We start from the raw sequence: 112625 nt of genomic DNA on the forward strand, positions 1-112625 counted from the left end.
CGTCCGCTTTGCCGCGCTGCCGCAGGTTCTGCCGAATTTCATGTCCTATGCGCTGCTTCGCCTGGAGGTCAATGTCCGTGCCTCCACCATCATCGGCGCCGTCGGCGGCGGCGGTATCGGCGAGGAGCTGAAGCTTTCCATCTCGCGCGGTTTCGGTGCCAAGACCGTGGCACTGGTTCTGTTGCTCTTCATCACCATTGTCGCGGTTGACCAGTTCTCCGCATGGCTGCGCCGCCGCCTCGTCGGCGAGCATGCCTTCCTTCTGCAGCATTGAGGTCCGCCATGACGGTGATCGACGCCAACCGGATGCATGAAATCGAACTCCGCTATCCGGACTACTTCAAACGTTCCTTCCGTCAGCGGTTCGGCGGCCTGATGATCGTCATCGCGACGCTGCTTTATGGCGTCTACGCCACCTGGTTCTTCGACTTGCCGAAGCTGCTGGCCGAAGCGCATTGGGAACGTGTCGGCCTCTATCTCAGCCAGTGGGTAAGCTACGACGTCCAGCCGGAATTCCGCATCGGCGATACCGGCATCACCGTCAAGTATCCGCGCTTCTCGCCGCTGGGCGACAACCCGCATCCCGATTGGGTGGTCAACAACCCGGATGGCAGCGTCTCGGTTTCGGTGAGTGGCGAGAGCCGCACGGTCACGGTTTCGAAGACCGAAGCCGTCGTCACGGCCCACGGCATCGCTGTCCCGGTCGAACTGTCGAGCGGTGCGCCGAAGGTCGTGGGCCCCGTCCCGAGCTGGATGACAGTCTATGACGACAACGTTCTTGCCGATCTCGGCTTTGCCGGCGACGTCAGCATCTCCGCCGACCGCGTAAAGATCCGCAAGCGCTTCCTCGGCTGGGCGAATTTCGTCTTCGACACTCAATCGCCGTTCTTCGACAAGCCGGCCGGCGAGGTCCTGAGCCTGATCGTTTCGGGTCCGGAACTGAAGCCCGGTCAATCCAATCTGTCGCTTGCTTTCGACAATATCTGGCACAACAGCGCCTGGCAGCATGGCGATGTCTGGACAAAGCTTTTCCAGACCATTGTCATGGCCTTCCTCGGCACCCTGTTTGGTGCGCTGGCAGCCTTCCCGCTCGCGTTCCTGGCGGCGCGCAACATCACGCCGAACAGGCTGTTGAATCAGGTCCTGAAGCGCTCCTTCGACTTCCTGCGTTCGGTCGACATGCTGATATGGGCGCTGTTTCTGACCCGCGCCTTCGGCCCCGGTCCACTCGCCGGCTCCGGCGCGATCTTCCTCACGGAAACCGGCACGCTCGGCAAACTCTATTCCGAAGGCCTCGAGAATATCGACAACAAGCCGCGCGAAGGCATCAAGTCGACAGGTGCGTCCACGATGCTCACGCACCGCTACGGCATCATCCCGCAGATCGTTCCTGTCTTTGTCAGCCAGACGCTTTACCAGTGGGAATCGAACGTCCGCGGTGCGACGATCATCGGCGCCGTTGGCGCGGGCGGTATCGGCCTCAAGCTCTGGGAATCGATGCGCACCAACGCAAACTGGGAAAACGTCGCCTACATGGTTCTTCTGATCCTGACGGTGGTGTTCCTGTTCGACATGGCTTCGAACGCCCTGCGTCACCGGCTGATGGGAACGAAGACACATTAAATGTGAGTATCGGCCTCGGCCATCATCATTCTGTCACGGAAATCTTTTAGCCGGAAACCGGCCTTGCAGTTGCCGTGCAAATCGCGGCAGACTGCGGCCCGCTTTCGGAACGATTTCCCAGGATACGCGTCTTGCGCTACGCACTCTATTTCACGCCGCCGAAGGATCATCCTTTGAACGGCACGGCTTCGCTCTGGCTTGGCCGCGATGCCTTCACCGGCGAAACTTATCCGGCTCCCGAATATCCGGAGATGCCGGCCGGCGAACAGTTCGAGCTGACCGCCGATCCGCGGCGTTACGGCTTCCACGCGACCATCAAGGCGCCGTTCAGCCTGGCGGCCTCCGTGACCGAGAAGGACCTGATCCCGGTCGTCGAGGATTTTGCCGCTCGCACGCCTGCTTTCGAGATTCCGGAACTGGTGCTCGGCCAGCTCGGCCGCTTTTTCGCGCTGATCCCCGGTTTCCTGCATCCGCCGCTTCAGGATTTCGCTGCGAAGGTGGTAAAGTCCTTCGAACCGTTCCGCGCCGCGCTCTCGGAGGCCGATGTCGCGCGCCGCAAGCCGGAGGAGCTGACGGAAAGCCAGAGGGCCAATCTGCTGCGCTGGGGCTATCCCTACGTCATGGATGACTTCGGTTTCCACATGACCCTGACCGGCAAGGTGCCACCCGAGCGATCGGGCGTGATGAAGGAAATCCTGGCCGAGCGATTTTCGGCCTTCACGGGCCGGCCGCTGGCAATCTCCGGCCTGGCCGTATTCGTCGAGGAGGCGCGGGGCGCCCCGTTCAAAGTTCATTCCTCGTGGCCGCTTGCCGGCGCTGAAAGCTGAAAGACCTGATCCATGAGCAAAGAAACCGTCTTTTCCAATGCGCGTATCGTCCTCGAAGACGAGATCGTCAACGGATCGGTCCTCGTCCGCGATGGCAAGATCGCCGATATCTCGACGGGCAGCTCTCATATCGGCGAAGACTTCGAGGGCGACTACCTGATCCCCGGTCTCGTCGAACTGCATACGGACCATCTCGAGGGTCACTATTCGCCGCGCCCCGGCCTGCGCTGGCACAAGACGGCGGCAATCCAGGCGCACGACGCCCAGATCGTCACCTCGGGCATCACAACGGTTTTCGATTGCCTGCGCATGGGTGCTGATGAAGACGGCGGCTTCGAGCATGGTGAAATGCGCGAGATGGCCGATGCGATCCAGAAGGCCGAGGAGGAAGGTCGCCTGCGTGCCGAGCACCTGATCCACCTGCGCTGCGAAGTCTCCGCCGACAACGTGCTGCAGCACTTCGCCGATTTCGAAAACGATCCCTATGTCCGTCTGGTCTCGTTGATGGATCACGCTCCCGGCCAGCGCCAGTTCCAGACGATGGACCAGTACATCTTTTACTATCAGAAGAAGCGCGGCCTCTCCGACGCCGAGTTCGCAAAGTTCGTTGATCGCCGCGTGTCCGAATCCGAGCGCAATTCCACGCCGCACCGCACGGCCATTTCCAAGGTCTGCGCCGAGCGCGGTATCACCGTTGCCAGCCACGACGACGCCACGCTCGCCCATGTCGACGAGGCGATCGAGAACGGCGTGCGCCTCGCTGAGTTCCCGACCAGCTTCGATGCGGCCAAGGCATCGCATGGCCATGGCATGAGCGTCCTGATGGGCGCCCCCAACGTGGTGCGTGGCAAGTCCCACTCCGGCAACATCGCGGCCCGCGACCTTGCGGAGCGGGGCGTGCTGGACGTGTTGTCGTCGGATTACGTGCCACTCAGCCTGCTCTACGCGCCGTTCATCCTGGCCGACGACGTCGAGAGCATTTCGCTGCCGCAGGCAATCGCCATGGTTACGTCGACGCCGGCGCGCACCGTCAACCTCAACGACCGTGGCCGGATCGCGCCTAGCCTGCGCGCTGACCTCGTGCGGGTCTACCGGGACCACGGCGTTCCGGTCACTCGCTCCGTGTGGCGCGAAGGACGCCGAGTCGCATGATGCCCTCGCACGAACCTCACATTGTTCCGGGAACGGAGCGCGGCATCATGGTGGTCGTCGTCGGCCCGAGCGGTGCCGGCAAGGACACGCTGATGGCGCTCGCCGCCAAGCACTTCCAGGGCCGCCCGGATGTGCATTTTGTCCGCCGTGTCATCACCCGCCACACCCATGCCAGCGGCGAGCAGCATCTCGCCGTGTCGGCCCAGGGTTTCGCGTCGATGGAGCAGGCCGGAAACTTCGCGGTCTGGTGGGAAGCGCACGGCTTGAAATATGGCATTCCGGCTGAGGTGTCGGTCGCGCTCGCACAAGGGAATCTGGTTATTGCCAACGGTTCGCGTTCGGCGCTCCACCACTTCAAGGCCGTATTCCCGCGGCTCAAGGTCATCAATGTGACAGCGACCGCCGAGGTGTTGGCAAGCCGCCTGGAGGCTCGCGGCCGCGAGACGCATGAAGACATCATGGCCAGGCTCGCACGCGGCCCCCTGACGGTGCGCGGCGATTACGACGTGGTCGACCTGGACAACAGCGGTTCGCTGGAAGAAGGCGGAAGCAGGATCATCGATGCGCTGAACGCGTTTCTGGCCGAGATCGGCTGACGCGGAGGTGGGGGGCATGCGGCCGATCACGGTTCTCGATTATGACCCGGCATGGCCCGCTCTCTTCGACGCCGCAAGACGCGAACTGCTGACGCTGGCGGCGGATAGTATCCTCACGATCGAGCATATCGGCAGCACAGCGGTCCCTGGACTGGCGGCGAAGCCGAAGATCGATCTCGATGCCGTGCTGGTGGACGAAACAGCACGTAATTCGGTCGCCTCTTTGCTTCCATCTGCCGGTTTCCGGGCTCACGGCGATCCCCACGGCGACGGCCGCTGGCCCTTCACCCGCGATCATGAGGGCTATGGCCTACGCCTCTATCTCTGCACACCTAGTAATCCGGCTCACCGTAACCGTATCCTGTTTCGCGACCACCTCCGCCGCCACCCGCAAAAGGCGGCCGAGTATCAGGCGCTGAAACGTCACCTTGCCGCAAAGGCCAATGGCGACTGGGATATCTACACCGGCGGCAAGAGCGATTTCGTCGCAGAGACGTTGCGGTTTGCGATGATCGAGGCCGAACGGTCGTTGCGCGGATAATTTTCTTGCGTAGCAGGAAACTTCGAAGCGATCTCAGGCGCTTGCCCGCCGTATTGTCCCCGCCCATCCCCGCATCCATGATCTGACGCACACTGGTGGCGTCATTGGACAGGGAGCCGGGTCGCGAACCGGATCTGACAAAACTGGTCGAAAGTCCGGCGTTCGATGATGGTTGCAGAAGAGGGATCGCAAGTCGTCGGGGCTGGCGATCCGCCGCATCGGAAAGGCCGAGAGACGCTCCTGTCGGCCCGGAAGGGCGGAGATCTCGATGCGATCGGGCAGGCTGCACCGCCTGACAATCCCTATCTACTATAACCGCCGCCTGCCTATTCCCAGCCAGTCCACGCCGTACCGGAGCTCTTTCCGGTGCGGGGCTTTGTGTTGCCCGGCAACGGGTGCGGTTGGAAACAGGATGGACAGCTTCGGTCGACAGGCTTGCGATTTACCCGATAGCGAAATGGATCGGGTGCGGACATTCTCCGGTCCAAGCAGGCGAAGCACGGGTGTCCCGCCTGCCAGAGAGACCGAACGCACGATGCGCCCGGCTCTTGCGTTGGCCTAGATCACCTGCCCGACATCGATACGGTTGCCATCTGGATCCTCGAACACGAAGGCGCGCAGGCCATAGTCTTTGTCCTGCAGCCTCTTGATGATCCGCGCGCCATGCGCCTGGCACAGCGTATAGAGAGCATCCGCATCGTCGACCATGAGATGAGCGACGTTGAAGTTGGGGATTTCGTGGTTCGGTTGCAGCGTCAGATGCAGTTCGGCGGCATCACGCTTCAGGATAACGAAGCCGACCGGGTTGCCGTTCTCAAACACCTTGGTGAAGCCCATCACGCCGCTATAAAAGTCCACTGCCCGACCGATATCTTTTACGGGAAGCATCGCGGCGATGCGTCCGAAGCGGACACCGTGATCAGCGATCTCTGTCATCGCTCAATCTCCTTCCGAGACGTCACGAATGGCTCCGGCGGTGCGGAAGACCATGCGCGCGCTCCAATGTTTCAGCATGAAGGGCGGTGCCTACCGGGGCATCTATAGCTGCGGACGCGTCGTGTCGCAATTGCCGACTTTCTCGGCCGTCGCGCCCGTGACTGACTTCGCAAGAAGCCGAATCCCAGCATTGTCGAGGACTGGGAACGCGCTGTGGCCTCGTCCCCAGGCTGGCGGTCACTTGCGCGCCGCCAGCGGTTCTCCCCTCCGGGAGATCATTCCCCTTCGCCGCGTCCAGCCACGATCTCGCGCTTGCCGACGTGGTTGGCCGGGCCGACGAGGCCTTCCTTCTCCATGCGCTCGACGAGCGAGGCGGCACGGTTGTAGCCGATGCCGAGGCGGCGCTGGATATAGGAGGTCGAGCACTTCTTGTCGCGCAGGACGACCTTGACGGCCTGCTGGTAGAGCTCGTCGCCGTCTTCAGAGCCCATGGCGCTCTTGTCGAAGACCGCGCTGTCCTCTTCCTCGCCGGCCTCGTCTTCCTCGTCAGCCGTAACCGTATCGAGATATTCAGGGCGACCTTGCGTCTTCAGATGCGCGACGACCTTCTCGACTTCGGCATCCGAAACGAACGGTCCGTGCACGCGAGAAATCCGCCCGCCGCCCTGCATATGCAGCATGTCGCCCTGGCCGAGCAGCTGCTCGGCGCCCTGTTCGCCAAGGATGGTGCGGCTGTCGATCTTAGACGTCACCTGGAAGGAGATGCGCGTCGGGAAGTTCGCCTTGATCGTACCGGTGATGACGTCGACCGAGGGGCGCTGCGTCGCCATGATCAGGTGGATGCCGGCCGCTCGCGCCATCTGCGCCAGCCGCTGGATCGCGCCTTCGATTTCCTTGCCGGCGACCATCATCAGGTCGGCCATCTCGTCGACGATGACGACGATGTAAGGCATCGGCGTCAGGTCCATCTCCTGCTGCTCCTCGATGGGAGCACCAGTGCTTCTGTCGAAGCCGGTCTGGACCATGACGTGGATCGTCTCGCCCTTGTCGCGCGCCTGCGCCACGCGGCTGTTGTAGCCGTCGATATTGCGCACGCCGAGGCGCGACATCTTGCGATAGCGATCCTCCATCTCGCGCACCGCCCACTTGAGCGCCATGACGGCCTTCTTAGGGTCGGTGACGACAGGTGTCAGCAGGTGCGGGATGCCGTCATAGACGGAGAGTTCCAGCATCTTCGGATCGACCATGATCAGGCGGCACTGCTCCGGCGACATCCGGTAGAGCAGCGACAGGATCATCGTGTTGATGGCAACCGACTTGCCCGAACCGGTGGTGCCGGCGACGAGCAGGTGCGGCATCTTCGCGAGCTCGGCGATGACAGGCTCGCCGCCAATCGTCTTGCCGAGGCCGAGTGCGAGCTTGAAGCTGCTCTTCTCGAAGTCGGCGCTTTCGATCATCTCGCGGAAATAGACGGTTTCGCGGAGCGCATTCGGCAGTTCGATGCCGATGACGTTGCGGCCGGGAACCACGGCGACGCGTGCCGACAGCGCCGACATCGAGCGGGCGATATCGTCGGCAAGGCCAATCACGCGCGACGATTTCACGCCCGGTGCCGGCTCGAACTCGTAAAGCGTGACGACGGGGCCGGGGCGGACATGGATGATCTCGCCCTTGATGCCGAAATCCTCGAGCACGCTTTCGAGAAGCCCGGCATTCTGCTCGAGCGTCTCCTGCGACATGATCTCGCCGACACGTTCCGGTGGCTCCTGCAGCAACGAGTGCGACGGGAATTCGTAGCCCGAGGCATCGACCCTCGAGGGGACGACCTTCGGCGCAGCAAAGCGAGGGGCCGGTGCGAGCGGCTGCGGCGCCAAGGCGCGAACCGGCAGTGGAGCGATCGGCTGCGTCTTTGGCTCGACTGGTACCGCTTCTTCCAAGCGGGTCTGCTCGGTCGCGACGGGGCTTTGCGCTGCGCGGCCCCGCGTCAAACCGGGAGCGGGCGCGACGGGCAGCGGCGCTACTGGTTCAGGCGCCGGCGCAACGGCGATGGCCTGATGTTGTCGACCTGGCCGCCACTCCATGACGCGGAACCGGCTGATGATCGATTCGGGGCTGACCTCTGGCTTCGGCAGCGAAACTACCGGCGGCAGCAGGATCGGTTCCGCCGCCGCTTCCTCGAATGCCATGACTTCCCAGAACGCGAAGTCCGAGATGGCAGCCAGTTCCGTGGAGGCGCGGACAATTGTCTGGGTTTCGGGCTCGGCCGACATCATCGGTGATACAGCCACAGCCGGCTGCACTTCGATCGCAGGCGGAATCACGGCTTCATAGATCTCGAGCGGAAGGTTAGCGACTACGGGCGCCAGCGATTCCACGCTTGCGCCGATTTCCGCCGCAACGCGCTCCTGCAGCGCAAGCGGCGGCGTGCGAACGGCTGGCGTCGGCACGCGCTTCGGATTGATCAGATTCTCGGGCGTGCGGGTAAACCGCACATTCGGAGCCAGTGAAAAATTGTTCTGCCAGATAGGTGCCGTAGGCTTCTCGCCTGCGTGTTCCTGCAGCTGTTCACCTTCGACTTCCGCGGAAATCTCCTCGGCCCCTGTCAGATTGGTTCTAGGAAAGCGCATACGACCGCTACTCACTCATGATTAGCAACTAATACCCGCTCTCGAATTAGGAAATGAAGGTTAATAAGTTCCTTCCGTCCGCGCCTTCATTCGCCGCGGAATTCATGCAAAACCATTTTTTATCAATGGCTTGAACGGTAGTGAAAATTTTAATGGATTTTCGACGAAGCGCTCAGTGCGCTTCGTCCCAGTTGGTGGCGGAGCGCGCGTCGACCCTGAGCGGCACACGCATTTCAAGTGCCGGCATAGTGGCGTTTTCCATCACCGAAACGATGATCGGCGTCGCCTTCTCGACGTCTGCGTCCTCGACTTCGAAGATCAGTTCGTCATGCACTTGCAGGAGCATGCGGACGCGATCGCCAAGCCCTGCTTCCGCGAGCGCCGGTTCCATCTTGATCATTGCCCGGCGAATGATATCGGCCGCCGATCCCTGGATCGGAGCATTGATTGCCGCTCGCTCGTTGAAGGCGCGAACCGACGGGTTGGAAGAGCGAATCTCCGGATAGTTGATTCGCCGCCCGAAGATCGTCTCGACGTAGCCCTTGTCACGCGCCATCTGCTTGCGGCTGTCCATGTAGTCGCGGATGCCGGGGAAGCGTTCGAAATACTTCTTGATGTAGTCGCCCGCTTCCGAGCGCTCGATCGAGAGCTGATTGGCGAGGCCGAACGCGGAAATGCCGTAGATGATGCCGAAGTTGATGGCCTTGGCGCGACGTCGCACTTCGGACGGCATGCCCTCGACGGGTACGCTGAACATCTCCGACGCGGTCATCGCATGAATGTCGACGCCATCGGCAAACGCCTGCGTCAGCTGCGGAATCTCGGCGACATGGGCGAGCACGCGCAGCTCGATCTGGCTGTAGTCGGCCGAAATCAGCTTGTGGCCCGGCGACGAAATGAATGCCGTGCGGATCTTGCGGCCTTCCGCAGTGCGTACAGGAATGTTCTGCAGGTTCGGTTCCGAGGAGGATAGGCGACCTGTTGTCGTCGACGCCAGCGAATACGACGTGTGAACCCGCTTCGTCTGGGGATGGACGTATCCCGGCAGCGCGTCCGTATAGGTCGACTTGAGCTTGGTCAGCTGGCGCCAGTCGACGATCTTGCGTGGCAGTTCGAAGCCCGCAGCGGCGAGGTCTTCGAGCACGCTTGCCGAGGTGGACCACTGGCCGGTCTTCGTCTTCGTACCGCCGGCCAGTCCCATCTTGCCGAACAGGATATCGCCCAGCTGCTTCGGCGAGCCGATGGTGAAGCGCCCGCCGGCGAGCTTGAAAATTTCCTCCTCGAGCGCGGCAGCGCCCTGCGCGAGATCGCCGGACAGGCGCGACAGGATTTGCCTGTCGACGGTAATCCCGCGCTCTTCCATATGGGCGAGAACCGGAAGCAGGGGCCGTTCGAGGCGTTCGTAAACCGTCGTCAGCCTCTCGGCGGCAAGACGCGGTTTCAGCACCAGCCAGAGCCTGAGCGTGATCTCCGCATCCTCTGCGGCATAGTGCGTCGCGCGATCGATATCGACGAGGTCGAATGTAACGTTCGACTTACCGCTACCGGCCACGTCCTTGTAGGCAATCGGCGTATGGCCAAGGAACTTCTCCGACAGCGGGTCCATTCCGTGTGCGCCGGTTCCGGCGTCGAGCACATAAGAGATCAGCATCGTATCGTCGAAGTTTTTCGTTTCGACGCCGTATCGCTTCATCAAGAGGTAGTCGTATTTCAGGTTCTGGGCGACCTTCAGGATCGCCTCGTCTTCCAAAAGCGCCTTCAGCCGGGGCAGGGCGTCGCGCATCGGGATCTGGTTCTCGGCCAATCCGCCGCCGAGCAGATCGCCGAAGCCCGTCTTGTGGCCGATCGGGATGTAGGCGGCGCGGATGCTGGTGCCGGTGGCATTCTTATCGTTGTCGGCGATCGCCATCGAGAATCCGACGAGTTCTGCCTGCATCGCATCGAGCGACGTCGTCTCGGTGTCGAAGCCAACCACTCCGGTATCGCGCGCATCGGCAATCCATTTGTCGAGCGTCGCTACATCGCGAATGGTGACATAGCGCGAGTGATCGAAGGGTAGCGAGGCAAAAGCCTCGGCGCGTGCCTTGGCAAGGTCGCCGGGCAGGAAGGTACCTTCTCGACCGTTCACGCCATTCGTCTTCGCGGGGACGGGCACCGCGTCGCCGGCAACGTCGGGAATGCCCCCGGCCACCGGCTCGGGCTCTGCGCTGTCCAGATCGGGACCCCGCGCCGATGCACCCCATTCGACCGGAACGTCAACGGCGTCGATGGCGCTGGCGTCGCAATCGCAAGCCTCGGCAACGCGCCGCGTCAGCGATGTGAACTGCATTGCCTTCAGGAAGCCGATCAGCTTTGGCCCGTTTTGCGGCTCGAGGATCAGGTCTTCCACCTTAAGTTCGAGCGGAACGTCGGTACGCAGTCGCACCAGTTCGCGTGACAGGCGGGCCTTGTCGGCATTCTCGATGATCGTCTGGCGGCGCTTCTCCTGCTTGATCTCGGTCGCGCGTTCGAGAAGCGCATCGAGATTGCCGTACTCGGCAAGCAGCTGCGCCGCCGTCTTCGGACCGATGCCTGGGATGCCGGGCACGTTGTCGACCGAGTCGCCTGTCATCGCCTGAAGATCGATCATCTTCTCGGGCGGCACGCCCCATTTCTCGATGACGTCAGGAATGCCGATCTGCTTGTCCTTCATGCTGTCATACATGTGGACCGCAGTCGTAACCAGCTGCATCAGATCCTTGTCCGAAGAGACGATCGTCACGTCAGCGCCGAGGGCCTCGGCCTGGCGGGCGTAAGTTGCGATGATGTCGTCGGCCTCGAAACCCTCCGTCTCGATGCACGGCAGATTAAAGGCCCGCGTTGCCTGCCGGATCAGCCCGAATTGCGGGATAAGCTCGTCGGGCGGAGTGGAGCGGTTTGCCTTGTAGGCATCGTAGAGATCCTTGCGGAACGTCTTTGCCGAGTAGTCGAAAATAACGGCAAGATGCGTTGGGGTCACGCCGACCGATGTGTCGCGCGCATCCGTCAGCAGCTTCCACAACATGTTGCAGAATCCTGACACAGCGCCGACCGGCAAACCATCGGATTTGCGGGTCAAAGGGGGGAGTGCGTGAAAGGCTCTAAAAATGAAACCGGAGCCGTCGACTAGGAAAAGATGATCGCCTTTTTTCATGGCGTCATGGATAGCGCGGCGACCTTGGAAGGTCCATATAAACTTGGAGACCGAAAAGATTCCGCCTCACCAAACTGTTACCAATTTGTAATAGTCAATGCTCGGCTTTCCCTTGAAAAGCCACATTCCCGATCACAAATGATTACTACCGACGTTTGATCGTGTTTGGTCGCGTCGAGGGTCTGATAGCTGGCTTGTCCCCCGCCGCATCGGACTTGGACAAAGGCCTTATCCCCTCTCCGGGCCTTTGTCCCCATTTTAGAGCCGCCATAGCCAGACCTCCAGGCTATGGCGGCTTTGTTTTTCTGCTCTATCTTCCGAAGGACAACCTGCGATGAAGCACTTGTGATGCGTCGTATGCGATTTGTTGCACTGTTTCGTCGAGTTTTTTGCGACTAACTGAGAAGATGGGAAGTAATCGTATGGACTCGGGGGCCTACCTTGCCAGCCAGCTGGCCAAGGGCTTTGCTCGTTCGCTGCAGCGGCGCGCGGCGCGGCTCGGCTTTTCGCCAGGGCAGTTCCCGGTTCTTCTCGAACTCTGGGCCGAGGACGGGCTGACGCAGAAGCAGCTACTGGCCCGCGTCGACATCGAGCAGGCGACCATGGCGAACACGCTTGCACGCATGGCGCGCGACGGGTTGATCGACCGTCGTCCGCATCCATCCGACAAGCGGGCCCAGCTGATCTTTCTCACCGACAAGGCAAAGGGCATGGAAGATGATGCGATCGAGGCGGCGCGAGAAGCCGACCTTGCGCTATTTCAGGGCTTCAAGAGTTTCGAACGGGAGCTGACCCTCGAATATATCCGCCGGCTTCTCGACAACGCCAAGAAGCTTTGAGCAGGCGCATTTCGCTGCCGTTATCGGTGTCGCGTTGTAAAGGCGGTCAAACTCGTCTCCGTGTACGGAAAGAAAATTTTCGTATGCAGCCAGCCTTACGCTCGGTTCGATATCAGGCTTACCGAAAGGCTGATCCCTTGCCCCAGTCCTCGCTGTAGCGTTCCGTTGCTCTGCTTTTTTCGCCTCGAAAGCAGTCGACCTTTGGTCTATCGTCCCGCGAAATTTCGAAAGGAGTCGAAAATGACCGATGCAATACCGGTGCTTTCGCGCGCGGACCAGAACCTGCCATCAAGCCTCGACAAGCTGTTTGAGCTATTGAGGATCAAGTCCATCTCGACCGATCCCGCCTTCAAGGCGGAGTGCCGCAAGGCGGCGGAATGGCTCGTGTCCTATCTGAAGACGCTGGGTTTCGAGGCTTCCGTACGCGACACGCCCGGTCACCCCATGGTTGTCGCTCATCACGCAGCGGCAAGCGCCGACGCGCCGCATGTGCTGTTCTACGGCCACTATGACGTCCAGCCCGTCGATCCCATCGAACTTTGGGAGAACGATCCCTTCGAGCCGGCGATCAAGGACATCGGCAACGGCCGAAAGGTCCTCACCGGTCGCGGCACCTCCGACGACAAGGGCCAGTTGATGACCTTCGTCGAGGCCTGCCGCGCGTATAAGGAAGTCAACGGTGCGTTGCCCTGCCGCATTACCATCCTCTTCGAAGGCGAAGAAGAATCGGGTTCACCGTCGCTGAAACCGTTCCTCGAGGCCAACGCCGCCGAACTGAAGGCGGACTACGCCCTGGTTTGCGACACCGGCATGTGGGACCGTGATACCCCGGCGATTGCCGCAGCGCTTCGCGGGCTTGTCGGCGAGGAGGTTGTCGTAACTGCGGCTGATCGCGACCTGCATTCCGGCTTGTTCGGCGGTGCGGCTGCCAACCCGATCCATATTCTGACGGCCATTCTCGCTGGACTGCACGATGAAACCGGCCGTATCACCCTCGAAGGTTTCTATAACGGTGTCGAGGAAACCCCGGCCAACATCAAGGCATCCTGGGAAACCCTCGGCAAGACGGCGGAGACCTTCCTCGGGGAGGTTGGCCTGTCGATTCCTTCGGGTGAAAAGGGCAGGTCCGTCCTTGAACTGACCTGGGCGCGGCCGACCGCCGAGGTCAACGGCATCTGGGGTGGCTATACGGGCGAGGGCTTCAAGACGGTGATCGCAGCCAAGGCCTCGGCCAAGGTTTCGTTCCGTCTCGTAGGGAGCCAGGATCCAAGCGCCATTCGCGAAAGCTTCCGCGCCTATGTCCGGTCGAAGATCCCGGCGGATTGCTCTGTCGAATTCCACCCGCACGGCGGTTCGCCGGCCATCCATCTTTCCTATGATTCGCCGGTTCTGACAAAGGCGAAGAACGCGCTTTCCGACGAGTGGCCGAAGCCTGCCGTCGTCATCGGCATGGGCGGATCGATCCCGATCGTCGGTGACTTCCAGAAGATGCTCGGCATGGAGTCGTTGCTCGTCGGCTTCGGCCTCAGCGACGATCGCATTCACTCGCCCAACGAGAAGTACGAACTGGTGTCCTATCACAAGGGCATCCGCTCCTGGATCCGCATCCTGGAAGCGCTGGCCAAGTGACGGTCGGAAGGTGCGCCTGCTTCGCGGGCGCCTGAAAAACAAAAAGGCCGGAACAAACCGGCCTTTCGTCATTCGCTTCACTTCGATGCCAGTACATCCGTGGTCAAGGAGGAAGCGAATGTTGCAGCCAGACTGATCGGGAAAGGTTAACGAATGGTTAACCAGCGAGCCACGATCACAATGGCGGAAGCGGCAACGTTGCTGGCGCGCCCAGCTTTCCACCGGCTGCAATCTGTTGAGCCTTATGTCGGTATGCCCGTCCCGCGTTTCAAGCGAGCCTCGCATATTTTTGCGTTTCGAGGCTTTCGGCTGTTCAACTCAGGTTCATCTGAGCGAACTACAAACCATTGAAAGAAAAAGGTGATTGGCTGAATCGACGCGGGGCGACGAATGGCGAACGCGTGTCCGATGCACCAGGCGACCTCTTCGAAACGCGCAGGCGGCGTGATCCGCGTGCGTCGGCAAAGGAGTTTAAAACGTGAAGTCCATACTGACGACGGCCGCTGCCGTGGCGGCCCTTTTACTTGCGCCTGCGGTCGCGGAAGCCGCAGGAGGATTTGTCACAGCCAACGTCAACATGCGCGCCGGGCCGAGCACGCAATACCCTGCCGTCACCGTCATTCCGGCGGGCGAATCGGTGGAGATTCATGGTTGCCTTGCGGATGTTCCATGGTGCGATGTGGAGTTTTACGGCGGTCGCGGGTGGGTAGCTGGTCGCTACGTGCAGGCGCTGTATCAAAGCCGGCGCGTCTATGTGGGGCCGGAATACTACCGTCCACTCGGAATTCCGACCGTGGTCTTCAGCGTCGGAAATTACTGGGACCGCTACTATCGCAATCGCGACTTTTATCGGGACCGGGATCGTTGGCGCCGGAATTCGGTCTATGATCGTCCGCCCGCTGCCGTCCGGCCGGCGCGACCGCCGGAATTTGACGGACGCCCGCGCCCCGACCGCCCGCGGCCCGATTTCGATCGTGGTCCCAATCGCCGGCCCGATGGAAACCGCGGCCCGGATCGCCGCCGGGATTTCGGCGGCCGCCCGGACGCTCAGGATTTCCAGGGGCGACCCAGTGACAACCGTCACGATTTCCAGCGACCGCCGCAGCGGACCGACGACGCGAATCAGCGTCGCGGTGGTGATGGTCGTCGTGGACCCCCACGCTGCCAGCCGGGTGATCCGAGTTGCGGATCTCAGCAGTAAACGGATAAGGCGGCCGCAGGCCGCCTTTTTGCATACGAGATGAAATGTCTGGAGCAGACAGAGGACGGCCCGGCGCTCTGGGAGAGACACCGGGCCGGATCGCGATCGGCTCGTTTGAGGGGAGACGGCCGACCTTTAGCGAAACGTGTAGGGCGTGTTTCGCTTCGGGCATAATCCACGGGGTCGCTAATGGTTCCCGCTTACCAGAGAGAAACTGAACTTTGCCGTGAGGCGAGCAGTTCGCGCATCTCGGCAAACGGACCGTGCAGCATCTTCAGACGGCTCTCTTCCATTTTGGTCAGCCGGTGGTGGCGTGCAAACTCGTGCACGCTCCAGACTTCGCGCAGCCTGAATTCTTCGGTGTTGTTAAAGTCGATGCTCATGAAATGCCTACATATTGCGCGGTCTGCGCTAATCTTAGGCGCAATTCAACGTGCTATATGTCAGATTTGTGACAGTCGCAACGAATGGCAGCTATGCCGAAAAAGCGTGGCTTGGTAAGCCAAAGAAAACAAAGCCCGGTCGAAGCCGGGCCCTGCGATTTTCCTGAATTCGACTATCGCCAATCGCGTCCGCGCACCCACGGCGGCGGGCGATCCCATCCGTAGGATCGCTCGTAGCGCCAACCATAGCGCGGCGGGCCGCCCCAGCCATAAGGGCGGCGGTCATTGCGCCAGCCGTATCGCGGCGGCGGCCGGTTCCAGTTCGGCCGGCAATTGCCCCATCGGGTCAGGTGATAGCCGCGCCCGCAGGCATAGTCGACGAGCACTGTATTCTTGGCCGCAATGCCGTTCACTGGCGCAATCGGCATCGCTTCAGCCATGGAAACGCCAAATCCAAACATGGCGATCGCGGCTGCAATCATTCTCATACGCATCTCTGCACCTCTGTTATGCAAGTCCCTTGCCTGCCGATTAGAGAGCCGGTTCGGTGAACGGGGGCTGAACCAAATTTGACATTATTGGGGCAGGCATGGGCCGTTCTAACCACTTCTTAACCACCCCTTAAATCGCCGCATTTAAAGTTCAACCGGGTGGAGAACCGTTTGGCAAAGCACGGTTTCTGCGGCATCGCCGCGCGAGAAGCGAAGATGGGGTGTACCGGGTACTAGATGGCGGGCAGAGGCAAATCACGCGACAGGATCGAACCTTCTTTCAGCGGTCGCGACGACCGTGATGATGATGACGATTTCTCGCTCGATGCCGATGACCGTGTGGTGCGCGGACGCTCGACGCGGAAAGCGCCGCCGAAGTCGTCCCGTTCGCGGCAGCCGGAGCGACGCAAACGAGACCGCCGTGATCGCGATGGCGGTGGGCTCTTCGCTTTCATCCGTCGCCTTGTCTACTGGTGCATCGTTTTCGGGATTTGGGCCGGGATCGGCGTCGCCGGCCTCGTCGTTTACTACGGCTCGCGTATGCCGAGCGCGAGCACCTGGGCCATTCCGGAGCGTCCGCCGAACGTCAAGATCACCGCTGTCGACGGCAGCGTCCTTGCCAATCGCGGCACGACCGGCGGCGAAGCGCTGGCACTCGAAGATATGTCGCCGTACATCCCCGAAGCGATCGTCGCCATCGAAGACCGCCGTTTCTATTCGCATTTCGGCGTCGATCCGCTTGGCCTTGCACGCGCCTTGGTCACCAACCTGACGACCGGGCATATGGTTCAGGGCGGCTCGACGCTGACGCAGCAGCTTGCAAAGAACCTCTTCCTGTCGCCGGACCGGACGCTCGAGCGCAAGGTCCAGGAAGTTCTGCTCGCGCTATGGCTGGAGCAGAAATATACCAAGGAGCAGATCCTTGCGATGTATCTCAACCGGGTGTTTTTCGGTTCGAACGCCTATGGCGTCGAGGCTGCGTCGCGGCGCTACTTCAACAAGTCCGCGCGTGATGTGAACCTTGGTGAAGCCGCCCTTCTTGCCGGCCTCGTCAAGGCGCCGTCGCGCCTGTCGCCGGCACGCGATCCCGAGGCCGCCAATGCCCGCGCGCAGGTCGTGCTGCAGACGATGCGCGAGCAGGGCTATATCACCGATGACGAAGTGAAGACCGCCATGTCGCAGACGCCGGCCAAGGCAAAGCGCTATTGGTCGGGCGCCGGTCACTACGTCGCCGATATGGTCATCGACCAACTCCCCGGTCTGATCGGTGACGTCAAGGAAGACATCGTCGTCGATACGACGATCGACAAGACGCTGGAAAAGCGCGCGGAGCAGTCGCTGAATGACGTTCTCGGCAAGGACGGCGCCAAGCTCGATGCCTCACAGGCGGCCCTGGTTTCGCTCGACGGCACCGGCGCAATCCGCGCGCTGGTGGGCGGCAGGGACTATGCCGACAGCCAGTTCAACCGCGCCGTCACTGCCAAACGCCAGCCGGGATCGTCCTTCAAGCCGTTCGTCTACGCCGCGGCGCTGGAAAAGGGCCTGACGCCGTTTTCCGTATTCAACGACGCGCCGATCCGCATCGGCGACTGGACGCCCGAGAATTACGAGAAGAAGTATAATGGCGAGGTGACGCTCGCGACGGCGCTTGCAAAGTCGCTGAACACCGTTGCCGCCCAGCTTGTCATGTATGACGGGCCGGACCAGGTCATCAAGCTGGCACACCGTCTCGGCATCGAATCGGAACTGCAGCCGAATGCCTCGATCGCGCTTGGCACATCCGAAGTGTCGCTGACTGAGCTCACCGGCGCTTATGCCGCCTTCATGAATGGTGGTTACAAGGCGACGCCGCACGTGATCCGCAGGGTGACGACGGCCGACGGCAGCAAGGTGCTCTATGAGAACACCTACGACAATCCGCCCCGCGTCCTGTCGGAAGCGATAGCCGCAAACATGAATACGATGATGATGGGCGTCATCAACCAGGGAACGGGCAAGAGCGCCAAGCTTTCCGGCTGGCAGGCCGCCGGCAAGACCGGCACCACCCAGAACTCGCGCGACGCGCTCTTTGTTGGCTTCACCAGCAACCTCACGACGGGCGTCTGGTTCGGCAACGACGACGGCAAGCCAATGAAGAAGGTCACGGGCGGCGGCTTGCCCGCCAAGGCCTGGCAGGAGTTCATGGTCGCCGCGCACAAGGGACTGTCGCCGGCGCCGCTGTTCGGCAACGGTCAGTTCATGGCGGATCCGGCAGCCAATCCCGGCTTTGGCGATCAGCCGATGGCATCCGCCGAGCCTGGCATGGCGCCGCCGCTTGAAGAACCGACGACGATCGGCAGCATTCTTTCCGGCGTGTTTGGTGAGAGCGCCGAGCGTTATCCGCAGGCGCCGGGTCGGCCACGACGCCAGCCGATGACGGCTGATAACGGCGGCCCCGTGCCTCCCGCGGACATCGCCCAGGACGGAGATTATGGCTACGGCGACGCGCTGCCGCCGGGTGACATTGGCGAGCCTGAACCGGCGCCGGCACACCGGCCGAGACGGACGACTTTGCTCGACTTGATCATGGGGCAATAACCAAAGCATTCGGTCAGGAAAATGCCATTTTCCTGTGTGTGTCGAAATTAATCGCCGGGCGCTTGTTTTGCTGGTTTTCTGGCCATTTCTCGCCTTGCAGTCCCGAAAACCGCTCCTTATATACGCGGCATCACCGCAATCACGATTGCGTTAATCTTAAAGACCCATCCCGTAAGGGGCTGTCAGGGAAATGCCTTCTCGGGGTTCCGACAGCTTGCTTCAAGGAGAGAATGACATGGCAAAAGTAATTGGTATCGACCTCGGAACGACAAATTCCTGCGTCGCTGTCATGGACGGCAAGGACGCGAAGGTCATTGAGAACGCCGAAGGTGCGCGCACGACCCCTTCGATCGTAGCATTTTCCGAAGATGGCGAACGCCTGGTCGGTCAGCCGGCCAAGCGCCAGGCAGTTACCAACCCCACGGATACGCTTTTCGCAGTGAAGCGCCTCATCGGCCGCCGCTACGACGATCCGACGGTTGAAAAGGACAAGGCTCTCGTTCCTTTCGAGATCACCAAGGGTGACAACGGCGACGCTTGGGTCAAGGCCCGCGGCACCGGCTATTCGCCTGCCCAGATCTCCGCGATGATCCTTCAGAAGATGAAGGAAACCGCTGAATCCTATCTCGGTGAAAAGGTCGAAAAGGCCGTCATCACCGTTCCCGCATACTTCAACGACGCCCAGCGCCAGGCAACCAAGGATGCCGGCAAGATCGCTGGCCTCGAAGTTCTGCGCATCATCAACGAGCCGACGGCGGCAGCCCTTGCCTATGGTCTCGACAAGAAGGACGGCAAGACCATCGCCGTCTACGACTTGGGTGGCGGTACCTTCGATATCTCGATCCTCGAAATCGGCGACGGCGTCTTCGAAGTGAAGTCCACCAACGGCGATACCTTCCTCGGCGGTGAAGACTTCGACATGCGTCTCGTCGAATACCTCGTTGCCGAGTTCAAGAAGGACAACGGCATCGACCTCAAGGGCGACAAGCTGGCTCTGCAGCGCCTCAAGGAAGCTGCCGAAAAGGCGAAGATCGAACTGTCGTCCTCGCAGCAGACCGAAATCAACCTGCCGTTCATCACCGCTGATGCAACCGGCCCGAAGCACCTGACGCTGAAGCTGACCCGCGCCAAGCTCGAAAGCCTGGTTGAGGATCTGATCCAGCGCACGATCGCACCGTGCAAGGCTGCTCTTAAGGATGCAGGCGTAACGCCAGCCGAGATCGACGAAGTCGTTCTGGTCGGTGGCATGAGCCGCATGCCGAAGGTGCAGGAAGTCGTCAAGCAGCTGTTCGGCAAAGAGCCGCACAAGGGCGTCAACCCGGATGAAGTCGTCGCTCTCGGCGCGGCCATCCAGGCCGGCGTTCTCCAGGGCGACGTCAAGGACGTTCTGCTTCTCGACGTAACCCCGCTGTCTCTCGGCATCGAGACCCTCGGTGGCGTCTTCACCCGTCTGATCGAGCGTAATACCACGATCCCGACCAAGAAGAGCCAGACCTTCTCGACCGCCGACGACAACCAGCAGGCCGTCACCATCCGCGTTTCGCAGGGCGAGCGCGAAATGGCTGCCGACAACAAGCTGCTCGGCCAGTTCGACCTCGTTGGCCTGCCGCCGGCACCGCGTGGCGTTCCGCAGATCGAAGTCACCTTTGATATCGATGCCAATGGCATCGTGCAGGTTTCGGCGAAGGACAAGGGCACCGGCAAGGAACAGCAGATCCGCATCCAGGCATCTGGTGGTCTCTCCGACGCCGACATCGAGAAGATGGTCAAGGACGCTGAAGCCAATGCCGAAGCCGACAAGAAGCGTCGCGAAGGCGTAGAAGCCAAGAACCAGGCCGAAAGCCTGATCCACTCCAGCGAGAAGTCGCTGAAGGATTACGGTGACAAGGTGACCGAGGCCGATCGCACCGCGATCTCCGATGCGATTGCTGCTCTGAAGTCTGCCGTCGAGGCAAGCGAGCCGGATGCTGAAGAGATCAAGGCAAAGACCCAGACCCTCATGGAAGTCTCCATGAAGCTCGGTCAGGCGATCTATGAAGCGCAGCAGGCTGAAGGTGGTGCGGCAGACGCATCGGCAGAAGCTGGCGATGATAATGTCGTCGATGCCGACTACGAAGAAGTCAAGGACGACGACCGTAAGAAGTCCGCGTAAGCTGGACCAGAACGGTCACGTTTGAAACTGACATTCCGGCTGCTCTCCAGGGCAGCCGGAAATCCATTTCCGGGGTCTGATCCTTAATGGCAAAAGCCGATTTTTACGAAACGCTGGGTGTCGCCAAGACGGCGGACGAAAAAGAGCTGAAAAGCGCCTTCCGCAAACTCGCCATGAAATTCCATCCGGACAAGAATCCGGGCGATCATGAGGCAGAGCGTAAATTCAAGGAAATCAACGAAGCCTACGAAATGCTCAAGGATCCGCAGAAGCGGGCGGCCTATGACCGTTACGGTCACGCAGCCTTCGAGCATGGCGGCATGGGCGGTGGCGGCTTCGGCGGCGGTGGCTTTGGCGGCGGTGGTGGGTTCTCCGATATTTTCGAGGATATCTTCGGCGAGATGATGGGCGGCGGCCGGCAGCGGCAGCGCTCTTCGGGTGGCCGCGAGCGTGGCGCCGATCTTCGCTACAACATGGAAATTTCGCTGGAGGAATCCTTCTCCGGCAAGACGGCGCAGATCCGCGTTCCGACATCGATCACTTGCGATGTCTGTTCCGGCTCGGGCGCAAAGCCCGGCACCCAGCCGAAAACCTGCGGCACCTGCCAGGGTTCGGGCCGTGTCCGTGCAGCCCAGGGCTTCTTTTCGATCGAGCGGACCTGCCCGACCTGTCATGGTCGTGGCACGATCATTCCCGATCCGTGCACGAAGTGCCATGGCCAGGGTCGCGTCACCGAAGAGCGTTCGCTCTCGGTGAACATTCCGGCCGGCATCGAAGACGGCACCCGCATTCGCCTGCAGGGCGAGGGCGAGGCCGGCATGCGTGGCGGTCCGGCGGGCGATCTCTACATCTTCCTCTCGGTCAAGCCGCACGAATTCTACCAGCGCGATGGCGCCGACCTCTATTGCACCATCCCGATCTCGATGACGACGGCGGCACTTGGCGGCACGTTTGACGTGGCGACGCTCGATGGCACCAAGTCGCGCGTTACCGTGCCGGAAGGCACGCAGGCCGGAAAGCAGTTTCGCCTCAAGGGCAAGGGCATGCCGGTGTTGCGGTCGCCGCAGACGGGTGACCTCTACATCCAGATCCAGATCGAGACTCCGCAGAAGCTGACGAAGCGGCAGCGCGAACTCCTTCAGGAGTTCGAACAGCTGTCCTCGAAGGAAAACAATCCGGAATCGACCGGGTTCTTTGCCCGAATGAAGGAATTCTTCGAGGGCTGATCAAGTCATCGACAAAATGTTGAAAGGCTCGGTTGTTCCTGCAACCGGGCCTTTATTGTTTTTTGCTCCGGATTGCCTATGCAGGGTTGTTGCGCGGGCGCGACTTTCGCAGTGAAAATGGCTTTACTATTTTGGATCAGCCAAATGATTGGTGGGACATTAAGATAATAAAAGGGTAAATTAGCAGGCCGAACAACATAGCAGCGCCGAGGGACACTTGGAACGCCGTCTCGCAGCCATCCTCGCAGCAGATATCGTCGGTTACAGCCGATTGATGGGATCAGATGAATCCGGGACGCTGAGTGCGGTAAAGTCCTGCCGCACGGAGCTCCTCAACCCGAAAATTGCGCAGCATCGCGGCCGCATCGTCAAGATGACCGGTGACGGCATGTTGGTGGAATTCTCCAGCATTGTGAACGCGGTTGCCTGTGCCGACGAGGTGCAGCGGGAGACGGCGCAGCGAAACCTGTCCGTACTTGAAGAAAAGCGCATCGAGTTCCGGATCGGTATCCATCTCGGCGATGTTATCGTCGAGGAGGGCGATATTTTCGGCGATGGTGTCAATGTTGCTGCCCGGCTGGAAACGTTGGCCGAACCCGGCGGCATTGCTGTCTCCGCCTCGGTCAAGGACCACGTCGGCTCGCGGCTCGACCTGTCGTTCGAGGATCGCGGCGAGCACAGGCTCAAGAACATCAAGGAACCGATCAGGGTCTATGCGATCTCTCCGCGGCGGGCGCTGCCGCTGAAAGTGAACAAGGCCGCTCTGGCCGCTGCCAAGGAAAAGCACAAGCAGCTCGTTGCCGTCCTGCCTTTCACCAACATGAGCGGTGACGCCGAGCAGGAGTATTTTTCGGACGGCATCACCGAAGACATCATTACCGACCTCTCCAAGGTATCGAACCTCTACGTCGTCGCACGCAACACCGCCTTCACCTACAAGGGCAAATCCGTGCAGGTGAAGCAGGTCGCGGCCGAGCTCGGCGTCGACTTCGTTCTCGAGGGCAGCGTCCGCAAGGTCGGGCAGCGGGTGCGCATTACCGGGCAGCTGATTGATGCGAAGAACGGCGGGCACCTTTGGGCGGACCGCTTTGACCGTGACCTGACCGATATTTTTGCGATCCAGGACGAGATCACCCACGCGATCGTCGATCAACTCAAGATCAAGCTGCTGCCGGAGGAGCGGCGAGCGATCGAAGCCGAGCAGACATGCAATGTCGAAGCCTACACCTATTACCTGCGCGGTCGGCAGCTTTCTCACACCTGGACGCGGCCTTATCTGCTTCTGGCGCGGCGTATGTTTGCGACTGCGGTCGCTCTCGATCCGGAATATGCGCGTGCCTATGCCGGGATGGCCGATTGCGAGTCAGCGCTGCGCGACTGGCACGCGGGAGAGTATACGCTACAGGGGATTCTCAATCTGAGTGCCAAGGCGCTTGCACTCGATCCAAATCTCGCTGAGGCGCACGCCTCGCGCGGGCTGGCGCTGCACCAGGATGGGCGAGACGAAGAGGCGCTGAGCGAGTTCGAAAAGGCGCTGGCGCTGGAACCCGATCTCTATGAAGCGAATTTTCACTATGGCCGCTTCCTTTTCATGGAGGGCAAGTTCGAAGGAGCCATCACGTTCTTCACCAGGGCGGCCGAGATCAGGCCGGACGACTATTTGTCGCCGATACACCTGATGAGTGCATGTCGGTCGCTCGGGCTGGAGGAAGAGCGAGCGCACTGGGCAAGCATCTGCATCGAGCGCGCCGAGGAGGCCCTGGAGCGGCATCCGGAAAATTCAGGCCCTGCTCATCGCGGCGCGCTCGCCCTGGCGCACATGGGCGAGGCGGAAAAAGCAAAGGAGTGGGTGAAGCGCGCCCAGATGATCGACCCGGATGACATTGTTGCGCAGTATAACATCGCCTGTGTTTACGCGTTGCTGAACGAATGCGACGCTGCGCTGGACCTGTTGGAGGAGCTACTGCCGCTGTCGTCCTGTTATCACATCCTGTGGTTCAAGCATGATTCGGATCTGGATTCGGTGCGCGATCACCCCCGATTCGAAAAGATGCTGGATGCGATCGCGGCCTGCTCAGCCTCGCTGGACTTCAAGGTGGCGTCGGAATAGCGCTGGCGCCCGGCACTTGTTCCATTCTGGAGCAGGCCGAAATGCGCATCTGTCTTGCGTTAACGCAGGCAATGAATGGCGCTTTGCAAAGGCACACGAAGCGGCCAGTGTCCTTGCGGGGATCAACCAAAAAATCGAGGGCAACTTCCATGATGGCAGCCGCCGCTTCCGTGTCTTTCCAGTCTGACGATGTCGATGTGCTCGCCGGCGCGCTCTACGCGTGGTGCGCCGAGCACAATATCAAGCTGCGCAGCCAGCAGGGACTTGCGATCGCCAGCATCGCGATAGATCTCTATCATGCCGGCCATCAGACGCAGGACGATTTGCTCGTCGCCCTTCACGAGCGCGAGCTGCACTGACCGGCAGAGCAGAGCTCAGCCCAACGCCTCGACGTAGCTGTCGCCGGTCATGATCGACAAGATGGTCTTTACGGCCTCTTTGCCTGCTGTGGAGCGAAGCTTGTCGTAGTGCAGGGCAAGCTCATAGGCCTCCGGGCTGAGACCTGGTCGCGCCGATCCGTCACGCGGATTGGCGCCTTCGAACAGGTCCGAAATATCCACGCCCAGAAAGACCGCGATCTGGTGAAGCTTGCTCGCGGATACGCGATTGGTGCCTTTCTCGTATTTTTGAATCTGTTGAAAAGTCAGCCCCAGCGCGTCTCCCAGTTCCAGCTGCGATATGCGTCGTTTGGCCCTGAGCGTCCGGACATTTCTGCCGACAATAATATCTACCGGATCTGGCACTGCTGTGTTCCCTCATTATAAATTCAAATGCGCTAGTACTATGCCCGCCTTTTGCAATATCTCAACCAACTAGTTGCAATTTTCAACCTGCTTTTGCTGTGGTTTTGAGCCGCTCAGTCATACACTTTCGGCGTAGACATCGACCGTAACGTGCACGCTATTTGCGATGCGCGTTTAGGGCGGCAATCGTGCGTAAGTCGCATTCTACTTTACTTGCCGCGGCGATCACCTGATTCCCCGTCGATTCCGTGGCTTGCCAAACTTGACCCAAGCATCGACAACTCATATTTTAGAATAATTCTAAAACGAGGTTGTCATGTTCAACAGACTTTTCAATTCATCCAAGCGTTCTTTTGATTCATTGTCCGAACAGGAAATACTCGCGCTTGCCATCGGCTCCGAAGAGGACGACGCGCGCATTTATCTCGCCTACGCCGACATGCTGCGGGACGCGTATCCCGCGTCGGCAAAAGTCTTCGAGGACATGGCCGAGGTCGAGGACACACATCGCAAATCCCTGATCGAAATTTATCGCCAGCGGTTCGGCGAGCGCATAACGCTCATCCGGCGCGAGCATGTTCGAGGATTCTATGAGCGCAAGCCCGACTGGCTGCGACGCAACCTGTCATTGGACAAGATCCGGGACGAGGCGGCGGCCATGGAACAGCAGGCCTATCGCTTCTATGTCGAGGCCGCGACCCGCGTGACCGACGCCGGCACGAGGCAGCTTTTGGGTGACTTGGCGCTCGCCGAGCAGGGCCACGAAGAGATCACCCATATGCTGGGCGACAAGCACACGCCTGAGACCGTAAAGGCGGAGGAAGACGTCGCGGCGCGGCGGCAATTGGTTCTGACCTACGTGCAGCCCGGTCTCGCTGGTCTGATGGACGGCTCGGTGTCGACATTGGCGCCGATCTTTGCGGCCGCGTTTGCGACCCAGGACACCTGGCAGACCTTCCTTGTCGGCATGTCCGCATCGGTCGGCGCCGGCATCTCGATGGGCTTCACCGAGGCGGCGCATGACGACGGCAAGATTTCCGGCCGCGGTTCGCCGATCAAGCGTGGTCTCGCCTGCGGAGTCATGACGGCGCTCGGCGGTCTTGGGCACACCTTGCCGTATCTGATCCCGAACTTCTGGACTGCAACGACGATGGCGGTGATCATCGCGATCTTCGAGCTTTGGGCGATCGCGTTCATCCAGAACAGGTTTATGGAAACACCGTTCCTGCGTGCCGCCTTGCAGGTAGTTGTCGGCGGCGGTCTTGTTCTCGGGGCCGGTATTCTGATTGGAAATGGCTGAGGTACAAAAAAGGCCGGCATCTCGCCGGCCTTTCCTGTTCAATCCGATATTGTCTACCTCAAGGCGCCGACCAAAACGTCGCGGCCGTTTTCGATGGTGACCCAGCGACCGGCATTGGCGCTCGACTGGCGCTTGATGAAGGAGTAGGGGGTGTCGAACCACGGCTTGACGCTGGATGCCAGGTTGTCGAGCACGAAGTCGCCGTTGGTGGTGCGCAACGTCAGTACGGCATGGCCTTCGCCGTCCGGCTTGCGAACGACCGTGAGCAGAAGGTTAGCTGGCGAAATTCCCCGCTGAACCAGGATGCGGCGCTTCAAGAGGGCGAAGTCTTCGCAATCGCCCGCCGTCGTCGGATAAGCCCAGACCTCATCCTTGCCGTAGATTTCCTTGTCGGTCATCGGTGTGATGCTATTGTTGACCGTGGCGTTGACCGATCGCACCATTCCCCACTTGGCATCAGACATCTCAGCCGGCGAGGTGTTGCGGTTCGGGCCGCATTCGTTGCGATGGATCTGGCAGAAGTCGTAGTGGCCGATCGGCTGGGAAGTGGCTGCGCCTGTGACCATCGAGAGGTTGTTGGTGGAAGCCGGCGTTGCGGCTGTAGACATAGCAAACACGGCCATCATGGCCACGACGAAACCCTTGATCCGCACGCCCGCTCTTCCCTTGCATCGCCCATGTATTGTTAACAAAAAGTTAACGGACGGAGGCTCGGAGAGTCAATCGTTACTTCTGGGGAGGGGGGTGCTAACCACCAACATGGTTAAAATCCGTTAGGATTTGGCACAGGCGGTACCGTTTGAATTATCGGATAAGCCCTTTGACGGCGGCAAGGATGCGCTCGATGTCCTGCGGTCGCGAAAGCCGGTGATCGCCGTCGCGCACAAAGGTCAGTACGACATCGTCGGCAGGCAGATGTTCCACCAGTTTCATGGCGTGCTGATAGGGAACGTCGGGATCCTTCATCCCCTGCAGGATATGCACGGGGCAACCGGTCTCGATGATGCCTTTGAGCACGCTGTTGTCGCGCCCGTCCTCCATCAGCGCCCGCGTATAGATGTTTGGCTCCGGGCTATAGGCCGACCGCTCTTCGAAGTAGCCGCGCTCGGCTAGCGAGGCTTTCTCCTTCTTCGTGAGGTTCGGCTCGATCAGCTCGGTGGTGAAGTCGGGAGCCGGCGCAATCAGCACCATGCCTTCGAGCTTCGGCCCGTCCTGCCGCTTGGAAAGTTCCTGCGCGAGCCTGAGAGCAATCCATCCGCCCATCGACGAACCTACGACCAGAATCCGGTCGGGGGCCGTGTGGAGGATCACGGCAAGCGCTTCCTCCAGCCAGCGCGAGATCGTCCCGTCGGTGAACTTGCCGCCGGATAGGCCGTGCCCGGAATAGTCGAGGCGTAGGCAGGCGAGACCGTTTTCCGCGGCAAACCGGTCGAGTTCGATCGCCTTGCTGCCGCTCATGTCGGAGCGGTATCCGGATAACCAAACGAGGGTTGGGCCGTTTGCCTGACCGGACCGGCTTCGCGCGAGGTAGGCAATCTCGCGTGCGGCTTCGCCTTCTCCTACGGTCAGATATTGTTGGTCATGAATGAAATTTGCGTCAGACATCGCAGAACTCCGATTGTTTTGGCCTATAAAACAGATTCTTGACAGGCTGACAGCAGGTGTTTTTTCCGCTAAAGAATGCTACTGACTCCGTTGCAGCAATGGTGAGACTACGTTTGTACTCCCGTGATTGGGAGTGCCAGGGCTGCAGCGATCCGAAACAACGCGAGGAGAATACGACCATTCGCAGACCCTTTAAAGCCGACGCGCCCGTGAAGGAAGGGCCGCGCTCGAACCGGGAAATTCGCATCCCCCGAGTTCAGCTGATTGATGCTGAAGGACAGAACTTGGGCGTTGTGCCCACCGACCAGGCGTTGAAAATGGCTGAAGAAGCCGGCCTCGACCTGGTGGAAATCTCCCCCAATGCCGAACCGCCTGTGTGCAAGATCCTCGATCTGGGCAAGCTGAAATACGCCAACCAGAAAAAGGCCGCCGAGGCGCGCAAGAAGCAGAAGATTGTCGAAGTCAAAGAAATCAAGATGCGCCCCAATATCGACACCCATGACTATGAGGTGAAGATGAAGGCGATGGGCCGTTTCTTTGAAGACGGTGACAAGGTCAAGGTGACGCTGAAGTTCCGTGGCCGCGAAATGGCGCACCAGGAACTCGGTATGAAGCTGCTGCAGCAGGTGAAGGCCGACACGACCGAATATGCCAAGGTCGAAGCCGAGCCGAAGCTTGAAGGCCGCCAGATGATGATGGTGCTCGCGCCGAAGTGAGGCGTGTAGCTACTCTCGTATCAAAGCCGTCCGTAAGGGCGGCTTTTGTATTTTGGGGCCTCGTCCACCCAATCTGACAGGATGCTGACAAACGCGCTCAACGGTCTGTCAGCGAGACTTTGGCAATCTGTTCTCAACAAAGAAGAGAGCAGAAGGCAAAGATCATGAAGAAGACCATTTCCCACACGTTTCTGGCTTCAGTCGCCGCAATCGCGGTGACCTTGTCGCTCCCGACAATCCAGACATTCAGTTCAGGCCATTTTTCGTCGGCAGCATTTGCCCGTGGTGGCAGCGATGATGGTGGTGGGAGCAGCGGTAGCGGTTCCGGCGGCTCGGGCGGCAGCGGCAATAGCGGATCCAGCCACAGCGGCGGCAGTGACGACCACAGCGGCAGCGGGCGTGGCGGTGATGATCACAGCGGTCGCGGCGGTCACGACGACGGCGACGACGATCATGGCCGTGGCCGTGGCCACGATGACGGTGCCGACCATGACGCCAATGACGACAATCCCGGCGAACACCGTGGTGGTCGCAACGACAATCGTCCCGAAGTGACCCTCGCAGTGTCTCAGCAAAGCCTGACAGGACTGCTGAATGGCTCGCTCGTTGCTGTCGACCAGCTTGGTCGGCGCCTTGAGGTTGAGATTGAGCTTGAACATGGAACGCGCACGGTGGTTGCGCATCCCCATAGAGGTGACTTTGTTCGTAATCCTGGCGCGATCACCAGCGTCAACATAGTTCCCGCTTCGGCGCAATAATCTGCCCGGCGCGGTCTTCCGGCCACCCCTTCGGAAGAAAGAACTCCGCCGCGCCCCGGCGGAGTTCTTGGTTTCTTGGAACCTTGTCTCGTCGCGATAAAGCGTTCAGTGTAGGTTCCGCGATTGCAGATGCTTGAAATACTTGGAAGGTCAATGAACACAAGCCGTCGCAGTTTCATGACGATGTTGATGCTGGCCGTGGCGCTCGCCGCCGCCGGCCCGATGTTCGTTTCCCATGCCGAAGCCAAGGATGGCAGCGACGATGGCGGCGGCGGCAGCGGCGGTGGGAGCGGTTCAAGCGGCGGCAGTGGCTCGTCGGGCTCCGGCTCGTCCGGATCCTCGGGGTCCAACTCGGGCAGCGGGAGTTCCAATTCCGGTCGTGGCGGCCACGACGATCACGGGGATGATGACGGCGGTGATGACCACGGCGGCGGCGGAGGCGGCGGCGGTAACAGCGGCCGCGGCAGCGGCGGACGGAACACCGATTCCGATCGCGCGCGCGACGCCGTTCGCGAGGGACGGATCCTGCCGCTGAAGACCGTTCTGCAGCGCATCGACGCAAAACGCTACGGTCGGGTTATCGACGTCAATCTCCGTCGATCTATGTTCAGCGATGTGTATCAAGTGAAGGTTCGCGACGGGACGGGCGCGATCAGGACATTGCGCGTTGACGCCCGCAACGGAGCATTGCTGGGGGGCTAGGGGCTATGCGTATCCTGTTGGCGGAGGATGATCCCAATATTTCCGGCCATGTGGTCGAAAAGCTGGGGCGGGAAGGCTATCGCGTCGAAGTATTCGCGAGCGGGCCTGCCGTGTGGGAAGAGGGCGAGACCGGCGATTACTCAGCCATCATCCTTGACCTCGGATTGCCCGGCATGGATGGCCTCTCAATACTGAAACGTTGGCGCGGCGCGGGCATCAACACGCCGGTTCTCGTTCTGACGGCTCGCGGCTCCTGGATGGAGCGTGTCGACGGCTTCGATGCGGGTGCCGATGACTATCTGCCGAAGCCGTTTCGTACCGAGGAACTGTTGGCCCGCCTGCGGGCGCTTCTTCGCCGCACCGGCGCTGTTGCTGTGCGCGTCAAATCCGCCAACCGTTTCACACTTGATGAGAGCGCCAGACGCGTGACGTTCGACGGGCGCGAGCTCGACCTCAGCCCGCTGGAATACCGGATGATCGCGCTTTTCATCGGAAAGCCCGGGGAAGTGCTCAGCCCCACCGAACTGGCAAGCCAGGTTCAGGGCCGTGACGACGATTCCGCCAAGAATGCCGTGGAGGCCATGGTGGCGCGGCTGCGAAAGAAGACGGACAGCGACGCCATCGAGACCCGGCGCGGCTTTGGCTATGTCCTTCCGGAGCGACCTCGGTGATCCACTCGCTGCATTTTCGCCTGGCTGCCGGAGCGCTTGTCGCGATCGCGCTGGCGTTGACGCTCGTCTGGGCGGTGCTCAGCCATCTGTTCACGGACTATCTGGCCGACCAGTATTCCAACGAAATGACGTCGGTGATGGATTCGCTGGCAGCGCGGCTCAGCGTGGAGAATGGCGCTCTTGAATTGAAGAACGAGCCTGCCGACTCGCGCTTCCAGATCCCGGCTGGCGGCCGATACTGGCAAATCTCTCCCGATGGCAACGAGGAGCCGCTGCGGTCCCGCTCGCTGTGGGACGAGGAAATCACCACGGATGACCTGTCGAAGGACATGTATTGCGGGTTCCGGGAAACGGACGGGCCGGATGGCTCGCCGCTGCTGGTGTCGATGAAGACGATGGCGCTTGGCGAAGGCGACGCAAAGAAGAACTTCACCGTCTACGCCGCTTTTTCCAAGCCGGAGATGGAAGCAGCGCTTGAAAGCTATCACCGGCCGTTGCGGTTGATGCTGCTTTCGACCGGCGGCATGCTTCTCCTGGCCGCATTTTTGCAGGGGTGGGTGGGCCTGCGCCCGCTGGTGCGGCTTCGCGATCGCGTCGCCGATATCAGGGCCGGGCGCAGCTCTCATATCGGCACGGAGGGGCCGAGCGAGGTCAAGCCGCTGGTTCGCGAGATCAACTTGCTGCTCAGCGAGCGCGAGACGGCGATCGAACGGGCCCGTGCTCGTGCGAGCGACCTCGCCCACGGTTTGAAAACGCCGCTAACGGTGTTGTCGCACCTGGTTGAAGCTCTGCCCGAGGGCCAACGCGACACCGCCTTGCAGCAGATCGAGCTGGTCCGGCAGCGCGCCGACCGCCAATTGCAGGCGGCGCGGATGGGCGTGGAGCAGATGGCAACGACATCGCTGCTCGGGATTTCCGGAAAGCTCGTCAACGTCTTGACACCCTTCACCGAAGAGAAGGGGATCGACTGGCATCTCGATATCGATCCGTCGCTCACGGTACAGGCGGATCCCGCCGATATTGCCGAGGCGCTTGGCAACGTGCTCGACAATGCCGTGCGCTTTGCCAGAACACGCATCGATCTTTCCGCCGGGCGCTCACAGGATGATGTCGTGCTCAGCGTTTCCGACGATGGGCCCGGAGCCGATCCGGAGAGCTATAACTTGATGTTGAAGCGCGGCGTCCGGATCGACGAAGGCACGGCAGGAACTGGGTTGGGGCTGGCGATCTCGGGCGATATCCTGGAGGCTTACGGCGGCAGGCTCGATCTTTCCGCCTCGCGGTGGGGCGGCCTTCAGGTGAAACTGATGCTCCCGGCCATGGCCGCCCGGCCTCCCGCCATTGCCTAGAAGATTCATCCGCCGCCCCGTTGCACTTTTATGACGCTGCGGTTATAAGCGCGCGTCCGAACTGACCGGCAGGGCATGCCGTGGCGGTTTCGAATGCTTGCGGAACGGTTCATCACCGGAGCCGCAGATCAACAACAAACGCTCCCGCACCTTGTTGCGACGGCCGTAAACCGGGCATCGCGAGAAGGCTTCCTTGATGAAGCATGCAGGGGGATCAGAAACGGAGTAGCAAAATGCCCAAGATGAAGACGAAGTCTGCTGCCAAGAAGCGGTTCAAGATCACCGCGACCGGTAAGGTCAAGGCTGCAGCTGCTGGCAAGCGCCATGGCATGATCAAGCGTACCAACAAGTTCATCCGCGATGCACGTGGCACGATGGTTCTCGCAGAACCCGATGGCCGCAAGGTCGTGAAGAACTACCTGCCGAACGGTCTCTAAGACTATTCCGCGAACGCTTTAGATTAAGGAGATCATGAAATGGCACGTGTAAAAAGAGGCGTTACCGCCCACGCCAAGCACAAGAAGGTTCTGAAGGCCGCTAAGGGCTTTTACGGCCGTCGCAAGAACACCATCCGCGCTGCGAAGGCTGCTGTCGATCGTTCGAAGCAGTACGCTTATCGCGACCGCAAGATCAACAAGCGCAACTTCCGCGCCCTCTGGATCCAGCGTATCAACGCTGCCGTCCGCGAATTCGGCCTGACCTACGGCCGCTTCATCGACGGCCTGAACAAGGCTGGCATCGAAGTCGACCGTAAGGTTCTCTCCGACATGGCTATCCATGAGCCGGAAGCATTCGGTGCACTCGTTGCTGCCTCCAAGAAGGCTCTCGAGTACCTGAAGGACGCCGGTACGAAGAACGAGTTTGAAGCAGCCGTCAACTAAGCCGGCGCTATTCGAACCTTTGCTTCGATGATTTGGGACCCGCGCTGGCCAGGCTTGCGCGGGTTCTTTGCATTGGCGCGATGGCGATTGAGACGGCTTGGCCGCTCCTCGTTCGACGTCGCGGGCTTTTTGTGGTGTGCCCGGTTGATTGGCTGCGTGCACATGGGTAGTGATCTGCGACGCTTCATCGTGGCGCTTGAGCTATCCGATGCATGTTTTCGTGAATTATCGACAAGACTGACGCCCTGTGAGGCAGGAAAAGATGACCGAACTCGAAACCCTGGAAAAGCAACTTCTGTCTGATGTGGCAGCCGCTGCCGACGAGCCGGCGATCGAAGCCGTGCGTGTTGGAGCACTCGGCAAGAAGGGTTCGGTCTCCGAGCTCCTGAAGACGCTCGGTTCGATGACGCCGGAAGAGCGCCAGACGCGCGGTGCGGCGATCAATGCGCTGAAGAATGCCGTCACCGACGCGATCACGGAACGCAAGGCGGACCTGAAGAAGGCCGCGATCGACGCCCGCCTGAAGGCGGAGACTGTCGACGTCAGCCTGCCGGTCCGCTCTTCGCCGGCCGAGCGCGGCCGCATCCATCCGATCAGCCAGATCATCGACGAGATCACCGCGATCTTCGGCGACATGGGCTTCTCGATCGCTGAAGGTCCCGATGTCGAGACCGACTATTACAATTTCACGGCGCTGAACTTCCCCGAAGGCCACCCGGCCCGCGAGATGCACGACACCTTCTTCTTCAATCCGGATGAGAACGGTGAGCGCAAGGTGCTGCGCACGCACACGTCGCCGGTGCAGGTGCGCACCATGGAAGCGCAGAAGCCACCGATCCGCATCATCATCCCCGGCAAGACCTATCGCCAAGACAGTGACGCGACCCACTCGCCGATGTTCCACCAGGTCGAGGGCCTCGTCGTCGACAAGAAGGCGAATGTCGCCAATATCCGCTGGGTGCTCGAAGAGTTCTGCAAGACCTTCTTCGAGGTCGACAGCGTGACGATGCGCTTCCGCCCGTCGTTCTTCCCGTTCACCGAGCCGTCCTTCGAGGTCGACATCCAGTGCGACCGCTCCGGCCCGATCGTCAAGTTCGGCGAGGGCACCGACTGGATGGAAATCCTCGGCTGCGGCATGGTGCATCCGAACGTGCTGCGCGCCGGCGGTCTCGATCCCGACGAGTACCAGGGCTTTGCCTGGGGCATGGGCCTCGACCGCATCGCCATGCTGAAATACGGCATGCCCGACCTGCGCGACTTCTTCAACGCCGATGTCCGCTGGATGACCCATTACGGCTTCCGCCCGCTCGACATGCCGACGCTGTTCGGCGGTCTGAGCGCGTAAGGGAGGATAGAGATCATGAAGTTCACACTTTCCTGGCTGAAGGATCATCTGGAAACGGATGCGACCCTCGATGAAATCTGCAAGCGCCTGACCGAGATCGGGCTCGAGGTCGAGGACGTCGATGACAAGGCGGCGTTCAAGCCCTTCGTCATCGCCAAGATCCTGACCGCCGAGAAGCATCCGCAGGCAGATCGCCTCAAGGTTCTCTCGGTCGACACCGGCAATGGTGCGCCCGTCCAGGTCGTCTGCGGCGCTCCGAATGCGCGCGCCGGCCTGATCGGCGCCTTTGCAGCTCCCGGCACCTATGTTCCCGGCATCGACGTGACGCTTGCCGTCGGCAACATCCGTGGCGTCGAAAGCCACGGCATGATGTGCTCCGAAAAGGAGCTGCAGATTTCCGACAGCCACGATGGCATCATCGATCTCCCCGAGGATGCGCCTGTCGGGCAGAGCTACGCCGCCTATGCGCACCTCGACGATCCCATGATCGAGATCAACCTGACGCCGAACCGTCCGGATTGCACCTCGATCTACGGTATCGCTCGTGACCTGGCCGCCTCCGGCCTCGGCACGCTGAAGACACGGCCCGCGCCGTCCTCCGCCGTCGAAGGCGAGACACCGGTCAAGGTGACGCTCGACCTCGATGACGAGAAGCTTTGCCCGGGCTTTGCGCTCCGCCTCGTGCGCGGTGTCAAGAACGGCCCGAGCCCGAAGTGGATGCAGCAGCGCCTGCTGGCGATCGGCCTGCGCCCGATCAACGCGCTCGTCGACATCACCAACTACATGACCTTCGACCAGGGTCGCCCGATGCACGTCTTCGACGCCGCCAAGGTCAAGGGCAACCTGACAGTCCGCCGCGCCAAGGATGGCGAAACGGTGCTGGCGCTCGATCAGCGCGAGTACAAGCTTGGGCCCAACAACGTCGTGATCGCGGACGCCGATGGCATCGAGTCGATCGGCGGCATCATGGGCGGCGAGCATTCCGGCTGCGACGAGAACACGACGGATGTCCTGATCGAGAGTGCTCTCTGGGATCCGATGAACATCGCGAAATCGGGCCGCGGCCTCGGTATCATCACCGATGCGCGCTACCGCTTCGAGCGCGGCGTCGACCCTGAGTACATGGTTCCGGGCATCGAGCGCACCACCGAACTGGTCCTCGAGCTCTGCGGCGGTACGGCGGCCAAGGCCGATGTCGTCGGCTACAAGGGCTATGACCCCAAGATCGTCGATTTCCCCTTCTCCGAGGTCAAGCGCCTGACGGGGCTCGAGGTTTCGACGGACGAGAGTGTCGAGATCCTGACCCGCCTCGGCTTCAAGGTCACCGGTTCCGGCGAGCGCGTCTCGGTCTCGGTGCCGTCCTGGCGCCCCGATGTCGACGGCAAGGCCGACCTCGTCGAAGAAGTCATGCGCATCCACGGCGTCGACAACATAAAGCCCGCGCCGCTGGAAAGCCACGCGGCCGTCAACGGCAGGATCCTGACGACGCTGCAGATCCGCACCCGCACCGCCAAGCGCGCGCTTGCCTCGCGCGGCATGCTGGAAGCCGTCAACTGGTCCTTCATTTCGGAAGATCAGGCAAAGCTCTTCGGCGGCGGCTCGCCGGCACTGAAGCTTGCCAACCCGATCGCCGCTGACATGTCCGACATGCGTCCGTCGCTGTTGCCCGGCCTGCTCACGGCTGCCCAGCGCAATGCCGACAAGGGCTACGGCGACGTCGCGATCTTCGAAGTGTCCGGCACCTATGAGAACGATCGCCCCGAGGGCCAGCGCCGCGTTGCCGGCGGTGTCCGTCGCGGCACCGCCTCGCTTGCCGGCGCCGGCCGCATGTGGCTGAACGCTGCCAAGGGTGGCGGCAAGCCGGTCGACGTCTTCGACGCCAAGGCCGATGCGCTGGCCGTGATCGAAGCCTGCGGCCTGCCGATGGGCAATATCCAGATCGAGCAGGGCGGACCCGAGTGGTACCACCCCGGCCGCTCCGGCACGATCAAGATGGGTCCGAAGGTTATTCTTGGCTATTTCGGCGAGTTCCATCCCTCGACGCTGGAAGCGCTTGACGTGTCAGGCGCGCTCTCAGGCTTTGAAGTCTATATCGACGCCATGCCTGAGCCGAAGAAGAAGGCGACCCGCACCAAGCCGGCGCTCGAGCTTTCACCCTTCCAGGCCGTCAAGCGCGATTTCGCCTTCGTCGTCGACAAGTCGGTGGAGGCAGGCGCGATCATCAAGGCCGCGACCGGTGCAGACCGCAAGCTCGTCACCGGTGTCAACGTCTTCGACATCTTCGAAGGCCCGTCGCTCGGTGAAGGTAAGAAGTCGGTGGCGATCGAGGTGCAGATCCAGCCGGTCGAGCGCACGCTGACCGACGAGGATTTCGAAGCGCTGACTGAGAAGATCGTCGCCAGCGTGACGAAGTTCACCGGCGGCGTCCTCAGAGCCTGAGGCGCATCCGATCTGTTAATGCAAAAAAGCCGGCGATCGTCTCGCCGGCTTTTCTATGTGTGGAGATAGTAGAGCTTGTTGACGATCGTCCAGCGGCCATCGATCTTCAGCATCGAGAGATAGTCGGTGAACCGCATGCCGGCGAAATCGTCGCTGACCTTGACGCTTGCCGCATCGCCGATGATGTCGAGCATCTGGATGTCCATATGCGGCTGTGTGGTCGGCGGCGCCGAGCCCTCGGCGACGATGGCGGCAATGAACTCGTCCCGGTTCAGCCATTCGACGGCATTTTCGTAGTGGCCGATGATGGCACATTGCGGATGAAAGGCCTTCCGCAATGCCGCTTCGTTGGCGAAGGTCATGCCTTCGACATAGAGATGAACGACTGCTTCGATTGCCTGCTGGTCCGACATGCCTCACCTCGCCAGAAAGATGCCCAATAGCATAGTGCAGCGAATGGGTGCGGCAAGGTCGCCCGATGCGACAGCGCCTTAACCTTTTGGCTGGATCGCAAGCTCCGCCGGCCAGGGAATGCTCGCCGGCGATCTGGTCTCGCGGACCTTCCCCCGGTTGTCGATCGCGCCGGGAAGGAACCTGTGCAGCTATTGTTGCTCCCGCGGGACCGACAATCAGGCCGCGGCCTTCTGGTTGGCGGCTGTCATCGCCAGCTGTGACAGGGTCTTGTCCGTCGCGGCCTCTTCCTTGAGCGTCGCGTCGAGCAGGGCGACGACGTCCTTCTTGCCGAGCGTCTGTGCCCAGGTCTTCAGGGTGCCGTAGCGGGCGATCTCGTAGTGTTCGACCGCCTGCGCTGCTGAGATGAGACCAGCATCGATAGCCGGCGAGCCCTTGAATTCGTCGATGATCTCTTCGCCCTCGGCAATAATGCCCTGGATCGCTTCGCAGGTCTTCCCCTGGGCGCGCTTCCCAACGATTTCAAAGACCTGCTGCAGGCGTTCCACATGGCCTTCCGTCTGCTCGCGATGCTTTTCGAAGCCGGCTTTCAGCTGTTGCGATCGGGCCGCCCGCGCCATTTTCGGCAGGGCGCGAAGAATCTGCCGTTCGGCAAAATAGATGTCCTTGAGCGTATCGTAGAATAGATCGTCGAGGGTCTTTTCCTTGGCCATTGTCTCTTCCCTTACTGTGTGGAGTACCGCGAAGCGCGGACGGGAGAAGAAGCTAAGAGGACGCTAATTGTTCCGGCCGTTTTTCGGGTTGCGCCGATCGTCAGGGCCGGCAGACTGCGGCGGTCAAACAACGGGAGCTTTTCGTGAAGAAACCTGGATCGATGAAGGGCCTGGAGGATCTCGGGCGTGCGCGGCTTTCGAAGAATTTCTTCCTCCGCGATTTCCTGCATTCCGAAATCGCCGATTTCTACCGCATTCCGAACATTCCGGAGAATCCCGATTTGGCGATCGAGGCGGGAAAACGGCTCTGCGAGGACCTGCTGGAGCCGCTGCAGGCAACCTTCGGCCGGCTGCACATCCGCTCCGGCTATCGCTCGCCCGAGGTCAACCAGTTCGGCAACCGCAACAATCTCAACTGCTCGTCAAATCCCGCGACCGCGGCCGATCACCTCTGGGATCTTCGCGATTTCGATGGCTGCATGGGAGCGACAGCCTGCGTCGTCGTTCCGTGGATGATCGACAACTACCGCAACGAGGAGGATTGGCAGCGGCTTGCCTGGTGGATCCACGACCATCTGCCCTATACCGCACTCTGCTTCTTCTCGAAACTCTGGGCCTTCAACATCCAGTGGCATGAGCGACCCCGCCGTATCATCCAGAGCTATGTCCGGCCGCGCGGCATCCTCACGAAGCCGGGAATGGAAAACTGGGAAGGCAGCCACGCCGGGTTCTATGAAAGTTTTCCGCCGCTCAGAAGTTGACGCGATAGCGAATGTGCCCGTCGTTCTCGACATAGCCGTCGTAGGGCGCGCTTTTGAATCGTGCCACCCAACCAAGGCTGCTTAACACTGTCCGGCATGTCCCAGGACAGCTCGGCGACGCTTGCGATTTCGGTGAGAAGCGGAATATCAGGGCCGGGATTGTCGGGGGCGTTGACCTGGCAAGGCCGACTGCCAGGCGATTGTTGAGTCGCGCAAGATCGGCGCGCTTGAGCGTCAGCATCGTATCTTCGAAGGCCGAGCCGGTCACATCAACAAACTGCCACCCGGTAATAGCTGCACTGTCCCTCTCGATGGTGGCAGTGCGACCTATCATATTGTCGGGACCGCTGCATCCCCACTGCTGGGGAGGCGATAAAGCGGCCCCGTCAAGCATTTGCGGCGCCAGCGGCCATCTGGCGTTTTCAGGGCTCGCGGATTGCGGTGTCGAGTCCTCTCAAGATGGGATAGAGGAAGTAGGAGATGACGGTACGATGCCCCACCATAATCTCGGCTGAAACCGTCATACCGGGCAGCAGACGCACGGGCTCGTCCGAGCCCTTTAGCCTTGGGTCAGCGAGCGGTATGAGTGCCTTGAAATAAGGGGCCGCCGTCTGGGTTGCGGCCTCCTGCTGCGATGGGGTGAAGGCGTCGCGGCTCACCGTTCTGACCGTCCCGGATGCAGTGCCGAACTTTTGGAACGGATAGGCGTCAAACTTGATGCGCGCTTCCTTGCCATTGGTAATGCGGCCGATGTCGCGGGTATTGACCGAAACCTCGGCTTCCAGCGGTACATTGAGCGGAACCAGCGTCACAATGGGCTCGGCCTCTCGAACCACGGAGCCAACCGAGCGTGCGGCAAGATCAAGCACGACTGCATCCGCAGGTGCCGTCAGTGCAACCATGTCACGCCGAAGCTCCATCTTCTTCAGTTCCTGAGCGGCGGTGTCGCGCTGGCTGCGCAGATCGACCAGTTGCTCCATGGCGGCGCGTCGGAAGTCTTCGATGAACGCCTGTCTATCCGCCTTCAGCTTGGCGAAGGTATGCTCTGCCTCATCTGCCCGGCCCTGGACAGCGCTAAGACTGGTCTCGACATCCAGGCGAGCGTCGCGCGATCCAAGCAGTGTTATCAAAGATCCGCTTTCGCGATTGTAAAGCCGTTCGCGGGCACCCTCGATCTGTGACAAGGTATCACGCCGATTGGCAAGGACCGTCTCCTGGTTCCGGCTTGAAGTGATCGTCGCGGCCTGTGCCGCAATCTGCTGGTCGTAGTTCTGCAGCTGCGCCATGTAATAAGCGCGGCGCTGCCCGAAAAGCTGCATCTGAAGCAGTTCGTCGCGGGATCCGCCGGCCGTCTGGGTGTAGTCGGTACCGGCAAGCTCGGCTTCGAGGCGTTTCACCTGGGCGTCGAGAGCCGCGAACTTTGCCCGTTGCTGATCGACGTCAGATTGGCTGAATGTCGCATCGAGCGTCGCGAGCACCTGACCTTTCTTAACGATCTCGCCGGCTGCGACATTGATCGTTCGGATGATGGACGTTTCGAGAGGCTGTACGACGATGGTCGGCTGCGTCGTGATCAGTTTACCGGGCGCAACGACGACCTCGTCGATCGACGAAACGGACGCCCAGACGATTGCCGCGGCAATCAGCGCGGTGATGCCGTAAAGCGTCATGCGAGCGACTCTTGGCGGCGCGCGTTCCTCCAGCTCCACGGCATCGGATTGGAACTCTGCGATCGCGGCCGGCAGCGAGCGCCTGAGCGCCGGTTGAGTGACCGGGGCGGGTGCTGGAACTGGAAGGTTCTCTCTTGGTTTTTCAGCGCGCGCGTTCATGCTACCTGCCTCATCTGCTGGGACCACAGGTGACGGTATGTCATGCAGCGTGTGACCAGTTGATCATGCCTGCCGATATCGGCGATCTTGCCGCGTTCGACGACGAGAATGGCGTCCGCATCCACAAGCGTGGAGAGGCGGTGAGAAACGATAACCACCGTTCGCCCGGCCGCGATCTGGCTGAGGTTTTGGCGAATGATCGTTTCGCTGTCCGGGTCGAGCGCGCTGGTGGCCTCGTCCAGGATCAGCAGTTTCGGATCGGTGATGAGTGCCCGGGCAATTGCCAGACGCTGTTTCTGCCCGCCCGACAGGTTCGAGGCGTTTTCCTCCAGCATCGTGTCGAAACCGCGCGGAAGGCGCTCGATGAACTCTTCGGCGCCGGCAATGCGTGCCACCTCCATGATTTCCTCGATACTTGCGTCGGGCTTTGCCGCCGCGATGTTTTCGCGAACAGTGCCGCGGAAAAGGAAGTTGTCCTGCAGCACGACACCGGTGCTCGTCCTGAGATGCACAAGGTCGATTTCGCGGCTGTCATAGCCGTCCATCCGCACAATACCCTGCTGGTTCTGATAGAGACCCTGGATCAGTCGCGTGATCGTCGTCTTGCCGGAACCGCTCTTGCCAACGACGCCGAAGACGGAGCCGGCAGGAATGTTGAAGGAGACATCGTCGAGTGCCGGCGGGCCATCTGGTCCGTAGCGGAACGTCACCTTGTCGAACTGGATGTTGCCTCGAAGGTGCGGGCGAATGCCGCGACCGCGGCCAGCCTGTTCCGGGCGCTGGTTCATGATCTCACCCAGCATCCGCACCGAAAGCGCAACTTCCTGGTACTCGTGAACCATCGTCACGATCTGGACAAGCGGGCCAGACACGCGACCGGCGAGCATGTTGAATGCGACCAATGCGCCAATCGTCATCGCGCCGCTGAAGACGTCGAGAGCGCCGAGCCCGATGATCGCAACGCTCATCAGCTTTTCGAGGAGCCCGGTCATCGATTGGGCGGCCGTCGAGATTTTCTCGACACGGAACCGGACGGAAATCGATTGCGCCGAATAGTCGTCCCAGGCGCGGCGCTGGCGTGGTTCAAGCGCCAGCGATTTGACGGTGCGCATGCCGTGGACGGTTTCAACGAGCAAAGCCTGGCGGTCGCCTTCCGCCTTGTAAAGCGCCTGGAGACGACGCTGGAAGGGGCCGACCAGAAGCATGACGACGAGGCCGACAAGGGCGGCAAATCCGATGACGACGAGGGTCAGCTTGACGCTGTAAAGAAGCAGGATCGGAATGAAGACCAGCAATGACACGCCGTCGAGAAGCGTCAGAAACAGGCGGCCGGTCAGAAACTCGCGAATCCTGCCTGTCTGCTGCATGTGCTTCACGAGGACGCCCGCCGAAGCCTGCTCGAACAAGGCGATTGGAAGATTGAGCAGATGCCCGAACGTGCGTGTCGCGATGCGGATATCGATCCGGTTCGTCGCATAGAGCAACAGGTAACGGCGTAGGAAGCTGAAGGCAGCATCGAAGACAAGGGCAATGCCGATGCCGATGGTCAGGACCGTCAGCGTTGCGTAGCTCTGATGGACCAGCACCTTGTCGATGACAAGCTGAAAGAAGATCGGCGTCATCAGGCCAAGGCCGTAGAGGACGATGGCGGCAAGGGCAACATCGCGGAAGAAGCTGCGCTGCTTGATGATCTCGGGAATGAACCAGCGGAAGCCGAAAGGCTGGTCGGCATCGTTGATGCTGAAGTTTCGCTTCATCATCACGACGGATCCCCGCCAAGACCTGGTGAACTGCTCCTCGTTCAGGAGAATGAAGTCAGGGCGCTCGGCGAGCGGGTCGAGAACCCTGATTTTTGCCTCTTCTTCACCCATGGCCGGGCCGGCAATGACGACCCAGTTGCCGTTGTCGAGTTCCGCCAGAACCGGGAAGGCCTCGCCCAACTGGACGAGTGATGTCCAGGAAAGGCTGATCTGCCGTGCGCGCAATCCGGCATCCTTCGCCATGCGCAGCAGCTGCCGCATTTCGACCGGCCGCTCGTCGACTGCGTAGTCGTGCTGCAGGCGTTCGGGTGATAGATCGACGCCGTGATGGCGTGCGACGAGAGCAAGGCAGTGTAGATTGGTGTGCAAAAACGTACTCATGGCCCACCCGGGTGTCTGCGTTGAAGAAGAGGCGTTGGTCAGTTGAAGTTCGGCGAGGCGTTTGCCGATGCACCAGACGGCTGAATGATTTCAGCCTTGGGGGCCGATGGCAGGTCGTTGATGCGACGCACTGCACCCGCCTCGACAAGCCCGCCAAGCGCCTTCTGCATCAGGTCGACCGCATTCGCGAACGCGTCGACCGGCAAGATAATGCGTTGGCGGAATACCGGCTTCGGGTTGTTGCTCGCATCGCGCTCGGTGGCCGACAGCGACATCAGATCGATGCGCACGATGGTGCCGGTAACGGTGATTTCGCCAATTCCATCTGCATAGAGTTCATTGCTCATTGTCGTCTCCTCGTTTCGATAGCTGATCATGGATGGTGATGTTGTGCGTGTTGCCAGGCCGGGAACGGATCCGCGAGATGCCTACCGAGATCGGGGTCGAAGCTTGCTTCGTCTCCGATCAGGCAATCGTCGAGCGCGGCGCTGATCGCCCGCTTATCGAAGCCGGCGCCGATGAACACGAGTTCCTGGCGGCGATCGCCCCATACGGCGTCCCAATAGCGGTCGAGCAGTTGGCGGAACTGCGGATAGCGTGGCCAATGCGCCTTTGACACGCTTGCCCACCAGAAGCCCTTGGTGTCCATGCGTCGCTGTGTACCGGCAATCGAAAGGAGCCCGATCTCGTTCGGCCGCGTCGCCAACCAAAAGTGTCCCTTGGCGCGAATGAGGCCCGGCCACTGCTGCGCGAGAAAGCGGTCGAGCGCGGCGGGGTCGAAAGGACGGCGTGCGCGATAGACGAAGCTTGAGATCCCGTACTCCTCGGTTTCCGGAACATGGTCGCCCCAGCCATAGAGCTCCTTGTGCCAGTACGGGTGACGGGCCGACTTGGCCTCGCTGAAAAGGCCGGTGTCCAGAATGGTGGAAAGCGGGAGATGGCCGAAGTCCGTCTCGATGACGCGAGCATCGGGATTGAGTGCCGCAACGATCTGGCGCACCATCGCGCGGGTCTCGGAACTGACCTCGGAAACCTTGTTGATCACGACCACATCGGCAAATTCGATCTACTCTACGAGCAGGTCTACAAGCGTTCGTACGTCATCGGTGTCGCGAGTTTCGCCGCGATCGCTCAGGAAATCGGCGCTCGAGTAATCCGCCAGGAGGTTTGCCGCGTCGACGACCGACACCATTGTATCAAGCCGCGCAACGTCGCAAAGCGCGCTGCCGTTTTCGTCGCGAAAAGAGAATGTAGCGGCGATCGGCAGAGGTTCGGCGATGCCGGTGCCCTCGATGAACAGATAGTCGAAGCGACCGTCGGCAGCAAGCCGACGCACTTCGCTCAACAGATCGTCACGCAGCGTGCAACAGATGCAGCCGTTGGTGAGTTCCACCAGGGTTTCATTGGTGCGCGACAGGTTGGCACCCCCATCACGAACGAGCTCAGCATCAATATTGATTTCGCTCATGTCGTTGACGATGACGGCAACCCGGCGTCCTTCCCGGTTACGCAATACATGGTTGAGGATGGTTGTCTTTCCCGCGCCGAGGAAACCCGCCAAAACCGTTACTGGGAGGCGCTTGTCGCCACCTGTCATTGATACTCCCCCACTCGCTGTTACGCTGCGAGCTGCTGCCTGAATGCCACGTCCACGTAGTAGTTGGTGCTGTTGAATGTGCTCGTCGGGAACAGCCCGCTGGAGCCATATGCATAGACGCCGTTACCACCGCTCAGCGCCGACGACATCGCCTGCAGATTGCCGTTGGTCGTGGTGTCGCTGAAGTAGTTGCCGGTTGCCGAGTAATTGCCGTTCGTGCTGTAGGATACGACGTATGTCGAGCCGGCATCGATGGCGACCTGCTGCGAGAGATCGACAGATTGCCAACCGCTTGCGCTCTCGTTGGTGAAGGTGGCGCTCGCCAGCAGGGTACCGCTTGCTGTCCAGAGATAGCCTGTGTGTGCTCCGGTATTTTCCGCGCTCTTGTAGAAGCGAATACCGGTGATCCAGCCCGCTGCATCCGACTGGAATTTCATGCCGAGATTGACCGGGCTGTTGTCGTTGACGGAGACGATCGCCGGCGTCGTACCGGCGGCGAAGACATTCTGCTCGCTGCCTTCGTTGGAAATGTTGAGGGATGCCTGCGCAGTGGACGTTGCACCCTTCGTATCGGCGATGGTGTAGGAAAAGCTCGCAGATCCGGTGTAGCCCGTTTCCGGCGTGAAGGTGATCATGTTCGACTGGCTGTCGAAGGACACCGTTCCGTGCAGCGCGTTGCCGACACTGGTGACGGAAATCGCGTCGCCATCGGGGTCGCTGTCGTTGGCGAGCAATGCCGAGGCGAGGATCGTCAATTGGGTGTTTGCAACACCTGATATTCCGGAGTCGTTCGCAGCGACGGGGGCAGCGTTTTGAGTCGCTGGCTGATAAAGAACGTCGACCCAATAGTTGGTCAAATTGTAGGTCGCGCTCGGGAAGAGGCTGCCTGTGCCATAGGCATAAACGCCATTGCCCGTAGAAGATGCGGTCAGAGTGCCGTTTGAGTGGCTGGTCGTGAAATAGTTTGGCGTGGCCGCATAGAAGCCGTTCGAATGATAGCTTGCCACATAGGTAACGCCTGCGGAGATGCTGACAGGTTGCGAGAAGGTTACCGTTTGCCAGCCGCTTGCTGTCTCGTTCGAGAAAGTTGCGGACGCAAGCAGGACGCCGGTGCTGCTCCAGAGTGAACCGACGTGCGTGCCGGTGTCTTGCGCGCTCTTGTAGTAGCGCAGGCCAGTAATCTCGCCCCTTTCGGAAGAGGTGAACTTGACGCCGAGTTCCACCGATCCTGGATCATTGTCCGCAGCAATGGTCGGCGTATCCGTTGACGAAAACAGGCCTGTGCCCGTTGGCTGTGCGCCAACCGTCAAGTTGACGGTTGCCGAGGCGGTACCGCCGCGGCCATCCGCGATCGTGTATGAGAAATTTGCCGCGCCGACGTATCCTGTTGTCGGAGTGAACACGATCGTATTTGTCACGCTATCGAAAGTGACTGTGCCGTTTGCCCCGTTTGCAACACCCGTGATCGACAACGGGTCGCCATCCGGGTCGTTGTCGTTCGCCAGGAGGGCTGCTGCCGCAATGGATAGTGCCGTGCTCGAGTAGGTGCTGAAGCCGTTATCGTTGGCTGCAACAGGCACCGAATTCACCGTCGATTGATTGAATACGACATCGACCCAGTAATTGGATGCCTGATAGCTGGATGTTGGGAAGGTCGTGCCGGTGCCGTAGGAAAAGACGCCGTTCCCTCCGCTCGCCGTCGCGGAAACGCCGGTGAGGGCTCCGTTGGTATGCGCTGTGTTGAAGTAGCCGACAGTTGCCACATAGGTCCCGGTCGTGTGATACGATGCGACGTAGGTTACCCCGGCCTGGATCTGGATCGGGCTGGAGAACTTTGCGGTTTGCCAACCGCTGAGAGACTCGTTGGTGAAAGTTACAGTCGTCAGGAGCGTGCCGTCAGTGCTCCAGATCGAACCAGTGTGGGTACCCGTATCGCCGGCCGCCTTATAGAAACGAATTCCGGTGATCGAACCGCTGCTCGATGAGGTGAACTTCATGCCCAACTCGACTGCAGAATTGTCGGTAAAGGCCTGCCCCGTGGGACCTTCGTTCGGCTGAAACAGCGAAACGCCGGCAGCAACTTCCTCCACGGAAAGGCTCACGCTCCCCTGGTCCGTGCCACCTCGCCCGTCGGAAAGGGTGTAGCTGAAGCTTGCAGGCCCGATGTAGTTGGCGTTCGGTGTAAAGATCACGTTGCCGGTCTGAGTATCCAGCGCAACCGTTCCGTTGACTGCATTGCCAACGCCGATGATCGTCAGCGCATCACCATTGGCGTCAGCATCATTGGCTGTCAGCGAGGCAAATGACACTGTCAAAACGCCATTGCGGGAGATGGTAAAGCCGCTGTCGTCGGTTGCCACGGGTATGCTGTTCGGACCAGCGTCAAACACAACATCAACCCAGTAGTTTGATCCGCCAGGGTTGTTGCCCGGGAAGGTACTGGTGGCGCCGTATGCATAAACACCACCACCATCAACTGCCTTCAGCACGCCATTGGTATAGGTCGAGCCAGGAGTGAAATAGTTCTCGGTGACTGAATAGAAGCCGTTGCTGTGATAGGAGGCAACGAAGGTCGTCCCCGCGGGGATATGAATTGGAGTGGAAAAGGTGACTGTTTGCCAGCCTGAAAGGGACTCGCCCGTCGATACGCCCGTGGCAAGCAGTGTCCCATTGGCGTCCCACAAACTGACTTTATGTTCACCAACGTTGTAGAAGCCTTTGTAGAAGCGAATCCCCTCGATATAGCCGCCGGTGGTGGACTGAAAACGGACCCCGAGCTCGACGCCGTCGCGGTCGACCGCAGTCTCGAGCGTGGGCTTGGAGGCCAGTGTCCAAAGACCGGTCGTGTCCGGCAGTGTGACAGTGACCTGCTTTCCGGACGATGGCGTCTCCAGGTTGACGCTGTCGTCGACTGCACGCGACATGATCGTGTAGGTGCCGCTCGCCTGGACGACCCAGTTGTAGCTCCAGTTTTCACGGCCGGTTGCCTTGAACCAATGCTGGCCGCCGTCAGTAGACACCTCGATCCCGGCGATAATGCCGCCGCCGAAGTCCTGGGCCGTTCCAGTGATCGTGACGTGCTGGCCTTCGACAAAACTCGCACCGATGATTGGCGACGTAATCGTTGATGTTGGCTTCAGGTGGTCAGTGGACTGCGTCGCGAGAATAAGGCTGGCATCCAGAGTCGTTGGCTGGATGCCCATGTCCGCGAACATGTTGACCATAGCCTGCTGGACGTTAGGGTCGGTTGGCGTCTCGGCGCCTTGGTGTTGATCGTTCAATCCCCAGGACCAGAAAACGGTGCCTGCGCCGAACACCAAAGCTCCGCTTGCGGCTCTGTACATCGTCAGGCTGTGGTCGACGACGGCATCGCCAACGCTTGTTCCATAATCCCGGAGGTAAGTGTTCACCGCCACCGTAGACAGAGACAGGTTGATCAGCCCGTCTGGCCGGAACCCATTTTCGACGTCGGAATCCCATTCATAGCCAAGCAGGTTCTGGACGAGATTGTATGTTTCTCCGGGCTGGAGGTTGGCAACGTCGGTGTTTCGCCAGAAACGCAGGTTCGAATAGTCATAAGGTATTGAAATTGTATCGGAGCGATAGCTGTCGACCGTGAACATGGTTCCGGTCAGTGAGTTCTCCGGCTCCTGTCCGGGGTCGGCATAGCGTGGATCGCGCCAAGTGCCGGTGCCGATATCGCTCGGATCCGTGCTTGTCCCCCAAGTCTCCTTGTAGCAAACCATGGTCCGGTAGGCTTGGCCGTTGCCGTCAATGCTGCTTTCCCATCGTACTTTCCAGTAGCATTCATTTCCGCTCCAGAACGCCAGGTTGACGCCACTATCGCGGGCTGCTTCGACGTTCGCGCGCTGTTCGCCTGACCAGTATTCGTCGTGGCCAACGGAGAGGTAGGCTTGATGGTTGAGGAGCAGATTGCCATTGCGAGACGCATCAACGCCGGAGATGTAGGAGACGTCATAGCCGTTTTGCTCAAGCCATTGGATTGCTGAGTGCTCGGCGCCAAAGATGTAGTCCCACGTTCCTCCCATCACGCTTGTATTGGTGATGATCGGCCGGTTGTAGCTGATTGCCGATGCACGCCCAATCGCAGTCAGGCCGCAACTGCAGTTTGGAGGCATGTAGCCGATCATGTCTGCTGGGTCGACCGGTACATTGCCTTCGTAGAGGCTCGCCCCACCCCATGCATTGTAGGCCTGCCAGGTCGTGTCGGAGGTCTGGAAGACGATGTCGCTGTGCGAAGCATCGTCGCGCACGACAAACGGAATGATGCTTGCGTCTTCCGTCCCGTCCTCCCGCACCAGTTTGGCGATGTACACGCCGGATACTGCGTCATCCGGAATCTGCCAGCTCGCTGAAACCGACCAGTTGCCACAGTCGATAAGGCCAAGCGACATGTCGACGATGGGGTGCGGCTGGATCTGAGCCGTCGTCAATGACTTGTCGATCGACGCAACCTTGCGCGCGCCGTCGCCGCCGTAATAGCCGAGACGATAAATGTCGATGCGGTAATGGGTCGAGTCCGTTGCGATCTTGAAGTCTACGGTGCCGCCGACATTGGTGCTGATTTCCGTCGCAAAGCCCTGAATAGTCCCGCCGCCGTCGCCGTCGAGGCCCCATTCACTGATCGGGTCGCCTTTCAGCGCGTTTTCGCGGGCGATCTTGTTCAGCGTTGGAGTGGCCGCTACTGCCGCTGTGACTGTCATCACAGGTGTCGTCGAGGCCGTCGCGGCCAGCGTCGCCGGCGCTGACGTGGATGACGCGGACGAAGTATCGTCCTCAGCCGTCCCCACACTTGCGGCCGAAAACCTCAGGATCGGCGCACTCGACGTATCGCTTGCGCCCGAGACCGGCAGTGTCACCTCGGGAGCAGCCGAAAGGGCAGATTCCAGCGACGTCGTGGCAATCGGCGTGGAAGGATCGGGAGGCAGGACCGTGCGTGGCTTCGCTGTCGTCTGTGGGTCGGGCGTGGAAGAACTTGTCGTCGATGCCCCGGCGGTCGTTAGCGCGAAGCTGGCTCCGCCGGTCGTATCGCCTGTTGAGGGCGCACCTGAAGCCGGAGACATTTGCGACGTGGCTGGATCACTCGTCAGAGGAGATGCTGTGGTCTGTGCTCCCGTAAGCGAGCTTACCGAGCCGACGGCGTTCACGTCGGTAATCGGCGGAGCCCCCGTTGAGGAACCTACTGTTGCGTTCGCGAGAAGAGCACTGCCAGTGACCGCTGCGCTGTAAACGCTCGACGTTCCGCCGTATGCGCTCAGATAGTCGCGGTTCTTGATGTTGATCCTCAGCATGACGAACGCCCCTCACTCGCACTGCGACACATGTCCAGGGAAGTATCCTGTCATGTTTGCGGAAAGAGAGAACGACAGTAATCAGCGGTATGATGTATCGCGACGCATACACCAATAGGGTTACATCTTATCTATGGAGCTGTTTTATTCAATTTTACACCGCTTAGCCGAAGGTAATACTTAAGAAGCTGGCCAGGCTGAGGGCTCGTGCGAGTTCTCGGGTCGGTCAGTCTTTCGCGGTATGGCCGTCTGTCGGATGAGCAGAAAACCGCGATCGAACGTGTCGCCGGATCGGAGCGCATCACGGCTGTGCCGGCGCTGGCAAGACGACAATGATGAAGGCGGCGCGAGAGGCGTGGGCGGCGGCCGATTATAGGGTCGTTGGTGGCGCTCTTGCGGGCAAGGCGGCAGAAGGCTTGGAAAAGGAAGCTGGCATTGCCTCCCGCACGCTGTCCGCCTGGGAACTTAATTGGCCAAGAAGCTCGCGTCAGCGCGCTCCGTGCTCGCGCTTCGCATAGCGGATCGTCACGGCCATCGGCTGGCTCCCGTCACGCGCCCGCAGTGTCGAGCAGTGCCATTGCCTCGTCGGAGAGCGAAACTGTCGCCGACTTGGTTAGGCTGTCAAGCTGCGACAGGCTGGTGGCGCTGGCGATCGGCGCCGTCACGCCCTTCTTTCTGAGCAGCCAGGCAAGCGCGATCTCCGCCGGCTTGGCGTCGGTTTCCGCCGCGACCTTGTCGAGCGCTGCAAGGATGCGCATTCCCTTGTCGTCGAGATACTGCGCCACCCGGCCTTCTCGGGCGCGGCCTTCCGTATCGGCCTTGCTGCGGTATTTTCCGGAGAGAAAGCCGGCGGCAAGACTGAAGTAGGTGATGACGCCGATATCTTCCTTGACGCAGAGATCGGCCAGCGGTCCCTCGAAGCTAGCGCGTTCGTAGAGATTGTATTCCGGCTGGATCACGTCGTAGCGCGGCACGCCGACCTTCTCGGCGGCATCGAAGGACGCCTGAAGCTGTGTCGCGTCGAGATTGGAGCAGCCGATCGCGCGGATCTTGCCTTGCTGCTTCAGCTTGGCAAAGGCGCCGAGCGTTTCTTCATAGGGCGTGTTCTCGTCAGGCCAATGCGAGAGGTAGAGGTCGATATGGTCGGTTTGCAGCCGGCGCAGCGAATCCTCGACCGCCTTCAGGATATAGGTTTCCTTCAGCGTCTTGCCCTGGCCCATGTCGGAGCCGACCTTGGTGATGATGACAGCCTTGTCACGGGAGACCTTGCCGCGCTTCAGCCACTTGCCGATGATCTCCTCGGAATCGCCGCCCTTGTTGCCCGGCACCCAGGCCGAATAGACGTCGGCCGTGTCAATCGTGTTGAACCCGGCGTCGAAGAAGGCATCGAGAATGTCGAAGGATGTCTTCTCGTCGGCGGTCCAGCCGAAGACGTTGCCGCCGAAGACGATCGGGGCGATTGAAAGGCCAGTTTTTCCAAGACGGCGCATATCCATGGCGCTCTCCTAAAGTGCTGAATTGATTGAAATCGATGACGCGACAGAACGCCGCCGGGAGGTAACCTAGCGCGGCCATCGTGCGATGGAAACCTGCTCCTTGAATTGTGATCACGCCATTGCGCCGCCGCCGTCGCCTTACTAAGGTGCGCAAAAATCGAACCAGGAGAGGAGTGAGGCTATGCTGCGTTTTGGTATTCTTTCGACCGCGAAGATCGGCCGTGAACTCGTTGTCCCCGCCATCCAGGACGCCGAAAACTGCGTCGTGACGGCGGTTGCCAGCCGCGATCTGGCGAGAGCCCGGGAGATGGCGGATCGCTTTTCCGTTCCGCACGCCTTCGGTTCCTACGAGGAGATGCTGGCTTCCGACAAGATCGACGCCGTCTATATCCCGCTGCCGACCTCGCAGCATGTCGAGTGGACCATCAAGGCCGCTGACGCCGGCAAGCACGTGCTCTGCGAAAAGCCGATTGCGCTGAAGGCCGATGAGATCGACAGCCTGATCGCCGCCCGCGACCGCAACAAGGTTCTCGTCACCGAGGCCTATATGGTCACCTACACGCCGGTCTGGCGGAAGGTCCGTTCGCTGATCGCGGATGGCGCGATCGGCACGCTCTTGCATGTCCAGGGCGCATTTACCTATTTCAACCGCGATCCCGGCAACATGCGCAATATCCCCGAGCTCGGCGGTGGCGCGCTTCCCGATATCGGCGTCTACCCGACGATCGCAACACGCTTCACGACCGGCAAGGAGCCGCTCCGTGTTCAGGCCGTTACCCGCCGCGACCCTGAGTTCGGCACCGACATCTATTCGAGCGTCAAGGCCGACTTCGGCGACTTCGAGCTGACCTTCTATGTCGCAACGCAGATGGCGAACCGCCAGGTCATGGTCTTCCACGGCACGGATGGCTTCATCGAGGTGAAGTCGCCCTTCAACGCCGACCGCTGGGGCGCCGAGGAAATCGAGCTGACCAACCGCAGCCACAATGAATCGACGATCTTCCGCTTCCCGGACAGCCGTCAGTACAAGCGCGAAGCCGAAGCCTTTGCGCGGGCTGCCAAGGGCGAGAGTGAAGAGATCGTGACGCTGGAGAGCTCGAAGCTCAGCCAGAAGTTCATCGATTCGATCTATCGCGCGAGCGAGAAGGACGGCTGGGAGCCGGTCTGATTCAGTCGCGGCGGAAGACGAAGCGGGAATAGCCGATAAAGCTGAACACCATGGAGGCGGCGGTGGAGAGCACCATCGCCGCGAGCGGCTGCAGGTCGGGCAGCCGCAACAACAGCGCTGAATAGAGTCCATAGTTAACCAGTGCCGCGGTTACGCCGACGGAGCCGTAGCGAAATCCCTCGACGGCGAGCGAATGTCCCGAGCGATCGAACGTGAAAGTTCTGTTGAAGAGCCATGTCGTCGCCATTGCGAGAGCAATCGCGATCAAGCGCGCCAGGAATGGGCCAAGTGGCGTGACATGCAATAAAAACGCCAAGACCCCGGCATCCACGAGAAAGCCAAGGCCGCCTGCAATCGCGAAGCGCAGCAGCTTCTTCATCTGCTGCCGTTTCTACTCGGCAATTGTCGGGCAGTGTCGAGATCATCCACCAGCAACGGCGTCTGCTCGCGTGGGCGAGGGGACGCAAGGCTCATATAGTGGATACGAAGCTGTTCGGCGCGGGCGCGCGAAACGGAGTCCAGGATCACGCCGGCGGTAAACATCATGAATGATACCATCATCAGTGCCATGGACAGAACCCATGTCGGCATTCGGCTGACAAGACCCGTTTCAAAATACTCGACGAGAACAGGCGCCATGAATCCCAGACTGGCCAGCATAAAGGCGGCGCTGACGATGCCAAAGAACGCGAAAGGGCGGGTTTCCTTCATCAGCATCGCGAACATCCAAAGGATCTTTGCGCCGTCCTTGAATGTGGAAAGCTTGGAATGAGAGCCTTCCGGCCGGCGGCCGTAGTCCAGCTCAAGTTCGCTGATCGGCAGCTTCAGACGCGATGCATGCACGGACATCTCCGTCTCGATCTCGAAACCTCCCGAGACGGCAGGGAAGCTCTTGACGAAGCGTCGCGAGAAGACGCGGTAGCCCGAGAAGATATCGGTGAAGTCGGTTCCAAAGATCGTTCGGTAGAGCACGTTGAAAATCTTGTTGCCGAAGGCGTGACCCTGCCTGCCGGCGTCCGCCTGCACGCCTCGCCGCGTGCCGACGACCATGTCGGCGCGCTCCGTCAGTAGCGTGCGGATCAGTTCATCGGCGTCGTCGGGGGAGTACGTCGCGTCGCCATCCGCCATGATGTAGATGTCGGCGTCGATGTCGGCGAACATACGTCTGACAACGTGGCCCTTGCCTTGCCGCCGTTCACGCACGACGCTTGCGCCGGCAAGCATCGCGTGGAGGGCGGTGCCATCCGTCGAGTTGTTGTCGTAGACATGCACCACGGCGCCCGGCAGCGCAGATCGGAACCCCCGGACAACGGCGCCAATGGTCGAGGCCTCGTTGTAGCACGGTAAGAGCACCGCAATATTCAGATTGTCGATCCGCGATCCAGTCATGATCAAACCCGTGGCGAAGAAATCCGTTCAAGAATAGATGGTGGCCGTTAACAACTAGCTATGAATCCCACGAAAACCGCCGGCCAGTGGGACCTTTACGGTTTCTTGACAGGAGCGCGTTACTTTCTTGCTACTCAAAACGGTGAGATCCGCTTCATGACGAATGTTGCCCAGATGGTCGATGCGCCGACATCGGCATCGTTGACCGCCAAGCTGCGCACCATGATGATTAGGCTGTGGCCTTCGGCGCTCCTCTACAGCGCCCTCCTCGTTGCCGCGATCCTGGCTTTGAAGCTGCCTGGCGCCACGGATTATGTCGGCGCGGATAACGATGACGGTATGCGGCTTGTCGAGGTGCGCGATTTCCTGAACGGCCAGGGCTGGTTCGACCTGATGCAATACCGGATGGGTCTCGGCGAGGGCACGTTGATGCACTGGTCCCGCCTAATTGACCTTCCTATCGCCACGCTGATCAGATTTTTCGAGTTATTTCTCCCGCAGGAGCGGGCAGAGGCGCTTGCGCTTGCCGTCTGGCCGCTTTCACTAACCGTCCCCAGCCTCTGGGCCATGGGGCTTGCCGGCCGCCGCATCGGCGGCGTGTTCGGAATGCACATCGCCTTAGGGCTGACCGCAATGCTGTTGGTCGCCAGCAACCGTTTCCTGCCTGGCGCAATCGACCACCACAATGTCCAGTTCGCGCTGGTCGCCATCATGACGGCGATGCTGCTCGATGAAGACCATCGACCGCTCAGCTACGCGGTCGCAGGACTGGCGGCAGCAACCGCGATTGCCATCGGCGCCGAAACAACGCCTTTCGTGGCGGCAGCGTGCGTGGTTGTTGCCATCTCGTGGGCGTGGGAAGGCGAGCCGTTCGCAGGCGCAGCCAAGGCTTTCGGATTGGCCTTGGCTCTTTCGATCAGTCTGCTTTTCTTCGGTACCGTTCCACCGCGGCTCTATTCGGCAGTCAGCTGTGATAACCTGTCGCTCGGCTACTACAGTCTCGCGGCGATTGGCGGCGGGCTGTTGCTGTGTGCCGCCACCCTCGCCAGCAGAACAAGCCGGCTGCTGCGGTTTGTCGTTCTGGGCGGGATCGGCGCGGTCGTCCTCGCCTCTGCGATCACGATCGCTCCGCAATGCCTCCGCAACCCGCTGGCTGACCTCGATCCACTCCTTGTCACGCTATGGTTGGACGGGGTGCAGGAAGCTCAGTCGATTGTTGCGCTAGACCAGCGGGATCCGTTCACGCTCGGCTTTTTCTACGCAACCGGGGTTTTCGCAATAGCCGTCTGCATCCTTCGCCTTGTTTTCAGGGACCGGGTGCGAATTCACCTGATCCTTCTTTTCCTTCTTTCCGTCAGCTGGGCAATCGCGGCCTTTCAGGTGCGCGGCACGATGTTTTCCAATCTTCTCGCGGTCCTGCCGCTGACGTTGCTGATCATCGACCTGCGACGTCTATCGGCCAGCGACAGCGAGGATGTCGCCGCTGCCTTCTGCTACCTTTCCACTGTTCTTATGAGTGTGGCGGCAGTCTGGGGGCTCACGGGAGGGCTGATCGGTATGCAGGTGAACAACGAGAGCGTCCTGCAAGCGGCGTCCACAAAAACCTCTTGTGCGTCGAAGTCGGCTCTGGCGCCGTTGGCCGATGTTCCCCCGGGCCTTGTGGCGGCGCCGTCCGACGTGGGCGTCTCGATTCTCCGCTTTACAGGGAATCGGATTCTGGCCGCGCCGTACCATCGAAACCAAGGTGGCATGCTGACGGAAATGCATATCGGCCTGGCGGAACCGCAGGAAGCCGAGGCCTTCCTGAAGGGTGCAGGGGTCACGGTTCTGGCTTTTTGCGCCGACTATCCGCAGACCACGGAGCTCGCCAAAATGAAGCCGGATGGTCTTTACGCGCAGCTGACGAAGGGAATCGTCCCGGCTTACCTGAGGCCGATTCCAGCGCCCGAAGGTGCACCCATTCGGTTCTTTCGTTACGTGCCCACTGGGACGTAGAATTTAGACGAAGCGTCGGCGATCGAGGATACGCGCGAAAGCGTGGAGGCCGAGAAGGCAGATCAGAAGGCCAGCGTCATAGCAAACGATCGCGGCTGCAAGATCCAGAATGGATGTCAATGACACCAGGGCCGCGCAGGCGTAGGCGACGCAGACGAGGCAGCCGACCAACACCATCGAAAAGATCGAACGCATTGGCGCAGTGGCAAAGCCCAGTGTGGTGGCTGTCAAAGCGATCATCAGCATCTCCTGATTTGCTTCAGTATAGACGGGTCTGTCTTGTCGAACAATTAATGGAGCGGTTTGTTACGGTTTTCCCCAGTGTTCGCAATCGGCACAGGAGCGCCGCTGGCGGGACGGGCACCTAAGCGAGCCCGAGAACGCTCTCTGCCGTAGTGCCGGTGGCATGGACACGGGAAACCCGCAGCGGCAGCAGCGACCCGTCTGAAACAGAGGCAAAGGTCAGAACCTGCCCCGACGCCAGGGTCACAGCCAAGTCTCCGCCGATGCCGACATAGACCGCTCTTGTAATCTCCGGGAGATCGAGATTGTCATTGGGAACGATGGCGAAGCCGGCGCTTGCCGGACCAGTAAGAGAGGGTGCGTGGGAAGCAAAACGGTCGGACATGCAAACTCCTTTTGTCGTTTGCCCGATCATCGCTCTCCAAGGATTGTCGGGGAAAACGGTCCCGCGAGTTTCGCGGCGTGGTTCAATGAAGCAACTGATTTGCCACGGAAAAAACCGAGCTCTTGCGAATTCGGTTGAAAAAACATCCCCCTGTCGAGCCAGAAGCGACGCCTTCCCTGTCTACGTCGCCGCCGAGGGGCTGGTTGAAAAAGCGCTCATACCGGTCGAAGAGCTTCCTTAGGCTGATCTCCATGGTTTCCTCTCCGGATGCGGCTTGGTTCGGCAAGGGCGTGAGCCGAAAAAGCCATTGTTGCGAGATTCCGACTAAGCGGCCTTGCGCCTGGTTTTTTGTAATACCGCCAGACTAGCTTGCGGCAATAGCTGAGTGCGCAGAATGCCTGACTAAGACAAGGGCTGCTCTTTGCCGCCGCATCGGCTAGAACAGGACCATGAGCAATGTCTTCGAGAATGATTCGCCGAGCAATCTTGCCGAGTATTCGGTTTCGGAGCTTTCCGGCTCGATCAAGCGCACCGTCGAGACTGCCTTCGACCAGGTGCGTGTGCGGGGCGAAATTTCCGGCTACAGAGGGCCCCACTCTTCCGGCCACGCCTATTTTTCCTTGAAGGATGACCGCGCGCGTATCGATGCCGTCGTCTGGAAGGGCAATTTCTCCAGGCTGAAATTCCGTCCCGAAGAAGGGATGGAGGTGATCGCCACCGGCAAGGTGACGACATTCCCCGGCTCATCGAAATATCAGATCGTTATCGAAACGCTGGAACCGGCCGGCGCCGGCGCGCTGATGGCGCTCATCGAGGAACGCAAGCGCAGGCTTGGCGCCGAGGGGCTCTTCGACCAGTCCCGCAAGCGGCGGCTACCCTTCATGCCGAAGGTGATCGGCGTCGTGACCTCGCCGACGGGCGCGGTCATTCGCGACATTCTCCACCGCATCTCCGATCGTTTCCCGGTTCATGTCATCGTCTGGCCCGTCAAAGTCCAAGGCGACGGTTCCGGTGAAGAGGTCGCCAACGCCATCAGAGGCTTCAACAGCTTCGAGCCTGGTGGGGACATGTCGCGCCCGGACGTTCTGATTGTCGCCCGTGGCGGCGGCAGCCTTGAAGATCTCTGGAGCTTTAACGACGAAATCGTTGTGCGTGCCGCTGCCGAGAGCCAGATCCCGCTGATCTCGGCGGTCGGACACGAAACTGACTGGACGCTGATCGACTATGCCGCAGATGTGCGCGCACCGACGCCGACCGGAGCGGCCGAGATGGCGGTTCCGGTGAAGGCCGAACTGGGGGCGCAGACAGCAGCACTCGCCGCGCGCCTGCAGGGGTGTATGAACCGCCGCATGGATCATCATCGCCAGTCGGTTCGGGCTCTCGTCCGCGCGCTGCCTTCTCTGGATCAGCTCTTGGCCCTGCCGCGGCGCCGGTTCGATGAGGCGGCCGCCGGTCTTGGCCGCGGTCTCGAACTCAACACGATCAATAAGCGCCGTAGTTTTGAGCGGATCGCCGCGCATTTGCGGCCCGATGTCCTGTCGAACCGCATTACGGAGCGGCGCCAATATCTGAACGAACGTATGACGCGCGCGGAGCGGACGATCGAGCGTCTTCTCGACCGCTCGAAATCGCGGGTTGGCCGTGCGGACGCGATTTTTGCGACGCTGCCGGCGCGCCTGAAGACCCAGACGGCGCGCCAGCGTGATCACCTGGCCAATCTGTCACGTCACGCCGACACCGCTGTCAGGCATCAGCTAACGCGGGCACGCGGTGAGCTCACGGCTCAAGATCGTGTACTGCAGTCCCTATCTTACAAGAACGTGCTGAAGCGAGGCTACGCGGTTATCCGGGACGACGAGAACAGGCCCGTGTCGCAGGCGGCGATGTTGGCGTCGGGGACAGGCATCTCGATCGAGTTTGCGGATGGTCGTGTCGGCGCGGTGACGACGGACGGGGGCGCGTCCTCCTCCGCGCAGAAGAAACGAGCCGCGAAACCGCACGACGAGCAGGCGCCGCCAAAGCAGGGAAGCCTATTCTAGGTGGTCATCAGCCGCTGAATGTCACGCGGACATCATGGAAATGCAACATATGCGTGCCAACCTTTCGATAAATGGGAGGGAGAAACGTGAGGCTTGCATCGTTCAATGTCGAAAACCTGTTCGACCGCGCAAAGGCCATGAACCTGGACACCTGGGCGGAGGGGCGAGTCGTTCTGGACCGCTTTGCAGAATTGCAGCAATTGTTGGGGCAGGTCACCTACAGCAGCGCCGACAAAGCCCGCATGGCCACCTTGATCATCGAGCTCGGCATGGAGGAGAGCGATATCGGCCCCTTTGTCATTCTTCGTCGCAACCGGGGCAATCTTCTGAAGCGGCCAAGGACTGGCGGCGTTGTGATAACGGCCAATGGTCGTATCGATTGGGTCGGGTCGCTCGAGCTGCGAGACGAGCCGATCAATGAAATCGCAATGCAAAACACCGCGCGCGTCATGAGCGACCTCAATGCCGACGTCCTGGGGATTGTCGAAGTCGAAAGTCGGCCGGTCCTCGCGGCGTTCAATACGCAGGTGTTACCGGCTGTGGGCGGCATGCCCTTCAATCAGGTCATGGTTATCGATGGCAACGATGAGCGGGGGATCGATGTCGGGCTCCTGACGCGCAACGGCTTCGTCCTCGATATCATGCGCAGCCACGTCGACGATCGGGATGCGGCAGGCAACCCGATCTTCTCCCGCGATTGCCCGGAGTACTGCGTGACCACTCCTGCAGGAGTGACGCTGCTTGTCATGGTCAATCATTTCAAGAGCAAGGGTTTCGGGAGCGCCCAGTCCTCCGATGCTCGCCGGCATGCGCAAGCGCAACGAGCTCGGGACATCTACGAGAAGCGCATCGCCGAAGGGTTCGACCATATCGCGCTGATTGGTGACCTGAACGACACACCAGACAGCGCTCCGCTGACGCCGCTGAAAGAGAGCACGCTCCGGGACGCCTTTACACATCCCGCGTTCGACGACGGCGGTTTTCCCGGCACCTTCGGCCTTGGCAACGCCGGCAACAAGATCGACTACCTCCTCCTGTCGCCGAAGCTTTTCGACAAGGTCGAGCGCGGCGGCGTCTTCCGCAAAGGCGCCTGGCCCGGAAGCCGGCCGAGACGCTGGGAGACGTATCCGGAACTCACCGAGCCAAAAACACGCGGCGTCCGATCATGCCGCGATCTGGGTCGACCTGAACATCTGAGGCCAAAGCAAGGAGGCTGCCGCCCACCGATGCCAAGGGCACACGCGAGGAGGGCGGCTGGTCCGGCTACTCGAATGTCGCCAGAAACTTGCGCAGCAAGGCGTCAAGCTGCGCTTTCTCCTCGGCGCTGAAGCCCTGCGTCAAACGCTGCTGATTGGCGACGTGCAGACCGACTGCGCTTTCCACGGCGGCAAGTCCCGCTTCGGTCAGGGCGATGAGGACGCTTCGCCGATCGTCGGGATTGAGAACGCGCTCGACCAGCCCGGCTTTCTCCAACTGGTCGATCCGGTTGGTCATGGTGCCGGAGCTGACCATCGTCATGGAGAGCAGATCGCCCGGTGAGAGCCGATACGGCGCGCCCGAACGCCTGAGGGTTGCCAGCACATCGAAGGACGAGGAGGACAGCCCCTGCTGCTGCAACACCTGGTCCACCTCGCGGGCGAGATGCGTCGTCAGCCGTTTCAGCCGACCCATGATGCCCATCGCCTCGGTATCGAGGTCGGGGCGCTCCCTTTTCCATTGTGCAAGTATCTTGTCGACGCGATCCATCGGCCAGCCCATTCTTCCGGGGAGATTGTTATCACCATGTCTCTTGACGTCAAGATAAATGGCGTTAGATTATATTTATCTTGATATAGAGATTCTTGAGATGAAGAAAACTGGAGCGCCTCTTTCCGATGTCCTGATCACGGCGCTGGCGCCAACGATCTGGGGCAGCACCTATTTCGTGACCACATCCTTCCTGCCGCACGGATATCCACTGACGGTCGCTTTCCTGCGCGCCTTGCCGGCCGGGCTTCTGCTGCTTGCGGTCGTCCGGCAACTGCCGCAAGGTATCTGGTGGGCTCGCGTGTTTTTGCTCGGCGGCCTCAATTTCTCGTTCTTCTGGGCAATGCTGTTTGTGTCTGCCTATCGGTTGCCAGGCGGCGTTGCCGCGACGGTTGGGGCCATTCAGCCGCTTATCGTCATCCTGCTGTCGCGCATCTTCCTCGGCAAGCCGATCCATGCTCTTGCGGTGGGTGCCGGGCTGATCGGGATGACGGGCGTCGCACTGCTGGTGCTCACGCCCAACGCGGCGCTCGACCCGATCGGCGTCGTCGCGGGCATCGCGGGTGCGGTCTCGATGGCGTTCGGCACGGTGCTGACGCGACGATGGGCTCCGCCGGTCTCAAATCTTGCCTTTACCGCATGGCAGCTGACGGCGGGCGGCATCCTGCTCGCGCCCGTCGCTTTCTTCCTTGAACCCGCGCTGCCGGTGCCGACTACAGCCAGTGTCCTCGGCATGGCCTATCTTGGCCTGATCGGCGCAGCCTTCACCTATCTGCTGTGGTTTCGGGGGCTCGCGCGCATCGAGCCGTCCGCCGCGGCCTCATTGGGCTTCCTTAGTCCGGTCACAGCCACCCTGCTGGGTTGGCTGGCTCTTGGACAAAGCCTGACGCCCGCGCAGCTCGTCGGCTTCGCAATGGTGCTCGCGAGCGTCTGGCTCAGTCAGCGCGCAATGTCGGTCAGGCCCACTCGCCCTGACGCATCACCGGAACCCGCGAGCCGTCTGGCCTGACGCCGTCGATATCGACCTGGCCGGAGCCGATCATCCAGTCGATGTGGATCAGGCTCGAGTTGCCGCCTTGGGCCTTGATCTGCTCCTGCGTCAGGCTGGCGCCGTTGACGAAGCATTTCGAATAGCATTGGCCGAGCGCGATGTGGCACGAGGCGTTCTCGTCGAACAGTGTGTTGTAGAACAGAATGCCGCTCGCTGAGATCGGTGATGAATGCGGTACCAGCGCCACTTCGCCGAGCCGCCGTGCCCCCTCGTCGGTATCCAGCACCTTGTTCAGCACTTCCTCGCCACGCGAGGCCTTTGCTTCGACGATCCGGCCGCCGTCGAAGCGAACCCGGATATTGTCGATCAGCGTGCCCTGATGGGACAGCGGCTTGGTGCTCGAAACATGGCCCTCGACCTTGAGCGCATGCGGGGTCGTGAAGACCTCCTCGGTTGGAATGTTCGGATTGCAGGTGATGCCGTTCTTGGCGGTCGACGAGCCGCCATGCCACTCGTGGCCGTCGGCAAGGCCGACCGTCAGATCGGTGCCGGGCCCGGTGAAGTGCAAGGAAGCGAAGCGCTCCCCATTCAGCCAGTGTGAGCGTTTGGCAAGATTGGCATTGTGCTCAGCCCAGGCGGCGATCGGGTCTTCGACATCGACGCGCGACGCCGCAAAGATCGCCTTGGCGAGCCTGGCAACGGCGATCGCTTCCGGATCGTCAGGGAAGACCAGCGCCGCCCAGGACGGATTGGGGTAGGAGACGATGTTCCAGTTGATGTCGAAATTCGAGATCTTCTCCAGCGCCGGCTTGTAGGCCGCCGAGTTCGCCCGATTGGCGCGACCAACCTTTGCCGGATCCTGTTCCGAAAGCAGCATCGGATTGTCGCCTGAAACGGCAAGCCGGGCGGTGCCCTTTGCATAAGTCTTTGCCATGCCGTCATAGAGCCAATCGGATGCGCGATCGAAGCTCTGATCGCTGCCGTATCTGTAGCGCGCGAGCGTCGACTCCTCGTCGGAATAGAATGCCGTCACCAGCCCGGCACCCGCCATGTAGGCATGCTTGGTAATCAGGCGCACGAGGGGCAGGGCGACGACCGGGGCCGTGATCACGAGGTCCTGGCCCGTCTGCAACTGCAGCCCGACCTTGACGGCCACCTCCGCCAGCTTTTCAAGCTTTACGGGATCGACTGAGGTCTGGCTTTGCGGCATGAAATTCATGGTCGGTCACTCCTCGAACAAAACGGATTGGCCGGTAGACTTAGACCCCTTTGCGGCGAAATTGAAGTTGCTTGTCAACCGATGGCAGCTCTTTGCCGCCACCGGCTTATGCCGGGATTAGGCGGCCGAAACGGATGGCTGCTGCAACAGTACCGCATCGTGGCGCTTCAGGAAGGCCATCAGCCGATCGGCATAGTCAGGCCCGACCGCGGCCTTTACGCTCGGCCTCTCCGACAATGCTTTCCGCCAGGCCTGGACGCGGTGCAGGCCGGCAAAGATGCCGCTGTCGCCGATGGTGTTGAAAACGTCGAAGTAGCGAAAGATCGGCGCGAACACCGCATCGACCAGACTGAAGCTGTCGCCCGCGAAGTAGGGGCCGCTCTTCAGTTCGGTTTCGATGGTCGCGAACTTCGATGCAAGGACCTGCCGTTTTGCCTCTAGTTGGGCGCGGTCCTGGGTCGTCTCGTAGACCCAGAGGTCGGACAGGATCGAAGAGCCGAACTCCATCCAGCCGCGGTGGCGTGCGCGCGTCAACGGATCGGCCGGATGAAGGCTCGCGCCGTCCTGCGTCTCCTCCAGATACTCGCAGATCACACTGCTCTCGAAAAGTACCTCACGACTGCCGTCGCTGTCGCGGACGCAGAGCAGGGGCACCTTGCCGAGCGGCGAAATCTCAAGAAACCAGCCGGGTTTGTCTGCGAGATCAATGTTGATCCGCTCGAAGGGTACTCCCTTCTCCGCCAGCGCGATCGCAGCGCGCTGCACGTACGGGCAAAGGTGGTGGCTGACGAGCAGCAGAGCCGAACCCGGTGCTTGAAGTGGCAAATGATCCATAGTGGGCATCTCCATTGTAGATGCAATTGCATGTAGTAGCTGTTGCGCCGAGGTTCAAGGTAGATGTAAATGCATGTATGAACAAAAAGAACGAAACGACGCCCTCCGATGCGGCGATCGATGCCTGGATCGGGCTGATGCGCGCGCAGCAGCGACTGCTCGGTCAGATCGAAGCGGATCTCAAGTCGGCCGGGCTTCCGCCGCTCGGCTGGTACGACGTGCTCTGGGAACTGGTGCGCTCGCCGCAGGGCAGGTTGCGGCCGTTCGAGATCGAAGAGCGGACGTTGCTCGCCCAATACAATCTCTCGCGACTGATCGACCGCCTCGAGAAGGCGGGGCTGGTGCAGCGCCAGACGTTCGACCGGGACGGGCGCGGGCAGTGGGTGGTCGTTACCGAGAAGGGGCGGGCACTGCAGAAGCGCATGTGGACGGTCTATGCCAAGGCCATCGAGGCCAACTTCGGCGCAAAGCTGAGCAAGGCCGATGCCGCGACGCTCGGTTCTCTGCTGGCACGCTTCAGCTGAGATCAGGCAATGAGCGGTGCCGCTGCTGCCTTCAGCGTCTTCAACGCGTCCTTCGGGTCAAGCCGAACCTGTAGGCCGCGTTGTCCGCCATTGATGTAAACCTGCGCCTCGGCAAGCGCCGCCTCTTCGATTGCCGTCGGCACAAGCTTCTTCTGTCCGAACGGGCTGATGCCGCCGACGTGGTAGCCGGTCAGGCGCTCGGCATCGGCGGGCTTCATCATGTTGGCGGACTTTCCACCGAACGCGCTAGCGAGCTTCTTCATGCTGACTTCACGATCCGACGGCACGACGACGCAGACCGCCTTGCCGTCGACCTCCGCCATCAGCGTCTTCAACACGCGATGCGGCTCCTCGCCAAGCGCTTCTGCCGCCTGCAGGCCGACGCGCTCCGCGTTCGGATCATAGTCGTAGGTATGGACCGTGAAGGCAATTCCGGCTTGGCTCAGAACCTGCGTGGCGCGCGTGGTTTTCGACATCGATCAGGCCTTGAAGAAGCTGCCGTAGATCTCGGGCTTGAAGCCGATGAGCAACTTGCCGTCCGCCTCCACAACCGGCCGTTTGATCATCGACGGCTGCTCCAGCATCAGAGCGATTGCCTTGCCCTCGTCGAGATTTTCGCGGTCAGCGTCAGGCAGCTTGCGAAAAGTCGTGCCGGCCCGGTTGAGCACGGTTTCCCATCCGGCTTCCTTCGTCCAGGCCTGCAGGTGGGCGCGATCGATCCCGACAGCCTTGTAGTCGTGAAACTGGTAGGCGACGTCATGCTCTTCCAGCCAGGTTCTGGCCTTTTTCATGGTGTCGCAATTTTTGATGCCGTAGATCGTGACGGTCACTTAGTCCTCCAGTGTTCCGGGTTTGCGCGTCGCCTTGCTGGCGGTCTTGCAAGCAATCTTCATCAGGTCGGCGCGGCGGCGAACGAGCCGCTCGGAGCTGCGGGTCACGATCAGGCCGGCCTGCGGCGCACGAATCTCGAGGCTGCCGTCAGCCATGCCGGGGCGAGTGATCAAGGTGGCAAGCACATCGCCTTCGCCAACCCATTCGCCGATATTGTGGTGGAAGAGAACCGTGCCGGCCTCCGGCGCACGGACGATCTCGATATTGTCGAGCGGTACGGCGGGACCATCGAAGGCCGGCAGCGAGACGGCGGCATCGATTGCGCCGCGGCTCGCCAGGAATTTCCACAATCCCTCGGCATCCTTCTTCGCCATCTCGGGATAGACATCACGGCGGCCGCGAAGCTCGACGGTGACGGACAGTTTCCGGGGCAGGCGCGATTGTTTCTCCGGCGTCTCGTATTTCCAGGCAAAACCGACGGCCTCCTCGAAGGCGGAACTCTCGCCATCGGAGAGGAGCACCGCTTCCATATCCATCGCCGATGCGAGATCGGCTGCCTCCGGCCAGAAAGCCTCGTCGATGTAGGCATACTGCAGCGATTCGTCGTCGCAATGCAGATCGATCACCAGATCGCAGCCGAGCGCCATATGCAGCAGCTGGCGCTTCAGCTTGTCGATGGCGGAACGGTTCTCGAGGCCCTCAAGCAACCCGTCGCGATCCTTCACCGAGATCAGCGGAAACTCGCGATTGAAATTGGTCCGTGATCCAAGATCGAAGCGGCCCTGAAGCTCGCCGAAATGCGACTGGGCCGCGCCGATCGGGTTGGCATGCGGGACGACGATGATGTCGCTCTTGATCTGACCGGCGTTTTCCGACTGGCGCAGTCTTTCACACAGGAAGTGAACCAACGCCGTGCCCGGCAGCTCGTTGGCGTGGAGAGCCGCCTGAATGTAGACCTTCGGTGCCTTGGGATCGCTGCCCTTGAAACGAAGAACCGGCAAACGCCACTCGATACCCGCCGTGTCACCGGCAATAATGATCTCGGACGTGTTCATGTCGTTCTCCGCTTCATGCCTTGTCGCAGGAGCTTTAAGCGAGTTCGATAGCCGGAGGCAAGGTGTTATCCGCGCGCATGAAGCGGCCAGCGCCCGAGTTCTTCGTAGCCGGCTTGGCCTTGGCGATTGTGTAGCAGAACGAATTCGCGCGCAGCCATCACGACTGGCTTCTGCAGGGCGAACGCGGCACCATGTCCTTGTCGTAGAGGAGCGTGGCGTGAGGTTGAAAGTTCGGGTTCAGATTGGCGTCTGCGCCCAACCGGTGCATCTCGATCGCGATTTGCACACGCAGTTGCCGTAACAGTTCCCGTCCGCCATTGCCGGCGAGTACGATCGCGTTGTCCTGCGGCAGCAGGACGGTGATGATATGGTCGAAGGCGAGCTCGAACTGACACGCATCGATCGCCGGTCCTGCCTGGCGTTCCGCCGCGATGACCCCCTCGGGAATGCGGGCGCGCTCTTGCCGACACAATAGTGCGAAACATGGACGACGGCTGGCGGACGTGGCGATGCGAGGGGAAGGTGTTCCCGCTGCAGCCACTGCTGGATCGCCACGCATTCGTCGAGCGATCGCGAGTCCGGCAAAATCGCAAAGAGAAGGCTTTCCCGGTCGAAGCGCGACGGTTGTTGGCGCGTCTTCGGCGAAGCGAAATCGAAAGATGCCTGCAAGTCCTCGTGCATGATCGGCTCCTGGGCAACGGCCGTTTCTCATTCTTCACGGAAGACAGGGAGCCTAACATTTGATCTTGAAATGACACGAACAAAAAAAGAACATAAGGGCGAACGATCGACCGGAGCAAGCTCGTGCGACGCAAGAAACGGGTTGAATTCCGGCCGCGACGGCACGATCTTCGGAGTGAACAGCAGGGAGGCAATGACCCATGCAACAGGCAATGCATCACTATCTGATTTTCGAGACGAGCGGTGGCTTCTGCGGCATCGCCTGGAATGATGTCGGCATTACGCGGTTTCAGCTGCCGACGTCGAGTGCCGAGGCAACCGAGCGATTGCTCCTTCGCCGCATTCCCGGCGCCGAGGCGGCGAAGCCGACGGCCGCCGTTGCCGAAGCTGTTGCCGCAGTGAAGCGCTATTTCAGCGGCGAGCCGACGGACTTCTCAACCGTGAAGGTCGATCTCGCTGGTCAGGATGCCTTCTTCAGGCAGGTTTACGATGCTGCCCGCCAGATCGGCTGGGGCCACACGACCACCTACGGTGCGCTCGCGAAACAACTCGGCGTAGGGCCGGAGGCCGCCCGCGACGTCGGCCAGGCGATGGCGAAAAATCCGGTCGCCTTGATCATCCCCTGCCATCGCGTGCTAACGGCCGGAAACAAGATCGGAGGCTTCTCCGCGCCCGGCGGCTCAACGTCCAAGCAGAGGATGTTGGAGCTCGAAGGCGTTAGCCTGGCGCGGCCAAAGCCGGTGCAGCAGTCACTTGATTTCTGATGGACGTCGCCTCGATTGAGGCGACTCTCAAATCATTCCCACTCGATCGTGCCGGGCGGTTTCGACGTCACATCGTAGACGACGCGGTTGATGCCACGTACTTCGTTGATGATGCGGGTAGCGGCGCGGCCGAGGAATTCCATGTCGTAGTGGTAGAAATCCGCCGTCATGCCGTCGACCGAGGTCACGGCGCGCAGTGCGCAGACGAATTCGTAGGTGCGGCCGTCGCCCATGACGCCGACGGTCTGGACGGGAAGCAGCACGGCGAAGGCCTGCCAGATCGCGTCGTAGAGACCGGCCTTGCGGATTTCGTCGAGATAGATGGCGTCGGCTTCGCGCAGAATTTCCAGCTTTTCGCGGGTGATGCCGCCGGGGCAGCGGATCGCGAGGCCTGGACCCGGGAAGGGATGGCGGCCGATGAAGCTGTCGGGCAGGCCGAGCTCCTTGCCGAGCACGCGCACTTCGTCCTTGAAGAGCTCGCGCAGCGGCTCGACGAGCTGCATGTTCATCCGCTCCGGCAGGCCGCCGACGTTGTGGTGCGACTTGATCGTCACCGATGGGCCGCCGGTGAAGGAAACGCTTTCGATCACATCGGGGTAGAGCGTGCCCTGGCCGAGGAAGTCGGCGCCACCGAGCTTCTTGGCCTCTTCCTCGAAGGTCTCGATGAACAGGCGGCCGATGATCTTGCGCTTGGTCTCGGGGTCGGAAACCCCTTCCAGTTCGCCGATAAACTTGTCGGATGCGTCGACGTGGATCAGGTGTAGATTGTAGTGTTCGCGGAACATGGCGACGACGTTGGCCGCCTCGTCCTTGCGCATCAGGCCGTGGTCGACCAGTACGCAGGTGAGCTTGTCGCCGATCGCTTCGTGGATCAGCAATGCTGCAACAGAGCTGTCGACGCCGCCCGAAAGGGCGCAGAGGACACGCTTGTCGCCGACCTGCTCGCGGATTGCCTCGACGGCCTTCTGGCGATAGGCCGACATCGACCAGTCGCCCTTGATGCCGGCGATGTTGTGAATGAAGTTGGCGATCAGCTTGGCGCCATCGGGAGTGTGTACGACTTCCGGGTGGAACTGCACGCCGTAATATTTGCGCTTCTCGTCGGCAATGAAGGCATAGGGTGCGTTCGGTGAAGTCGCGACGACCTCGAAACCTTCGGGGAGCGCCGTGACGCGGTCGCCGTGGCTCATCCAGACCTGATGGCGCGAACCCTTCGACCATAGGCCCTCGAACAGCGCGCTGTCTTCGTCGACTTCGAGGAAGGCGCGGCCGAATTCGCGGTGATGGCCGCTCTCGACCTTGCCGCCGAGCTGCATGCACATCGTCTGCTGGCCGTAGCAGATGCCGAAAACGGGCAGGCCGCTGTCGAAGATGATCTGGGGGGCGCGGGGCGAGCCTTCATCCACCGTCGAGGCCGGGCTGCCGGACAGGATCACTGCCTTCGGCTGCAGGCGCTTGAAGCCTTCTTCGGCGGACTGGAAGGGAACGATCTCGCAGTAGACACCCGTTTCGCGCACGCGGCGTGCGATCAGCTGGGTTACCTGGCTGCCGAAATCGACGATGAGAACGCTGTCTGGATGTGCTGTCTGGGTCATGGCGAGCCTTTAATGAAAAGCACCCGGTCTTGCAATGCGCGAAATCCTTGGCTGGAGGATTTTATTGTCCCGATTGTCCCTGTTTAGCAGGGGTTAGAACCAGAATACCCCGTCCTCCAGCGCCGTAAACAGACTGTCGACGGCATAAGACAGCTTGCGATCGACGACATGCAGGTATTCTGTCCAACCGGAAATGTGCTGCAGTTCCTCCACACCGTCTGAAATCCCGCGCAGGCCGATCAGCGGCAGGCCATAGGCCTGGCAGGCACGCAGGATTGCGAAGGTCTCCATATCGACCATGTCGGCGGCGATGCCGCTGTAGGCCTGCCCGGACACGACGTTGCCACCGGTCGAGAGGCTTGCTTCGGCAATGCCCGGAATCCTCAGCGGCAATTCGACGACGGCGGGCAGATCGAGAAAAGGCGTGCGCCCCTTTTCGAAACCAAGTGGCGAGGCGTCCATGTCGCGATAGGAGACTGACGTGACCTGGTAGACTTCGGTCTGCTCAAGCTTGGACGAGCCCGCCGATCCGAGCGAGACGACGAGTTGTGGCAGGTCGTCCGCGTTATCCAATTCCGTCAGTGTCCGCGTGAGGGCGACAGCCGCCTCGACGGGGCCGACCCCGGTCATCAGCGGCTCGAAGCGGGAGCGCAGGAACGGACCGTATTCGGCCTCCGCCGCCATCACGAACAGAATGGATTTGCCGGCGACCGATTTCAGCTCAAACTTCATCCCGAAATGCCCTCTCTGCCACGGATGATCATCATGGTGCTTGTCATGGAAGCAATCAGCTTTGCCGGCCCGTCGCCAATCGCGTAGCCGCGCCCGTCCGCGACGATGATGTTCGATCCCGGCTTGGTGATCTCGCCGCGAAACAGAAAACGCTCGCCCCGGCCCGGCGACAGCAGATTGACCTTGAATTCGATCGTCAGAATGGATGCTTCGGCGTCAATGACGCTATAAGCGGCAAAACCACAAGCGGAATCGAGCGCCGCGGAAATCACGCCTGCATGCAAAATACCGTGCTGCTGGGTGAGCTTGACGTCGAATGGCAGCTCGATTTCCACCGTTGCCCGCTCGACGCGGGTCAACTCGGCGCCAATGGTCTGCAGCGCCGCCTGGCGCGCAAAGTTTCTTCGGATCCGCTCGTGGAAGTCGCCGTTGTCAGTCATCGCTTTGCCTTTTTTGCCGGCGCGAAAGTGGCATGGTGCGTCGCGTCAGACAAGCGGTTCCCGGAAATCAGTTGGCAGAAGGTTTCTGCGCGCTGGATGTTGTCTGACTGACGAAGCGTCCCGTGCCGCGCGTAAAGATTGGATTCAGTCTTTTTTGGTAATTTTCCATTAGCCATTGCCTTTCAATGGTTCCCCGGTGGCGGCTCCCTGCCATCGACAATTGTTTTGCGTGCGGGTTCTCAATGCGTCTATCGGCTGCGCCAGCGTTCTTTCTTGCTTCTCTTGCTCTGTCCGGCTGCACATCCAGCTTGGGGCCGGACCTTGTCGCGAGCGTGCCGTCCCGCGAGACGACCAGCTCGGTTGCACGCCCAAGCGCGCCTGTGCCGGCAAGCCCGGTGCCATCGGCGGATGTTGCAGAAACGCCTGCGGCAACGGCGCCAAGACAGGAAGAATTGGCCTGGGCCGGCCCGGTTCCTCAGCCACGAGCCTTCGAACCGCAGGCAGGCGTGTCCGCCGCCCCCATGCCTTCGGAAAGGCCGGTTGCAACAGTCCAGCCAGCCGTGCTAACGCCGACGGCCCCCGAAATCGACGACGCGCCGCGGACACGCTCGCGGATCTACAACCATCGTTTCCGCGACGTCAAACCGATCAATTTCGGCTCCTCGTCGCCCAGAAAGCTTGCCGTCCATGGTGTCGACGTTTCGCGCTGGCAGGGCGATATCGACTGGCAGAAGCTGAGAACGCAGGGCGCGAACTTCGTTTACATCAAGGCGACCGACGGTGGCGATCACCTCGATCCGATGTTCCGGAAGAACTGGCGCGACGCCAAACAGGCCGGGATCAAACGCGGGGCCTATCACTTCTTCTACTGGTGCCGCACGGCGGGCGAACAGGCTGACTGGTTCATCCGCAACGTTCCCCGCGAAGCCGGGGCCTTGCCACCGGTCATCGACGTCGAATGGAACGGCGAGTCGAGCTGCAAGCGGCGAGTCTCGCCCGAGAAGGTTCGCGAGAAGATGCAGGTCTTCATGGACAAGCTGGAGCAGCACTACGGGCAGCGGCCGATCATCTACACCGCGCCGGACTTCTATCGCGACAACCTGAAGGGAGCCTTCCTGAACTATCCCTTCTGGCTGCGTTCGGTCGCGGCGCACCCTTCCAAGGTCTATCCCGGACGCCGCTGGGTGTTCTGGCAGTATTCAGGCTCCGGCATCTCGCACGGCGTTGACGGCCGGATCGACCTGAATGTCTTCCACGGCAGCGAAGCGGACTGGCACGACTGGGTCGCCAAAGCCGATTAGAATCCGGCAAACGAGCTCTCTTTTTCTGCCTTCGGGCGGAAGCCTCCGTGGCTCGCGACCGACGATCCCGCTGCCGCTGCTTCAGTTCAGATAGACGATCGAGGCGTTGAGAAGCGTCGCGAAACCGACCCAGATGGCATAAGGCATGAAAAGCAGCGCGGCTGCCCGGTCGGCGTTCCAGCGGTTGACGACAAAGGCGATCACTAGCCCCAGCAACAGCACGATGACGACCAGGGAGGCGGAGAGCATCCGCATGCCGAAAAAGAACGGCGACCACAGAAAGTTCAGTACCATCTGCCAGGCCCAGATCAGCATGCCGACGGAGAGATGGCCGCGCAACCATGTCCGCGCACCGGCAATACCAATCAAAACGTAGAGGGTGAGCCACACAGGGGCGAATATCCAATCAGGTGGATTGAACGGCGGCTTGGCGAGGGATTGATACCATTCACCGGGCAAATTGTTGACGCCGACAGTCAGGCCCCCGCCGAGCGCGATGGCGATGAAGACGACGTAGGTCAGGGCTCTGCTCATCCGCGCTAGATAGGGCGAGCGCACCCTCCAACCAGATCGCTAGCGATCTTTTGCGCACAATTCAGACGGCCGCAATACGCACGATATGCTGGTCCCAGGCCACATCGCTCCGCGTTGATAAAAACCCGCCATCATAGGATGACACGGCAAAGCCGGTCTTGGCCGCTGCAATCCCAGCCGCGTCAGGCACGACCGCTTCACGCAGCACGCGGCCGCTCTTCGCATCGATCGTCACGGATGCACCGCCCTTGGGCGAGGTGATGCCGACGAGCCCATCTGCCCGGTTGATGGCGATAGCGCCGACATAGTTGGCGAGGCGGCGCGTGGTTTCGTCCGGCAGATCGACGAAGCGCAGGTCTTCTCCCTTTGCAAAGGAACCGACGAGCGGCGGCAGGTCGTTGCGGTGACCCTCGTACTGGCACGCAAACCAGATGCGGCCGCTATCGTCGACATCGACGTGACGCGTGGAGAGTTGTGCCCATTGCGACGGCAGAGAGCGCTTTTCGATCAGCGATCCCGTCGCTGCATCGATCAGCGTCAGCGAAGGCTGCATATTGAAAAGATTGAGCTTGGTGCGGCCGAAATCCGGATGCGTTTCAATCCCGCCATTGGCAATGATCAGCATGCGCCCGTCGTCGGACACCGTCATGTCATGCGGACCGACACCGTAGGTCTCGAATTCATCGATACGATCGAAACGACCGGTCGCGTCGTAAAGGCCGATCACGCCGCGATTGGCGTCGAAGGCATTCTCGCTGGCATAAAGGAGCCGACCATCTGGTGAAAAGGCGCCATGACCATAGAAATGGCGTCCCTCGGCGGCGGCAATGGTGATTGGCTCGTTCTTGCCGCGCGGGTCGAAGATCATCGCATAGGTGCCGGGGCGACGCGCAAAGGCGACGGTCTTTCCGGTCGCCCGGCTGAAGGCCATGCCATGCGCCCGCGCGGGAAGCGCAACCTGGTCGATAATTTCACCGCGTTCCGAGACCGTGGCTATGGCATAGGATCCGTCGGCCGTCCGCAAACCGGATGCATAAACAGCATCTGCACGCTCCAGTGCCATCAGCGCGCGCGGCTGCAGTGCCGCCAGGAACGTTAGTCCGGCAGCCTTGACGAAACTGCGCCGATCAATCGCAGAGCTGTTCCACATGTTCAGTCGCCGTCGGAGAAGGAGAAGCCAGCCGATAGGCCGATCGCCGCTCCGTAGTCGTCGCTTATCTTGGTAATCAGCTCACGCGTGCTGACCAGAAGGGCATCCAGCTTTGCTTTCTCGGCATCGCTTGTCGCGACTTCGATATCGGGGTTGAGCTTTGGTACGGTTTCCAGCAGCGACTTGAAGCTGGCATCGATCGCGTCGGCAATTGGTTTCTTGTCGGCGGGAAGAAGCTCTACCATGCCGGCCTTCTGCCAGAGCGTGCGCAGTCCGTCGAGATTGGCTGCCATCGACTTCCAAGTGTTCTTGGAACGCCAATAGATCGCCATGCGCGGGCGCGGCGTGCTGTCCTTGCCCTTGTAGAACTGCTCGAGACGCTGATCGCGAACCGTTTCGGCGCCGTGGACGAGAATACCGAGCAGCGCCGTCACTGCTTCCTTGTTATCCATGAAGTCCGCGCTTTGCGGGCCGGGATGCTTCCAGCTCGCCTGCACGCCGTCGGGCTTTTCCCAGGCGGCGACAACCTCGCCGGCCTCGCGCTGAATGTTGCCGGCGACGGCTGCGCCATAGAGGCATCGGAAACTATTTTTCTGTGTCGTCAGGTCTTCGGCGCCGGTGCCGTAGAGCACGTATTCAAGCGCAGTGAGCCCTTGCAGCGCAACACTCTTGCCGGCGATCGCATCGACCGTGGTGTCCTTCGGATCGGCTTTGGCGATCAGCGCCTGAACCTGCTTCAGGCCGACCCCTTTGCGATCGGGATAAAACAGGATGTGCTCGAAGAGATTGTCCTGAATGACAGGTCCTGTCTGGACGATCTCGATGACCGACCAATAGCGGATCGTGTCGTCGAAAGCCGACTTCGCCTTGTCGAGCTTCTGCTGCGTCGCGTCTTCGCAGAGGTCCTTCATCGCCGTCGTCAGGCGTGCGGCCGATTGCTGGGCATTGCGATAGCCGGGGCGGATCACCTCGTCAACTGCCCGCTGCATCACCGTGGATACCGCTTCCTCGTTCAGGCCGGCTTGCGGTGCGGGGGTCTGTGCGGAGGCAGAAGTAGCAAGGGCCAAGGAGAGAAGAAGAGGTTGCCAAAGGCGCATCAAAGGGACTCCAGGAATGTAATCAGTGCCTGCCGATCATCCTTCGGCAGGGATGCGAAAGCGTCACGCGCTTTTTGAGCCTCGCCGCCATGCCAGAGAATCGCTTCGGTGAGATTTCTGGCGCGGCCGTCGTGGAGGAAAAAGCTGTGCCCGCTGACAGTCTGGGTCAGACCTATACCCCATAGTGGCGGCGTGCGCCATTCACGACCGTTGGCGCTCCCGACTTGTTGTCCGTCCGCGAGACCTTCGCCCATATCGTGCAGCAGGAAGTCGGAATAGGGCCAGATCAGCTGGAAGGATTGGGCCTTGTCGGCGCTGTCCCGGCGGGTGACGAACTTCGGCACGTGGCAGGAAATGCAGCCGCTTTGGTAGAAGATCTTCTTGCCCTGCAGGGTAGCCGGGAAGCTCGCCTTTCGCCGGGCAGGGACGGCCAAGTTGGCAGAGTAGAAGGTCACGAGGTCGAGGATCGGGCCGGGGGCCTCCTCCTTGCCAAGCCGTTTCTGCACGCCGGTCGGCATCTCCCTGCACTTGGCCTCGGCTCCGGTGCAATCGCCATGCGAGTCAGGCTGGTCCGGCGTCGAAATGCCGATGTCATTGGAGAAGGCATCCGCGCTCTGATCGCGCACACTTGCGTTCTGCGCCTTCCAACCGAAGCGGCCGAGCGCGATCTTGCCTGTGCGATGGTCGCGCACAACAGCCGCCTTGCCGTGAATGCCATCGCCGTTCGTATCGTCCGGATCGGCATGGGCCAGGATATCCGCCTCGGGGATGGCTTCGATCAGGCCGAGCCCGATCATCGCGGGCGCAACGCGCGGCGAGATCGTCGTCGCCGGGTCGAGTGGGCCATAGCCTGGGTTGGTCACCTCGTAGCTCGGGCGGCGGAGCGAAGCCGTCTCTCCGCCAGCAAGTGTGACCGTTACCTCGGAGTAGCGGATCGCCATCTTGCCCTCGGAGGGCAGACCCGGAACCGCAAGATCCTGCAGCTGGTGGCCGTAAACGGGATCAGGGAAGTTGACGATCTCGGCGTTGGCAATTGCCCGCTGTTCGTCAGGCGTGGCTGCGGGACGCGACAGGCGCAGGAACATCGAGGTGGCGCTGACGCCGCCTTCCGGCGGCTTGCCACGGCCGTCGTTTACGTGACAGCTCATGCAGGAGCGGGCATTGAAGAGCGGCCCAAGGCCATCCGAGGCCTGTGTCGAGGAAGGAGCGGAAACCCAGAGCTTCTTGAAGAGGGCGTTTCCCAGTCGGAACGGCTGCTCTTCCTCGAAGGGGATGGTCGCGGAAATATGCGAAAAGGAATCCTCGGTGGCCGGATCGATGGACGTGGCGCCGCCCGCCTGCATCGCCTCGTATTGCTCGGCCTTGGAAAAATCCGTGGTCGGCCGGGTCACCGCGGCGACGCGTTTCATATCCGCTTCGGAAAGGTCGCCTCGTTTCGTCGGAAGATCGAACCCGGATGCCAGCGCAACGGAAAATCCGGCAATCGCGGCGCAAAATGCTGCGCAACTCAGAAGACGACGAGCCGATCTGGGAGGCATTCGAGAGTTCGGGCCGCTGCGTCGAACGAAGCGGCCCGCCTTTTCACTTATTGGAAGACCGCGCCAGGATTATCCAAGCTGTCGGAACCTTCAAGCTTCACCGTGCCGAGATCGAGTGCGGCAATAACGCGCTGCACCGTCTTGGTCTGGTCGACGAGACCGTCGATGGCAGCCTGAACGACAGCGTTGCCCTTCTTGTTGCCTTCGCCGATCATCTGGTCGTACTTCTCGACGTTCAGACCGCGCTTCGCCATGACCTGCATCGCATCGAGCGTCTTCTTCAGTTTGGCCTGCATTTCCTTGTCGAGTTTCTCGTCCTTGGCGGCGACGAGATCGTGCAGCGACGGTCCCTTCATCTTCGTGCCGTCAACGCGGGTGTAGTCGCCCGTGTAGGCAGCGGCGATGCCGATCGCGTCGTTGAGGTGCGAGTTGAAGGTGTTGTCGGAGAAGCAATCATGCTCTTCTTCCGGATCGTGCAGCAGCAGGCCGAGCTTCATGCGCTCGCCAGCCAGTTCTCCGTAGGAGAGCGAGCCCATACCCGTCAGGATGGCAACGAGACCAGCTTTCGGATCGGCTTCGACATGCTTGGTGGCTTCACCATCCGCAGTCCAGTTGTTGGTCATCTCCTGAAGGTCGGAGACCAGCAGCGTCGAGGCGGACTTCAGATATTCGGCACGGCGATCGCAATTGCCGTGCGTGCAATTCTTCAGGTCGTAGTCAGTGGCAGGGCGGTTGCCAGCTCCGGGACCGGTGCCGTTCAGGTCCTGGCCCCAGAGCAGGAACTCGATGGCATGGTAGCCGGTGGCGACATTGGCTTCGACGCCGCCGGCTTCGGCCAGCGTGCCGGAGAGGAATTCGGGCGTCAGCTTCGACGCGTCCACATCCTTGCCGTCGATCTTGATCGTCTTGTTGGCGATGACATTGGCAACGTAGAGCGAATTCTCGTCGCTCTCGGTTCCGTACGACGCATCGACGTAATCGATCAGGCCTTCGTCGAGCGGCCAAGCGTTGACCTTACCTTCCCAGTCGTCAACGATCGGGTTGCCGAAGCGATAGACTTCCGTCTGCTGGTAAGGGATGCGTGCCTTGATCCACGCGGCGCGGGCAGCCTTCAATGTCTTGTCGGTCGGGTCCTTGAGCAGGGCGTCGATTGCCGCGTCAAGGGCCTTGGCCGTCGTCAGCGAATCTTCGTATTTGGCATGCGCAACGTCAGCGTAGTGCTTTACAACTGCAGCAGCATCCGGAGCCGCGTAGGCGGGAATGGCAAGCAGAGCGGTTGGGGCCACCGCCAGCGCCACGGCTGCGCAGAAATTCTTGTTGAGTTTCATGATCCTCTCCTGTGCGGACGTTCAGCGCGAAGTCCGACGCAAATCTCTTTGCGCAAAAGCAAACTGGTGTCAAACACTCTAGTTTGGAATGGTTTTAAGTGTATTCGCCGCGGTTGCGGGCGCGAAGACCGGCTGTTCAGCCGTTCCGCTTCATGCGGCAGAAGAAGAACCCGTCCGTATCGGTGGAAGCGGGCGTCAGCGTGATGGTCTTGCCGTCGGACGAGCGTGGGCGCGGGCTGTCCTTTCCGAACAGTCCGTCCCAGGCGGGCAGGGCGCTGACGATCTCGTAGTCGCCGTTCTCGGCGGTGAAGCGTCGGACCTGCTCTTCGTTTTCCTGCGGCAGAACCGAGCAGGTGACATAGATCAACTCGCCACCGGGGCGGACAAAGGCGCTCGCCTGCTTGAGGGCATCCTGCTGCTGGGCCGTGCGCTCGTCGAGGTTCTTGGCGGTCAATCGCCATTTGGTGTCGGGCCGCCGCCGCCAAGTCCCGGTTCCCGTGCACGGCGCATCGACGAGCACCTTGTCGCAGCGATCGCTAAGGCTCTTCAGGGCCTTGGCGTCATCATGGACCTGGACATTGCGGGTGCCCGCACGCTTCAGCCGTTCGATGATCGGGGCGAGCCGCTTGCGGTCGGCGTCGTAGGCATGAACCTGGCCCTTGTTGTGCATCGCCGCCGACATGGCGAGCGTCTTGCCGCCGCCGCCTGCGCAATAGTCAAGCACCTGTTCGCCGTCCTTGGGAAGCACGAGATCGGCAACGATCTGCGATCCTTCGTCCTGAACTTCGAACCAACCTTTTTGGAACGAAAGCTCAGCTGTCACGTTTGGAAGTCTTGAGGCTCCTTCGCCGGCGGGAATCCGGATCCCGTAGCGCGCGATTTTTGCCTCTTGTGCGCCGGCCCTCTCAAGCGCTTTGACCGTCTTGTCGCGGGTCGCCTTGAGGATGTTCGCGCGCAGATCAAGTGTAGGACGTCCCGCAAGGGCCTGTGCCTCGGCAAGCCAGCTGTCGCCGAAGGCATTTTCAAAGGAGGATTGGACCCACTCAGGGATATCACCCTGGATATGAGCCGGAGCGTCGGTCAGGCGCCGGCTATTGAATGCGGACAGTTGAGCTTCCGAAAGGGGGGCAGGTGCGAACTTGTCGTCCGCAAGTTCCGCAGCAAGCGTGTCCGGCGTGAAACCCCACTGGCGGAACATCACGGCGTAAGCGATGGAGGAAGCACTGTCGTCGTCCATCAGCCAGGCGTGGGACAGGCGCATGCGGAGCGCATCGTAGACGATGTTGCCGATCGCGGCGCGGTCGCCGGAGCCGGCAAACCGATGAGCGAGGCCCCAGTCCTTCAATGCATCGGCTACAGGCCGTCTGCGGGCATCGATATCTGCAAGAACCGAAATCGCCCCTTCGAGCCGCCCGCCCAATCGCATTCAAACAGCTCCTATCGCCTGGATCAAAATACCGGGCTTGTGAACAATCCGCAGGAAGCGCGACAGACGCAGCGGATAGTACACAAGTCTAAACCGCGTCGTAGACGCGATTGGCGGCAAGAGCAAGCGACCCGTTCGTATACGGGCGAACGCTTAGCCTATGACTTCGTAGCAGACCTTTGCCGTGCCACTGCTGACCATGCCAATGTTCTGGGCGGCAGCGCGGGAGAGATCGAGGACGCGGCCGCGAATGAACGGACCACGATCGTTGACGCGAACGACGACGCTGCGGCCGTTGTTGCGGTTGGTAACTTTCAGCTTCGTGCCAAATGCCAATGAACGATGTGCTGCAGTATTGATGGTCGGGTTCATACGTTCCCCGGAGGCGGTTTTGGAGCGAAGTGCGTACCAGGAAGCGCCACCGCAACCATTTGCAGCAAATCCTTCGACGGGAAGGATGGTAGAGCAAGCTGCAATTGTTGCTGCGGCGATAACAGAACGGCAGATTTTCTTCAAAACGGATTGTCCCTCAACTGTTGAACTCACGCCTTGTGGGCGGTGAAGGGGTTGAATCCGGCCAAGTGTGGCGAAAAAGTGCCCCCAATTATCACGGAATGTTACAGAGTGTAATATCTGTGATGGATAGATGCACGACAGGTAACGCCGTTAAAAACAAGGAGATGGAAAAAAAGATAATGAAATCAAGTAAAATTCGAACGTTTTTTACAAGACATGATCCACGCAACCCGAGATCACAAAATTTACGAAAATAATTTTGCGCAATTGCCATAATTGCTGCCCCATTTGAGCAAATTTAGGGGCCGTTAACCATAAAGCGGCGCAGAATTGTGCGTGCGCACCGGAAAGGTAGGAATTTCCTACCTCTTTTGGCGAGCTGTCTGCGAGCGGTTGCACAACCCATGGACGTAAAAATCTGAGGTCCGCTCCCGCCGGCTTGCCAACTCGTGCTATCAAGTTGGCTGGGAGTTGGCGAGGTGTCGCTCAAAATACGACGACGTTGTCGAAAATGCGGACGCCCGAACGTCTTTAGCTTGCAGGCGCGCAAGTAGTGCACGCCTCGTCAACTTGGGCAGGGAGGCTGCGAAGTTATGAGCATACCCTATCGTTGGATCATTGTTGCTGCTGGGGCTTTGATGACGTGCGTCGCGCTCGGCGCGATGTTCTCCCTAGCGATTTTCCAGGAGCCGATCGCCATAGACACCGGCTGGTCACATGCTGGCATCGCGAGCGCAATGACGCTCAATTTCATTGTCATGGGGATCGGTGGCTTCTTCTGGGGCACCGCAAGCGATCGCTACGGGCCCCGCGTCGTCGTTCTGATCGGGGCCGGAGGCCTCGGCCTGGCGCTTGTGCTTGCAAGTCGAGCCGAGTCCCTTCTGCAATTCCAACTGACCTACGGCATTCTGGTCGGGCTGGCCGCCAGCACCTTCTTTGCGCCGATGATCGCGACGACGACGGGTTGGTTCGAGGAGAACCGTGGCCTTGCCGTTTCGCTGGTGTCGGCTGGCATGGGCGTTGCGCCCATGACTATCTCACCGTTCGCGCGCTGGCTGATCTCCGCCTATGATTGGCGAACTGCGATGCTGCTGATCGGCATCACCGCCTGGGTGCTACTGATACCGGCAGCCTTGCTCGTTCGCCGTCCGCCCGCGGAAACGGGGGACGCTGCGGCCGCCGATGTGGCGAGTGGCGAGCAGCCGTCGCTTTCCCGAGTGTTCCGCTCGCCGCAATTCATCGTGCTCGGGCTGACATTCGCTGCCTGCTGTGCCGCGCATTCAGGGCCGATCTTCCACATGGTCAGTTACGCCACGATCTGTGGCATTGCGCCGATGGCCGCTGTCAGCATCTACAGCGTCGAGGGGCTCGCGGGGCTGGGCGGACGGCTTCTCTATGGCGGGCTTGCCGACAGGATCGGCGTGAAGCCGGTGCTTGTGGCCGGCCTGCTTGTCCAGGCGATCGCGCTGGCAACCTACCTTTTCGTCAGCAGGCTCGGTGAATTCTATGCTCTGGCGATCATCTTCGGTAGTGCCTATGGCGGCGTGATGCCGCTCTATGCGGTGCTGGCGCGGGAATATTTCGGACCGCGTATCATCGGCACCGTTTTCGGCGCCGCCACTATGCTCTCCAGCCTCGGCATGGCCTTCGGCCCACTGATCGGTGGCTGGATCTTCGACACGTTCCACAACTACTCGTGGCTCTTCATCGGATCCGCCCTGGTTGGGCTTGGGGCGGCTGCGATTGCCCTGGCGTTTCCGCCGCTCGCAAGAGCAAAGACCGAACCGGCTCTCGGCGTGTCGGCTTGAGGCTGCCTATCCTCGCCAGCTGTTGCTTTGCTTCAGCTGCGCGAGGGAGGTCGGATAGGTCGGGAACGTGAAGGTAAAGCCTGCCGCTTTCAGCTTGGCGTTGGATACCCGCTTGTTCTCGCCGTAGAAGGACCGCGCCATCGGCGTGAGTTCGGCAGTCTCAAACGGCTGCTCCGGCGGGGGCTCGACGCCCAGAAGGCGAGCGGCCTCGACAATGACATCCTGAGGCGGGCCGGGCAGATCGTCGGTGACATTGTAGATGCCGCCAAGTCCGCGCTCGGCAAGGAACCGCGTCGCAGATCCAATGTCCTCGACGCGGATGCGGTTGAAGACCTGGTCTTTCTTGATCAGCCGCCTTGCCGTGCCGCGCTCCAGATTGCAAAACGCATTGCGGCCGGGTCCGTAGATGCCGGAAAGGCGGAGAACCGCCGCCGGAATATTGTTCTTTGCGCCGATGGCCATCCAGCCGTCTTCCGCTTCCAGCCGCTCCTTTGAGCGGCCGGAAACCGGCGTGCAGGGCGTGTCTTCAGTGACCCAGTTGCCCTTGTGATCGCCGTAGACGCCGACCGTCGAGAGATAGCCGATCCACTGGAGCTTCGGCATCATCTCCCGCAATCGCTCACCTGCGAGCCCGATCAGCGGATCGCCGCTTTCCCGTGGAGCAATGGATTGAACGAGATGCGTCGTATCGCGCATCGCGACGCTCAGATCATGTCCCAGAGTCTCGCCGTCGAAAAGGAACGCGTTGATCCCGAGGCCACGCAAAGCGGCAGCCTTTTCGTCCGTCCGTGTCGTCCCGGTTACGCGCGCCCCATCAGCTATGAAAGCCTCGGCGATTGCCTTACCGGAAAAACCGCAGCCGAAAATCATCACATCCATCATACAGCTCCCGCTAGCCGCCATTCGTCCCTGACATCGCTGTCCGATTCATCTGGCCTTTGTGCCGCAAAGGCTGCGAATTCACCAGCCTCGAAAAGGCGTGAAAGCGCCCAGACCGCCATACCACGTACGACGGGCGAGGGGTCCAGCGACAGCGCCCGACATCGCTCGACAAAGCGGCGGTCGCCCGAATTGCCGGCAGCGATGAGCACATTGCGGATGAAGCGGTCGCGGCCGATCCGCTTGACCGGCGAGCCGCTGAAGAATGCGCGAAAGGCGGCGTCGTCGAGGTTGAGCAGGAACTCGATCGTCGGTTCCTTCAGGTCCTCTCGGGGCTGCAGCTTCATTTCGGACGCCTCATGGGCAAACTTGTTCCATGGGCAGACGGCAAGGCAATCATCGCAGCCGTAGATCCGATTGCCGATCAACGGACGCAGGGCGGGATCGATCGGTCCCTTGTGCTCGATGGTCAGGTACGAAATGCAGCGTCGCGCGTCGATTTGATAGGGTGCCGGGAATGCATTGGTCGGGCAGATGTCGAGACAGGCACGACAGGAGCCGCAGTGGTCGACTTCAGCGGCATCTATATTCAGATCCGCGGTTGTGAACATCGAGCCGAGAAAGAGCCACGAGCCGAGTTCACGGCTGACGAGGTTCGTGTGCTTGCCCTGCCAGCCAAGGCCGGCCGCAGCCGCAAGCGGCTTCTCCATCACAGGCGCGGTATCGACGAAGACCTTCACGTCCGCCCCCGCACGCGCCGCAAAACGCGTCGCAATCTCCTTCAGCCGTCCCTTGATGACGTCGTGATAGTCGCGATTGCGCGCATAGACCGAGATCGCGGCCTTGTCGGGTTTCGTCAGAATTTCGCGGGGATCTTCATCCGGTCCGTAATTGAGGCCGAAGACGACGATTGACCGGACATCGCTCCAGAGCGTGCGCGGATCGCCGCGCCTGTCGCGAGTTTCCGCCATCCACTCCATCGTGCCGTGCCGCCCGGCGTCGATGAATTCGCCAAGCCGCTCCTTGGCCTCGGGGATTGCATCGGCTCGGGTGATGCGACAGAGATCGAATCCGAGAGCGTTCGCCTCCGAGCGAACGAAGGCGGTGAGGGTGTCGCGGCGTTTCTGTTCCTTGTTTTCTGTGGCCATCGAAGGCCCTCGTCAGAAATCCAGATCGGCGTAGTGGGACACCGGTGTCAGGCCCCGTACGCGTTCGGTGAGCAGGGGCCGGAAGGATGGACGCGACTTCAGGCGCTGATACCACTCCTTGACAACAGGCGCTTCCGACCAGTCGATCTCGCCGAGGTAGTCGAGAATGGAAACGGCGGAGGCGGCAGCCAGGTCGGCATAGCTCATGCGGTCGCCAGCCAGCCACTGGCGCGAGCCTGCGAGCCATGTGAGGTACTTCATATGCTGGCGGATGTTTGCCCGTGCCGTGCGAAGGATCTTCGAGTCAGGCGCACCGCCTCCCTGGTCCGCCGTCATCTGCAGCTTGTAGACCCGCTCGCGGGCAAGCGGCCTGGTGACGTCGGTTTCCATCTTCTGCATGAACCACTCCGCCAGCCGGCGGATTTCGGCGCGCTGGAACGGATCTTCTGCGAGTAGCCGGCGATCCCGCTTGAGCACGCCATGCGTCTCGTCGAGATACTCCGAGATGACTGTGGCGCCGCAGAGCGCCCGCATGCTGTCATCGACATACACCGGCAAGGTTCCGGCCGGGTTCAGCGCGAGGAAATCCCGCCGCTTCTCCCATGTCTGTTCTTCGATCAGATCCGCCTGATAGCCGTACTCCGTCAGGATCAGCCGAACGAAGCGTGATGCGGATGACATGGGGTGATGATAGAGCGTGGGCATCGATTCTCGGATTTTTGATGGCTGTGGGTGCGTTGCGGGAGCGCGATGATCATAGCGCCCTAGTCATGACTTATTCGTTGAAGCTATAGGAGTTTGGTCCTTCCAATACAAGCGAGTCGGACAGCCGACCGCCTGGACAAAGGACGTGTACGCGCCAAAGACCGATTTTTGCCTTCCCGCCCTGCCTTCGTCACTTACGGCCGCCATAACCCCCGCGCAGCCCGACCAAATTTCCACGGAGAGAATGTATGGAATATGTGAACTCTATAATTCTAGGCATAATAGAGGGAATTACCGAGTTTCTGCCGATTTCGAGCACTGGCCACCTTATCATTGCGGAACAATGGCTCGGCCACCGCTCGGACATGTTCAACATTGTCATTCAGGCTGGTGCCATCCTCGCCGTCACCATTATCTACTGGCGGCGCCTCGTGGATCTCGTTCTCGGATGGCGTGATCCGAGAAACCGCGCCTATGCCGCCAAGCTGATTGTCGCATTTCTGATCACGGCCGTCCTCGGGCTGATCGTCAAGAAGCTCGGCTTCGAGTTGCCGGAGAACGCAACACCGATCGCCTGGGCGCTGATCATCGGCGGCGTCTGGATGATCTTTGCCGAGTGGGCCGCCGCGCGTAGGCCCCCGCACAAGGAAATCACCTGGCTTGTTGCCATCCTGGTCGGCATTGCCCAGGTCGTCGCAGGCGTTTTCCCGGGAACTTCCCGCTCGGGTGCCACGATCTTCGTCGCTATGCTGGCCGGCACTGGCAACCGCGCTGCGGCGACCGAATTCGCCTTTCTGGTCGGCATCCCGACCATGTATGCTGCCAGCGCCTACGAACTGTTGAAGACGTTCAAGGATGGCGGCGCCGCAAATGAGAACTGGACGAGCCTCGGTATCGCCTTCGTCGTCTCGACGATTGTCGCGTTCGTGGCTGTGAAGTGGCTGCTCTCCTATATCCGCAGCAACCGTTTTACGATGTTTGCCATCTACCGCATCATTCTGGGCGCCATTCTGCTTGGCATGGCCGCGACTGGGGCGATCGCCTGAGATAGCTTTTGACTGCCGCATTTGCGCACTGATCGCGCAAATGCGGATTGCCCGACGAAGTGACAAACACTTCAGATGTCTGACGGCACAAAAAAACCGGCGTAGAGCGCCGGTTTTTCGTTATCGGCTGATGGAGCCGGTCTCGCAGGGATCGATGCCATAAGCTGGCGAGCACTCACCCTTCACCGCTGCAACCGAGCCGGGTGCAATGAAGGAGCCTGCCAGAATAACCAGCGCCGCGCACGCAAACAGAAGCGCGATTGACCTACCCATCGAAGAAAGCCTTTCAAAGTCGTTAGCGCGCCGTCAAGGCGCTGAGTCCATTGGGAGACGCGCGGGGTGTGTAGTCAGTGGAATGACAAATAGCAATAAATGTTCCTGCTAAATTTGGTGTTAATTCCGCTAATTTTTTGGTGCGGCTTTTATGCAACGAGTGCCTTGCCGGCACAGAGAAAAAAGCATCCACAACTTGCGCGATTCCGGAAAACTCTTCCAAGAAAAATGCCGCCCGCGATCCCGCGAGCGGCACACCTAGATAGAAGTGGACAGCGGCTTTAGGCGGCCTTGCCCGAGCCGGTGTATTGGCCGTGTGGACGATACTGCACGAGGTACGACCCGATAACCGAGTTCACCAGAGTTGGCGTGACGCCGATGCCCTTCAGCGTACGGCCTTCGGCTTCTGCTTCCTTCGAGACGACGTTGTTCTTCCTCAGGAGGCGCACCTGGTCCGCCGTGATCGGCGGGGTGATGAACGGAACGAGCGAGGCAATGCTGCCGATCATCGAGGCGATGCCGAACGGAAGCGACACGAGGCGGTTCTTGCGCGAGGTTGTCTTCAGCATGATTTCAAGACATTCGCGGAAGGTCAGTACTTCGGGGCCGCCGAGCTCGAAGGTTTCGCCAGCGGCAACCTTGCCCTCGACAGCCTTCGCGACCGCTTCGGCGACGTCGACGACGTAGACCGGCTGGAATTTCGTCTTGCCGCCGCCGATCAGCGGCAGCATCGGCGACATGCGCGCCATGTCGGCGAACTTATTGAAGAAGCTGTCCTCGGGGCCGAAGACCACCGACGGACGATAGATGATGGCGTCCGGCTTTATCGCGTGGATCGCCGCCTCGGCGCGACCCTTCGTGCGGGCATATCCGGAGTCGGAATGGGCATGTGCGCCGATCGCGGAGATATGGATCAGCTTGGCACCGACGCCGCGCGCGGCTTCGGCGACGGCACGGGCGCCAAATTCCTGGACCGCCTCGAAGGTATTGCGGCCGGCTTCGTGGAGGATGCCGACGCAGTTCACCACATAGTCAGCGCCGTCGACCGCACGATCGACCGAGTTGCGGTAGCGCAGGTTCGCCTGGACAAAGGAAATCTGGCCGACATTGCCGAGTGGCTGCAGGAAGCCGGCGAGATCGGGACGGCGGACGGCAACACGGATGCGGTAGCCGCGCTTTGCGAGCTCGCGAACGATATGCCTGCCGATGAAGCCGGACCCTCCGAACACGGTGACGAGTGGCGGCAGGTTGGCAAGGGTCATGGCAGGCTCCTCGAAAGGCTCAGTTGTGTGGTCGATGTGGTTTCGTCTTAGACCAATCACGGCGTGACGAAAAGGGCCATCGCGCCGCAGTTCTCACCGCTGAGAACTCGTCTCAGATGCCTTCGACGACGACCATCTCGGCATCGGCGATTTCCTGGCGGATTTTCGCGGCGATCTGGTATTCCGGTGAATTGTAGCAATCGACGGCATGCTGCATCGAGGGAAATTCGATGACCACGTTGCGTGCGCGGGACTTGCCTTCAAGCTCGGTGATCGCGCCGCCACGGGCGAGGAAGTTGGCGCCGTACTTGTCGAATGCCAGCTTTCCGGCTGCGACGTAGTCCTTGTAACGCTCGAGGTCGCGAACATCGACGCGTGCGATCCAGTATGCTTTTGCCATCTGAGTGCTCCCTGGCATGCTTGGTTATTGTAGGACGGTTGCCATTTCGGCGAGGATCGCCCGCGCGGCTTCGCGAGGATCGGCGGCTTTGACGATCGGGCGGGCAACGACCAGATGGCTGGAGCCGGCCTTCAGCGCATCGGCCGGTGTCATCACACGTTTCTGGTCGCCCTTGTCGGCGCCGGCAGGGCGGATGCCCGGCGTGACGAGCGCCATATCGGGGCCGATGATCTTGCGCACGGCCGCAGATTCTTCCGCGGAGCAGACGATGCCGCCCATGCCGGCGAGATGCGCCTGTTCGGCGCGGCGCAGCACGAGCGTATGCGGATCATACTCGTAGCCTGCGGCGATCAGGTCCTGCTCGTCCATCGATGTCAGCACGGTGACACCGAGGAGGCAGAGATCGGAGCCCTTCGCCGCCTCGACCGCAGCCTTCATCGCCTTCGGATAGGCGTGCAGCGTCAGCATCGACATGCCCATCTTGACGATGTTCTCGACGCCCGACGCGACCGTATTGTCGATATCGAGCAGCTTCATGTCGAGGAAGACCTTCTTGCCGCTCTTGGCAAGGTCGCGCGCAAATTCCAAGCCGCCGGCAAAGGCCAGTTGATAGCCGATCTTGTAGAAAACCACGTCGTCGCCGAGTGTGTTGACGATCCTTTCGGCTTCGCCAAGCGTTGGAACATCCAGCCCGACGATCAGGCGCTCGCGTGCGTCCATCTCACATCCATCCCTGCCACTCTTCGATAGGCGTCCAGTCGCACGATAGGCGCTGATCTGCAAGGCTGAAACAATAGAGATTGCCGCCACCGCCAGGCTGATCGCCGTCGCGCCGGATCGCCCGGCCCTGAAGGTGGCATTTCAGCAGCGTGCCGACGCCGCCGTGCCCGACAAACGCGATGGGCAGGACGGAATCATGCGATGCGAGGACATCGGTAACCGCCGAAACGATACGCCGTTGTGCATCGATTGCTCGCTCCCAACCGCGGAAGCTCTCCTCGGGGTGCGCAAAGAACCAGTCGGCTGCCTTTTCGAACTCCGGCGGCGACAGGAAACCGGTTGCCGTGCGATCGTTCTCATGCATGCCCGGGACGATTTCGACGGTCAGTCCGGCTGCGGACGCAAGGATTTCGGCAGTTTCGATCGCTTTCGTCTCGTCGCTGGAAACGACCCGCCGCAACTGCCTTGCCCAACCGCTTTCAGCTGCCTTGCCAGCGCGCGCAGCCCCGATCTCCGACAGCCGCCATTTCGGTACAGGGACATCGGGGTCGATCTTCACCTGTGGATGCGTGATGTAGAGGCCGAACACCGGTTCAGCCGCGCCGGTAGATCCAGAGCTGCGCAGGTGGAATGTTGCGGACGATGAAGTCGAAGTGCTGGATATGGTAGCGATCCGGCCGCGCGATGATCGGCGATACAGGGCCGTAGGAAATCTGCACGACCGGGCGACCGGCTGGCAGACGGTCGAGCAGGCTCTCGAGAAGTGCGATGCGCGCCTGCATCGGAAAGTTCAGCAGCGGCACGGCGGAAACGACGGAATCGAACGTTTGATCCTTCATGGCGCCGAGCGTCTTGTCGAGATTGAACGCGTCGCCATTGATGAAATTCACGCCCGGATAGAGCCGGACGAGATGTTCGTAGAAGTCGGTCGAATATTCGACGGCGACCAGATTTCCTGGCTTCACGCCGCGACCAAGAATGGCTTTGGTGATCGCCCCGGTGCCGGGTCCGAGCTCAAGGACCGGCAGTCCCGAGTGAGGGTTGATGACGCTTGCCATCTTACGGGCTGTAATGGAGGAGGTGGGAACAATCGAACCGACGGTTTTCGGCCCCTGCATCATTCCTTTGAAGAAGCGGATCTCTTCGTCAAACTTCTTGCCCAGCCGTTCCTTTAGGCGCAACGCCATGCCCGTCCTCCTGGTTATGCAACAAAACAGCCCGCTTTCTAATTGCAGTCAGTCTCAGCGAAAAACAAGGCCTGACGTCGCAATTGGCAAAGTTTGCACGGCAAATGCGACGCCCGTCTAGACGCGCATCGGCATCAGCACGTAAAGGGCGTCGTCGCCTGCGGTGTCGCGAATGAGCGTCGGCGATCCCGCATCGGCGAGCAGGAAGATCGCTTCGTCGCCGGAAAGCTGTGCAGTGATATCAAGCAGGTATTTGGCGTTGAAGCCGATTTCCATCGCGTCCGTGTCATAGCCAACGGCGACTTCTTCCGTCGCGCTGCCCGAATCCGGATTGTTGACGGTGAGCAGCAACTGGCCGTCCGAGAGAGCGAGCTTGACGGCGCGGCCACGCTCGGAGGAGATCGTCGAGACGCGGTCCACGGCCTGCGCGAACGTCGTGCAGTCGACACGCATTTCCTTGTCGTTGTTGGCCGGGATAACGCGCTGGTAATCGGGGAATGTGCCGTCGATCAGCTTCGAGGTCATGACGATCGGGCCGATGCTGAGGCGGATCTTGGCGTCCGACACTTCGACGGTCACCATCGCATCCGGAACATCGACGAGCTTCTGCAGTTCGCCGACGGTCTTGCGCGGAATGATGATGCCCGGCATGCCTTCGGAGCCCGATGGCGCATCGACGTCGGCGCGGGCGAGGCGATGGCCGTCGGTTGCGACGGCGCGCAGCTTCAGATCGCCCTGGCTTTCGATGGTGTGGAAGAAGATGCCGTTCAGGTAATAGCGCGTTTCCTCAGTCGAGATCGCGAACTGGGTACGATCAATCAACATCTTGAGGTCCGTCGCCTTCAGCTTGAAGGTGTGGCTGAAGGTGCCCGCGGTGAGATCCGGGAAGTCGGACTGCGGCAGGCACTGAAGCGAGAACTTGGAGCGACCGGACGCGACAGTCATCGAGCCGCCGTCTGTGCTCGTCGCCAGCAGGACTTCGGAACCGTCAGGCAGCTTGCGCACGATGTCGTAGAGAAGATGGGCAGGAACGGTAGTGGCGCCGGCCTGTTCGACGTTCGCAGGCGTCGCCTCGGTCACCTCTAGATCGAGGTCGGTCGCCTTCATGTCGAGGTTCTGACCATCGGCGCGCAGCAGGATGTTGGACAGGATCGGGATCGTGTTCCGGCGTTCGACCACGCGATGCACGTGGTTCAGCGACTTCAAAAGGTTGGACCGCTCAATTGTAATACGCATGGGATGCTACCGCTTTCGACCGTTACTGCTTGGGCGCGCATGCTGCGCGCCGCAAGGAATGCCTTTGCCCAAAAGGGACCGTAGAGTGGATAGGCAAAATGGCAGGATTTTGAGACCGATTGCAAGAGGCGCAAATGGCCGCGCCAGTGCAATTGCCGTTTTCCGGTGCAATGCACACAGAAATTGCTGCGGCCTTGCCGAAAGGTGGGGTCTCGCCCATAACAGCGGAAACGAGAGATGAGTATCGATACCTTGAGCAATGACGATGTGATGGCCGATGGCGGCAGGCAACGCAGCTTCCGCCTGCACAATATGTCCGTTCCGGCACGACCATTGGAGCCGGCGCTCTATCTCGTCGCGACGCCGATCGGTAATCTAGGCGACATCACGCTGCGTGCCTTGGAAACGCTTGCCGGCGCCGACGTCCTGGCCTGCGAAGACACGCGCGTCACCCGCGTCTTGCTTGACCGGTTTGGCATTCAGAACCGCCCCTATGCGTATCACGAACACAATGCCGACGAGGCTGGGCCGCGGCTTTTGCAGGCGCTGGAGGCCGGAAAGTCTGTGGCTCTCGTCTCGGACGCCGGAACGCCGCTGGTCTCCGATCCCGGCTATCGCCTCGCACAGAACGCCATCGAGGCGGGCTATCGCGTCGTGCCGATTCCCGGCGCCTCCGCGCCGCTTGCGGCTCTGGTCGGTTCCGGCCTGCCGAACGAGGCCTTTCTGTTCGCCGGGTTTCTGCCGACCAAGGACAAGGCCCGCCGTGATCGGCTGGCGGAGTTCGAGGCAGTTCCCGCAACGCTGATGTTCTTTGAATCGCCGCATCGCATTGCTGCTACGTTGACCGCTGCCGCCGATGTGCTCGGCGGCGATCGCGCGGCATCCGTCTGTCGCGAATTGACGAAGACCTATGAAGAGTTTCGCCGTGGGACGCTGGCCGAGCTCGCGGCGCATTACGCCGATGTCGATAACGTCAAGGGCGAGATCGTGCTGGTCATCGGACCGCCTCCCGAGCGGGCGGTCGAAGCAGCCGATGTCGATGCGATCTTGGCGGACTTGGCCAAAACCTTGCCAACCTCCAAGGCTGCCGCGGAAGCGTCAAAGCTGACCGGCGTCTCCAAGAAGGAACTCTATCAGCGGCTCCTCGACATGAAGGGCGGCGATGGGCGATAGGACTCCTCCTGCTGCCGACCGCCGAAGGGCGCTCCGCCGGGGCCATGTCTCCGAGTATTTCGCTGCTCTCTATCTCATGTTGAAGGGATATCGCATCGTCGCCATGCGTTATCGCACCAAGCTCGGCGAGATCGACATCATTGCACGCAAGCGCAATCTGGCGATTTTTGTTGAAGTGAAGGCGCGGCGCGAGGAGATGATCGCCATCGACGCCGTGTCGCCAACGGCGCAAAAACGGATCAGAGCGGCCAGTGATCTATGGCTTCAGCGCCAACGCGATTATGCTTTGCTTTCGCAGCGTTACGATATTGTGGCCATCCTGCCCGGCCGGCTGCCGCGTCATTTTCCGAACGCCTTCTGACCTCTTTGCACTCGCGTGCAAAAAGAGCCGACTGTAACAGTCCCGTCATCAAATCATCAAGGAGGCGTCATGGAACGCCTCTATTGCACTCCTCACCCCAACAACTGGTGGAGAGGGATTAGTCATGTTCAAGAAATTTACGATGGCGGCCGTGGCCGTGAGCTTCTCGGCCTCGTCGTCTTTTGCCGCGACCAATATCACTTGGTGGCACGGCATGGGCGGCCGCAACGGCGAAGTCATCAACGAAGTCGCACAGAAGTTCAACGCATCGCAGACGAGCTGCGCGATCACGCCGGTCTCCAAGGGATCGTATGAAGAAGCGCTGGCAGCCGGCATCGCCGCTTTCCGCTCGGGCGAACAGCCGAACATCCTGCAGGTATTCGATGCGGGTGCCGCGACCATTATCAACGCCAAGGGCGCTGTCATCCCGGCTGAAGACCTGATCAACAACGCTGGCTACAAGTTCGACCGCAACGCCTTCATTCCGGGCGTTCGCTACCTCTACGCTGCTGCTGACGGCAAGTTCGTCGGCATGCCGTTCAACTCGTCCGCTCCGATCATGTATACGAACCCGGAAGCGCTGAAGAAGGCCGGCGTCGAAGCCCCGAAGACCTGGGAAGAGTTCGAGGCGATCGCGCCGAAGCTCAAGGATGCCGGCTACATCCCGCTCGTCCAGACGCAGCTGACCTGGGAGTTCACCGAGAACTTCTTCTCGCGCAACAACATCCAGTTCGCCACCAACAACAACGGCTACGACAGCATCGTCGACACGAAGCTCAAGGTCACCGACCCGAACCTCATCATGATGTTCGAAAAGCTCAAGGCCTGGAAGGATGAAGGCTACTTCGCCTATTACGGCGCCGGCTGGAACGACAACCAGAAGCCCTTCGAAGAAGGCAAGGTCGCTCTGTGGATCGGTTCCTCGGGCTCCTTCGGCGGTCTGAAGAAGACGGCAACCATGCCCTTCTCGGCAACCTTCCTGCCTTATTGGAACTCGATCAGCGGCGCCGGCAAGAACACCTTCATTGGTGGTGCTGCCCTTTTCGCGATGGCCGGCAAGCCGGAAGCCGAAAACAAGTGCGTTGCCGACTTCTTCCAGTTCCTGACCTCGCCTGAGATCCAGAAGTTCTACCACCAGGCAACCGGTTATGTCGCCATCACCGAAGCAGCCTACGATCTCGCCAAGAAGGAAGGCTACTACGAGAAGGAGCCTGTCGCCGAAGTCGGTATCAAGCAGCTGAAGCTGGAAGGCGGCGAATGGTCGAAGGGCTATCGCCTCGGCTTCTACCCGCAGATCCGCTCGATCATGGAGCGCGAATACAACCGCATCTTCGCTGGTGAAACCACAGTCAAGGACGCGTTCGACACCATCGAGAAGGAAGGCAACGAACTTCTCGCCCGCTTCGCCAAGACCGCTGGCTGATCCAAGCCACGTCGACCATGACAGTCAACATGGACCTCCCTTCTCCGGAAGGGAGGTCCTATCAGCGATAGAGGACCGCGCGTGGCCTATACACCTTCTCAACCTCGCCTCGGCCGGTTCATACCGGGCTTTGCGGCAGGCGCCAGGAAACCGGCAGCCGCTGCCGAGCCGGCAGGCGCCAAGCGCGTCCAGTTCTCGCCATCGCTCATCCCCTATCTGTTTCTGGCGCCGCAGCTCGCGGTGATCTTCATTTTCTTCTACTGGCCGTCGGTACAGGCGGTGCAGTCGTCCTTCTACATCGAGGACCCCTTCGGCTTCGGCTCGACCTTCGTCGGCTTCGCCAACTATACGGACGCCATCTTCAGCCCCGAGTATCTGAGCATCGCCAAGTTTACGGTCGTCTTCACAGCGCTGGTGACCTTCTTCTCGCTGGCGCTCGGTCTGCTGCTGGCGGTCAAGGCTGATGCCGTCATTCGCGGCAGCTCCGCCTACAAGACGCTGCTGATCTCGGTCTATGCGATCGCCCCGCCGGTTGCGGGCCTCATCGGCATGATGTTCTTCGACCTGCACATCGGCCCCTTCGTCAAACTGGCGGCATGGTTCGGCTGGGACATGCAGGTTGGTCTGAACTACTACGACACCGCCTTTGCGCTGATTGTCGTCGCGGTCTGGAAGCAGATCCCCTATAACTTCATCTTCTTTCTGTCGGGTCTTCAGGGCGTGCCGGTTTCCGTGCGCGAAGCCGCCACCATCGACTGCCGCTCCGGCTTCCGTCGCTTCTGGACGGTGACGCTGCCGCTGCTGGCGCCGACGGCCTTCTTCCTGCTGATCATCAACATCACCTACGCGCTGTTCGACACCTTCGGCGTCATCGACGTGATGGTGAAGGACAAGCCGGCCAACAATCCGATCACCCTTGTCTACAAGGTCTACATGGATGGCTTCCGCGGCAATGACATCGGCAGCTCCTCGGCGCAGTCGGTGATCCTGATGATCGTTGTCTTCGTCCTCACCATCATTCAGTTCCGCTTCATCGAGAAGCGCATCCACTACACGTGAGAGGGGACGACCATGTATAAGACGAAACCCCTCGACCATCTGATCCTGATCCTCGGTTCGCTGTTCCTGATCGTGCCCGTGATCGTGGCCTTCATGACCTCGACCCACGAGGCGGCCGAAATCCACACCAAGGGCCTGATGCTGCTCCCCGGCGACAATTTCGTCGGCACCTATGAGAAGGTCCTGACCCAGAAGGGCGGCTTCACCGGCCAGGTCACCGGCCTCAACATGGTGCTGAACTCGCTCATCCTCGGCATCGGCTTTGCCGTCGGCAAGATCGTGCTGTCGATGATGGCGGCCTACGCCATCGTCTATTTCCGCTTTCGCTTTGCGACGCTCGCCTTCTGGATCATCTTCACGACGTTGCTGCTGCCGCTCGAAGTGCGCATCATGCCGTCCTATGAGGTGATGAGCAAACTCGGGCTGCTGAACACCTACACCGGCCTGATCGTGCCGCTGCTGGCGTCGGCGACCGGCACCTTCTATTTCCGTCAGTTCTTCAAGTCCGTTCCCGAGGAACTCTTGGAGGCGGCCCGCATCGATGGCGCCGGGCCGTTCAAGTTCTTCGTCGATATCCTGATCCCGCTGTCGCGCACGATGATGGCGGCGATCTTCATCATCATGTTCGTCTATGGCTGGAACCAGTATCTCTGGCCCATGCTGATGACCACCGACGAGAGCTTCTTCACGCTCATGCGCGGCATCAAGTCGATCCTGCAGGTCTGGGTCGGTTCGCAAATTCCCGATTACAACGAAGCCTTTGCACTCGCCGTGCTGGCCATGCTGCCGCCGGTGCTGATCGTCGTGATTTTCCAGAGATGGTTCATCAAGGGCCTCACCGAGAGCGATAAGTAAGGAAGAAACATGGCACGGATCGAAATCTCGAAGGTCTGCAAGGATTATCATGGCGGCGTTCGCGCCGTGAACGGCGTCGATATCTCGATCGCCGATGGTGAGTTCATCGTCCTCGTCGGCCCGTCCGGTTGCGGCAAGTCCACGCTACTGCGCATGGTGGCGGGTCTCGAGGAAATCTCCGACGGCACCGTCAGCATCGGCAACCGCGTGGTCAACAGCGTCGACCCTGCCGATCGCGACATCGCCATGGTCTTCCAGAACTATGCGCTCTATCCGCACATGACGGTGCGCGAGAACCTTGAATACGGCCTGAAGAACCGCAAGACGCCGAAGTCGGAAATCGACGCGCGCGTCGCCGAGGCCGCCCGCATGCTGCAGCTCGAGCCCTATCTCGATCGCCGCCCGCGCGCGCTGTCGGGCGGTCAGCGCCAGCGCGTCGCCATGGGCCGCGCCATCGTCCGCAAGCCGGCCGCCTTCCTGTTCGATGAACCGCTGTCGAATCTCGATGCCAAGCTGCGCGTTTCCATGCGCGGCGAAATCAAGCGCCTGCAGCGCCGCCTCGGCACCACCTCGCTCTATGTCACCCACGACCAGCTGGAAGCGATGACGCTCGCCGATCGCCTCGTGGTTCTGAGCCATGGTGAAATCGAGCAGATCGGCACACCGCTCGAGGTCTACCATCGCCCGGCTTCCACCTTTGTCGCCAGCTTCATCGGCTCGCCGGCCATGAACCTCCTTAAGGGCGAGTTGCATGGCGACAAACTGGCGCTCGGCCCGAGCCTGATTGACCTTGCCGGCAGCGCGCCGACGTCGGGTCCGGTCACGGTCGGGATTCGCGCCGAAGACCTCCGCCTTGCCCGTGCCGGTGAACATGCCATGACGGTCGCGATCGACTATGTCGAAGAGTTGGGTTCACAGCGTCTGGTGCACGGAAGTCTTGGCGATCAGCAGTTGACCGCGGTCCTGTCGCCTGAGGCGGAGCTGAAGTCCGAACTACGGCTGGTCATCGGCGCAGAGCGGCTGCATTTCTTCAATCACGAGACGGGCAAGCGCATCGGCGAGCCGGCAGCTTCGCCGGCCGCCGTGGTCAAAACGGAAATCGCCTGACGCCTCACTGATCCTTAAAATTGTACGGATCGCCTGTACGGTGCCTTTACGACTCTCTGCTATCCCGACACGGATTGGATAGCTGGGGGGCTCATGGGTATTCATATGATGCTGGCAAGCGTGGTCGCGATGGCGGCGCGCGTGGTGCCCTTTCCGAGCCTGCCGCAGCCGCAAGCAAAGACATTCGTGGCGAAGTCCGGCGATACTTTCGACATGCGCGCGACGCCGATCAATCCGGATTGGGTGATCAGCGGTAACCCTCAGGCGCGCACCGGCGAGCATTCTCGCAGCAATGACGATGCAGCCTATACGGCGATCTGGGATTGCACGGCCGGCGAATTCCGTTGGCACTTCTACTGGGACGAAACGGTGATGATCCTCGAAGGCGGCGTCCATATCGTTGCCGGGGACGGCACGGAGCGGACACTGCAAGCCGGCGATGTTGCCTTCTTCGCTGCGGGCACCTGGGCCAGCTGGCGCGTGGACAGTTACGTGCGCAAGGTTGCGTTCCTGAGGAAGCCGTTCCCGAAGCCGGTCGCGCTCGCCTACCGGCTGAAGAGCCTGTTGCGCGGCGACGTCCAAAAGAGCGGCATCGCCGCCTGACGATTTCCCGTCCCGCCACAACGAAGCCGTTGATTGACGTTGCTTTCGGGGCATCCGCAGCCTACATCTGTCCGCATCAGCTAAGGGACGGAAATGGCTAAGATCAGGAATGTAGCGGTCCAGATGGACCATGTCGCCGGCATCAATATCGCGGGCGATTCCACATTTGCGATGAGCCTGGAAGCGCAGGCTCGCGGCTACAAGCTTTTCCATTACACGCCTGAGCGCCTGAGCTTCCGGGACGGCAATCTGTACGCCACGGTGGAGCCGATGGTGTTGCGCGACGTCAAGGGCGATCATTTCGAGCTCGGGGCGCCCGAACGCGTCGACCTTTCCACCATGGACGTGATCCTGCTTCGCCAGGATCCGCCGTTCGACATGGCCTATATCACCTCGACCCACCTGCTGGAGCGGATCCATCCGAAGACGCTGGTCGTCAATGATCCGGCCTGGGTTCGGAACTCTCCCGAAAAGATCTTCGTCACCGAATTTGCCGATCTGATGCCGAAGACGCTGATCACCAAGGATGCAGCGGAAATTCGCCGCTTCCGAGACGAGATGGGCGACATTATCCTGAAGCCGCTCTACGGCAACGGCGGCGCCGGCGTTTTTCATTCGACAAAGGACGACCGCAACCTGTCGTCCCTGCTAGAAATGTTCGGTCAACTCTTCCGTGAACCTTTCATTGCGCAGCAGTACCTTCCTGATGTTCGCAAGGGCGACAAGCGCATCCTGCTCGTCGACGGCGAGCCCGTCGGCGCCATCAATCGCGTGCCCGCCGAGCACGACAGCCGTTCCAACATGCATGTCGGAGGACGCGCCGAGGCGACTGAACTGACGGCCCGCGAGATCGAAATCTGCAAGCGCATCGGCCCTGCGCTGAAGGAACGCGGCTTCCTCTTCGTCGGCATTGACGTCATCGGCGACTACATGACGGAGATCAACGTCACCTCGCCGACCGGCATCCGCGAAGTGCGCAAATTTGGCGGTTTCGATATCGCCGCCCTGCTGTGGGATGCGATCGAGCAGAAGCGCTAGGCATCGTTTTGTTGCCGCGCGCTGAGAACGGGCGCGCGGTTTTGCGGACATTTCGTCTCTTCCGGATGCTCCCGCTCGATACGGTCGGGACACGTCGGCCGGTTTGTTCCGCCTATGCAACCTGCCACAACCTACCCACAGCGTTGGCTTGAATCTGTTCTTTTATTGTTCTTGTTTCATTCCTGTTTCTATGCAAGATTGCAATTGGCGACAATGATGCGTCGTTAAACTGCAGTGTAGTGGGTTGCGGCACAGGGGATGGGGCATGGTCGCACGCGTCAGCACGGTTGCATTTCAGGGTATTGAGGGTGTTCCGGTCGAGGTCCAGGTCATGGTCGCGCCCGGCCGGGTCGTCACCCAGATCGTCGGCCTTCCCGATAAGGCGGTGGCAGAAAGCCGCGAGCGCGTTCACGCCGCGCTGCACGCCTCGGGCCTGGCCCTCCCGGCCAAGAAGATTACTGTCAACCTGGCGCCGGCGGACCTGCCCAAGGAAGGCTCTCATTTCGACCTGCCGATCGCCCTTGGCCTGATGGCCGCCTTGGGCGCCATTCCGGCGGATGCACTCTCCGACTACGTGGTGATTGGCGAACTCAATCTGGATGGGACGATCGCCCCCGTCGCCGGGGCGCTGCCGGCCGCGATTGGCGCCAACGCCATCGGCAAGGGATTGATTTGCCCGGCCGAAAGCGGCGCGGAGGCGGCCTGGGCGGGACCGGATATCGACATCCTCGCGCCGCGCAGCCTGATCGCGCTCGCCAATCATTTTCGCGGCACCCAGGTTATCTCCCGTCCAGAACCCTCGATCCGCGCCAATACGGTCAGCCTGCCTGATCTTGCCGATATCAAGGGGCAGGAAAGCGCCAAGCGGGCGCTGGAAGTGGCGGCGGCCGGTGGCCACAATCTCCTGATGGTCGGTCCGCCCGGCTCCGGAAAATCCATGCTTGCAGCGCGTTTGCCCTCGATCCTACCGCCGCTTTCCGCTGCCGAGCTTCTGGAAGTGTCGATGATCCATTCGGTAGCCGGACAATTATCCGGCGGGAAGCTCTCGGATCGACGCCCCTTCCGTACGCCGCATCATTCCGCCACCATGGCAGCCCTCGTCGGCGGCGGTGTGCGCGCCAAGCCCGGCGAGGCGTCGCTAGCCCACCATGGCGTTCTGTTTCTCGATGAGTTTCCCGAGTTTTCGCCGCAGGCGCTCGATGCTCTGCGGCAACCGCTCGAAACAGGCGAATGCATCATCGCCCGCGCCAATCATCGTGTGGCCTATCCGGCCAACATCCAGCTCGTCGCGGCGATGAACCCCTGTCGCTGCGGCATGGCCGGCGAACCCGGCCATAGTTGCGTACGCGGTCCACGCTGCATGACGGACTATCAGTCGCGCATTTCAGGCCCGCTAATGGATCGCATCGACATCCGCATCGATGTTCCGGCTGTCTCCGCCTTCGATCTCATTCGGCCGATGCCTGCTGAAAGGAGCGTGGATATCGCCCGCCGCGTCGCCCGTGCGCGCGAGATTCAGCGGGATCGCTTCAAGGCGGCGACCCCGGGGGCAATCGGGACCAACGCCCGCTGCTCGACCGCCATGATCGAGACATACGCCGCACCGGATGCTTCCGGCCTGCAGTTGCTCCGCGACGCAGCCGAAAAAATGAAGTTCTCGGCGCGCGGATATCATCGTGTCCTGAAGGTGGCGCGCACCCTGGCAGATCTCGATGGCAATGAGATGGTGGGTCGCATCCACCTCGCCGAGGCGATCTCCTATCGCATCGCCGGCGAACGTCTGACCACGCCCGCCTGAAACGAAAGGGGGGCGCCCGCCGAGAGCGCCCCGCGTCAGGAATGCCGGCTTAGCCGCCAAGCCCCTCAAACAGGGCCGTGGAGAGATAACGTTCGGCAAAGGATGGGATGATCACGACGATGTTTTTCCCCGCGTTCTCCTCACGGCTGCCGATTTTGATTGCGGCGGCCAAGGCTGCGCCCGAGGAAATGCCGACCGGCACGCCTTCCAGCCTGGCAACCTCGCGGGCAAGGTCAAGCGCTTCGGGGCTGCTGACCGTGACGATTTCGTCGTAGATGTGGGTATCGAGGATCGCCGGCGCGAAGCCTGCGCCGATGCCCTGGATCTTGTGCGGACCCGGCTGGCCGCCGGAAAGGACGGGAGATTCCGCAGGTTCGACGGCGACGACCTTGAAGCCAGGCTTCTTCGATTTCAGCACCTGGCCCGCGCCGGTGATGGTGCCGCCGGTGCCGATGCCGGCAACCAGGATATCGACCGCACCGTCGGTATCGTTCCAGATCTCCTCGGCTGTCGTGCGGCGGTGGATTTCTGGATTGGCAGGATTTTCGAACTGCTGCGGGATAATCGCATCGGGGAGTGTCGCCGCCAATTCCTCGGCCTTGGCGATCGCGCCCTTCATTCCCTTCGGACCTTCGGTGAGCACGAGTTCGGCGCCGAGCAGTGCCAGCATCTTGCGGCGCTCGACGGACATGGTTTCCGGCATCGTCAGGATCAGTTTGTATCCCTTGGCCGCCGCGGCAAAGGCGAGCGCAATTCCGGTATTGCCCGATGTCGGCTCGATCAGGGTCGTCTTGCCGGGCGAAATCTTGCCCTGTGACTCCAGCGACTCGATCATTGCGACGCCGATGCGGTCCTTCACGGAAGCAATCGGATTGAAGAATTCCAGCTTCGCCAGGAGGTTCGCTTTGACGCCCTTCGCCTTCGCGAGCTTGTCGAGCCGCACAATTGGCGTGTCACCGATGGTCTCGGTGATCGAGGAATAGATGCGGCCGCGGCCCGGTTTCTTCGACATTAGGCTCTCCCTTGGTGAAATGTGCGGAGAGAATAGGGTCAAAGATGGATGGAGGCCAGTGTGGGTTCATCCGCCAGAAGCGGTCAGGCGAGAAAAAATCCTTTAGGAACCGGGCTTTGTCGAATGAATTTTTCAGGCCGCGCGGGTGGCGATGAAGGCGGCCGTGCCGGCGAGAATACCTGCCGCCGTCTTGTTCAGCGCCGCCAGCGCACGCGGTTGCTTCAGCATCATGCGGGCGCGTGACGCAAGCAGCATATAAGGGACCAAAACCACAAGCAGGACGACGAAGGTGGTTGTCAAAAGGACACCATATTCACGAAGCCCGATGCTGTTGATGTCGATCAAAGTCGGCACCAGTGCGACATAGAAGAGCATGGTTTTGGGATTGCCGAGTGTTACCAGCAGGCCGGACAGGAAGCTCATGCCGACATTGCTCGCCTTCCTGGCCGCGATGTCGTGGGGCAGCAACCCGGCCGTCCAGAGCTTGTAAGCGATGTAGCAGAGATAAAGCGCACCGGCGATCTTGATGACAATGAAGAGTTCGGTGAACGTCTGCGCCACGAAAGCGAGGCCGAGAATGACGGCAGTGAGATAGGTCATATCACCAAGCACTAGACCGAGGCCCATAAAAAATGTCTCGCGAAAATTCGAGCCGAGTGCGCGCGCGACGATCGCCGTGATGCCCGGTCCGGGGATGGCGGCAGCGATGAAAAGGGCTGCAGCATATGCAAAAAGGGCGGTGAAGGACATGGTGCAAGCTCCTGCTTCAGACGCCTTCTACGCCTGCAAACGGGGGATTTCAAGGATGTGACGCTCTGTCACTAGGCTGCAGTGCATAGCCGCTATTGACGCTTGTTGTGACGGTTCTAGTTCCAAGGCGGGGTCGAAGCTGTGAAGGCCGGCATCGCGCCAACAACCAAATCCGAGGGGCAATGGGCAATGAACCCTCCATACCGACCAATACCTACTGTTCGCCAAAGGAGATATCGATGAGCCTCAACGCAGCCGAAAAGCGCAAACTCGCCCCACTTGCCACTCCGACGGACCTGAAAGGCAATGCCATCCAGGACATCTCGGCCGCTTTAGCGGCGCTGCTGGCAGACGTCTTCGCGCTCTACATGAAGACCAAGAATTTCCACTGGCATATGTCGGGGCCGCATTTCCGCGACTATCACCTGATGCTCGACGAACAGGCTGAGCAGATCTTTGCCACGACCGACGCGATTGCCGAGCGCGCCCGCAAGATCGGCGGAACGACGTTGCGCTCCATCGGCCATATCGGTCGCCTGCAGCGCATCAATGACAATGACGCCGAGTATGTGACGCCGGAGGACATGCTGGCGGAACTGCGCGACGACAACAGGCAGCTTGTATCGCTGTTGCGCGAAACCCACGATGTCTGCTCCGAGCACAATGACTTCGCTACCACAAGCCTGCTGGAAGTCTGGATCGACGAGGCCGAGCGCCGCACTTGGTTCCTGTTCGAAACGACGCGGCAGCAGAAATAGCGTCGGCGCCCTCTGGCCTATGAGCTTGCCCGCGCACGTAGCAACTGCGCGGGCGTCCAGCCGAGGTTCATGCCGGCCGCGGCGACGAGAATGATCGCTGCACCAACGAGCTGAAGCGGTTGCAGCGCATGTCCGAAGGCCACCCGGTCCACGAGGATGGCGGCGATCGGATAGATGAACGACAGCGCCCCTGTCAGATGGATCGGCAGCTTCTGGATCGCTCCGTAGAGCAGCACATACATCAGCCCTGTATGAACGATGCCCATGGTGGCAAGGATTGACCAGGACTGTCCGTCGGTTGGCAGGTCCGAGAAGTTCACGGTCGGCAGCAGCATCAGCACGCCGGTCGCAACCTGTATCAGCGCTATGAGATGCGGCGGCGTTCCCTTGAGCCATTTCGCGGCAAGGGCTGCCAGCGCGTAGAAAAACGCAGCGCCAAGCGCCAAAAGGATCCCGGCCGCATAGCCCTCGTGTTCGGCTGACGTCGCCGGCTTGGCCTCGACGATGGCCGCCATTCCGCCAAAGGCCAGCGTCAGCCACAACAGCTTCGCGGCGGTGATCTTCTCGCCGAGAAAAAGCGCACCGAGCGCAAGCAACATGAAGGGTTGCGTATTGTAGACGGTCGTCGCTATCGAAATCGAGGCGTGGCCGTATGACGCAAACAGCAGCAGCCAATTGAGAACAATGGCAACTCCGCCGAAGACCGCGATGCCAAACGCCTTGAAGCTGATGACGCCCGGTCGCAGCAGTCCCATGGCCGCGCAGACGGCGAGCAGGCTGATCGCCCCAAAGAAGCAGCGCCAGAACACCACGCCGCTCACAGGCTGGCCGGACATCACGACGAACCAGCCGATGGTTCCTGAAATCAGCATTGCCGCTGTCATTTGGGCAGCGCCGGCGCGAACTTCGCTGTGCATCGCATCTCTCCATGTTGATGGAGAAAGAATATTGCGGGGTCATCGTGACTTATATAGATTCCATTAGGCTCGCTGCGCAATCGTCCTATCTTTGTGAGGAAAAGTGTCTGTATTGCCTAATGACAACTTGATCGATGCGGTCGACCAGAAAATCCTGCAGGCACTGGCGGAGAATGCCCGCATTTCCTTGAAGGAACTGGCGCAGGCCGCGGGCCTCTCTTCGCCCAGCGCCGCCGAACGTCTCCGCCGCCTTGAGGAACGCGGGATCATCGCCGCGTTCACAATTGATATCGACGCCGCGGCGCTCGGATATCCGCTGCAGGCGATCGTGCGCGTCCGGCCGCTGCCGGGACAGTTGCATGTCGTCCAGCGCATCATCCAGGATACGCCCCAGTTCGTGGAGTGCGACAAGGTGACGGGTGATGACTGTTTCATTGCCCGGCTTGTCGTTTCCTCCATGGCGGAACTCGACGCGATCCTCGACAAGGTGGCCGAGAAGGCCGAGACCAGCACCTCGATGGTCAAGGCATCACCGGTAAAACGCCGTCTGCCGCCGCTCTCGCGGGACCGATAGATCAGAAATCGGCCATCGGCGACAGCATTGCAGGTCGATCAAAGGCGATCGCGCCGGGTGTGCGGATCATGAAGTGCGTGTGGCCGTCGAGCGGTCGCGCCTCGCCGTTCCACCCGAGTTTGTCAGGGCAGAACAACACATCGACGGCGCCAGGCTCTATGTCGAGAGCTCCGATGATCGAGGTCAGCGAGGGGATATCGGCCGCGACGACGTCGAGGAGAATCAAACGTCCCGGCGGTTCCATCTTCCAGGCAATCGCGGCCTGTTCCCGTTCCATCCAACTGACCCTGACGCCGGGGTCGAGCTGTGTGTTGATGAGAAACATCGCGGCGCTCTGACACACGGCGAGCACGTCTGAGACTGGTTCGCGGGCTCTCAAAGCTGCGCGCAACAACTCGAGGTCTGCCGCGTCGAGCGGATCGAGGCAACAGGCTGGCGTTTGCGCCTTTGAAACAGCCGGCGCCTTGCCGGAATAGGCATGCATTGGAACCGAGCGGAATCCGTAGGGTTCATACAGCGACGGCTTGTCCGTGTAGAGGGCGATCGCTTCGAAGCCCATCTCCTCACACCACGCGAGCGCCTTGCGGGTCAGGTCGCGATACAGGCCGCGTCTGCGCCAGGGCGGCCGGACCGCGCCTGATTGGAATGCGGCGGCATTCAGTGTTCGACCGTTGATGACGAGGGGCATCGCAAAGGCCGAAAGATTGGCGGCAAGCAGGCCATCGCGGTCAAACCAGCCGAAGGGCATGCTGCTAGGGTCGGGTCCGCCCATTTGCTGCAATGGGCCGATATCGATATCGAATGTGTCCTTTAGGAGATCGACCAGCGCCTGCCATGCCTTAAGGTCGCCGAAATAGTCTTGGCGGAAGGTCAAGCCGGAATGATCGATCCCCTTGGAGGTCATACCCCGGTCGAGCCGAAACCGCCGGCGCCGCGCGCCGTGGCACTCGCCTCGGAGATTTCGCAGATATGAGCCTGAATCGCCGGTGCGATTACCATCTGGGCGATGCGCATGCCCCGGGTGATCTCGAACGGCTCGTCGCCGAGGTTGATCAGCAGAACCTTGACCTCGCCGCGATAGTCGCTGTCGATGGTGCCGGGTGTATTCAGGCAGGTGAGGCCGTGCTTGAAGGCGAGGCCGGAGCGCGGACGCACCTGGCCCTCGAATCTTTCCGGAATTTCGAAGATGAAACCGGTCGGCACCAGCGCGCGCTTGCCAGGCGCGAGGATGGTCGGCGCGTCGGCATCGACGGCGGCGCGCAGGTCCATGCCCGCCGCCCCCTTGCTTTCATAGGCCGGCAGTTCGAGGTCCTTGCCGTTGGCAAGGCGGATGATGTTGAGCGTCGGGCGCGTATCGGCATGAATGGTCATGCCGCATTAGTTTGCGCCCGAAGCGCCAAGGTCAATTGCAATGCCGGGCTTTAATCGCTAGATACGCCGCAATTCCACAGGATTCACATTATGGCCGAAAGTCTCGCCGAGGCGGTCTCCCGCCGCCGCACATTCGCTATTATCGCGCACCCGGACGCGGGTAAGACCACGCTCACCGAAAAGCTGCTGCTGTTCGGCGGCGCCATTCAGCTTGCCGGCGAAGTCAAGGCAAAGAAGGATCGCATGCAGACGCGCTCCGACTGGATGAAGATCGAGCGTGAGCGCGGCATCTCGGTCGTCACCTCGGTCATGACGTTCGAGTACAAGGACAATGTCTTCAACATCCTCGATACGCCCGGCCACGAAGACTTCGCCGACGACACCTATCGCACGCTGACGGCGGTCGATGCCGCCGTCATGGTGATCGATGCCGCCAAGGGTATCGAGCCGCGGACACTGAAGCTGTTCGAAGTCTGCCGCATGCGCGACATTCCGATCATCACCTTCATCAACAAGATGGACCGGGAAAGCCGCGATCCCTTCGAGATTCTTGACGAAGTCGAGGAGAAGCTGGCGCTTGACTGCGCACCGGTGACATGGCCGATCGGCCGTTCCAAGACCTTCTGCGGCACCTACCACCTGGCGAACAACGAGGTGCGTGCTTCGGACACGCAGGAGATCATGACCAAGGTCACCGATCCCGAGATGGTAGCCCATCGCCTGCCGGAGAACGAGCGTGACGCGTTCATCGAGGAGACGACGCTGGCGATCGAGGCATGCAAGCCCTTCGACAGGAAGGCCTTCCTCGAAGGCCATTTGACGCCCGTCTTCTTCGGTTCGGCGCTGCGCAATTTCGGCGTGCGCGACCTTATCGATGCGCTCGGCGAGTTCGCCCCGCCGCCCCGTGATCAGGTCGCCGACATCCGTACCGTGCAGGCGACCGACAACAAGATGACCGCCTTCGTCTTCAAGATCCAGGCGAACATGGACCCCAATCATCGCGACCGCATCGCGTTTGCCCGCATCTGCTCGGGCAAGCTCGAGCGCGGCATGAAGGCCCGCCTGTCGCGCACCGGCAAGCAGCTCGGCCTCACCGCGCCGCAGTTCTTCTTTGCCTCGCAGCGGCAGCTTGCGGATACGGCCTATGCCGGCGACGTCGTCGGCATTCCCAATCACGGAACGCTGCGCATCGGCGATACGCTGACGGAAGGCGAGTCGCTGGTGTTCCAGGGCGTGCCGAACTTCTCGCCGGAAATCCTGCGCCGCGTACGTCTGGAAGACGCCATGAAGGCGAAGAAGCTCAAGGAAGCGCTGCAGCAGATGGCGGAAGAGGGCGTCGTCCAGCTGTTCTCGCCGGAAGATGGTTCGCCGGCTATCGTTGGCGTCGTCGGCGCGCTACAGCTTGACGTTCTGAAGGAGCGCCTGATGGCCGAATACGGCCTGCCGGTCTCCTTTGAAATGTCGCGCTTCTCCGTGTGCCGCTGGATTTCGGCTGATCAGCCGGCAGAGCTCGAAAAATTCATAACCGCGCGTCGCGGCGATATCGCCCGCGACCTCGATAACGACCCGGTGTTCCTGGCGCAGGACAGCTTCTCTCTGCGCTACGAGGCCGAGCGCTACCCGGCGATCAGGATGGCCGCCCTCAAGGAATACCACGCCGTCAAGGCCGCGTGATATTGGATCGGATACACCGATCTGCCATGATGTATCTTCGAACAGGAGCGTTTGATGGTACGCGAGAACGAAATCCGGGAAAACGAAGTCGCGGTCGATCTGCCGCCGGCGACGGATGCGGGGCTGGTGTTCATCGGGCGTATCTTGACCCCTTGGACCTCGCGCATGGAGACGCCGCGCCAGGGGCGGCATGACGGTCCGCTTTGCAAGGTCGAGATATTCGAGCCATGGAGGCAGGCACTCCAGGGCGTGGAAGCCTTCGAGCGGCTGGAGATCCTCTATTGGCTTGATCAATCACGTCGTGATCTCGTTCTGCAAAGTCCTGCCAATAGCGGAAAAGTGCATGGCACTTTTTCGCTTCGCTCGCCGGTGCGGCCAAATCCGATCGGCACCTCCATCGTCAAGCTGGAAGGGGTCGAAGCGGGCGTTCTTTTGGTTCGCGGGATGGATTGCCTTGACGGCACGCCGCTGCTCGACCTGAAGCCCGATCGCACGCTGTTCAAGCCGATCGCGCCGCCGCAGCCCGGAGATTTCCAGACCGGCGACGACGTCGCGCATTATTGCAAGAAGGCCTGACGATCAGTCGACCGCGACCATAACGTCAGAGGCCTTGACGACCGCATAGGCGTCGCCGCCGACGGCCAGCCCCAGTTCATCGACGGCTTCGTTGGTGATCGAGGACGTGACGATGGAACCGCCGCCGATATCGATGCGGACGTGCGCCGTGGTCGCACCCTTCTTCACCTCGACGATCTTTCCTTTCAAGCGATTGCGTGCACTGATCTTCATGGAAGCCTCCTGTTTTGCATGCGGACAGTAGTGGCTAAGGTGTGCGCCGGCAATCTACTCGCCGCGCGGATAGCGTTGGCTTTCCTCCAGCACGTTCAGATCCATGTGATTGCGCATGTAGCGCTCGGAAGCCCGCTGCAGCGGCTGGTAGTCCCAGGGATAGTAGGCGCCGTTCCGCAACGCCTCGTAGACCACCCACCGGCGCGCCTGGCTTTCGCGCACGTCGGCGTCGAAGTTCTGCAGGTTCCAGCGCTTCTCGGCCTGAGCCGTCAATCCGGCGAGAGCATCGGCATATCCCGCATCGCCCGCAAGGTTCTTCAATTCCCTTGGGTCCGCCTCGAGATCGAACAGCATCGGCGGGTCCTTCTCGCACAGCGTCAGCTTGAAGCGGCCGTCGCGCAGGCAGACGAGCGGGGCTTCCGACCCCTCGGCGGCATATTCCATCGGCACCGGGCCACGACCGCCGGTGCCGGTGGCAAGCGGCGTCAGATCCTCGCCATCCGTCCATGGTGCGAGCTTGGCGATGTCGATGCCCGCCAGTGCCGCAAGCGTCGGCGTCACGTCGAGCGTCGAGGCAGGCTGCCGGATAGAGGCCGGTGCCCAGCCGGGCGCCGCAATCGTCAGCGGCACGCGCGACGAACCATCGAAGAAGCACATCTTGAACCAGAGGCCACGGTCGCCGAGCATGTCACCGTGGTCGGAAACGAACAGCACGATGGTATTGTCCGCCATCCGCGCACGCTCGAGGACATCAAGGATCTCGCCGATCTTGTCGTCGATGTAGGAGATATTGGCGAAATAGCCTTGGCGCGCGCGGCGGATCTGTTCCGGGGTGATGTCGAATGCGTCGTAGTCGCAGGCCTTCAGCAGGCGCTGAGAATGCGGATCCTGCTCGTCGAACGGAATTGCGCCGACCTCGGGATCGAGCGCCGGGGAATTCTCGTAGAGGTCCCAATACTTGCGGCGAGCGACATAGGGGTCGTGCGGGTGAGTGAAGCTCACAGTCAGGCACCATGGGCGGTCGTCCTGACGGCGCGAGAGGTCGTAGAGCTTGCGGGTCGCGTTGTAGGCGACCTCGTCGTCATACTCCATCTGGTTGGTGATTTCGGCCACGCCGGCACCGGTGACCGAGCCGAGATTGTGGTACCACCAGTCGATGCGCTCGCCGGGCTGGCTGTAATCGGGTGTCCAGCCGAAATCGGCAGGGTAGATATCGGTGGTCAGGCGTTCCTCGAAGCCATGCAGCTGGTCGGGGCCGACAAAATGCATCTTTCCGGAAAGGGCGGTGTGATAGCCCGCCGCCCGCAGGTGATGGGCGAATGTCGGAATGTCGGACGCGAATTCGGCGGCGTTGTCATACACGCGGGTCCGGCTCGGCAATTGCCCGGACATGAAGGATGCGCGCGCCGGCGCGCAAAGCGGACTTGCCGTGTAAGTGTTGGCAAAACGCACCGAACGCTGCGCCAGGGATTTCAGATGCGGCGCATGGAGAAAATCAGCCGGCCCATCGGGAAACAGCGTGCCATTGAACTGATCCACCATCAGAATGAGAATATTCGGGCGCGCCATGCGTATCGTCCTTCGGTTTGCGGGAGCGGGAACTTAGCCGTGTGCTCTGCGCTATTCCAGCCCGCATCGACTGGAAGGCGCAACAGGAATCTCGGCCTCATCTCGCATGTGCCATTTGATTGCTTTATTGATTATCGATACCAATTGACCTGTGAAGCGGGCATTTTTTGATATCATCTCTAAGGATTTTTTATGGAAAGCCGCCGCGTCGAACTTGGGTGGATGCGCATATTCTCCGAGATCGGCAAGACAGGTAGTCTGTCGGCTGCGGCAAGCGCTCTTGGTCTGACGCAACCCGCCGTCAGCTATCAGGTTCGCCGGCTGGAGGAGCAACTAGGCGTGAGCCTCCTGAAACGACAACATCGCGGCGTTGAATTGACGGCGGAGGGCCAACGCCTGCTCGATGTAGTGGCAAAGAGCGTCAGCGAGATTGACGAGCTGGCGCGGCGCTTCCGCACTGAACCGGACAGGCCAACGATCCGACTGCGGACGGACTTCGCATTCTCTTCGCTCTGGCTGATCCCGCGGATGCACGCATTCCGCACGCTTTACCCGGATGTCGACATTCAGATTGTCGCGACACAACGAATAGAGAAAGGTCGTTCGGACGACGGCGATATTGCAGTGGTCTTTGGTCGGCGATCCGAATTCGATCGCGGCGCGGTTCTGCTCCTGCCGGAAAAGGTCGCACCGGTCTGCACCCAGGGCTTTCTCGATCGCTACGGCTCCCTCTCGACGCCTGATGATCTCGCGCGGACGCGTTTGATTCATCTCGATACCGAGGAACCGTCGCCTTGGTTCGACTGGCGAACCTATCTGGCGGAGCTTGGTGTCCGCCGCGATGGTCACGCCGGGCAGGGCGACCTCAGCTTCAACACCTATTCGCTGGTGGTACAGGCGGCAATCGGCGAACAGGGCGTTGCAATCGGATGGATGGGCCTGGTCGACTCCCTGCTAGCAACCGGGATGCTGAAGACCGCTGGCCCCGCGCTGGAAGCGCCGGATCGAGGCTATTGGTTGCTGCTGCCGCGGCACATGCGCGATGCCCAAAGTGACCTGCTTGCAGCGTGGCTGATGGCCGAGGCTGGCATCGACTGACGCTACCCTCAAGCGACGAGGTCATCGAGGAAATCTTGGCACCAGCGCGATACATCGTGCACCAGCAGGTGGTCCATCATCTTCCGCCAACGTTCCTGGCGTTCCTCAAGCGGCATGTTCAAGGCCCGTGCCAGTGCGTTGGCTGTTCCCTCGATGTCGTAGGGATTGACCAGCAAGGCACCCTTCTTCAGTTCGCGGGCGGCACCCGCGAAGCGTGAGAGCACCAGCACGCCGGGATCCTCCGGGTCCTGGGCGGCAACATACTCCTTGGCCACGAGGTTCATGCCGTCCCGAAGCGGCGTGACCAATCCAACCTCGGCCAGCCGATAGAGACCGGCGAGGATCGGGCGGCTGACGGAGCGGTTGATGTAGCGGACCGGCACCCAGTCCACCGTTCCCAAGGCACCGTTGACGCGGCCGGCCTGCTCCGCGACGGTGCGTTGCATCTGCTCGTATTCAGGCACTTCCGATCGGGATTTCGGTGTGATCTGGAGATAGGTGACTTTCCGTTGGTGGGCAGGATTGTTGACGATAAAGCGCTCGAAAGCATCCAGCCGCTGTGTGATGCCCTTCGAGTAATCGAGCCGGTCGACGCCGATGATAAGATCGCGGTCCTTGACGCTCTGCCGTGCGCGCTGCACCAGATGATGGCTGCTCGCCTTCTTGGCAAAATCGGCAAAGGCAGCCGTTTCGATGCTGATCCCGTAAGCGCCGCCCTTGAAAACCTTGCCGTTTGCCGTGAACCGGCCATCCCCGATCGCATCGCCCATGTCCTCGCGGCGAAGGCACCCGGCGAAGTTTTCCAGATCATGGTCCGTCTGAAAGCCGACGAGATCGTAGGCCGCCAGACCATGCATGATCTCCTCGTGAACCGGCATCGTGTAGAGCACATCGGCCGGCGGCCAGGGAATGTGCAGGAAGAAGCCGATACGATTCTTGAACCCCATCTGCCTGAGTTCCGCAGCCAGCGGGATCAGATGGTAGTCATGCACCCAGATGATGTCGTCCGGCCGCAGCAGCGGCGCCAGCCGATGCGCGAAGAAGCGGTTGACGCGAAAATACCCTGCCATTTCCTTGCGACCGTACTCCGCGAGATCCAGCCGGTAGTGACATATCGGCCAGAGCACCCGGTTGGCGAAGCCGTGGTAGTACTCCTCGACATCCTTGCCGGTGAGGTCGGTCAGGGCGTAGGTGATCTTGCCTTCTTCTGTCAGGGAGAGCGGACCGGGCTCGTCGTTTTCGCTCGACTTTCCGGACCAGCCCATCCAGATGCCGCCGCGCTGTTCCAATGCCGCTTTCAGAGCCACTGCCAGTCCGCCAGCGGAGGCCGCGCCCTCCTTTGTCGGGGCTGGCACGCGATTGGAAACGATGACGAGACGGGACACAGGGATTCCTTTCCTGGGAGGGCAGCGCGAGCGCTCGGATCAAACGGCAAACTGCCCAATGAGTTCCCGTACTGCCGATGCCGAAGGCAGCGTCAGTGCGGCGGCCGTTTCGGAGGTTGCGCCCACCCGAACGGAGAGGCCGCCCTGACGATTGGCGATGCGAAACATCGCTTCATCGGTTACGTCGTCACCGATGGTGATCGGACGTCTGCCTGCAAACGGTGGCATCGACAGGAACGCCTCGACAGCGTTTCCTTTGTCGGCGCTGGCGGGGCGGATTTCGAGGACCATCTTGCCTCGCTGCAAGGTCCAGTTCGGGCCGGCCCGGGACAGCATCCGCTCCATGATGGACTCCACCTGCGCCTGCTTGTGTGGCGCTAGACGGTAGTGGGCGGCGACTGCCGCTCCCTTGTCTTCCACGAGCACGCCTTCCAGCCCTTCCGTTTCCTTCCGAAGATCGGCCTTCAGAGCCTCGAAGGCGGCTGTCGTTTCTGCCTTGGCGACCTTTCCGTCGGGTCGACGTAACTCGGCGCCGTGCAGGCCGGCGATCGGAAACCGGAATGGCGAGAATAATTCATCAGCATAGGCGAGCGCTCGCCCGGTGACCAAGGCCAACGCGCCACCGAGCCTTTGCGAAGCGATATCGAGACCTGCAGGCAGCAGCGGGGGTACGACGATCGCGTCCGGTACCTCGGCGAGATCGAGCAATGTCCCATCGATATCGAGGAAGAGAGCGCAATCTTGAGGCGAAGAGGACAGAGCGCTCAGCACTTTCTTCTGCCCCGAGGCCGATTGCGGCGTCGCGGCAGGAAATGGCTTACTGGTGTACGACATGGTGACTTACCTATGTCGCTATCATCCCAAGGCAACCCGCGCGGTTGAATGTTGCGAGGAAATCTCGGATTTCTACCGGCGTCCTGCGCTCGGCCGTTTCATTCAGCCGGGATCGTGCCGGAATGCTCGGCAAAAAAAGCCTTGGCGTCGGCCGTGAAGGCTTCTCGCTGATCTGCCCGCGTATAAAACATGTGGCCGCCTCGATAGACCTTCAGCGCCACCCGCTCGCCGGCAAGCGAAGGCGGCAGGTGGTCAACGACATAGCGGCTGACGCCGTAGGGCGTCACCAGATCGCTGGAGCCATGGGCGATCAGCAGGCGGAATTTCGGATTGGAGGCGAGCAGCTGGCGGATGTCGTCGGTCACGCTCGCCTGCAGCCTTGAACCGCCGCCGCGTCCGCCCCATTCCCATCTGCGGCTGATGTCGCCGTCCAGCAGCGAATAGGTCATCTCGGTCTTGAAACCGAGTTCGTTGCGCGCATAGTCGGCAAAGGCGCCGCCATAGGCGCGGGTGAAGCCGTCGAGAATTGCGTCGTCGCCGCGGTCAGAGTCCGACTCCGGGTAAGGATCGGGCGTCGAGAACGCCGCGTCGTAAGGGCTGACGACCTTGCCGTCCTGGCCACTTGACTGCTTGGCGTAGGCATTTCCGAGGAAGCCACGGTTCTTCGTTACGACATCCTCGGGAATACCGGTCATGCCGGCAATCTTCCCATAGAAGGCTTTGGCGGAATCGCCTGTCGGCGCCGGGCCGGCAAGTGTCGTCAGATAGTCGCCGAGTGCAAACTTCTCCGCCTCGCTTTGCCGTACTTCATCGAAGGCGTTGCGCCTCTCCATGTTCGCTGCAGCGAGCGATGGAAACTCAAGCGCGGCGCCGAGTGCAAACTGATCTGCATTGAACATCAGTTGCCCTTCGAGCAGGGGCGAAAGCAGGATCGCGCCGGAGACGATGATGCCTTGGCTATCCTTCAGTGCTCCGGCGACTTTGGCGGCGCGGAAGCCGCCGTAACTTTCGCCGAGAAGAAACTTCGGCGAACCGGAGCGATTGTTGTGAGCGACGTAGAGAGCGATCGCCTTTGCAATGCTCTCCGCGTCGGAGTTGACGTTGTAATATTTGGACGCGTCGTCAGCCTTGGCGGTCCGGCTCCAGCCGGTTCCGATCGGATCGATCAGGACAAGGTCGGTGAAGTCGAGCCAGCTCAGCGGATTGTCGACCAATTTCGCGTCGGCCCCATCGTCGCCCTTCGGGCCGAAATCGAGGATACGCGGCCCCACAAGGCCGAGTTGGAGAAATGCCGAGGCAGCACCCGGGCCGCCATTGAAGGCAAAGGTCAGCGGTCGGTCGGGCGCTCCATTCTTGGCGACATAGGCCGTATAGAAGATGGCGCCGGTCTTGGAGCCGTCTTGCGCGAAGAGATCCAGCGTCCCGGCCGTTGCGACATAGT

General features: G+C 60.9%; 108 protein-coding genes and 2 pseudogenes (2 of these 110 running past the window's edge). 50 read left to right on the plus strand and 60 right to left on the minus strand.

Annotation, left to right across the window (positions count from 1 at the left end; genetic code table 11):
• From phnE (FHX16_RS01365) to FHX16_RS01390, 6 genes are all read left to right on the plus strand, one after another.
• Window positions 1-274: the 3' portion of a phosphonate ABC transporter, permease protein PhnE gene (phnE, locus tag FHX16_RS01365; RefSeq protein WP_259126372.1), read on the plus strand. It extends 707 nt beyond the left edge of the window; the window shows 274 of its 981 coding nt (coding positions 708-981); its start codon lies beyond the left edge, outside the window; the stop codon is at window positions 272-274.
• 8 nt (window positions 275-282) lie between these two features.
• Complete coding sequence (gene phnE, locus FHX16_RS01370) at window positions 283-1623, plus strand: phosphonate ABC transporter, permease protein PhnE (protein ID WP_259126373.1); 1341 nt, start codon at window positions 283-285, stop codon at window positions 1621-1623.
• Between the two features lie 131 nt (window positions 1624-1754).
• Window positions 1755-2450 (plus strand): DUF1045 domain-containing protein, encoded by a 696-nt coding sequence (locus tag FHX16_RS01375; protein WP_259126374.1) that lies wholly within the window; start codon window positions 1755-1757, stop codon window positions 2448-2450.
• Window positions 2451-2462: 12 nt separating this feature from the next.
• On the plus strand, window positions 2463-3602 hold the full coding sequence (locus tag FHX16_RS01380; protein WP_183863488.1) for an alpha-D-ribose 1-methylphosphonate 5-triphosphate diphosphatase: 1140 nt from the start codon (window positions 2463-2465) through the stop codon (window positions 3600-3602).
• Entirely contained in the window at window positions 3599-4198 is a 600-nt protein-coding gene (gene phnN / locus FHX16_RS01385) for a phosphonate metabolism protein/1,5-bisphosphokinase (PRPP-forming) PhnN (protein WP_183863490.1), read from the plus strand. The genes FHX16_RS01380 and phnN overlap by 4 nt, the downstream gene beginning before the upstream one ends.
• A gap of 16 nt (window positions 4199-4214) precedes the next feature.
• On the plus strand, window positions 4215-4739 hold the full coding sequence (locus tag FHX16_RS01390; RefSeq protein WP_183863492.1) for a GrpB family protein: 525 nt from the start codon (window positions 4215-4217) through the stop codon (window positions 4737-4739).
• 558 nt (window positions 4740-5297) lie between these two features.
• Here FHX16_RS01390 and FHX16_RS01395 read toward each other — a convergent pair.
• The 3 genes from FHX16_RS01395 to polA all read right to left on the minus strand — a co-directional run bounded on the left by FHX16_RS01395 (window position 5298) and on the right by polA (window position 11474).
• Window positions 5298-5675, minus strand: a complete 378-nt coding sequence (locus FHX16_RS01395) for a VOC family protein (RefSeq protein WP_183863494.1) — start codon at window positions 5673-5675, stop codon at window positions 5298-5300.
• A 275-nt stretch (window positions 5676-5950) separates the two neighbouring features.
• Window positions 5951-8302 carry a DNA translocase FtsK gene (locus FHX16_RS01400; RefSeq protein ID WP_183863496.1) on the minus strand — a complete coding sequence of 784 codons (2352 nt, stop codon included), beginning with the start codon at window positions 8300-8302 and terminating at the stop codon, window positions 5951-5953.
• A gap of 172 nt (window positions 8303-8474) precedes the next feature.
• Complete coding sequence (gene polA / locus FHX16_RS01405; RefSeq protein WP_183863498.1) at window positions 8475-11474, minus strand: DNA polymerase I; 3000 nt, start codon at window positions 11472-11474, stop codon at window positions 8475-8477.
• Window positions 11475-11896: 422 nt separating this feature from the next.
• Here polA and FHX16_RS01410 point away from each other — a divergent pair, with 422 nt between their 5' ends.
• The 3 genes from FHX16_RS01410 to FHX16_RS01420 all read left to right on the plus strand — a co-directional run bounded on the left by FHX16_RS01410 (window position 11897) and on the right by FHX16_RS01420 (window position 15143).
• Complete coding sequence (locus FHX16_RS01410) at window positions 11897-12313, plus strand: MarR family winged helix-turn-helix transcriptional regulator (RefSeq protein ID WP_183753487.1); 417 nt, start codon at window positions 11897-11899, stop codon at window positions 12311-12313.
• Between the two features lie 240 nt (window positions 12314-12553).
• Entirely contained in the window at window positions 12554-13942 is a 1389-nt protein-coding gene (locus tag FHX16_RS01415) for a dipeptidase (protein WP_183863500.1), read from the plus strand.
• A gap of 478 nt (window positions 13943-14420) precedes the next feature.
• Window positions 14421-15143, plus strand: a complete 723-nt coding sequence (locus FHX16_RS01420; RefSeq protein WP_259126375.1) for an SH3 domain-containing protein — start codon at window positions 14421-14423, stop codon at window positions 15141-15143.
• Window positions 15144-15343: 200 nt separating this feature from the next.
• Here the strand turns inward: FHX16_RS01420 and FHX16_RS01425 are convergent, their stop codons facing one another.
• Together FHX16_RS01425 and FHX16_RS01430 are read right to left on the minus strand one after the other, a co-directional pair.
• A complete protein-coding gene (locus FHX16_RS01425) occupies window positions 15344-15526 on the minus strand; it encodes a hypothetical protein (RefSeq protein ID WP_016552358.1) in 183 nt (60 codons plus the stop codon).
• A 173-nt stretch (window positions 15527-15699) separates the two neighbouring features.
• A complete protein-coding gene (locus FHX16_RS01430) occupies window positions 15700-16020 on the minus strand; it encodes a GCG_CRPN prefix-to-repeats domain-containing protein (protein WP_405049254.1) in 321 nt (106 codons plus the stop codon).
• A gap of 234 nt (window positions 16021-16254) precedes the next feature.
• On the opposite strand from FHX16_RS01430, the gene FHX16_RS01435 reads away from it, so the two are divergent.
• From FHX16_RS01435 to FHX16_RS01455, 5 genes are all read left to right on the plus strand, one after another.
• Window positions 16255-18594: a transglycosylase domain-containing protein gene (locus FHX16_RS01435; RefSeq protein WP_183863502.1), complete on the plus strand. Its 2340-nt coding sequence runs from the start codon at window positions 16255-16257 to the stop codon at window positions 18592-18594.
• Window positions 18595-18829: 235 nt separating this feature from the next.
• Window positions 18830-20746, plus strand: a complete 1917-nt coding sequence (gene dnaK, locus FHX16_RS01440) for a molecular chaperone DnaK (RefSeq protein ID WP_183863505.1) — start codon at window positions 18830-18832, stop codon at window positions 20744-20746.
• 86 nt (window positions 20747-20832) lie between these two features.
• A complete protein-coding gene (dnaJ, locus tag FHX16_RS01445; RefSeq protein WP_114710810.1) occupies window positions 20833-21972 on the plus strand; it encodes a molecular chaperone DnaJ in 1140 nt (379 codons plus the stop codon).
• A 217-nt stretch (window positions 21973-22189) separates the two neighbouring features.
• Complete coding sequence (locus FHX16_RS01450) at window positions 22190-24082, plus strand: TPR end-of-group domain-containing protein (RefSeq protein WP_183863507.1); 1893 nt, start codon at window positions 22190-22192, stop codon at window positions 24080-24082.
• Between the two features lie 149 nt (window positions 24083-24231).
• Window positions 24232-24441 (plus strand): hypothetical protein, encoded by a 210-nt coding sequence (locus tag FHX16_RS01455; RefSeq protein WP_183753476.1) that lies wholly within the window; start codon window positions 24232-24234, stop codon window positions 24439-24441.
• 15 nt (window positions 24442-24456) lie between these two features.
• Here FHX16_RS01455 and FHX16_RS01460 read toward each other — a convergent pair whose 3' ends face one another.
• A complete protein-coding gene (locus FHX16_RS01460) occupies window positions 24457-24825 on the minus strand; it encodes a helix-turn-helix domain-containing protein (protein WP_183863509.1) in 369 nt (122 codons plus the stop codon).
• Between the two features lie 316 nt (window positions 24826-25141).
• On the opposite strand from FHX16_RS01460, the gene mbfA reads away from it, so the two are divergent.
• On the plus strand, window positions 25142-26125 hold the full coding sequence (gene mbfA / locus FHX16_RS01465) for an iron exporter MbfA (protein ID WP_183753472.1): 984 nt from the start codon (window positions 25142-25144) through the stop codon (window positions 26123-26125).
• 53 nt (window positions 26126-26178) lie between these two features.
• On the opposite strand, the gene FHX16_RS01470 is transcribed toward mbfA, so the two are convergent.
• Together FHX16_RS01470 and FHX16_RS01475 are read right to left on the minus strand one after the other, a co-directional pair.
• Complete coding sequence (locus FHX16_RS01470; RefSeq protein ID WP_183863511.1) at window positions 26179-26778, minus strand: transglutaminase-like cysteine peptidase; 600 nt, start codon at window positions 26776-26778, stop codon at window positions 26179-26181.
• A 151-nt stretch (window positions 26779-26929) separates the two neighbouring features.
• The gene (locus FHX16_RS01475) at window positions 26930-27730 is read right to left on the minus strand and encodes a carboxylesterase (RefSeq protein WP_183863513.1); all 801 of its coding nucleotides are present in this window, start codon (window positions 27728-27730) and stop codon (window positions 26930-26932) included.
• 179 nt (window positions 27731-27909) lie between these two features.
• On the opposite strand from FHX16_RS01475, the gene infC reads away from it, so the two are divergent.
• On the plus strand, window positions 27910-28446 hold the full coding sequence (infC, locus tag FHX16_RS01480; protein WP_025658610.1) for a translation initiation factor IF-3: 537 nt from the start codon (window positions 27910-27912) through the stop codon (window positions 28444-28446).
• A gap of 251 nt (window positions 28447-28697) precedes the next feature.
• Here infC and FHX16_RS01485 read toward each other — a convergent pair whose 3' ends face one another.
• Entirely contained in the window at window positions 28698-29105 is a 408-nt protein-coding gene (locus FHX16_RS01485) for a hypothetical protein (RefSeq protein ID WP_183863515.1), read from the minus strand.
• A 252-nt stretch (window positions 29106-29357) separates the two neighbouring features.
• Here FHX16_RS01485 and FHX16_RS01490 point away from each other — a divergent pair, with 252 nt between their 5' ends.
• The 7 genes from FHX16_RS01490 (at window position 29358) to pheT (ending at window position 36591) form a co-directional block, all read left to right on the plus strand.
• Window positions 29358-29906 (plus strand): PepSY domain-containing protein, encoded by a 549-nt coding sequence (locus FHX16_RS01490; RefSeq protein WP_183863517.1) that lies wholly within the window; start codon window positions 29358-29360, stop codon window positions 29904-29906.
• A 5-nt stretch (window positions 29907-29911) separates the two neighbouring features.
• A complete protein-coding gene (locus tag FHX16_RS01495) occupies window positions 29912-30577 on the plus strand; it encodes a response regulator transcription factor (protein ID WP_183863519.1) in 666 nt (221 codons plus the stop codon).
• Complete coding sequence (locus FHX16_RS01500; protein WP_183753460.1) at window positions 30574-31926, plus strand: HAMP domain-containing sensor histidine kinase; 1353 nt, start codon at window positions 30574-30576, stop codon at window positions 31924-31926. Before FHX16_RS01495 ends, FHX16_RS01500 begins: the two co-directional genes overlap by 4 nt.
• A gap of 233 nt (window positions 31927-32159) precedes the next feature.
• Window positions 32160-32363, plus strand: coding sequence for a 50S ribosomal protein L35 (gene rpmI / locus FHX16_RS01505; protein WP_007529267.1), 204 nt, complete (start codon window positions 32160-32162; stop codon window positions 32361-32363).
• A gap of 39 nt (window positions 32364-32402) precedes the next feature.
• Window positions 32403-32807, plus strand: coding sequence for a 50S ribosomal protein L20 (rplT, locus tag FHX16_RS01510; protein ID WP_007798644.1), 405 nt, complete (start codon window positions 32403-32405; stop codon window positions 32805-32807).
• 262 nt (window positions 32808-33069) lie between these two features.
• Window positions 33070-34152 carry a phenylalanine--tRNA ligase subunit alpha gene (gene pheS / locus FHX16_RS01515; protein WP_016552375.1) on the plus strand — a complete coding sequence of 361 codons (1083 nt, stop codon included), beginning with the start codon at window positions 33070-33072 and terminating at the stop codon, window positions 34150-34152.
• A gap of 15 nt (window positions 34153-34167) precedes the next feature.
• Window positions 34168-36591: a phenylalanine--tRNA ligase subunit beta gene (pheT, locus tag FHX16_RS01520; RefSeq protein WP_183863521.1), complete on the plus strand. Its 2424-nt coding sequence runs from the start codon at window positions 34168-34170 to the stop codon at window positions 36589-36591.
• Window positions 36592-36644: 53 nt separating this feature from the next.
• Here the strand turns inward: pheT and FHX16_RS01525 are convergent, their stop codons facing one another.
• Both FHX16_RS01525 and FHX16_RS01530 read right to left on the minus strand, forming a co-directional pair.
• Window positions 36645-37004, minus strand: coding sequence for a nuclear transport factor 2 family protein (locus tag FHX16_RS01525; RefSeq protein WP_183863524.1), 360 nt, complete (start codon window positions 37002-37004; stop codon window positions 36645-36647).
• 216 nt (window positions 37005-37220) lie between these two features.
• Window positions 37221-37715: a ferritin-like domain-containing protein gene (locus FHX16_RS01530; RefSeq protein WP_183863526.1), complete on the minus strand. Its 495-nt coding sequence runs from the start codon at window positions 37713-37715 to the stop codon at window positions 37221-37223.
• Between the two features lie 143 nt (window positions 37716-37858).
• Between FHX16_RS01530 and FHX16_RS01535 the strand changes: the two genes are divergently transcribed.
• A complete protein-coding gene (locus tag FHX16_RS01535; RefSeq protein WP_259126377.1) occupies window positions 37859-38476 on the plus strand; it encodes a hypothetical protein in 618 nt (205 codons plus the stop codon).
• Here the strand turns inward: FHX16_RS01535 and FHX16_RS01540 are convergent.
• From FHX16_RS01540 to FHX16_RS01565, 6 genes and pseudogenes are all read right to left on the minus strand, one after another.
• Window positions 38466-38810 (minus strand): hypothetical protein, encoded by a 345-nt coding sequence (locus tag FHX16_RS01540; protein ID WP_183863528.1) that lies wholly within the window; start codon window positions 38808-38810, stop codon window positions 38466-38468. The genes FHX16_RS01535 and FHX16_RS01540 overlap by 11 nt on opposite strands.
• 88 nt (window positions 38811-38898) lie before the next feature.
• Entirely contained in the window at window positions 38899-40305 is a 1407-nt protein-coding gene (locus FHX16_RS01545; RefSeq protein WP_183863530.1) for an HlyD family type I secretion periplasmic adaptor subunit, read from the minus strand.
• On the minus strand, window positions 40302-42446 hold the full coding sequence (locus FHX16_RS01550) for a peptidase domain-containing ABC transporter (protein ID WP_183753450.1): 2145 nt from the start codon (window positions 42444-42446) through the stop codon (window positions 40302-40304). The genes FHX16_RS01545 and FHX16_RS01550 overlap by 4 nt, the downstream gene beginning before the upstream one ends.
• Before the next feature lie 38 nt (window positions 42447-42484).
• Complete coding sequence (locus FHX16_RS01555; RefSeq protein ID WP_183753448.1) at window positions 42485-42793, minus strand: hypothetical protein; 309 nt, start codon at window positions 42791-42793, stop codon at window positions 42485-42487.
• A gap of 26 nt (window positions 42794-42819) precedes the next feature.
• Window positions 42820-44043 (minus strand): annotated as a pseudogene (locus tag FHX16_RS01560) (GTP-binding protein).
• Between the two features lie 20 nt (window positions 44044-44063).
• A complete protein-coding gene (locus tag FHX16_RS01565) occupies window positions 44064-48767 on the minus strand; it encodes a DUF4082 domain-containing protein (protein ID WP_259126379.1) in 4704 nt (1567 codons plus the stop codon).
• Between FHX16_RS01565 and FHX16_RS01570 the strand changes: the two genes are divergently transcribed.
• Complete coding sequence (locus FHX16_RS01570) at window positions 48739-49293, plus strand: hypothetical protein (RefSeq protein ID WP_259126380.1); 555 nt, start codon at window positions 48739-48741, stop codon at window positions 49291-49293. The genes FHX16_RS01565 and FHX16_RS01570 overlap by 29 nt on opposite strands.
• A gap of 299 nt (window positions 49294-49592) precedes the next feature.
• Window positions 49593-49846, plus strand: a pseudogene (locus tag FHX16_RS01575) (AAA family ATPase); the annotation flags it as partial.
• A gap of 57 nt (window positions 49847-49903) precedes the next feature.
• Here FHX16_RS01575 and FHX16_RS01580 read toward each other — a convergent pair.
• Complete coding sequence (locus FHX16_RS01580; protein WP_183860686.1) at window positions 49904-50851, minus strand: aldo/keto reductase; 948 nt, start codon at window positions 50849-50851, stop codon at window positions 49904-49906.
• A gap of 181 nt (window positions 50852-51032) precedes the next feature.
• Between FHX16_RS01580 and FHX16_RS01585 the strand changes: the two genes are divergently transcribed.
• Window positions 51033-52019 carry a Gfo/Idh/MocA family protein gene (locus tag FHX16_RS01585; protein WP_183860684.1) on the plus strand — a complete coding sequence of 329 codons (987 nt, stop codon included), beginning with the start codon at window positions 51033-51035 and terminating at the stop codon, window positions 52017-52019.
• Between the two features lies 1 nt (window position 52020).
• On the opposite strand, the gene FHX16_RS01590 is transcribed toward FHX16_RS01585, so the two are convergent.
• On the minus strand, window positions 52021-52398 hold the full coding sequence (locus FHX16_RS01590) for a GtrA family protein (RefSeq protein WP_183753436.1): 378 nt from the start codon (window positions 52396-52398) through the stop codon (window positions 52021-52023).
• A complete protein-coding gene (locus tag FHX16_RS01595) occupies window positions 52395-53408 on the minus strand; it encodes a glycosyltransferase family 2 protein (protein ID WP_183860682.1) in 1014 nt (337 codons plus the stop codon). Before FHX16_RS01595 ends, FHX16_RS01590 begins: the two co-directional genes overlap by 4 nt.
• A gap of 156 nt (window positions 53409-53564) precedes the next feature.
• On the opposite strand from FHX16_RS01595, the gene FHX16_RS01600 reads away from it, so the two are divergent.
• Window positions 53565-55403: a hypothetical protein gene (locus FHX16_RS01600; protein ID WP_183860680.1), complete on the plus strand. Its 1839-nt coding sequence runs from the start codon at window positions 53565-53567 to the stop codon at window positions 55401-55403.
• A gap of 3 nt (window positions 55404-55406) precedes the next feature.
• Here the strand turns inward: FHX16_RS01600 and FHX16_RS01605 are convergent, their stop codons facing one another.
• From FHX16_RS01605 to FHX16_RS01615, 3 genes are all read right to left on the minus strand, one after another.
• Complete coding sequence (locus FHX16_RS01605) at window positions 55407-55643, minus strand: hypothetical protein (RefSeq protein ID WP_183860678.1); 237 nt, start codon at window positions 55641-55643, stop codon at window positions 55407-55409.
• 124 nt (window positions 55644-55767) lie between these two features.
• Window positions 55768-56031: a hypothetical protein gene (locus FHX16_RS01610; protein ID WP_183753428.1), complete on the minus strand. Its 264-nt coding sequence runs from the start codon at window positions 56029-56031 to the stop codon at window positions 55768-55770.
• 82 nt (window positions 56032-56113) lie between these two features.
• On the minus strand, window positions 56114-56284 hold the full coding sequence (locus tag FHX16_RS01615; protein ID WP_246712559.1) for a hypothetical protein: 171 nt from the start codon (window positions 56282-56284) through the stop codon (window positions 56114-56116).
• A gap of 196 nt (window positions 56285-56480) precedes the next feature.
• Between FHX16_RS01615 and xseA the strand changes: the two genes are divergently transcribed.
• Both xseA and FHX16_RS01625 read left to right on the plus strand, forming a co-directional pair.
• A complete protein-coding gene (gene xseA, locus FHX16_RS01620; RefSeq protein ID WP_183860676.1) occupies window positions 56481-58070 on the plus strand; it encodes an exodeoxyribonuclease VII large subunit in 1590 nt (529 codons plus the stop codon).
• An 86-nt stretch (window positions 58071-58156) separates the two neighbouring features.
• Window positions 58157-59398, plus strand: coding sequence for an endonuclease/exonuclease/phosphatase family protein (locus FHX16_RS01625; protein ID WP_259126381.1), 1242 nt, complete (start codon window positions 58157-58159; stop codon window positions 59396-59398).
• Here FHX16_RS01625 and FHX16_RS01630 read toward each other — a convergent pair.
• Entirely contained in the window at window positions 59334-59816 is a 483-nt protein-coding gene (locus tag FHX16_RS01630) for a MarR family winged helix-turn-helix transcriptional regulator (protein ID WP_183753422.1), read from the minus strand. The two genes, FHX16_RS01625 and FHX16_RS01630, sit on opposite strands and share 65 nt — an antisense overlap.
• A gap of 100 nt (window positions 59817-59916) precedes the next feature.
• Here FHX16_RS01630 and FHX16_RS01635 point away from each other — a divergent pair, with 100 nt between their 5' ends.
• Window positions 59917-60825, plus strand: a complete 909-nt coding sequence (locus FHX16_RS01635) for an EamA family transporter (protein ID WP_183860672.1) — start codon at window positions 59917-59919, stop codon at window positions 60823-60825.
• Here the strand turns inward: FHX16_RS01635 and FHX16_RS01640 are convergent.
• Both FHX16_RS01640 and FHX16_RS01645 read right to left on the minus strand, forming a co-directional pair.
• On the minus strand, window positions 60773-62026 hold the full coding sequence (locus FHX16_RS01640; RefSeq protein ID WP_183860670.1) for an aminopeptidase: 1254 nt from the start codon (window positions 62024-62026) through the stop codon (window positions 60773-60775). The two genes, FHX16_RS01635 and FHX16_RS01640, sit on opposite strands and share 53 nt — an antisense overlap.
• 117 nt (window positions 62027-62143) lie before the next feature.
• Window positions 62144-62860: a glutathione S-transferase family protein gene (locus FHX16_RS01645; protein ID WP_183860668.1), complete on the minus strand. Its 717-nt coding sequence runs from the start codon at window positions 62858-62860 to the stop codon at window positions 62144-62146.
• 20 nt (window positions 62861-62880) lie between these two features.
• Between FHX16_RS01645 and FHX16_RS01650 the strand changes: the two genes are divergently transcribed.
• Window positions 62881-63384: a MarR family winged helix-turn-helix transcriptional regulator gene (locus tag FHX16_RS01650; RefSeq protein ID WP_183860666.1), complete on the plus strand. Its 504-nt coding sequence runs from the start codon at window positions 62881-62883 to the stop codon at window positions 63382-63384.
• A gap of 2 nt (window positions 63385-63386) precedes the next feature.
• Here FHX16_RS01650 and ybaK read toward each other — a convergent pair whose 3' ends face one another.
• From ybaK to FHX16_RS01670, 4 genes are all read right to left on the minus strand, one after another.
• Window positions 63387-63860: a Cys-tRNA(Pro) deacylase gene (gene ybaK / locus FHX16_RS01655; protein ID WP_016552399.1), complete on the minus strand. Its 474-nt coding sequence runs from the start codon at window positions 63858-63860 to the stop codon at window positions 63387-63389.
• A gap of 3 nt (window positions 63861-63863) precedes the next feature.
• Window positions 63864-64214: an ArsC family reductase gene (locus FHX16_RS01660; RefSeq protein WP_183860664.1), complete on the minus strand. Its 351-nt coding sequence runs from the start codon at window positions 64212-64214 to the stop codon at window positions 63864-63866.
• Complete coding sequence (locus FHX16_RS01665; protein WP_183860662.1) at window positions 64215-65270, minus strand: succinylglutamate desuccinylase/aspartoacylase family protein; 1056 nt, start codon at window positions 65268-65270, stop codon at window positions 64215-64217. It abuts the gene before it with no gap.
• Window positions 65271-65427: 157 nt separating this feature from the next.
• Window positions 65428-65829 (minus strand): hypothetical protein, encoded by a 402-nt coding sequence (locus FHX16_RS01670; protein ID WP_259126383.1) that lies wholly within the window; start codon window positions 65827-65829, stop codon window positions 65428-65430.
• Between the two features lie 322 nt (window positions 65830-66151).
• Between FHX16_RS01670 and FHX16_RS01675 the strand changes: the two genes are divergently transcribed.
• Entirely contained in the window at window positions 66152-66715 is a 564-nt protein-coding gene (locus tag FHX16_RS01675) for a methylated-DNA--[protein]-cysteine S-methyltransferase (protein WP_259126384.1), read from the plus strand.
• A gap of 32 nt (window positions 66716-66747) precedes the next feature.
• Here FHX16_RS01675 and guaA read toward each other — a convergent pair whose 3' ends face one another.
• From guaA to FHX16_RS01690, 3 genes are all read right to left on the minus strand, one after another.
• Window positions 66748-68310, minus strand: coding sequence for a glutamine-hydrolyzing GMP synthase (gene guaA / locus FHX16_RS01680; protein ID WP_183753406.1), 1563 nt, complete (start codon window positions 68308-68310; stop codon window positions 66748-66750).
• 93 nt (window positions 68311-68403) lie between these two features.
• Window positions 68404-69042, minus strand: a complete 639-nt coding sequence (locus FHX16_RS01685) for a 5'-methylthioadenosine/S-adenosylhomocysteine nucleosidase (protein WP_016552405.1) — start codon at window positions 69040-69042, stop codon at window positions 68404-68406.
• Window positions 69039-69482, minus strand: coding sequence for a PaaI family thioesterase (locus FHX16_RS01690; protein WP_183753404.1), 444 nt, complete (start codon window positions 69480-69482; stop codon window positions 69039-69041). Before FHX16_RS01690 ends, FHX16_RS01685 begins: the two co-directional genes overlap by 4 nt.
• Before the next feature lie 242 nt (window positions 69483-69724).
• Between FHX16_RS01690 and FHX16_RS01695 the strand changes: the two genes are divergently transcribed.
• Window positions 69725-70783, plus strand: a complete 1059-nt coding sequence (locus FHX16_RS01695) for a GH25 family lysozyme (protein ID WP_183753402.1) — start codon at window positions 69725-69727, stop codon at window positions 70781-70783.
• Window positions 70784-70864: 81 nt separating this feature from the next.
• Here the strand turns inward: FHX16_RS01695 and FHX16_RS01700 are convergent, their stop codons facing one another.
• The 7 genes from FHX16_RS01700 to FHX16_RS01730 all read right to left on the minus strand — a co-directional run bounded on the left by FHX16_RS01700 (window position 70865) and on the right by FHX16_RS01730 (window position 78372).
• Window positions 70865-71317 (minus strand): TspO/MBR family protein, encoded by a 453-nt coding sequence (locus FHX16_RS01700; protein WP_183753400.1) that lies wholly within the window; start codon window positions 71315-71317, stop codon window positions 70865-70867.
• A 61-nt stretch (window positions 71318-71378) separates the two neighbouring features.
• Window positions 71379-72467 (minus strand): DUF1513 domain-containing protein, encoded by a 1089-nt coding sequence (locus tag FHX16_RS01705; protein WP_183860658.1) that lies wholly within the window; start codon window positions 72465-72467, stop codon window positions 71379-71381.
• 2 nt (window positions 72468-72469) lie between these two features.
• On the minus strand, window positions 72470-73564 hold the full coding sequence (locus FHX16_RS01710) for an imelysin family protein (RefSeq protein ID WP_183860656.1): 1095 nt from the start codon (window positions 73562-73564) through the stop codon (window positions 72470-72472).
• Window positions 73564-75102 (minus strand): di-heme oxidoredictase family protein, encoded by a 1539-nt coding sequence (locus FHX16_RS01715; RefSeq protein WP_259126386.1) that lies wholly within the window; start codon window positions 75100-75102, stop codon window positions 73564-73566. The genes FHX16_RS01710 and FHX16_RS01715 overlap by 1 nt, the downstream gene beginning before the upstream one ends.
• Before the next feature lie 47 nt (window positions 75103-75149).
• On the minus strand, window positions 75150-76430 hold the full coding sequence (locus FHX16_RS01720; protein WP_183860652.1) for an imelysin family protein: 1281 nt from the start codon (window positions 76428-76430) through the stop codon (window positions 75150-75152).
• Window positions 76431-76566: 136 nt separating this feature from the next.
• The gene (locus tag FHX16_RS01725) at window positions 76567-77856 is read right to left on the minus strand and encodes an RsmB/NOP family class I SAM-dependent RNA methyltransferase (RefSeq protein ID WP_183860650.1); all 1290 of its coding nucleotides are present in this window, start codon (window positions 77854-77856) and stop codon (window positions 76567-76569) included.
• Between the two features lie 153 nt (window positions 77857-78009).
• Complete coding sequence (locus FHX16_RS01730; protein WP_183860648.1) at window positions 78010-78372, minus strand: septal ring lytic transglycosylase RlpA family protein; 363 nt, start codon at window positions 78370-78372, stop codon at window positions 78010-78012.
• Window positions 78373-78965: 593 nt separating this feature from the next.
• Between FHX16_RS01730 and FHX16_RS01735 the strand changes: the two genes are divergently transcribed.
• Window positions 78966-80180 carry an MFS transporter gene (locus FHX16_RS01735; RefSeq protein WP_183860646.1) on the plus strand — a complete coding sequence of 405 codons (1215 nt, stop codon included), beginning with the start codon at window positions 78966-78968 and terminating at the stop codon, window positions 80178-80180.
• Between the two features lie 6 nt (window positions 80181-80186).
• Here the strand turns inward: FHX16_RS01735 and FHX16_RS01740 are convergent, their stop codons facing one another.
• Genes FHX16_RS01740 through FHX16_RS01750 form a run of 3 tightly spaced genes read right to left on the minus strand, consistent with a single transcriptional unit; the run spans window position 80187 to window position 82912 of the window.
• A complete protein-coding gene (locus FHX16_RS01740) occupies window positions 80187-81059 on the minus strand; it encodes an SDR family oxidoreductase (RefSeq protein ID WP_183753386.1) in 873 nt (290 codons plus the stop codon).
• Complete coding sequence (gene queG / locus FHX16_RS01745; protein WP_183860644.1) at window positions 81059-82207, minus strand: tRNA epoxyqueuosine(34) reductase QueG; 1149 nt, start codon at window positions 82205-82207, stop codon at window positions 81059-81061. The genes FHX16_RS01740 and queG overlap by 1 nt, the downstream gene beginning before the upstream one ends.
• Window positions 82208-82219: 12 nt before the next feature.
• Window positions 82220-82912, minus strand: coding sequence for a glutathione S-transferase family protein (locus FHX16_RS01750; protein ID WP_016552418.1), 693 nt, complete (start codon window positions 82910-82912; stop codon window positions 82220-82222).
• 248 nt (window positions 82913-83160) lie between these two features.
• On the opposite strand from FHX16_RS01750, the gene FHX16_RS01755 reads away from it, so the two are divergent.
• Window positions 83161-83958 carry an undecaprenyl-diphosphate phosphatase gene (locus FHX16_RS01755; RefSeq protein WP_183753382.1) on the plus strand — a complete coding sequence of 266 codons (798 nt, stop codon included), beginning with the start codon at window positions 83161-83163 and terminating at the stop codon, window positions 83956-83958.
• A gap of 120 nt (window positions 83959-84078) precedes the next feature.
• On the opposite strand, the gene FHX16_RS01760 is transcribed toward FHX16_RS01755, so the two are convergent.
• The 7 genes from FHX16_RS01760 to dnaN form a co-directional block, all read right to left on the minus strand.
• Window positions 84079-84231, minus strand: a complete 153-nt coding sequence (locus tag FHX16_RS01760) for a hypothetical protein (RefSeq protein WP_016552420.1) — start codon at window positions 84229-84231, stop codon at window positions 84079-84081.
• A 281-nt stretch (window positions 84232-84512) separates the two neighbouring features.
• On the minus strand, window positions 84513-85493 hold the full coding sequence (locus FHX16_RS01765) for a complex I NDUFA9 subunit family protein (RefSeq protein WP_183753380.1): 981 nt from the start codon (window positions 85491-85493) through the stop codon (window positions 84513-84515).
• A gap of 112 nt (window positions 85494-85605) precedes the next feature.
• Window positions 85606-85893 (minus strand): DUF1330 domain-containing protein, encoded by a 288-nt coding sequence (locus FHX16_RS01770; protein ID WP_016552422.1) that lies wholly within the window; start codon window positions 85891-85893, stop codon window positions 85606-85608.
• Window positions 85894-85917: 24 nt separating this feature from the next.
• On the minus strand, window positions 85918-86613 hold the full coding sequence (gene pyrF, locus FHX16_RS01775; RefSeq protein WP_183753378.1) for an orotidine-5'-phosphate decarboxylase: 696 nt from the start codon (window positions 86611-86613) through the stop codon (window positions 85918-85920).
• A 1-nt stretch (window position 86614) separates the two neighbouring features.
• On the minus strand, window positions 86615-87202 hold the full coding sequence (locus tag FHX16_RS01780; RefSeq protein ID WP_183860640.1) for a histidine phosphatase family protein: 588 nt from the start codon (window positions 87200-87202) through the stop codon (window positions 86615-86617).
• A 4-nt stretch (window positions 87203-87206) separates the two neighbouring features.
• Window positions 87207-87800 (minus strand): phospholipid N-methyltransferase PmtA, encoded by a 594-nt coding sequence (gene pmtA / locus FHX16_RS01785; RefSeq protein ID WP_183753374.1) that lies wholly within the window; start codon window positions 87798-87800, stop codon window positions 87207-87209.
• 117 nt (window positions 87801-87917) lie between these two features.
• Window positions 87918-89036, minus strand: coding sequence for a DNA polymerase III subunit beta (gene dnaN / locus FHX16_RS01790; RefSeq protein WP_016552426.1), 1119 nt, complete (start codon window positions 89034-89036; stop codon window positions 87918-87920).
• A gap of 270 nt (window positions 89037-89306) precedes the next feature.
• Here dnaN and rsmI point away from each other — a divergent pair, with 270 nt between their 5' ends.
• The 9 genes from rsmI to FHX16_RS01835 all read left to right on the plus strand — a co-directional run bounded on the left by rsmI (window position 89307) and on the right by FHX16_RS01835 (window position 98453).
• Complete coding sequence (rsmI, locus tag FHX16_RS01795) at window positions 89307-90209, plus strand: 16S rRNA (cytidine(1402)-2'-O)-methyltransferase (RefSeq protein WP_183860774.1); 903 nt, start codon at window positions 89307-89309, stop codon at window positions 90207-90209.
• Window positions 90199-90570, plus strand: a complete 372-nt coding sequence (locus FHX16_RS01800) for a YraN family protein (RefSeq protein ID WP_183860638.1) — start codon at window positions 90199-90201, stop codon at window positions 90568-90570. The genes rsmI and FHX16_RS01800 overlap by 11 nt, the downstream gene beginning before the upstream one ends.
• Window positions 90571-90694: 124 nt before the next feature.
• The gene (locus tag FHX16_RS01805; RefSeq protein ID WP_183860636.1) at window positions 90695-91993 is read left to right on the plus strand and encodes an extracellular solute-binding protein; all 1299 of its coding nucleotides are present in this window, start codon (window positions 90695-90697) and stop codon (window positions 91991-91993) included.
• Window positions 91994-92074: 81 nt separating this feature from the next.
• Complete coding sequence (locus FHX16_RS01810; RefSeq protein WP_183860634.1) at window positions 92075-93052, plus strand: ABC transporter permease subunit; 978 nt, start codon at window positions 92075-92077, stop codon at window positions 93050-93052.
• Window positions 93053-93064: 12 nt separating this feature from the next.
• Window positions 93065-93907 (plus strand): sn-glycerol-3-phosphate ABC transporter permease UgpE, encoded by an 843-nt coding sequence (gene ugpE, locus FHX16_RS01815; protein ID WP_183753368.1) that lies wholly within the window; start codon window positions 93065-93067, stop codon window positions 93905-93907.
• Window positions 93908-93916: 9 nt separating this feature from the next.
• Window positions 93917-95014, plus strand: a complete 1098-nt coding sequence (locus FHX16_RS01820; protein WP_183860632.1) for an ABC transporter ATP-binding protein — start codon at window positions 93917-93919, stop codon at window positions 95012-95014.
• A 93-nt stretch (window positions 95015-95107) separates the two neighbouring features.
• Window positions 95108-95617 carry a cupin domain-containing protein gene (locus FHX16_RS01825; RefSeq protein WP_183860630.1) on the plus strand — a complete coding sequence of 170 codons (510 nt, stop codon included), beginning with the start codon at window positions 95108-95110 and terminating at the stop codon, window positions 95615-95617.
• 93 nt (window positions 95618-95710) lie between these two features.
• Entirely contained in the window at window positions 95711-96655 is a 945-nt protein-coding gene (gene gshB / locus FHX16_RS01830) for a glutathione synthase (protein WP_183860629.1), read from the plus strand.
• A 265-nt stretch (window positions 96656-96920) separates the two neighbouring features.
• Window positions 96921-98453: a YifB family Mg chelatase-like AAA ATPase gene (locus FHX16_RS01835; protein ID WP_259126388.1), complete on the plus strand. Its 1533-nt coding sequence runs from the start codon at window positions 96921-96923 to the stop codon at window positions 98451-98453.
• A gap of 49 nt (window positions 98454-98502) precedes the next feature.
• On the opposite strand, the gene cysK is transcribed toward FHX16_RS01835, so the two are convergent.
• Window positions 98503-99465, minus strand: coding sequence for a cysteine synthase A (gene cysK, locus FHX16_RS01840; protein WP_183860625.1), 963 nt, complete (start codon window positions 99463-99465; stop codon window positions 98503-98505).
• Between the two features lie 132 nt (window positions 99466-99597).
• Entirely contained in the window at window positions 99598-100215 is a 618-nt protein-coding gene (locus tag FHX16_RS01845) for a LysE family translocator (RefSeq protein ID WP_183860623.1), read from the minus strand.
• Window positions 100216-100454: 239 nt separating this feature from the next.
• On the opposite strand from FHX16_RS01845, the gene FHX16_RS01850 reads away from it, so the two are divergent.
• Window positions 100455-100973 (plus strand): Dps family protein, encoded by a 519-nt coding sequence (locus tag FHX16_RS01850; RefSeq protein WP_016552437.1) that lies wholly within the window; start codon window positions 100455-100457, stop codon window positions 100971-100973.
• Window positions 100974-100990: 17 nt separating this feature from the next.
• Here FHX16_RS01850 and FHX16_RS01855 read toward each other — a convergent pair whose 3' ends face one another.
• A complete protein-coding gene (locus FHX16_RS01855; RefSeq protein ID WP_183860622.1) occupies window positions 100991-101890 on the minus strand; it encodes a DMT family transporter in 900 nt (299 codons plus the stop codon).
• Between the two features lie 103 nt (window positions 101891-101993).
• Here FHX16_RS01855 and FHX16_RS01860 point away from each other — a divergent pair, with 103 nt between their 5' ends.
• Complete coding sequence (locus tag FHX16_RS01860; RefSeq protein WP_405049255.1) at window positions 101994-102464, plus strand: Lrp/AsnC family transcriptional regulator; 471 nt, start codon at window positions 101994-101996, stop codon at window positions 102462-102464.
• Window position 102465: 1 nt separating this feature from the next.
• On the opposite strand, the gene FHX16_RS01865 is transcribed toward FHX16_RS01860, so the two are convergent.
• Together FHX16_RS01865 and dut are read right to left on the minus strand one after the other, a co-directional pair.
• On the minus strand, window positions 102466-103368 hold the full coding sequence (locus tag FHX16_RS01865) for a GNAT family N-acetyltransferase (protein ID WP_183860620.1): 903 nt from the start codon (window positions 103366-103368) through the stop codon (window positions 102466-102468).
• Window positions 103365-103835 carry a dUTP diphosphatase gene (dut, locus tag FHX16_RS01870; protein WP_183860618.1) on the minus strand — a complete coding sequence of 157 codons (471 nt, stop codon included), beginning with the start codon at window positions 103833-103835 and terminating at the stop codon, window positions 103365-103367. Before dut ends, FHX16_RS01865 begins: the two co-directional genes overlap by 4 nt.
• Before the next feature lie 90 nt (window positions 103836-103925).
• Between dut and FHX16_RS01875 the strand changes: the two genes are divergently transcribed.
• Window positions 103926-105509 carry a peptide chain release factor 3 gene (locus FHX16_RS01875; RefSeq protein WP_183860616.1) on the plus strand — a complete coding sequence of 528 codons (1584 nt, stop codon included), beginning with the start codon at window positions 103926-103928 and terminating at the stop codon, window positions 105507-105509.
• A 54-nt stretch (window positions 105510-105563) separates the two neighbouring features.
• The gene (gene tsaA, locus FHX16_RS01880) at window positions 105564-106085 is read left to right on the plus strand and encodes a tRNA (N6-threonylcarbamoyladenosine(37)-N6)-methyltransferase TrmO (protein WP_183860614.1); all 522 of its coding nucleotides are present in this window, start codon (window positions 105564-105566) and stop codon (window positions 106083-106085) included.
• Window positions 106086-106088: 3 nt separating this feature from the next.
• Here tsaA and FHX16_RS01885 read toward each other — a convergent pair whose 3' ends face one another.
• A complete protein-coding gene (locus FHX16_RS01885) occupies window positions 106089-106298 on the minus strand; it encodes a molybdopterin-binding protein (protein WP_016552447.1) in 210 nt (69 codons plus the stop codon).
• Between the two features lie 54 nt (window positions 106299-106352).
• Window positions 106353-107867, minus strand: a complete 1515-nt coding sequence (betC, locus tag FHX16_RS01890; RefSeq protein WP_183860613.1) for a choline-sulfatase — start codon at window positions 107865-107867, stop codon at window positions 106353-106355.
• 192 nt (window positions 107868-108059) lie between these two features.
• Here betC and FHX16_RS01895 point away from each other — a divergent pair, with 192 nt between their 5' ends.
• Entirely contained in the window at window positions 108060-108965 is a 906-nt protein-coding gene (locus FHX16_RS01895; RefSeq protein WP_183860610.1) for a choline sulfate utilization transcriptional regulator, read from the plus strand.
• A gap of 8 nt (window positions 108966-108973) precedes the next feature.
• Here FHX16_RS01895 and otsA read toward each other — a convergent pair whose 3' ends face one another.
• The 3 genes from otsA to FHX16_RS01910 all read right to left on the minus strand — a co-directional run.
• Window positions 108974-110350: an alpha,alpha-trehalose-phosphate synthase (UDP-forming) gene (gene otsA, locus FHX16_RS01900; RefSeq protein ID WP_183860609.1), complete on the minus strand. Its 1377-nt coding sequence runs from the start codon at window positions 110348-110350 to the stop codon at window positions 108974-108976.
• Window positions 110351-110389: 39 nt separating this feature from the next.
• Window positions 110390-111184: a trehalose-phosphatase gene (gene otsB / locus FHX16_RS01905; protein WP_183860607.1), complete on the minus strand. Its 795-nt coding sequence runs from the start codon at window positions 111182-111184 to the stop codon at window positions 110390-110392.
• 98 nt (window positions 111185-111282) lie between these two features.
• Window positions 111283-112625 carry the 3' portion of a S10 family peptidase gene (locus FHX16_RS01910; RefSeq protein ID WP_183860605.1) on the minus strand. 181 nt of this gene lie beyond the right edge of the window, so 1343 of the gene's 1524 nt are visible here — the last part of the coding sequence; the start codon falls outside the window, past its right edge; the stop codon is at window positions 111283-111285.

The organism is Rhizobium sp. BK661 (assembly GCF_024808825.1).
GTDB lineage: Bacteria > Pseudomonadota > Alphaproteobacteria > Rhizobiales > Rhizobiaceae > Rhizobium.

Bases quoted from the DNA above. Each gene is read 5' to 3' on its own strand.
- phnE (WP_259126373.1), top strand. From the start codon at position 283: ATGACGGTGATCGACGCCAACCGGATGCATGAAATCGAACTCCGCTAT.
- FHX16_RS01380 (WP_183863488.1), top strand. From the start codon at position 2,463: ATGAGCAAAGAAACCGTCTTTTCCAATGCGCGTATCGTCCTCGAAGAC.
- phnN (WP_183863490.1), top strand. From the start codon at position 3,599: ATGATGCCCTCGCACGAACCTCACATTGTTCCGGGAACGGAGCGCGGC.
- FHX16_RS01390 (WP_183863492.1), top strand. From the start codon at position 4,215: ATGCGGCCGATCACGGTTCTCGATTATGACCCGGCATGGCCCGCTCTC.
- FHX16_RS01395 (WP_183863494.1), bottom strand. From the start codon at position 5,675: ATGACAGAGATCGCTGATCACGGTGTCCGCTTCGGACGCATCGCCGCG.
- FHX16_RS01400 (WP_183863496.1), bottom strand. From the start codon at position 8,302: ATGCGCTTTCCTAGAACCAATCTGACAGGGGCCGAGGAGATTTCCGCG.
- polA (WP_183863498.1), bottom strand. From the start codon at position 11,474: ATGAAAAAAGGCGATCATCTTTTCCTAGTCGACGGCTCCGGTTTCATT.
- FHX16_RS01410 (WP_183753487.1), top strand. From the start codon at position 11,897: ATGGACTCGGGGGCCTACCTTGCCAGCCAGCTGGCCAAGGGCTTTGCT.
- FHX16_RS01415 (WP_183863500.1), top strand. From the start codon at position 12,554: ATGACCGATGCAATACCGGTGCTTTCGCGCGCGGACCAGAACCTGCCA.
- FHX16_RS01425 (WP_016552358.1), bottom strand. From the start codon at position 15,526: ATGAGCATCGACTTTAACAACACCGAAGAATTCAGGCTGCGCGAAGTC.
- FHX16_RS01430 (WP_405049254.1), bottom strand. From the start codon at position 16,020: ATGCGTATGAGAATGATTGCAGCCGCGATCGCCATGTTTGGATTTGGC.
- FHX16_RS01435 (WP_183863502.1), top strand. From the start codon at position 16,255: ATGGCGGGCAGAGGCAAATCACGCGACAGGATCGAACCTTCTTTCAGC.
- dnaK (WP_183863505.1), top strand. From the start codon at position 18,830: ATGGCAAAAGTAATTGGTATCGACCTCGGAACGACAAATTCCTGCGTC.
- dnaJ (WP_114710810.1), top strand. From the start codon at position 20,833: ATGGCAAAAGCCGATTTTTACGAAACGCTGGGTGTCGCCAAGACGGCG.
- FHX16_RS01455 (WP_183753476.1), top strand. From the start codon at position 24,232: ATGATGGCAGCCGCCGCTTCCGTGTCTTTCCAGTCTGACGATGTCGAT.
- mbfA (WP_183753472.1), top strand. From the start codon at position 25,142: ATGTTCAACAGACTTTTCAATTCATCCAAGCGTTCTTTTGATTCATTG.
- FHX16_RS01475 (WP_183863513.1), bottom strand. From the start codon at position 27,730: ATGTCTGACGCAAATTTCATTCATGACCAACAATATCTGACCGTAGGA.
- FHX16_RS01485 (WP_183863515.1), bottom strand. From the start codon at position 29,105: ATGTTCAAGCTCAATCTCAACCTCAAGGCGCCGACCAAGCTGGTCGAC.
- FHX16_RS01490 (WP_183863517.1), top strand. From the start codon at position 29,358: ATGAACACAAGCCGTCGCAGTTTCATGACGATGTTGATGCTGGCCGTG.
- FHX16_RS01495 (WP_183863519.1), top strand. From the start codon at position 29,912: ATGCGTATCCTGTTGGCGGAGGATGATCCCAATATTTCCGGCCATGTG.
- rpmI (WP_007529267.1), top strand. From the start codon at position 32,160: ATGCCCAAGATGAAGACGAAGTCTGCTGCCAAGAAGCGGTTCAAGATC.
- rplT (WP_007798644.1), top strand. From the start codon at position 32,403: ATGGCACGTGTAAAAAGAGGCGTTACCGCCCACGCCAAGCACAAGAAG.
- pheS (WP_016552375.1), top strand. From the start codon at position 33,070: ATGACCGAACTCGAAACCCTGGAAAAGCAACTTCTGTCTGATGTGGCA.
- pheT (WP_183863521.1), top strand. From the start codon at position 34,168: ATGAAGTTCACACTTTCCTGGCTGAAGGATCATCTGGAAACGGATGCG.
- FHX16_RS01525 (WP_183863524.1), bottom strand. From the start codon at position 37,004: ATGTCGGACCAGCAGGCAATCGAAGCAGTCGTTCATCTCTATGTCGAA.
- FHX16_RS01530 (WP_183863526.1), bottom strand. From the start codon at position 37,715: ATGGCCAAGGAAAAGACCCTCGACGATCTATTCTACGATACGCTCAAG.
- FHX16_RS01540 (WP_183863528.1), bottom strand. From the start codon at position 38,810: ATGATAGGTCGCACTGCCACCATCGAGAGGGACAGTGCAGCTATTACC.
- FHX16_RS01545 (WP_183863530.1), bottom strand. From the start codon at position 40,305: ATGAACGCGCGCGCTGAAAAACCAAGAGAGAACCTTCCAGTTCCAGCA.
- FHX16_RS01550 (WP_183753450.1), bottom strand. From the start codon at position 42,446: ATGAGTACGTTTTTGCACACCAATCTACACTGCCTTGCTCTCGTCGCA.
- FHX16_RS01555 (WP_183753448.1), bottom strand. From the start codon at position 42,793: ATGAGCAATGAACTCTATGCAGATGGAATTGGCGAAATCACCGTTACC.
- FHX16_RS01565 (WP_259126379.1), bottom strand. From the start codon at position 48,767: ATGACAGTCACAGCGGCAGTAGCGGCCACTCCAACGCTGAACAAGATC.
- FHX16_RS01580 (WP_183860686.1), bottom strand. From the start codon at position 50,851: ATGGATATGCGCCGTCTTGGAAAAACTGGCCTTTCAATCGCCCCGATC.
- FHX16_RS01585 (WP_183860684.1), top strand. From the start codon at position 51,033: ATGCTGCGTTTTGGTATTCTTTCGACCGCGAAGATCGGCCGTGAACTC.
- FHX16_RS01590 (WP_183753436.1), bottom strand. From the start codon at position 52,398: ATGAAGAAGCTGCTGCGCTTCGCGATTGCAGGCGGCCTTGGCTTTCTC.
- FHX16_RS01595 (WP_183860682.1), bottom strand. From the start codon at position 53,408: ATGACTGGATCGCGGATCGACAATCTGAATATTGCGGTGCTCTTACCG.
- FHX16_RS01600 (WP_183860680.1), top strand. From the start codon at position 53,565: ATGACGAATGTTGCCCAGATGGTCGATGCGCCGACATCGGCATCGTTG.
- FHX16_RS01605 (WP_183860678.1), bottom strand. From the start codon at position 55,643: ATGATCGCTTTGACAGCCACCACACTGGGCTTTGCCACTGCGCCAATG.
- FHX16_RS01610 (WP_183753428.1), bottom strand. From the start codon at position 56,031: ATGTCCGACCGTTTTGCTTCCCACGCACCCTCTCTTACTGGTCCGGCA.
- FHX16_RS01615 (WP_246712559.1), bottom strand. From the start codon at position 56,284: ATGGAGATCAGCCTAAGGAAGCTCTTCGACCGGTATGAGCGCTTTTTC.
- xseA (WP_183860676.1), top strand. From the start codon at position 56,481: ATGAGCAATGTCTTCGAGAATGATTCGCCGAGCAATCTTGCCGAGTAT.
- FHX16_RS01630 (WP_183753422.1), bottom strand. From the start codon at position 59,816: ATGGATCGCGTCGACAAGATACTTGCACAATGGAAAAGGGAGCGCCCC.
- FHX16_RS01635 (WP_183860672.1), top strand. From the start codon at position 59,917: ATGAAGAAAACTGGAGCGCCTCTTTCCGATGTCCTGATCACGGCGCTG.
- FHX16_RS01640 (WP_183860670.1), bottom strand. From the start codon at position 62,026: ATGAATTTCATGCCGCAAAGCCAGACCTCAGTCGATCCCGTAAAGCTT.
- FHX16_RS01645 (WP_183860668.1), bottom strand. From the start codon at position 62,860: ATGGATCATTTGCCACTTCAAGCACCGGGTTCGGCTCTGCTGCTCGTC.
- FHX16_RS01650 (WP_183860666.1), top strand. From the start codon at position 62,881: ATGCAATTGCATGTAGTAGCTGTTGCGCCGAGGTTCAAGGTAGATGTA.
- ybaK (WP_016552399.1), bottom strand. From the start codon at position 63,860: ATGTCGAAAACCACGCGCGCCACGCAGGTTCTGAGCCAAGCCGGAATT.
- FHX16_RS01665 (WP_183860662.1), bottom strand. From the start codon at position 65,270: ATGAACACGTCCGAGATCATTATTGCCGGTGACACGGCGGGTATCGAG.
- FHX16_RS01670 (WP_259126383.1), bottom strand. From the start codon at position 65,829: ATGCGTGGCGATCCAGCAGTGGCTGCAGCGGGAACACCTTCCCCTCGC.
- FHX16_RS01675 (WP_259126384.1), top strand. From the start codon at position 66,152: ATGCAACAGGCAATGCATCACTATCTGATTTTCGAGACGAGCGGTGGC.
- guaA (WP_183753406.1), bottom strand. From the start codon at position 68,310: ATGACCCAGACAGCACATCCAGACAGCGTTCTCATCGTCGATTTCGGC.
- FHX16_RS01685 (WP_016552405.1), bottom strand. From the start codon at position 69,042: ATGAAGTTTGAGCTGAAATCGGTCGCCGGCAAATCCATTCTGTTCGTG.
- FHX16_RS01690 (WP_183753404.1), bottom strand. From the start codon at position 69,482: ATGACTGACAACGGCGACTTCCACGAGCGGATCCGAAGAAACTTTGCG.
- FHX16_RS01695 (WP_183753402.1), top strand. From the start codon at position 69,725: ATGCGTCTATCGGCTGCGCCAGCGTTCTTTCTTGCTTCTCTTGCTCTG.
- FHX16_RS01700 (WP_183753400.1), bottom strand. From the start codon at position 71,317: ATGAGCAGAGCCCTGACCTACGTCGTCTTCATCGCCATCGCGCTCGGC.
- FHX16_RS01705 (WP_183860658.1), bottom strand. From the start codon at position 72,467: ATGTGGAACAGCTCTGCGATTGATCGGCGCAGTTTCGTCAAGGCTGCC.
- FHX16_RS01710 (WP_183860656.1), bottom strand. From the start codon at position 73,564: ATGCGCCTTTGGCAACCTCTTCTTCTCTCCTTGGCCCTTGCTACTTCT.
- FHX16_RS01715 (WP_259126386.1), bottom strand. From the start codon at position 75,102: ATGCCTCCCAGATCGGCTCGTCGTCTTCTGAGTTGCGCAGCATTTTGC.
- FHX16_RS01720 (WP_183860652.1), bottom strand. From the start codon at position 76,430: ATGAAACTCAACAAGAATTTCTGCGCAGCCGTGGCGCTGGCGGTGGCC.
- FHX16_RS01725 (WP_183860650.1), bottom strand. From the start codon at position 77,856: ATGCGATTGGGCGGGCGGCTCGAAGGGGCGATTTCGGTTCTTGCAGAT.
- FHX16_RS01735 (WP_183860646.1), top strand. From the start codon at position 78,966: ATGAGCATACCCTATCGTTGGATCATTGTTGCTGCTGGGGCTTTGATG.
- FHX16_RS01740 (WP_183753386.1), bottom strand. From the start codon at position 81,059: ATGGATGTGATGATTTTCGGCTGCGGTTTTTCCGGTAAGGCAATCGCC.
- queG (WP_183860644.1), bottom strand. From the start codon at position 82,207: ATGGCCACAGAAAACAAGGAACAGAAACGCCGCGACACCCTCACCGCC.
- FHX16_RS01750 (WP_016552418.1), bottom strand. From the start codon at position 82,912: ATGCCCACGCTCTATCATCACCCCATGTCATCCGCATCACGCTTCGTT.
- FHX16_RS01755 (WP_183753382.1), top strand. From the start codon at position 83,161: ATGGAATATGTGAACTCTATAATTCTAGGCATAATAGAGGGAATTACC.
- FHX16_RS01760 (WP_016552420.1), bottom strand. From the start codon at position 84,231: ATGGGTAGGTCAATCGCGCTTCTGTTTGCGTGCGCGGCGCTGGTTATT.
- FHX16_RS01765 (WP_183753380.1), bottom strand. From the start codon at position 85,493: ATGACCCTTGCCAACCTGCCGCCACTCGTCACCGTGTTCGGAGGGTCC.
- FHX16_RS01770 (WP_016552422.1), bottom strand. From the start codon at position 85,893: ATGGCAAAAGCATACTGGATCGCACGCGTCGATGTTCGCGACCTCGAG.
- pyrF (WP_183753378.1), bottom strand. From the start codon at position 86,613: ATGGACGCACGCGAGCGCCTGATCGTCGGGCTGGATGTTCCAACGCTT.
- pmtA (WP_183753374.1), bottom strand. From the start codon at position 87,800: ATGGCGTTGCGCCTAAAGGAACGGCTGGGCAAGAAGTTTGACGAAGAG.
- dnaN (WP_016552426.1), bottom strand. From the start codon at position 89,036: ATGCGTATTACAATTGAGCGGTCCAACCTTTTGAAGTCGCTGAACCAC.
- rsmI (WP_183860774.1), top strand. From the start codon at position 89,307: ATGGCCGATGGCGGCAGGCAACGCAGCTTCCGCCTGCACAATATGTCC.
- FHX16_RS01800 (WP_183860638.1), top strand. From the start codon at position 90,199: ATGGGCGATAGGACTCCTCCTGCTGCCGACCGCCGAAGGGCGCTCCGC.
- FHX16_RS01805 (WP_183860636.1), top strand. From the start codon at position 90,695: ATGTTCAAGAAATTTACGATGGCGGCCGTGGCCGTGAGCTTCTCGGCC.
- ugpE (WP_183753368.1), top strand. From the start codon at position 93,065: ATGTATAAGACGAAACCCCTCGACCATCTGATCCTGATCCTCGGTTCG.
- FHX16_RS01820 (WP_183860632.1), top strand. From the start codon at position 93,917: ATGGCACGGATCGAAATCTCGAAGGTCTGCAAGGATTATCATGGCGGC.
- FHX16_RS01825 (WP_183860630.1), top strand. From the start codon at position 95,108: ATGGGTATTCATATGATGCTGGCAAGCGTGGTCGCGATGGCGGCGCGC.
- gshB (WP_183860629.1), top strand. From the start codon at position 95,711: ATGGCTAAGATCAGGAATGTAGCGGTCCAGATGGACCATGTCGCCGGC.
- FHX16_RS01835 (WP_259126388.1), top strand. From the start codon at position 96,921: ATGGTCGCACGCGTCAGCACGGTTGCATTTCAGGGTATTGAGGGTGTT.
- cysK (WP_183860625.1), bottom strand. From the start codon at position 99,465: ATGTCGAAGAAACCGGGCCGCGGCCGCATCTATTCCTCGATCACCGAG.
- FHX16_RS01845 (WP_183860623.1), bottom strand. From the start codon at position 100,215: ATGTCCTTCACCGCCCTTTTTGCATATGCTGCAGCCCTTTTCATCGCT.
- FHX16_RS01850 (WP_016552437.1), top strand. From the start codon at position 100,455: ATGAGCCTCAACGCAGCCGAAAAGCGCAAACTCGCCCCACTTGCCACT.
- FHX16_RS01855 (WP_183860622.1), bottom strand. From the start codon at position 101,890: ATGCACAGCGAAGTTCGCGCCGGCGCTGCCCAAATGACAGCGGCAATG.
- FHX16_RS01865 (WP_183860620.1), bottom strand. From the start codon at position 103,368: ATGACCTCCAAGGGGATCGATCATTCCGGCTTGACCTTCCGCCAAGAC.
- dut (WP_183860618.1), bottom strand. From the start codon at position 103,835: ATGACCATTCATGCCGATACGCGCCCGACGCTCAACATCATCCGCCTT.
- FHX16_RS01875 (WP_183860616.1), top strand. From the start codon at position 103,926: ATGGCCGAAAGTCTCGCCGAGGCGGTCTCCCGCCGCCGCACATTCGCT.
- tsaA (WP_183860614.1), top strand. From the start codon at position 105,564: ATGGTACGCGAGAACGAAATCCGGGAAAACGAAGTCGCGGTCGATCTG.
- FHX16_RS01885 (WP_016552447.1), bottom strand. From the start codon at position 106,298: ATGAAGATCAGTGCACGCAATCGCTTGAAAGGAAAGATCGTCGAGGTG.
- betC (WP_183860613.1), bottom strand. From the start codon at position 107,867: ATGGCGCGCCCGAATATTCTCATTCTGATGGTGGATCAGTTCAATGGC.
- FHX16_RS01895 (WP_183860610.1), top strand. From the start codon at position 108,060: ATGGAAAGCCGCCGCGTCGAACTTGGGTGGATGCGCATATTCTCCGAG.
- otsB (WP_183860607.1), bottom strand. From the start codon at position 111,184: ATGTCGTACACCAGTAAGCCATTTCCTGCCGCGACGCCGCAATCGGCC.